The 115343-nt window shown below is 62.3% G+C and carries 105 protein-coding genes (2 of these 105 only partly in view); 42 read left to right on the forward strand and 63 right to left on the reverse strand.

The features are described from left to right. Positions 1-1464: the 3' portion of an excinuclease ABC subunit UvrA gene (locus ACQ4WM_RS14955; RefSeq protein ID WP_436547466.1), read on the forward strand. 1056 nt of this gene lie to the left of the window's left edge; 1464 of the gene's 2520 nt are visible here — the last part of the coding sequence; the start codon falls outside the window, past its left edge; it ends in the stop codon at positions 1462-1464. 111 nt (positions 1465-1575) lie between these two features. Further along, positions 1576-2466, forward strand: coding sequence for a KPN_02809 family neutral zinc metallopeptidase (ypfJ, locus tag ACQ4WM_RS14960; protein WP_436547467.1), 891 nt, complete (start codon positions 1576-1578; stop codon positions 2464-2466). 12 nt (positions 2467-2478) lie between these two features. On the opposite strand, the gene ACQ4WM_RS14965 is transcribed toward ypfJ, so the two are convergent. The 4 genes from ACQ4WM_RS14965 to ACQ4WM_RS14980 form a co-directional block, all read right to left on the reverse strand. After that, a complete protein-coding gene (locus ACQ4WM_RS14965; protein ID WP_436547468.1) occupies positions 2479-3240 on the reverse strand; it encodes a substrate-binding periplasmic protein in 762 nt (253 codons plus the stop codon). After that, complete coding sequence (gene nadC / locus ACQ4WM_RS14970) at positions 3240-4106, reverse strand: carboxylating nicotinate-nucleotide diphosphorylase (protein WP_436547469.1); 867 nt, start codon at positions 4104-4106, stop codon at positions 3240-3242. Before nadC ends, ACQ4WM_RS14965 begins: the two co-directional genes overlap by 1 nt. Continuing rightward, on the reverse strand, positions 4103-5236 hold the full coding sequence (nadA, locus tag ACQ4WM_RS14975; protein WP_436547470.1) for a quinolinate synthase NadA: 1134 nt from the start codon (positions 5234-5236) through the stop codon (positions 4103-4105). The genes nadC and nadA overlap by 4 nt, the downstream gene beginning before the upstream one ends. Before the next feature lie 69 nt (positions 5237-5305). Further along, positions 5306-6904, reverse strand: coding sequence for an ABC-F family ATPase (locus ACQ4WM_RS14980; RefSeq protein WP_065308515.1), 1599 nt, complete (start codon positions 6902-6904; stop codon positions 5306-5308). Positions 6905-7063: 159 nt separating this feature from the next. On the opposite strand from ACQ4WM_RS14980, the gene ACQ4WM_RS14985 reads away from it, so the two are divergent. Continuing rightward, positions 7064-7630 (forward strand): DUF2939 domain-containing protein, encoded by a 567-nt coding sequence (locus ACQ4WM_RS14985; RefSeq protein ID WP_436547471.1) that lies wholly within the window; start codon positions 7064-7066, stop codon positions 7628-7630. A gap of 27 nt (positions 7631-7657) precedes the next feature. Here ACQ4WM_RS14985 and ACQ4WM_RS14990 read toward each other — a convergent pair whose 3' ends face one another. Continuing rightward, positions 7658-8350, reverse strand: a complete 693-nt coding sequence (locus ACQ4WM_RS14990) for a DUF3334 family protein (protein WP_436547472.1) — start codon at positions 8348-8350, stop codon at positions 7658-7660. 246 nt (positions 8351-8596) lie between these two features. Between ACQ4WM_RS14990 and ACQ4WM_RS14995 the strand changes: the two genes are divergently transcribed. Next, the gene (locus ACQ4WM_RS14995; RefSeq protein ID WP_436547473.1) at positions 8597-10228 is read left to right on the forward strand and encodes a DUF6138 family protein; all 1632 of its coding nucleotides are present in this window, start codon (positions 8597-8599) and stop codon (positions 10226-10228) included. Here the strand turns inward: ACQ4WM_RS14995 and ACQ4WM_RS15000 are convergent. Continuing rightward, entirely contained in the window at positions 10206-10580 is a 375-nt protein-coding gene (locus ACQ4WM_RS15000; protein WP_436547474.1) for a response regulator, read from the reverse strand. The genes ACQ4WM_RS14995 and ACQ4WM_RS15000 overlap by 23 nt on opposite strands. Before the next feature lie 249 nt (positions 10581-10829). Next, positions 10830-11084: a DUF1488 family protein gene (locus ACQ4WM_RS15005; protein WP_436547475.1), complete on the reverse strand. Its 255-nt coding sequence runs from the start codon at positions 11082-11084 to the stop codon at positions 10830-10832. Positions 11085-11253: 169 nt separating this feature from the next. On the opposite strand from ACQ4WM_RS15005, the gene ACQ4WM_RS15010 reads away from it, so the two are divergent. The 5 genes from ACQ4WM_RS15010 to ACQ4WM_RS15030 all read left to right on the forward strand — a co-directional run bounded on the left by ACQ4WM_RS15010 (position 11254) and on the right by ACQ4WM_RS15030 (position 14332). Next, on the forward strand, positions 11254-11613 hold the full coding sequence (locus ACQ4WM_RS15010) for a hypothetical protein (RefSeq protein WP_436547476.1): 360 nt from the start codon (positions 11254-11256) through the stop codon (positions 11611-11613). Positions 11614-11649: 36 nt separating this feature from the next. Next, on the forward strand, positions 11650-12501 hold the full coding sequence (locus ACQ4WM_RS15015) for an alpha/beta hydrolase (RefSeq protein WP_436547477.1): 852 nt from the start codon (positions 11650-11652) through the stop codon (positions 12499-12501). Positions 12502-12568: 67 nt separating this feature from the next. Further along, positions 12569-13414 (forward strand): undecaprenyl-diphosphate phosphatase, encoded by an 846-nt coding sequence (locus ACQ4WM_RS15020; protein ID WP_436547478.1) that lies wholly within the window; start codon positions 12569-12571, stop codon positions 13412-13414. Positions 13415-13472: 58 nt separating this feature from the next. Beyond that, positions 13473-14045, forward strand: a complete 573-nt coding sequence (gene mntP / locus ACQ4WM_RS15025) for a manganese efflux pump MntP (protein WP_436547479.1) — start codon at positions 13473-13475, stop codon at positions 14043-14045. 80 nt (positions 14046-14125) lie between these two features. Beyond that, positions 14126-14332, forward strand: coding sequence for a hypothetical protein (locus tag ACQ4WM_RS15030; protein ID WP_436547480.1), 207 nt, complete (start codon positions 14126-14128; stop codon positions 14330-14332). A 97-nt stretch (positions 14333-14429) separates the two neighbouring features. Here ACQ4WM_RS15030 and ACQ4WM_RS15035 read toward each other — a convergent pair whose 3' ends face one another. Then, a complete protein-coding gene (locus ACQ4WM_RS15035) occupies positions 14430-14684 on the reverse strand; it encodes a hypothetical protein (protein WP_436547481.1) in 255 nt (84 codons plus the stop codon). A 105-nt stretch (positions 14685-14789) separates the two neighbouring features. Here ACQ4WM_RS15035 and ACQ4WM_RS15040 point away from each other — a divergent pair, with 105 nt between their 5' ends. After that, complete coding sequence (locus ACQ4WM_RS15040) at positions 14790-15509, forward strand: SOS response-associated peptidase family protein (protein ID WP_436547482.1); 720 nt, start codon at positions 14790-14792, stop codon at positions 15507-15509. 9 nt (positions 15510-15518) lie between these two features. Here ACQ4WM_RS15040 and ACQ4WM_RS15045 read toward each other — a convergent pair whose 3' ends face one another. The 8 genes from ACQ4WM_RS15045 to queE all read right to left on the reverse strand — a co-directional run bounded on the left by ACQ4WM_RS15045 (position 15519) and on the right by queE (position 24017). Next, positions 15519-16691, reverse strand: coding sequence for a DUF418 domain-containing protein (locus ACQ4WM_RS15045; RefSeq protein ID WP_436547483.1), 1173 nt, complete (start codon positions 16689-16691; stop codon positions 15519-15521). Then, positions 16688-17611, reverse strand: coding sequence for a muramoyltetrapeptide carboxypeptidase (ldcA, locus tag ACQ4WM_RS15050; RefSeq protein ID WP_436547484.1), 924 nt, complete (start codon positions 17609-17611; stop codon positions 16688-16690). The genes ACQ4WM_RS15045 and ldcA overlap by 4 nt, the downstream gene beginning before the upstream one ends. 34 nt (positions 17612-17645) lie before the next feature. Next, on the reverse strand, positions 17646-18563 hold the full coding sequence (locus ACQ4WM_RS15055; protein WP_436547485.1) for an alpha/beta fold hydrolase: 918 nt from the start codon (positions 18561-18563) through the stop codon (positions 17646-17648). An 80-nt stretch (positions 18564-18643) separates the two neighbouring features. After that, positions 18644-19810, reverse strand: a complete 1167-nt coding sequence (locus ACQ4WM_RS15060) for a hemin-degrading factor (RefSeq protein WP_436547486.1) — start codon at positions 19808-19810, stop codon at positions 18644-18646. Between the two features lie 31 nt (positions 19811-19841). Continuing rightward, positions 19842-22226 (reverse strand): TonB-dependent hemoglobin/transferrin/lactoferrin family receptor, encoded by a 2385-nt coding sequence (locus ACQ4WM_RS15065; protein WP_436547487.1) that lies wholly within the window; start codon positions 22224-22226, stop codon positions 19842-19844. A gap of 200 nt (positions 22227-22426) precedes the next feature. Then, positions 22427-22933 (reverse strand): tRNA adenosine(34) deaminase TadA, encoded by a 507-nt coding sequence (gene tadA / locus ACQ4WM_RS15070; RefSeq protein ID WP_436547488.1) that lies wholly within the window; start codon positions 22931-22933, stop codon positions 22427-22429. Continuing rightward, positions 22926-23372, reverse strand: coding sequence for a 6-carboxytetrahydropterin synthase QueD (gene queD / locus ACQ4WM_RS15075; protein WP_436547489.1), 447 nt, complete (start codon positions 23370-23372; stop codon positions 22926-22928). The genes tadA and queD overlap by 8 nt, the downstream gene beginning before the upstream one ends. Before the next feature lie 9 nt (positions 23373-23381). Continuing rightward, positions 23382-24017 carry a 7-carboxy-7-deazaguanine synthase gene (gene queE, locus ACQ4WM_RS15080; protein ID WP_436547490.1) on the reverse strand — a complete coding sequence of 212 codons (636 nt, stop codon included), beginning with the start codon at positions 24015-24017 and terminating at the stop codon, positions 23382-23384. A 241-nt stretch (positions 24018-24258) separates the two neighbouring features. On the opposite strand from queE, the gene ACQ4WM_RS15085 reads away from it, so the two are divergent. From ACQ4WM_RS15085 to ACQ4WM_RS15110, 6 genes are all read left to right on the forward strand, one after another. Further along, the gene (locus ACQ4WM_RS15085) at positions 24259-24561 is read left to right on the forward strand and encodes a type II toxin-antitoxin system Phd/YefM family antitoxin (RefSeq protein ID WP_436547491.1); all 303 of its coding nucleotides are present in this window, start codon (positions 24259-24261) and stop codon (positions 24559-24561) included. A gap of 1 nt (position 24562) precedes the next feature. Next, entirely contained in the window at positions 24563-24895 is a 333-nt protein-coding gene (locus ACQ4WM_RS15090; RefSeq protein WP_436547492.1) for a type II toxin-antitoxin system RelE/ParE family toxin, read from the forward strand. Between the two features lie 96 nt (positions 24896-24991). Beyond that, positions 24992-27862, forward strand: coding sequence for a M16 family metallopeptidase (locus ACQ4WM_RS15095; protein ID WP_436547687.1), 2871 nt, complete (start codon positions 24992-24994; stop codon positions 27860-27862). A gap of 315 nt (positions 27863-28177) precedes the next feature. Then, the gene (locus ACQ4WM_RS15100) at positions 28178-29161 is read left to right on the forward strand and encodes a DUF1852 domain-containing protein (RefSeq protein WP_436547493.1); all 984 of its coding nucleotides are present in this window, start codon (positions 28178-28180) and stop codon (positions 29159-29161) included. Between the two features lie 42 nt (positions 29162-29203). Then, entirely contained in the window at positions 29204-30232 is a 1029-nt protein-coding gene (locus ACQ4WM_RS15105) for a methionine synthase (protein ID WP_436547494.1), read from the forward strand. Between the two features lie 1016 nt (positions 30233-31248). Then, positions 31249-34125 carry a TonB-dependent receptor domain-containing protein gene (locus ACQ4WM_RS15110; RefSeq protein WP_436547495.1) on the forward strand — a complete coding sequence of 959 codons (2877 nt, stop codon included), beginning with the start codon at positions 31249-31251 and terminating at the stop codon, positions 34123-34125. A 48-nt stretch (positions 34126-34173) separates the two neighbouring features. Here ACQ4WM_RS15110 and ACQ4WM_RS15115 read toward each other — a convergent pair whose 3' ends face one another. Together ACQ4WM_RS15115 and ACQ4WM_RS15120 are read right to left on the reverse strand one after the other, a co-directional pair. Beyond that, positions 34174-35406, reverse strand: coding sequence for an MFS transporter (locus tag ACQ4WM_RS15115; RefSeq protein ID WP_436547496.1), 1233 nt, complete (start codon positions 35404-35406; stop codon positions 34174-34176). 233 nt (positions 35407-35639) lie between these two features. Continuing rightward, on the reverse strand, positions 35640-36320 hold the full coding sequence (locus ACQ4WM_RS15120; RefSeq protein WP_436547497.1) for a TetR/AcrR family transcriptional regulator: 681 nt from the start codon (positions 36318-36320) through the stop codon (positions 35640-35642). Between the two features lie 78 nt (positions 36321-36398). On the opposite strand from ACQ4WM_RS15120, the gene ACQ4WM_RS15125 reads away from it, so the two are divergent. Continuing rightward, complete coding sequence (locus ACQ4WM_RS15125; RefSeq protein ID WP_436547498.1) at positions 36399-37523, forward strand: FAD-dependent oxidoreductase; 1125 nt, start codon at positions 36399-36401, stop codon at positions 37521-37523. A 104-nt stretch (positions 37524-37627) separates the two neighbouring features. Here the strand turns inward: ACQ4WM_RS15125 and ACQ4WM_RS15130 are convergent, their stop codons facing one another. Genes ACQ4WM_RS15130 through ACQ4WM_RS15140 form a run of 3 tightly spaced genes read right to left on the reverse strand, consistent with a single transcriptional unit; the run spans position 37628 to position 39023 of the window. Continuing rightward, complete coding sequence (locus tag ACQ4WM_RS15130) at positions 37628-37948, reverse strand: hypothetical protein (protein WP_436547499.1); 321 nt, start codon at positions 37946-37948, stop codon at positions 37628-37630. A gap of 7 nt (positions 37949-37955) precedes the next feature. Further along, positions 37956-38210, reverse strand: coding sequence for a hypothetical protein (locus ACQ4WM_RS15135; RefSeq protein WP_436547500.1), 255 nt, complete (start codon positions 38208-38210; stop codon positions 37956-37958). 27 nt (positions 38211-38237) lie between these two features. Next, positions 38238-39023 (reverse strand): DNA/RNA non-specific endonuclease, encoded by a 786-nt coding sequence (locus ACQ4WM_RS15140; RefSeq protein WP_436547501.1) that lies wholly within the window; start codon positions 39021-39023, stop codon positions 38238-38240. A gap of 138 nt (positions 39024-39161) precedes the next feature. Here ACQ4WM_RS15140 and ACQ4WM_RS15145 point away from each other — a divergent pair, with 138 nt between their 5' ends. Beyond that, positions 39162-39689, forward strand: a complete 528-nt coding sequence (locus tag ACQ4WM_RS15145; RefSeq protein ID WP_436547502.1) for an SRPBCC family protein — start codon at positions 39162-39164, stop codon at positions 39687-39689. A gap of 8 nt (positions 39690-39697) precedes the next feature. Here the strand turns inward: ACQ4WM_RS15145 and ACQ4WM_RS15150 are convergent, their stop codons facing one another. Next, on the reverse strand, positions 39698-40723 hold the full coding sequence (locus ACQ4WM_RS15150) for an AraC family transcriptional regulator (protein WP_436547503.1): 1026 nt from the start codon (positions 40721-40723) through the stop codon (positions 39698-39700). An 8-nt stretch (positions 40724-40731) separates the two neighbouring features. Continuing rightward, positions 40732-41616: a GGDEF domain-containing protein gene (locus tag ACQ4WM_RS15155; protein WP_436547504.1), complete on the reverse strand. Its 885-nt coding sequence runs from the start codon at positions 41614-41616 to the stop codon at positions 40732-40734. Positions 41617-41912: 296 nt separating this feature from the next. Between ACQ4WM_RS15155 and ACQ4WM_RS15160 the strand changes: the two genes are divergently transcribed. Further along, positions 41913-44435, forward strand: a complete 2523-nt coding sequence (locus ACQ4WM_RS15160; protein WP_436547505.1) for a TonB-dependent receptor — start codon at positions 41913-41915, stop codon at positions 44433-44435. A gap of 11 nt (positions 44436-44446) precedes the next feature. Next, positions 44447-46291 carry a phytase gene (locus tag ACQ4WM_RS15165; RefSeq protein WP_436547506.1) on the forward strand — a complete coding sequence of 615 codons (1845 nt, stop codon included), beginning with the start codon at positions 44447-44449 and terminating at the stop codon, positions 46289-46291. 34 nt (positions 46292-46325) lie between these two features. Here the strand turns inward: ACQ4WM_RS15165 and ACQ4WM_RS15170 are convergent, their stop codons facing one another. Together ACQ4WM_RS15170 and ACQ4WM_RS15175 are read right to left on the reverse strand one after the other, a co-directional pair. Further along, positions 46326-47117, reverse strand: a complete 792-nt coding sequence (locus ACQ4WM_RS15170) for a hypothetical protein (RefSeq protein ID WP_436547507.1) — start codon at positions 47115-47117, stop codon at positions 46326-46328. Positions 47118-47183: 66 nt separating this feature from the next. Further along, positions 47184-47570, reverse strand: coding sequence for a VOC family protein (locus ACQ4WM_RS15175; RefSeq protein WP_436547508.1), 387 nt, complete (start codon positions 47568-47570; stop codon positions 47184-47186). A gap of 109 nt (positions 47571-47679) precedes the next feature. Between ACQ4WM_RS15175 and ACQ4WM_RS15180 the strand changes: the two genes are divergently transcribed. Further along, a complete protein-coding gene (locus ACQ4WM_RS15180; RefSeq protein ID WP_436547509.1) occupies positions 47680-48555 on the forward strand; it encodes an EamA family transporter in 876 nt (291 codons plus the stop codon). A gap of 108 nt (positions 48556-48663) precedes the next feature. Next, a complete protein-coding gene (locus ACQ4WM_RS15185; protein WP_436547510.1) occupies positions 48664-49017 on the forward strand; it encodes a c-type cytochrome in 354 nt (117 codons plus the stop codon). Positions 49018-49047: 30 nt separating this feature from the next. On the opposite strand, the gene ACQ4WM_RS15190 is transcribed toward ACQ4WM_RS15185, so the two are convergent. After that, positions 49048-49575 (reverse strand): GNAT family N-acetyltransferase, encoded by a 528-nt coding sequence (locus ACQ4WM_RS15190; protein ID WP_436547511.1) that lies wholly within the window; start codon positions 49573-49575, stop codon positions 49048-49050. 17 nt (positions 49576-49592) lie between these two features. Beyond that, positions 49593-50165 (reverse strand): helix-turn-helix domain-containing protein, encoded by a 573-nt coding sequence (locus ACQ4WM_RS15195; protein WP_436547512.1) that lies wholly within the window; start codon positions 50163-50165, stop codon positions 49593-49595. 142 nt (positions 50166-50307) lie between these two features. On the opposite strand from ACQ4WM_RS15195, the gene ACQ4WM_RS15200 reads away from it, so the two are divergent. Next, positions 50308-50955: a LysE family translocator gene (locus ACQ4WM_RS15200; protein ID WP_436547513.1), complete on the forward strand. Its 648-nt coding sequence runs from the start codon at positions 50308-50310 to the stop codon at positions 50953-50955. On the opposite strand, the gene ACQ4WM_RS15205 is transcribed toward ACQ4WM_RS15200, so the two are convergent. Further along, entirely contained in the window at positions 50952-51713 is a 762-nt protein-coding gene (locus ACQ4WM_RS15205; protein ID WP_436547514.1) for an alpha/beta fold hydrolase, read from the reverse strand. The genes ACQ4WM_RS15200 and ACQ4WM_RS15205 overlap by 4 nt on opposite strands. 86 nt (positions 51714-51799) lie before the next feature. Here ACQ4WM_RS15205 and ACQ4WM_RS15210 point away from each other — a divergent pair, with 86 nt between their 5' ends. Then, positions 51800-52558, forward strand: coding sequence for an AraC family transcriptional regulator (locus tag ACQ4WM_RS15210; protein ID WP_436547515.1), 759 nt, complete (start codon positions 51800-51802; stop codon positions 52556-52558). On the opposite strand, the gene ACQ4WM_RS15215 is transcribed toward ACQ4WM_RS15210, so the two are convergent. Beyond that, positions 52555-53193, reverse strand: a complete 639-nt coding sequence (locus tag ACQ4WM_RS15215; protein ID WP_436547516.1) for a CatA-like O-acetyltransferase — start codon at positions 53191-53193, stop codon at positions 52555-52557. The two genes, ACQ4WM_RS15210 and ACQ4WM_RS15215, sit on opposite strands and share 4 nt — an antisense overlap. Before the next feature lie 38 nt (positions 53194-53231). Continuing rightward, complete coding sequence (locus ACQ4WM_RS15220; protein ID WP_436547517.1) at positions 53232-53957, reverse strand: hypothetical protein; 726 nt, start codon at positions 53955-53957, stop codon at positions 53232-53234. Between the two features lie 233 nt (positions 53958-54190). Between ACQ4WM_RS15220 and ACQ4WM_RS15225 the strand changes: the two genes are divergently transcribed. The 4 genes from ACQ4WM_RS15225 (at position 54191) to ACQ4WM_RS15240 (ending at position 59461) form a co-directional block, all read left to right on the forward strand. Continuing rightward, positions 54191-54700: a sigma-70 family RNA polymerase sigma factor gene (locus ACQ4WM_RS15225; RefSeq protein ID WP_436547518.1), complete on the forward strand. Its 510-nt coding sequence runs from the start codon at positions 54191-54193 to the stop codon at positions 54698-54700. Beyond that, entirely contained in the window at positions 54697-55683 is a 987-nt protein-coding gene (locus tag ACQ4WM_RS15230) for a FecR domain-containing protein (protein WP_436547519.1), read from the forward strand. The genes ACQ4WM_RS15225 and ACQ4WM_RS15230 overlap by 4 nt, the downstream gene beginning before the upstream one ends. Positions 55684-55784: 101 nt before the next feature. Beyond that, positions 55785-58241, forward strand: a complete 2457-nt coding sequence (locus tag ACQ4WM_RS15235; protein WP_436547520.1) for a TonB-dependent siderophore receptor — start codon at positions 55785-55787, stop codon at positions 58239-58241. Then, entirely contained in the window at positions 58241-59461 is a 1221-nt protein-coding gene (locus tag ACQ4WM_RS15240) for a PepSY-associated TM helix domain-containing protein (RefSeq protein WP_436547521.1), read from the forward strand. Before ACQ4WM_RS15235 ends, ACQ4WM_RS15240 begins: the two co-directional genes overlap by 1 nt. Here the strand turns inward: ACQ4WM_RS15240 and ACQ4WM_RS15245 are convergent. Then, positions 59385-59981 (reverse strand): RNA 2'-phosphotransferase, encoded by a 597-nt coding sequence (locus ACQ4WM_RS15245; protein WP_436547522.1) that lies wholly within the window; start codon positions 59979-59981, stop codon positions 59385-59387. The two genes, ACQ4WM_RS15240 and ACQ4WM_RS15245, sit on opposite strands and share 77 nt — an antisense overlap. A 174-nt stretch (positions 59982-60155) precedes the next feature. On the opposite strand from ACQ4WM_RS15245, the gene ACQ4WM_RS15250 reads away from it, so the two are divergent. After that, positions 60156-61346: a response regulator gene (locus ACQ4WM_RS15250; RefSeq protein ID WP_436547523.1), complete on the forward strand. Its 1191-nt coding sequence runs from the start codon at positions 60156-60158 to the stop codon at positions 61344-61346. A gap of 28 nt (positions 61347-61374) precedes the next feature. Here the strand turns inward: ACQ4WM_RS15250 and ACQ4WM_RS15255 are convergent, their stop codons facing one another. The 8 genes from ACQ4WM_RS15255 to ACQ4WM_RS15290 form a co-directional block, all read right to left on the reverse strand. Then, positions 61375-64068, reverse strand: a complete 2694-nt coding sequence (locus ACQ4WM_RS15255) for a polysaccharide deacetylase family protein (protein ID WP_436547524.1) — start codon at positions 64066-64068, stop codon at positions 61375-61377. Positions 64069-64220: 152 nt separating this feature from the next. After that, positions 64221-64730: a peptide-methionine (S)-S-oxide reductase MsrA gene (gene msrA / locus ACQ4WM_RS15260; RefSeq protein ID WP_436547525.1), complete on the reverse strand. Its 510-nt coding sequence runs from the start codon at positions 64728-64730 to the stop codon at positions 64221-64223. Between the two features lie 13 nt (positions 64731-64743). Beyond that, positions 64744-66132: an MBL fold metallo-hydrolase gene (locus tag ACQ4WM_RS15265; protein WP_436547526.1), complete on the reverse strand. Its 1389-nt coding sequence runs from the start codon at positions 66130-66132 to the stop codon at positions 64744-64746. A gap of 60 nt (positions 66133-66192) precedes the next feature. Then, positions 66193-67167: a porphobilinogen synthase gene (hemB, locus tag ACQ4WM_RS15270; RefSeq protein WP_436547527.1), complete on the reverse strand. Its 975-nt coding sequence runs from the start codon at positions 67165-67167 to the stop codon at positions 66193-66195. Between the two features lie 92 nt (positions 67168-67259). Then, positions 67260-68204 (reverse strand): VirK/YbjX family protein, encoded by a 945-nt coding sequence (locus ACQ4WM_RS15275; RefSeq protein ID WP_436547528.1) that lies wholly within the window; start codon positions 68202-68204, stop codon positions 67260-67262. 163 nt (positions 68205-68367) lie between these two features. Next, complete coding sequence (locus tag ACQ4WM_RS15280; protein ID WP_436547529.1) at positions 68368-69717, reverse strand: sensor histidine kinase; 1350 nt, start codon at positions 69715-69717, stop codon at positions 68368-68370. Continuing rightward, positions 69710-70405, reverse strand: a complete 696-nt coding sequence (locus ACQ4WM_RS15285; RefSeq protein ID WP_436547530.1) for a winged helix-turn-helix domain-containing protein — start codon at positions 70403-70405, stop codon at positions 69710-69712. Before ACQ4WM_RS15285 ends, ACQ4WM_RS15280 begins: the two co-directional genes overlap by 8 nt. Positions 70406-70494: 89 nt before the next feature. Continuing rightward, positions 70495-70878: a hypothetical protein gene (locus ACQ4WM_RS15290; protein WP_436547531.1), complete on the reverse strand. Its 384-nt coding sequence runs from the start codon at positions 70876-70878 to the stop codon at positions 70495-70497. A gap of 162 nt (positions 70879-71040) precedes the next feature. Between ACQ4WM_RS15290 and ACQ4WM_RS15295 the strand changes: the two genes are divergently transcribed. Beyond that, positions 71041-71817: a DUF481 domain-containing protein gene (locus ACQ4WM_RS15295; protein WP_436547532.1), complete on the forward strand. Its 777-nt coding sequence runs from the start codon at positions 71041-71043 to the stop codon at positions 71815-71817. Positions 71818-71880: 63 nt separating this feature from the next. Here the strand turns inward: ACQ4WM_RS15295 and ACQ4WM_RS15300 are convergent, their stop codons facing one another. The 7 genes from ACQ4WM_RS15300 to ACQ4WM_RS15330 all read right to left on the reverse strand — a co-directional run bounded on the left by ACQ4WM_RS15300 (position 71881) and on the right by ACQ4WM_RS15330 (position 83487). After that, entirely contained in the window at positions 71881-72876 is a 996-nt protein-coding gene (locus ACQ4WM_RS15300) for an HD domain-containing phosphohydrolase (RefSeq protein ID WP_436547533.1), read from the reverse strand. Between the two features lie 24 nt (positions 72877-72900). Then, a complete protein-coding gene (locus tag ACQ4WM_RS15305) occupies positions 72901-76626 on the reverse strand; it encodes a PAS domain S-box protein (RefSeq protein ID WP_436547534.1) in 3726 nt (1241 codons plus the stop codon). A 373-nt stretch (positions 76627-76999) separates the two neighbouring features. Further along, complete coding sequence (locus ACQ4WM_RS15310) at positions 77000-77368, reverse strand: hypothetical protein (RefSeq protein WP_436547535.1); 369 nt, start codon at positions 77366-77368, stop codon at positions 77000-77002. Positions 77369-77442: 74 nt separating this feature from the next. Further along, positions 77443-79926 (reverse strand): TonB-dependent siderophore receptor, encoded by a 2484-nt coding sequence (locus ACQ4WM_RS15315; protein ID WP_436547536.1) that lies wholly within the window; start codon positions 79924-79926, stop codon positions 77443-77445. A 358-nt stretch (positions 79927-80284) separates the two neighbouring features. Beyond that, positions 80285-81262, reverse strand: a complete 978-nt coding sequence (locus ACQ4WM_RS15320; RefSeq protein ID WP_436547537.1) for a FecR domain-containing protein — start codon at positions 81260-81262, stop codon at positions 80285-80287. Continuing rightward, the gene (locus ACQ4WM_RS15325; RefSeq protein ID WP_436547538.1) at positions 81241-81780 is read right to left on the reverse strand and encodes a sigma-70 family RNA polymerase sigma factor; all 540 of its coding nucleotides are present in this window, start codon (positions 81778-81780) and stop codon (positions 81241-81243) included. Before ACQ4WM_RS15325 ends, ACQ4WM_RS15320 begins: the two co-directional genes overlap by 22 nt. A 78-nt stretch (positions 81781-81858) precedes the next feature. Continuing rightward, on the reverse strand, positions 81859-83487 hold the full coding sequence (locus ACQ4WM_RS15330) for a methyl-accepting chemotaxis protein (RefSeq protein WP_436547539.1): 1629 nt from the start codon (positions 83485-83487) through the stop codon (positions 81859-81861). Positions 83488-83776: 289 nt separating this feature from the next. On the opposite strand from ACQ4WM_RS15330, the gene ACQ4WM_RS15335 reads away from it, so the two are divergent. Continuing rightward, positions 83777-84526, forward strand: a complete 750-nt coding sequence (locus tag ACQ4WM_RS15335; RefSeq protein ID WP_436547540.1) for a GAF domain-containing protein — start codon at positions 83777-83779, stop codon at positions 84524-84526. 24 nt (positions 84527-84550) lie between these two features. Here the strand turns inward: ACQ4WM_RS15335 and ACQ4WM_RS15340 are convergent, their stop codons facing one another. Beyond that, positions 84551-85444 (reverse strand): LysR family transcriptional regulator, encoded by an 894-nt coding sequence (locus ACQ4WM_RS15340; RefSeq protein WP_436547541.1) that lies wholly within the window; start codon positions 85442-85444, stop codon positions 84551-84553. 155 nt (positions 85445-85599) lie between these two features. Here ACQ4WM_RS15340 and ACQ4WM_RS15345 point away from each other — a divergent pair, with 155 nt between their 5' ends. Together ACQ4WM_RS15345 and ACQ4WM_RS15350 are read left to right on the forward strand one after the other, a co-directional pair. Next, positions 85600-86796 carry an MFS transporter gene (locus ACQ4WM_RS15345; protein WP_436547542.1) on the forward strand — a complete coding sequence of 399 codons (1197 nt, stop codon included), beginning with the start codon at positions 85600-85602 and terminating at the stop codon, positions 86794-86796. A 120-nt stretch (positions 86797-86916) separates the two neighbouring features. Beyond that, positions 86917-87882: an alpha/beta hydrolase gene (locus ACQ4WM_RS15350; protein ID WP_436547543.1), complete on the forward strand. Its 966-nt coding sequence runs from the start codon at positions 86917-86919 to the stop codon at positions 87880-87882. A 28-nt stretch (positions 87883-87910) separates the two neighbouring features. Here the strand turns inward: ACQ4WM_RS15350 and ACQ4WM_RS15355 are convergent, their stop codons facing one another. The 9 genes from ACQ4WM_RS15355 to ppc all read right to left on the reverse strand — a co-directional run bounded on the left by ACQ4WM_RS15355 (position 87911) and on the right by ppc (position 98306). Next, the gene (locus tag ACQ4WM_RS15355) at positions 87911-88393 is read right to left on the reverse strand and encodes a DUF3617 domain-containing protein (RefSeq protein ID WP_436547544.1); all 483 of its coding nucleotides are present in this window, start codon (positions 88391-88393) and stop codon (positions 87911-87913) included. A gap of 75 nt (positions 88394-88468) precedes the next feature. Further along, positions 88469-90772, reverse strand: a complete 2304-nt coding sequence (locus ACQ4WM_RS15360) for a xanthine dehydrogenase family protein molybdopterin-binding subunit (RefSeq protein ID WP_436547545.1) — start codon at positions 90770-90772, stop codon at positions 88469-88471. A gap of 8 nt (positions 90773-90780) precedes the next feature. After that, the gene (locus ACQ4WM_RS15365) at positions 90781-91815 is read right to left on the reverse strand and encodes an FAD binding domain-containing protein (protein ID WP_436547546.1); all 1035 of its coding nucleotides are present in this window, start codon (positions 91813-91815) and stop codon (positions 90781-90783) included. Next, a complete protein-coding gene (locus ACQ4WM_RS15370) occupies positions 91812-92393 on the reverse strand; it encodes a (2Fe-2S)-binding protein (RefSeq protein ID WP_436547547.1) in 582 nt (193 codons plus the stop codon). Before ACQ4WM_RS15370 ends, ACQ4WM_RS15365 begins: the two co-directional genes overlap by 4 nt. 119 nt (positions 92394-92512) lie before the next feature. Next, the gene (locus ACQ4WM_RS15375) at positions 92513-93079 is read right to left on the reverse strand and encodes a DUF6891 domain-containing protein (protein WP_436547548.1); all 567 of its coding nucleotides are present in this window, start codon (positions 93077-93079) and stop codon (positions 92513-92515) included. Next, complete coding sequence (locus ACQ4WM_RS15380) at positions 93076-93252, reverse strand: hypothetical protein (protein ID WP_436547549.1); 177 nt, start codon at positions 93250-93252, stop codon at positions 93076-93078. The genes ACQ4WM_RS15375 and ACQ4WM_RS15380 overlap by 4 nt, the downstream gene beginning before the upstream one ends. 133 nt (positions 93253-93385) lie before the next feature. Further along, positions 93386-93826 carry a hypothetical protein gene (locus ACQ4WM_RS15385; protein ID WP_436547550.1) on the reverse strand — a complete coding sequence of 147 codons (441 nt, stop codon included), beginning with the start codon at positions 93824-93826 and terminating at the stop codon, positions 93386-93388. Positions 93827-93970: 144 nt separating this feature from the next. Continuing rightward, on the reverse strand, positions 93971-95431 hold the full coding sequence (pyk, locus tag ACQ4WM_RS15390) for a pyruvate kinase (protein ID WP_436547551.1): 1461 nt from the start codon (positions 95429-95431) through the stop codon (positions 93971-93973). A 121-nt stretch (positions 95432-95552) separates the two neighbouring features. Continuing rightward, positions 95553-98306 (reverse strand): phosphoenolpyruvate carboxylase, encoded by a 2754-nt coding sequence (gene ppc / locus ACQ4WM_RS15395; protein WP_436547552.1) that lies wholly within the window; start codon positions 98304-98306, stop codon positions 95553-95555. 332 nt (positions 98307-98638) lie between these two features. Here ppc and ACQ4WM_RS15400 point away from each other — a divergent pair, with 332 nt between their 5' ends. Further along, positions 98639-99100, forward strand: a complete 462-nt coding sequence (locus ACQ4WM_RS15400; protein ID WP_436547553.1) for an RrF2 family transcriptional regulator — start codon at positions 98639-98641, stop codon at positions 99098-99100. 8 nt (positions 99101-99108) lie between these two features. On the opposite strand, the gene ACQ4WM_RS15405 is transcribed toward ACQ4WM_RS15400, so the two are convergent. The 4 genes from ACQ4WM_RS15405 to hmpA all read right to left on the reverse strand — a co-directional run bounded on the left by ACQ4WM_RS15405 (position 99109) and on the right by hmpA (position 104551). Then, positions 99109-101136: a PAS domain-containing hybrid sensor histidine kinase/response regulator gene (locus ACQ4WM_RS15405; RefSeq protein WP_436547554.1), complete on the reverse strand. Its 2028-nt coding sequence runs from the start codon at positions 101134-101136 to the stop codon at positions 99109-99111. A 153-nt stretch (positions 101137-101289) separates the two neighbouring features. Next, a complete protein-coding gene (locus ACQ4WM_RS15410; RefSeq protein ID WP_436547688.1) occupies positions 101290-102894 on the reverse strand; it encodes a cation acetate symporter in 1605 nt (534 codons plus the stop codon). A 65-nt stretch (positions 102895-102959) separates the two neighbouring features. After that, the gene (locus ACQ4WM_RS15415; protein WP_436547555.1) at positions 102960-103268 is read right to left on the reverse strand and encodes a DUF485 domain-containing protein; all 309 of its coding nucleotides are present in this window, start codon (positions 103266-103268) and stop codon (positions 102960-102962) included. 101 nt (positions 103269-103369) lie between these two features. Beyond that, positions 103370-104551, reverse strand: a complete 1182-nt coding sequence (gene hmpA / locus ACQ4WM_RS15420) for an NO-inducible flavohemoprotein (protein ID WP_436547556.1) — start codon at positions 104549-104551, stop codon at positions 103370-103372. Between the two features lie 400 nt (positions 104552-104951). On the opposite strand from hmpA, the gene ACQ4WM_RS15425 reads away from it, so the two are divergent. The 7 genes from ACQ4WM_RS15425 (at position 104952) to ACQ4WM_RS15455 (ending at position 112283) form a co-directional block, all read left to right on the forward strand. Beyond that, positions 104952-105830: an STAS domain-containing protein gene (locus tag ACQ4WM_RS15425; RefSeq protein WP_436547557.1), complete on the forward strand. Its 879-nt coding sequence runs from the start codon at positions 104952-104954 to the stop codon at positions 105828-105830. A gap of 7 nt (positions 105831-105837) precedes the next feature. Continuing rightward, entirely contained in the window at positions 105838-106200 is a 363-nt protein-coding gene (locus tag ACQ4WM_RS15430; protein ID WP_436547558.1) for an STAS domain-containing protein, read from the forward strand. Positions 106201-106234: 34 nt separating this feature from the next. Further along, on the forward strand, positions 106235-106648 hold the full coding sequence (locus tag ACQ4WM_RS15435; protein WP_436547559.1) for an anti-sigma regulatory factor: 414 nt from the start codon (positions 106235-106237) through the stop codon (positions 106646-106648). Beyond that, the gene (locus ACQ4WM_RS15440) at positions 106645-107733 is read left to right on the forward strand and encodes an ATP-binding SpoIIE family protein phosphatase (protein WP_436547560.1); all 1089 of its coding nucleotides are present in this window, start codon (positions 106645-106647) and stop codon (positions 107731-107733) included. The genes ACQ4WM_RS15435 and ACQ4WM_RS15440 overlap by 4 nt, the downstream gene beginning before the upstream one ends. Beyond that, on the forward strand, positions 107730-109553 hold the full coding sequence (locus tag ACQ4WM_RS15445; RefSeq protein ID WP_436547561.1) for an ATP-binding protein: 1824 nt from the start codon (positions 107730-107732) through the stop codon (positions 109551-109553). The genes ACQ4WM_RS15440 and ACQ4WM_RS15445 overlap by 4 nt, the downstream gene beginning before the upstream one ends. 3 nt (positions 109554-109556) lie before the next feature. After that, the gene (locus ACQ4WM_RS15450) at positions 109557-111071 is read left to right on the forward strand and encodes a response regulator (protein ID WP_436547562.1); all 1515 of its coding nucleotides are present in this window, start codon (positions 109557-109559) and stop codon (positions 111069-111071) included. Between the two features lie 90 nt (positions 111072-111161). Beyond that, positions 111162-112283, forward strand: coding sequence for a metallophosphoesterase (locus ACQ4WM_RS15455; protein WP_436547563.1), 1122 nt, complete (start codon positions 111162-111164; stop codon positions 112281-112283). On the opposite strand, the gene ACQ4WM_RS15460 is transcribed toward ACQ4WM_RS15455, so the two are convergent. Further along, the gene (locus ACQ4WM_RS15460; RefSeq protein ID WP_436547564.1) at positions 112280-113044 is read right to left on the reverse strand and encodes a DUF4303 domain-containing protein; all 765 of its coding nucleotides are present in this window, start codon (positions 113042-113044) and stop codon (positions 112280-112282) included. The genes ACQ4WM_RS15455 and ACQ4WM_RS15460 overlap by 4 nt on opposite strands. Before the next feature lie 4 nt (positions 113045-113048). Next, the gene (locus tag ACQ4WM_RS15465; protein ID WP_436547565.1) at positions 113049-113972 is read right to left on the reverse strand and encodes a LysR family transcriptional regulator; all 924 of its coding nucleotides are present in this window, start codon (positions 113970-113972) and stop codon (positions 113049-113051) included. A gap of 123 nt (positions 113973-114095) precedes the next feature. Between ACQ4WM_RS15465 and ACQ4WM_RS15470 the strand changes: the two genes are divergently transcribed. Continuing rightward, a complete protein-coding gene (locus ACQ4WM_RS15470) occupies positions 114096-114857 on the forward strand; it encodes an SDR family oxidoreductase (RefSeq protein WP_436547566.1) in 762 nt (253 codons plus the stop codon). Here ACQ4WM_RS15470 and ACQ4WM_RS15475 read toward each other — a convergent pair. Then, positions 114854-115343, reverse strand: partial view of an MFS transporter gene (locus ACQ4WM_RS15475; RefSeq protein ID WP_436547567.1) — the 3' end only. Its footprint extends 950 nt past the window's final position; only the last 490 of its 1440 coding nucleotides appear in the window; the start codon falls outside the window, past its right edge — the gene reads right to left on this strand; the stop codon is at positions 114854-114856. The two genes, ACQ4WM_RS15470 and ACQ4WM_RS15475, sit on opposite strands and share 4 nt — an antisense overlap.

Raw genomic sequence — 115343 nt, forward strand, 5'->3', positions numbered from 1 at the left:
GCGGGACGCCTGGAGGTGCTGCTGGACTTGGGCCTGGGTTACTTGAGCCTGGACCGTGGCACGCCCACCTTGTCGCCCGGCGAATTGCAGCGATTGCGCCTGGCCACGCAGGTGCGTTCGAACCTGTTTGGCGTGGTGTATGTGCTCGATGAACCGTCGGCCGGCCTGCATCCGGCCGACACCGAAGCGCTGTTGCGTGCGCTGGCGCGCCTGAAGACCTCGGGCAATTCCCTGTTCGTCGTCGAGCATGACCTGGATGTGATCAGGCAGGCCGACTGGCTGGTCGATGTCGGGCCGCAGGCGGGCGAGCATGGTGGCCAGATCCTCTACAGCGGGCCGCCGGAAGGCTTGCGCAAGGTCGAACAGTCGCAGACGCGGCGCTATCTGTTTGAGCAGGACAAGGCAGCACCCCGCAGCTCGCGCGCACCATCGGGCTGGCTGACGGTGGAAGGCGTGACGCGCAACAATCTGCATGGCCTGGCCGCGCAGTTTCCGCTCGGCGTGCTGTGCAGCGTGTCGGGCGTATCCGGCTCGGGCAAGTCCACCCTGGTCAGCCAGGCGCTGGTGGAACTGGTGTCCGGCCAGCTGGGCCAGGTGCTCCTGCCTGAGACTGATGACGACTCGCCGCTGGCGCCGGCCGTGTTGCCTGTCGGCGGGCGCATTACAGGAGGTCTGGAGCACCTGCGCCGCCTTGTCACTGTCGACCAGAAACCGATCGGCCGCACGCCGCGCTCCAACCTGTCCACCTATACCGGGCTGTTCGACCATGTGCGCAAGCTGTTTGCGGCCACGCCGGCAGCCAAAAAACGACATTTCGATGCCGGCCGTTTTTCCTTCAACGTCAGCAAGGGCCGCTGCGCCACTTGCGAGGGCGAAGGGCAAGTGATGGTCGAGCTGCTGTTCCTGCCCAGCGTGTATGCGCCCTGCCCCGTCTGCCATGGTGAACGCTATAACGCCGATACCTTGAAGGTGGAGTACCGGGGCAAGAATATCGCCCAGGTGCTGCGGCTGACAGTCGACGATGCACTGGTGTTTTTCGAAGGCGAGGCGGCTCTGGAGCGCCCCCTGTCGGTACTGGCCGAGGTGGGTCTGGGCTATTTGCGGCTGGGCCAGTCGGCCACGGAATTGTCGGGCGGCGAAGCGCAGCGGGTGAAACTGGCGACCGAACTGCAGCGCAGCAGCCGCGGCGACACCTTGTATATCCTCGACGAGCCGACCACCGGCCTGCACCTGGCGGACATCGATCGCCTGGTGGCCCAGCTCGATACCCTGGTGGCCGCCGGCAATACCGTGATTGCCGTCGAACACGATATGCGGGTGCTGGCGGCCAGCGACTGGGTCATCGATATCGGGCCAGGTGCCGGGGATGCCGGCGGCCTGGTGGTGGCCAGCGGGCCGCCGGGCGAGGTCGCAAAAGCAAAGCACAGCCGCACGGCGCCGTATCTGCAGAAAGCTCTCGCTTGAGCGGAACACTGCCGGCCAGGATTTGCTGGGATAATGTCAACTTCAATCACCAAACGTGCCGGCGCATCTTGCGCGGCATCAACAAATACCAGGGTAACAGGAGCAAATATCATGAAATGGGAAGGCAACCGCGAAAGCGACAATGTTGAGGATCGCCGTGGCGAAGGCGGCGGTGGCGGTGGTGGCGGCTTTGGTTTCGGCGGGCGCACGATCGGCATCGGCACCATCGTCATCGCGCTGGTCGGCGGCTGGGTACTGGGCGTCAATCCCATGACCATTCTCAACCTGCTCAGTGGCGGTGGCGGTGGCAGCCAGGTCAGCACCCAGCCCCAGTCACCGGCCCAGCAGCCACCTGCCGATGACGAGATGGCGCGCTTCGTAAAGACCGTGCTGGCCGATACGGAAGACACCTGGACCACGCTGTTCAAGGCCGAAGGCGGCAGCTACGTGAAGCCGAAGCTGGTGCTGTTTGCCGGCAGCACGCCGACCGCTTGCGGCACGGGCGAAAGCGCCACCGGCCCCTTCTATTGCCCCGGCGACCAGAAGGTCTACCTGGACCTGGACTTTTTCAACCTGATGCAGCAGCGCTTCAAGGTATCGGGCGAATTTGCCCAGGCCTACGTGATCGCGCACGAGGTCGGCCACCACGTGCAAAATCTGCTGGGTTTGTCCGAAAAGGTCGACAATGCGCGCCGTACCGCCACCGAACGACAGGCCAACGCCATGTCGGTGCGCCTGGAACTGCAGGCCGACTGCTTTGCCGGCGTATGGGCGTATCACGCCAATGCTGAGCGCAAGATACTGGAACAGGGTGATGTGGAAGCGGCCCTGAAAGCGGCCACCGCGATCGGCGATGACGCGCTGCAGCGCCAGGCACAAGGCCATGTGGTGCCGGACTCGTTCACCCACGGCACTTCCGCACAGCGCGTGCGCTGGTTTACCAAGGGCATAGAGTCGGGTCAGATTTCGCAGTGCAATACGTTCGAGGCGAAACAGCTGTAAGCGCGCGTGGGCTTATGGCACTGTCAATTTGTACCGTTTGCCCAGCCGTTTGATTTCCCCGCCATCGACCAGGCTTTTCAATTCCTGGTCGAACTGCACGCGCAGGCGATCCGATTCAGGCGTGCGGGGAAAAGCAAGATAAGCATTCTGCACTTCCAGCACCTGGGGCAAGACCTTCACCTGCCGCTCCAGCCCGAGTCGGACCAGCACCGGTTCGGTATCGCGCCGGCTGCTGACGAAGACATCGACATGGCCATGCACCAGCATGCGCAAACCATTCTCCACCGTATTGGCGACACTTACCTGCAGGCCGGAACGTAGCCGTTCCATCTCCGCACCGTAGACCCAGCCATTGAGCAGCACCAGCCGGCGGTTCTTCAGGCTGGCATAATTGCCGTCCCAGCTGAAGCGGGAATCCTGACGCGTATAAAATACGATCTGGTCCTGAAAAAATGGTTTGTCGGAAAACGCCATGCTGGCCAAGCGCTCGGATGACTTGTACGGGCCGATCAGTATATCGGCCTGGCCCTGTGCCAGCATCGCCTGGGCGCGCGCCCAGGGCACCATGCGAAAGCGCACGGTATGGCCGGTGCGCGAGGCCAGCGTGCGCACCAGCTCGGCTCCCATGCCCACGAACTCGCCGTTGGGCTGATAGTCGAACACGCGCTCGAACTGGGCACCGACGGCCAGCAACTCACGGGCCTGCGCTTGCACGGGCAAAGCCCATATCTGCAGGAAAAAGGCCAACCCCAGCAGGCGGCCCGTGAGGCTCATCAGCCTACAATACGCAAGGAATAATCGGTGGCCTTGATGTCTTTGGTCAGGCTGCCGATTGAAATGCGGTCCACGCCGGTCTCGGCGATCGCGCGCACCGTGTCAAAGTTGATGCCACCCGATGCTTCAAGCAAGGCGCGCCCGTTGGTGACGGCCACCGCCTCGCGCATCATCTCATTGCTGAAATTATCGAGCAGCACCGATACGGCGCCGGCGGCCAACGCTTCGTGCAGCTGGGCCAGGGTTTCCACTTCGATCTGCACCGGCACGCCGGCGTCCAGGGTACGCGCATTGTCCAGCGCCTGGCGTATGCCGCCGGCCGCCGCAATATGGTTTTCCTTGATCAGGATGCCATCGTACAGTGCCAGTCGCTGGTTCTGCCCGCCCCCCACGCGCACTGCGTATTTTTGCGCCAGGCGCAGGCCGGGCAAGGTCTTGCGCGTGTCCAGAATGGCCGCCCTGGTGCCGGCGATCACGTCCACATAGCGGCGCGTGGCCGTGGCCACCGCCGACAGCAGTTGCATGAAGTTCAGCGCGCTGCGTTCGGCCGTCAGCAAGGCGCGCGCCGGTGCCTCGATGGTGCACACCACGCTGTCAGCGGCCATCAGGTCGCCTTCGGCGTAATGCCAGTCGATGCGGATGCTGCGCTCCACGCTCTGCATCACGCCTTCGAACCATGGCGCGCCGCACAGCACGGCCGCTTCGCGCACGATCACGCGGGCCGTGACGATGTCGTCGGGCGGCACCAGTTCGCCCGTCAGGTCGCACTGGCCCACGTCTTCCAGCAAGGCCGCCAGCAAATTGGCTTCAAAAGCGCGCGCCAGGGCGGCGTCGAACGGGGCAAAAACGTTGACAAGAGTACTCATGCGGGACCAATTCCTTGAAACAGTTGAGCTTCCTTGGCCAGGTCGGCGCCCGGCTGCACGCCAGCTTTTTTGGCGGCGGCAAAGTCGAGCATGCGGCTGATCGAGCGCACGGCCAGCTGGCCCACGTTCGGATCGACATGGATTTCATTGTGCATGTTTTCCAGCGTCTCGGCCAGGTTGCGCAAGCCGTTCATCGCCATCCACGGGCAGTGTGCGCAGCTCTTGCAGGTGGCGCTGTTGCCGGCCGTGGGCGCTTCGATAAAGCGCTTGCCCGGCGCGGCCGCACGCATCTTGTGCAAAATGCCGTTGTCGGTGGCAACGATAAAGGTGTCGGTATCCATCGTCTGCGCAGCGGCAATCATCTGCGAGGTCGAACCCACCATGTCGGCCAGCGCCACTACGTTCGCCGGCGACTCCGGGTGCACCAGCACCTTGGCCTGCGGATACTCTTCCTTGAGCAGGTCCAGTTCGATGCCCTTGAATTCATCATGCACCAGGCAGCTACCCTGCCACAGCAACATGTCGGCACCGGTTTCTTTCTGGATATAAGAACCCAGGTGCTTGTCGGGCGCCCACAGGATTTTCTTGCCCTGCGCATGCAGGTGAGCGACGATGTCGAGGCCGATCGAGGACGTCACCATCCAGTCGGCGCGCGCTTTCACGGCCGCGCTGGTGTTGGCATACACCACCACCGTGCGGTCGGGATGCTGGTCGCAAAAGGCCGTGAATTCATCGACCGGACAACCGAGGTCGAGCGAACATGTGGCGTCCAGGTCCGGCATCAGCACGGTTTTTTCAGGGCTGAGTATCTTCGCTGTCTCGCCCATGAAGCGCACGCCGGCCACCACCAGGGTCCTGGCCGGATGGTCGCGCCCGAAGCGCGCCATTTCCAGCGAGTCGGAAACGCAGCCGCCGGTCGCTTCGGCCAGGTCCTGCAGGTCGGCGTCGACATAGTAGTGCGCGACCAGTACGGCTTCGCGCTCGACCAGCAAGCGCTTGATGCGGCTAATCAGTTCGGTTTTTTCAGACGGGGATGGCGTGGCTGGCGTACGCGCCCAGGCGTGGGCGGTACAGCTGGCGCCGTCTTGGGGATGTTCGTACTCGACGGATTTGATGGCTGGAGTTTGCATGGCGTAGGGTAGCTGGGTGAAAACAGGCATGCCGGCGGCGCTGCGTGCGCCAGCCGGCATGCCATCGAATCAGTCGATGCCTTGGCTCTTCAGGTAATCTTCGTAATTCCCGCTGTAGTCGACAATCCCGTCTTCCTTGATCTCGATGATGCGGTTCGCCAGCGAGGACACGAATTCGCGGTCGTGCGACACAAAAATCAGCGTGCCGGCGTATTTTTCCAGCGCGATATTGAGCGACTCGATCGATTCCATGTCCATGTGGTTGGTCGGCTCGTCAAGCAGCAGCACATTGTGGCGGCCCAGCATCAGCTTGCCGTACATCATGCGGCCTTTTTCACCACCGGAGAGCACCTTGACGGCTTTTTTCACGTCGTCGCCACCGAACAGCAAGCGGCCCAGGATGGAGCGCACGGCCTGGTCGTCATCGCCTTCTTTGGTCCACTGGCCGATCCAGTCGGTCAGGTTGGTGTCCTTGGCAAAGTCTTCGGTCGGGTCTTGCGGCATGTAGCCGACGTTGGCGTTTTCGGCCCACTTCACGCGGCCCTGGTCTGGCTGCAAACCGGCCAGGTCGCCCGCGATACAGCGCAGCATGGTGGTCTTGCCGGCACCGTTGGCGCCGATAATAGCGATGCGCTCGCCCGCCTCGACCATGATGGAGAAATTCTTGAACAACTGGCGATCGAAGGCTTTCGAGATATTCTCGACTTCCACCGCCAGGCGGTGCAGCTTCTTCTCGCCGTCGAAACGCACGAACGGGTAGGCACGCGACGATGGCTTGATGTCGTCGACCTTGATCTTTTCGATCTGCTTGGCGCGCGAGGTAGCCTGGCGGGCTTTCGATTTGTTGGCGGCGAAGCGGCGCACGAATTCCTGCAGCTCGGCCACCTTGTCTTTTGCTTTCGCGTTATTGGCCAGCTGCTGGTTGCGCGCCTGGGTCGAGGCGAACATGTATTCGTCGTAGTTGCCCGGATAGATCTTCAGGGTGCCGTAATCCATGTCGGCCACGTGGGTACACACCTGGTTCAGGAAGTGGCGATCGTGGGAAATGATGATCATGGTGGAGTTGCGCTCGTTGAGCACGTCTTCCAGCCAGCGGATCGTGTTGATATCGAGGTTATTGGTCGGCTCGTCAAGCAGCAGGATGTCCGGGTTCGAGAACAGCGCCTGCGCCAGCAGCACGCGCAGCTTCCAGCCTGGCGACACATTGCTCATCGGACCCTGATGCAGGTCGATGGCGACGCCGGCGCCCAGCAGCAGTTCACCGGCGCGCGATTCGGCCGTATAGCCGTCGTATTCCGATACCTTGCCTTCCAGCTCGGCCGCCTTCATGTAATCTTCGTCGGTCGCTTCCAGGTTGGCGTAGATCGCGTCGCGTTCCTGCATCGCGGCCCACATTTCCGTATGGCCCATCATCACCACGTCGAGCACGCGCATGTCTTCGAACGCGAACTGGTCCTGGCGCAATTTACCGAGGCGCTCATTGGTATCGAGCATGACGTTGCCGCCCGACGGTTCGAGGTCGCCGCCGAGAATTTTCATGAAGGTCGACTTGCCGCAGCCGTTGGCGCCAATCAGGCCATAGCGGTTGCCGTCGCCGAACTTGACGGAGATATTTTCAAACAATGGCTTGGCGCCAAACTGCATCGTGATGTTAGCTGTACTGAGCATGTGGTATCGGGTCTTTATCCAGTGAAAACAGGTAGTGAATACTTTTCCACCATTATACAGCACCTGTCACACGGCATTCCCGGCCAAAAGACCATGACAGGCGTGCCGCGGCTCGCTACACTGGCGGGGTCCTGACACTGAAGCCACTTGAAAAATCCCGTGAAAAAAATCATTCTTGCCGCCGCGTTTTTCCTCATTGCCCTTGGCGCAGTCACATATGCCACGCCCTGGTACACCCTGCACCAGATGAAAACGGCGCTGGCCGAACGCGACGCCGCCGCGCTGGCCGAGCATGTCGATTTTCCCGCCCTGCGCGAGAACGTCAAGCAGCAGATCAACGGCGCCATGGCCGACGGCATCAAGGCCACTGCCGGAGCGGACAATCCGTTTGCCGCCATGGGCCAGGCTTTGGTCAGCAGCATGACCAACAAGATGGTCGACGCCATGGTCTCGCCTGCAGGCGTGGTGGCGCTGGTCAACAAGAGCGTGGTCAGCAGTGACGGGAGGGTGAGCGAGGCAAGCGAGGTGGGCGGCGCAGAAACGCAGCCTGCACCGAAGGCGGACAGCAAAGCCCGCTACACGGCCTCGTATGCCGGCTGGGACCGCTTCGTGATCCGTCCGGCAGCCAGGCAGGAAGATGGCGGCGGCCTGGTCTTGCGCCGCCATGGCCTGTGGAGCTGGAAACTGAGTGAGATAGAAATCTCGAAGGCGATGGCGGCCAGGTAATTGCCGGGCCGCCAGCACCGGGCAGGCTTACATGCCCAGCGACTTCAACAGGTCTTCGTTGTCGTCGTCCGCCGGGGCCGGCGCCGGCGCGGGTTCGGCTTCCCTGGCCTTGTTGGCGAATTCGGAATCCATCAGCGAATCGGTGTCGATTTCGCGCGAATCGAAATCGTGCAGCTTGATGAATTCGGTGCGATCGATCGCCAGTTCCAGGTAGAAAATATTGTTCTTTTCCGTGTAAAACGTCACGCGGCGCATTTCAGGACGGTCCAGCGGCGTATCGACGCTGAGCATGACCTGCTTGTTGAGCACCAGCATTTTTGGCTGGCTCTGCGTGATATTGGTTTGCAACTCGCGCCGCACCTTGCCCGTGAAGTCGCCGACGATCTGGTTCATCAGCTCGCCCATGATGTTCGACACTTCATCGGAGGTGTAAAACGAGGCCAGTTCCGACTTCGGCATGCCCATGTGCAGCATATAGCGCTCATAGATTTCCATCGCCGTGTCAGCCGCGAAATTGAGCACCACCAGGCCCGTGAAGCCGCCGTCGAACATGACGAAGCAGCCGATATCGGGCTTCAGGCCGGTCTTGGTAATGCGCTGCACCATGCCGGAATAATTGACCCTGCTTTGCGTTGCGACGTTCAGCACCCGCACTACCGAGTTGCACAAACTCATCAACAAATCTTCTGTACCGTACACAACATCCTTTTCTGCGCTCATGGGCAACCTCTCGTGCATTTATCCGTGCTTTATATAATCGTATTTCTATTTAGAAATATGTATCAGATGGGCAGAATACCGGTGTGCGCCATCTGCGTCCAGCCATACCTGCATTTACTTGATGATGTGTCGGGAAATCGTCGATTCCTGCGCGGCTATCGCGCCGAACAGAACAGGCTGTGACGGCAGTTTCAGGCATTATGTGCCTTCCAGGCAACAAGATGAAAGGCAGTGATGAGTCAGCACGTGGCATTGCAAGAAATATTGAAAACCGTGCAAGCATGGTTCGATGAACAGGCCCGTAGTGCGCCCGGCAAGACGGTGGGGCGCACCTCCTTGCAGATTGGCATTTTCCATGAGCTGCTGTTCGACTACCAGCCGGGCCGCAGCAGCCTGGACGTAGATCTTGGTTTCGGCCAGGAAACGCCGTCAATGCAAGCACCCTTGCTCCAGCCCGCGCAAGTGGAAGATGAACTCGTGCCGGCGCTGGCGCAGGCCTTCCGGCAAGCGCTGGTGAGTGCCGATCCGGCCCTGCTGGACTACCATTTCCGCTTGCGCGCCACCTTCCCCACCACCGAAGGCCAGCGCGAATGGCTGGTGCTGGACTTGCTCGACGAGGCCAAGCGGCAAGCATTGCTGGCGCGCATCAAGGCATATATCGACAGCAAGCTGAGTGCTGGCAGCTATGCCGGCAAGCCACTGGAATCGTTTTTCCTCAGCCGGCACCTGCTCGACCCGCAGCTGTTTCCCGAGCCTGATGCCGCCTCGACCATCGCCTTGTTCGAGCGCATGCAGCAATTGCCGCCGGGACGCCGGGCGAAACTGGCCGAGCATCGCGGCAATATCATCCGGGCCGGCACCAGCTGGGCCGAAGACTGCTTCCTGCCGCAGCATTTCGAGATACGGCGCAACGAATACCGTGGCAACGACTACACGATCAAACCAGGTGCGCAGGACAGCGATGACGATGGCCAGATCGCCCTGCTGCTGTATGTCGCCGTGCTGGTACTGCGACACGAGCCCAGCTATGCCAAACCGACTGGACTGCAATTTATCAAACTGGCCACGCAACTGGGCAGCGCACGCGCCGCCCGCATGCTGACCGAGGGCAGCGGCAGCTTTGCACAGGACGCCGTCAACCTCGCGACAGACCAGGTGAGCTGCAGCGCGAATGACGTGTTTGCCACGATCACCATCCGCATCAAGCAGGAAGGTGCCGAAGCCTACGCCCAGGCGCTTGATTTCGTGACGCATCTGCTGGAAAACGGTTTTCCGAAAAGCTATCAGGTCAAACTGAAGTCGACAGGCCGCAACTACCTGCCCGTCAAGGGGCTGGCGCGCTCCGATACGCACCGCTTTTTCGCCAATGCGCTGGCCTGGCCGCAGTTGCATCCGCGATTGGCGCGCTATGCACGTTCGGCCATCGTGCAATACGAATTTTATGCCGATACAGACGATGAAAAGAATTGCATGCCGGGCAGCTACGCCACCTTCGGCCTGGCGCTGGCCGATACGCAATGGTTTGCACTGCTGGAACAGTACATGGCGGCCGTCGATGAAGAGCATCAAAGCGTGCAGGACAGTTTCACGGCGGCATTTGCCGCGCAGCATGCCGTAACGGCAACCTCGATCGCCACTCTGGTCACCTGCCTGCGCCACTGCACCGACGATATCAAACTGAAGATTACGCCGGCATTCGACGACGATGGCTTGCTGGAACTGCTGTATCAGCAGTTGCAAGGCCTGGAGTCGTACGAGGTGGAACATGTGCTGCAGGCAATCTGGGGCAAGCCGGAAAAACTGGCCGCTCTGGCGCGCAAGGCGCAAGGCCGGCGCCAGCAATTGCTGAACAGTCTCAGCGCGCTGACACCACGCTGAGGATATCGTCCAGGCTGGCCGGCTTGACCAGGTGATGGTCGAAACCGATGACCTGGGTGCGCTCTCGCGTGCGCGCATCGCCCCAGGCGGTCAGCGCGATAATGCGCGTATGCCTGAAGCGCCGTGCACGGCGCAAGGTTGATGCCACGTCAAAACCGGTGATTTCGGGCATGCCCAGGTCGAGCAGCATGACATCGGGCCGGAAGGCGTCGGCAGCCTTGATCGCTTCGGCACCGCCATAGACGGGCAAGGCATCATGCCCGCACATGTGCAGGAATTCGGCGATCATATCGGCAGCGTCGCGATTATCGTCGACGACCATGACACGCAAGGGTAACAGTTGGCTTGCCATTTCAGCCTGCCGTAAATATGCGCTTCCCGGCGGGATCAGCGCTTGAATGCCAGCAGGTTCGGGGCGGCAAATGATGTTCCAGCCAGGAGTGGTAGCTGAAAAGATGGGCTTGCTTTTTGCAGTTATACATAGTTCACTCCTGCAAGTGCAGGCAATCAGGGTCATATGTATAGCTTAACAAGCTCCCATCTTTGCACTGTAGGAGCTGACGCTGTTGTCATGTAGCCCTATCGGCCGTGATGGGTCGCGCTAAAAGTCGAGTGCGCGCAATACCACGCTGCTGGCCAGCAGGTCGCGGCTCAGGTAGGCGAACGCCCGTTGCGCGATCCGCTGGCGATGCGCGTTAAAGACCGACAAGGCTTCGCCCTGCCCGCCACCCAGGCTGAGCAGCGCGGTGGAGGTCACGCGGCATTTCCTGGCAGCGCCAAACGCGGCCAGGTGAAAGGTGACGGCGCCATCAGCTTGATTCAGCGTGACACTGTTGCGGAGGATTTCGTAGGGCATGGAAACTCCTTTGCCGCCATGCGGCGGGCTGCGGAAGGGTGTGTAATGAAAGAGTCATTACCATGGCACCAGAGTACTGGCGTTATTAAAGCGCTACCGTCTGTTACCGTACATAGAAGGTCTGCATGCATGTTCGACCGGGATGCTACTTGCGGCTACAATGCGGCAGATGAATAGCACTAAAAGCAATATTGCCGGGATTTTCGATATTCCGCCAGACGAGCATGCTGCCCGGCGACTGACCCTGCTGCGCCTGCTCGAACCCGATCACGTGCCCGGCGCACTGGCGGCCAGCGTGCTGGCTCAGAACCTGCCCGGGCTGCACACGCGCCAATTGCTGGCCCAGTTGCGCCGGTTGCGCGCCGCGCAGTCAAACCTGTTGCACTACGCAGGCGCCACCGAAACCCTGGCGCAGCAAGCATTTGGCGCGGCGATAGACGCCCTCAAGGCGGAGCTGGCCAAGCGTCCGCATGTGCCCAACAAGCTCGAAGCGAGGGCATTGCGCCAGGCGGCAGCAAAGCAACGCTGAATTCTCCATTCGTTTATTCAATCTTTCGGGAACCACATGCACCGACTCCATCCTTCCGTCCTGTTGTTCAGCGCGTTGCTGTGCATGGCAGCGCCACCAGCGACTGCGATTGAAGCAGCGCCATCGGCCGCAACGCCACTGGTGATCGGCGAAAGCTTTGCCATCGCCTCGACGGTGCTGGGCGAAACGCGCCATATCAATGTGTACGCGGCGCGCGCCTGGAATACGCCACCGGACGCACCGTTGCCGGTGCTGTACATGCCGGACGGTGGCATTGCGGAGGATTTCCTGCACATCGCCGGCCTGCTGCAGGTGTCGGTGGCCAATGGCACCATGCGCCCGTTCAGGCTGGTCGGCATAGAAAACACCGAGCGCCGGCGCGACCTGACCGGCCCCACCGAAGACCCGAAAGACCGCGCCATCGCGCCAGTGGTCGGCGGTTCGGGCGCCTATCGCAGCTTTATCCGCGACGAACTGATGCCGCAAGTGCGCCAGCGCTACCGTGGCACCGGCGAGACGGCGATTGTCGGCGAATCGCTGGCCGGGCTGTTCGTGGTGGAAACCTTGCTGGTCGAGCCACAGCTGTTTGACCACTACCTGGCGTTCGATCCCAGCCTGTGGTGGAACCGCAGCGCCCTGCCCGGCCAGGCGGCCAACTTGCTGGCCAGGCCAGGCGGTGCCCGGCGCAGTCTGTACCTGGCCAGCAGCAGCGAGGCGGGCATTGCCAGCGAAGTGCAACGCCTGGCCAGGGTACTGCAGCAATTTGCACCTGCTGGCCTGGACTGGCATGTCGAAAACATGCCGCAGGAAACCCACGGCACAATTTACCACCCGGCGGCGCTAAAAGCCTTCCGCCAGGTATTTGCCCCGAAGATGGACAAACTGTAATCGTCCACGCAGCTCGTGGAAGCAGGCGCGCCAGTAAAATGCAGGCCCGTCCCCAGCGTACACTTCCATGACCTTATTGCAGCTATTGATCGTCTCCATCGTCCAGGGCTTTGCCGAACTGCTGCCCGTGTCGAGCTCCGCCCACGTTATCATGGCGGAAAAGCTGATGGGGCTCGACCCCACGTCGCCCGAATTGACGATGCTGCTGGTGATGCTGCATACCGGCACCATGTTCGCCGTCATCGTGTATTTCTGGTCTTCCTGGCGCAAGACGTATTTCAGCTCGGGCGCGGCCTTGCGCAGCAATGTGCTGCTGCTGGCGGCGGCGACCGTGATGACGGGCATCGTCGGCTACGGCTTGTTGAAATTGATTACCCATGTCGTCATGGCTGGCACACCGGGCTTCGAGATCGAACGCCTGTTCGGCAACGCCAGGCTGATGGCGGCCGCGCTGGCCGCTGCCGGCGTGCTGATCATGGTGTCGTCGCGACTACAGCCACGTCACGATGGCGCATTGACCCTGCCGCGCGCCATGCTGGTCGGTGCGGTGCAGGGCTTGTGCCTGCCCTTTCGCGGCTTTTCGCGCTCCGGGGCTACCATTTCCACGGCGATTGCCGTCGGCGTGCCGCAGCGGCGTGCGGAAGAATTCAGTTTTGCGCTGGCGGTGGTGCTGACGCCGGCCGTCATCGTCAAGGAAGGCTGGCGCTTCTACCAGGCCGTCCACGCCGGCGCGGCTGGCCATGGCGCGTCGTTGCTGCATTTGCTGGCACCGAGCTTGCTGGGCATGTGTTTGTCTTTCCTGGCCGGCCTGCTGGCGCTGCGCTGGCTGTCAAGCTGGCTGGAACAGGGACGCTGGCACTTGTTCGGCTTGTATTGCCTGGCCGCCTCGGCGGTCGTGCTGTGGGTAGGGTAAAATCGCGGCGGGCCGCTTTGGCCCATCCATCCCAGCCAGGTATTACTGAAAGCCACCGATGAATTTTGCCGCCACCGCCGCCCTGTCGCTCGCCATGTCGACCGACGCCTTTGCCGCCGCCGTCGGCAAGGGCGCGGCCCTGCACAAACCGCAATGGCGCGAGGCGCTGCGCACCGGCCTGATCTTCGGCGCAATCGAATCGATCACGCCACTGATAGGCTGGGCCCTGGGCCGCGTTGCAGCCCCGTATGTCGCCGCCTGGGATCACTGGCTGGCGTTCAGCTTGCTGGGCATCATCGGCATGCTGATGATACGCAACGCCTTGTCCGATGCCGATGAGGAAGAGGAACCGGCGCGCAGTCATTCCTTCTGGGTGCTGGCCGTCACCGGCTTTGCCACCAGCATCGACGCCATGGTAGTGGGCGCCGGCCTGGCTTTGCTGGGTGCCAATATCCTGGTCACGGCCGCCGCGATCGGCTTTTCCACTTTCGTCATGGTCACTATCGGCGTGATGCTGGGCCGTGTGCTGGGGACAGTCGCAGGAAGGCGTGCAGAACTGGTGGGCGGGCTGATACTGATCGTGATCGGCTGCCTGATTCTGTACGAGCATCTGGGCCATCCGGCAAGCTGAGATCAACGGTACGCAAACGCACAGAAGCGGCCTGGAAATCGTGCTAGCTTGATGACTTCAGGTGAGGCAAGGAGACTGTCATGGAAACGCTGGAATTGCTGTTTGCAACGCTGGTAAGGGAAACCGCCGAATCGATCCGGGACCATCATCTGCCATTTGCCATCAGGAACGATGAAGCCGCTTGTTTTGCCTGGATGGATGCCCACCCGGTTTCCGGCTATGTGCAGGAAGCCTACCGTGAGATCGAGGAAACGGCCTTGCAGATTCGCGCCATCCGGGCCGGCTGAGCGCCGGTGGATGGCGAGTTTGCCCGGGGCCCTGCTGGCCCCGGCCATCAATTTGCTGTGCGCCTGCTGTACGTCTTGCCGCGCCAGCTGAACAGGCTCAACGCATTGGTGCGCTATCGGCCAGCCGCCAGCCGATCGACAAGGCCACTTGCTGCGCCTCTTTCTCGTTGCTGCGATCATCATAATCGCAAGTGTCTTCATATGCACCGCAAGCATGGTTCTGACTGACGAACGAGCCTACCCAGCGGCCATCGCGGCGTTGGGAAGCGGTTGCACTGATAACGAAACCTTTGTGGATGGTGGGATTTTCCAACGACATCATAATTTCCTCCGCTAAAAAAATGTCAGCCACCTGACTTGACTCCATTGTGCCGCAGCGCAACATAGCGGTCTGTACGGTCGTTCACGTTCAACGCATGCAAATGCCTTGAACTATCGAATCAGGTATGATTTCACCATGTGTGGACGATTTGATCAGAACGATACGGCGCGAATGCAGGCCGCCAGCTTCGGCTGGACCGACGCGGTCTACGACAGCGAGGCCGAACCGCGCCTGAACGTGTCGCCCGGCACTTACCGCCCTGTGATGCATATTGAAAACGGCGTACGCCGGGTCGACGATGTGTTCTGGGGCTATCGCCCTGCCTGGGCCACGGCCTCAGAACCGGCGCCTGGCACGAAGAAAATCCCGATTGCCATCAATGCCCGCCTGGAAAAACTGGCCGGCAGCTACTGGAAGCCCTTGCTGCACAACGGGCGCGGCATCGTCTGCGTGCAGGGCTGGTATGAATGGACCGGTGAAAAGGGTTCGAAACAGCCCTGGCACATCCACCACCGTGACAACGAACCGCTATTCCTGCTGACATTGGCCCATTTCGGCCCATTCAAGCACCATCGCGAGGAATCCGGTTTCGTGCTGGTCACGGCCGACAGCCTGGGCGGCATGGTCGATATCCATGACCGGCGGCCGGTGGCCGTCAGCCGGGAAGACGCGTACCGCTGGCTGGCGCCCGAGCTGGCGCCGGACGAAGCGCTGCACCTGGCGCGTACCTGCATGCTGGACGCGCAGCTGTTCGCATGGCATGCAGTCGACAATCCGCTGGTGCCTAGCGCGCGCGCCAGGAAAACGCCGGCGCCGGTGACGGGACAAGCATCGTTCGACTGGCAAACAGACTGATCCTTAGCATTAGCGCGCCAGGTGCCGCCACAGCGCCTCGACCGGCCCCTGCTTGAATCGCGCCAGCCACCAGCGGCTGAGCCATACCTGCGTCGCCATGATGGCCAGCGCCAGGCACAGCATCTCGACTGGCCGCAGGCGCGCCCCCCATCCGAGGCCCCAGCCTTGCAATAAAAAGGTGGCCAGCAGCGATTGCGCCAGGTAGTTGCTCAGAGCCATGCGCCCTGCCGCCGCCAGCCAGTGTGCCAGTGTCGCCATCAGCGCGGGGCCGGCCAGCATCAGCGCTGCCACATAACCGGCCGCCAGCAGCGGACCGCCTGCATACAGCAGCAATTCGAACAGCATGCTGTTGTAATCTTTTTGATATGGATTAACTGTTTGCTGCAGCAGCGCCGTGGCGGACAGCAAGTTGAACGGCAAACCCAGCCCCAGCCCGACCATGCAGACGCGGCGCCACACGTGGCGATGGTGCTGCGGCTCGACCAGCCAGCCCAGGCGCACCGACAAGATGCCCAACGAGAACAGCACGATGATATGCGGCAGCATCACGATCACGAACAGCATCTGCATGCCATAGTCGCGCACGCGCAGCGCCGCCACCGCCAGCAAGCTGCCCTGCGTATAGATGGCGTAGCGGCCGGCAAACTCCTGCAACTGGCGCGTGGTGTCATCGGCAGTCATGCCTGGAATGACTGGATACAGCAAGGCCATGAACAGCAGGAAACCGCCCGCCAGCATCCAGGCCAGATTGCGTATGCGGTCCAAGCCGCTTGGTGCCAGCGACACGATCAGCATGCCGGCCAGCGCGTAGGAACTGAGCACGTCGCCGCTCCATATCAGCAAGCCATGCAAGATACCGATCAGCAGCAGCCAGCGCAAGCGCCGCCTGTAGGCCGTTTGCGCGGCCAGCCAGCTGCCCAGTTGCTGCCTGAGCGAGCGCGTATGCAGCGCAAAACCGGCGCCGAACAGGAAGGCAAAGATGGGATAAAACTTGAACTCGGCAAACGCCGCCACCAGGAAGATGGCGGCCTGGTCGATCCAGGGTGCGGGAGTGGCCAAGGTGCCGTACCGCAGGGACAGGGTGCCCCAGGCAAAACCCCATATATTGACCAGCAGGATGCCGAACAGCGCGATGCCACGCAGCACATCGAGTTGCGCCAGCCTGCCCGGCCTGGCGCTCATCGTGCAGCGCGCACCAGGGTCGGGTAGTCGTCGATCTGCAAGCTGAAGCCGGTCTGGTTCGAGCGCAAATATGCGTGACCGCCAAACGGCAAGGTGACGCGGCGGCGGATATGGCCGAACTCCAGGCCCGTCAGCACCGGCACGGGCAACCGTTCACGCACATAGGCCAGCATGGTATCGAAATCGTAGCCGTTCTCCGTCGGCCCCAGTTTATAGCCTGAAAAGTCGCCCAGCAGCACGGCTTGCTGGCGGCCAATCACGCCCGCATGCAGCAGTTGCAGCAACATGCGCTCGACCCGGTAGGGATGTTCGTTGACGTCTTCCAGGAACAGGATGCCGCCGTCGATCTCGGGAAAATATGGCGTGCCCAGCAGATGCACCAGCATCGCCAGGTTACCGCCCCACAGCGTGCCGCGCACGTCGACCTGGGGATTGCCATTCGCTACACCTGTCACCGTGTGGGTAGGGCCCGCCAGGCAGGACCACAGCTGGTCCAGGGTAAATTGTTCCGGCTCGTCGCGCAAGAAATCATCGCAGATCATGGGGCCGGCAAAACTGGCGCGGCCGGTTTTGGCCATCATGCCCATGTGGAAAGCCGTGAAGTCGCTGTAGCCGACAAACAGCTTGCCGCTGTCGGCCATGGCGTCGAAATCGATCTCGGGCAGGATGCGGCTGATGCCATAACTGCCGCGCAAGGCCAGCACCACTTGCACGTCGGGGTCCCGGGCGGCGGCATCGAGTTGCGCCAGGCGCCCCGCTTCGGTGCCGCCGAAACGCTGGAATTTATGCGCCGGGTCATAGTAATTATGGACGCTGGCGCCTTGTGCCTGCAGGCGGGCAATGGCGCGCGCCAGGGCCGCTTCGTCGGGCGCGTAGCCGCCGGGCGCCACAATGGCGATGCCAATTTCAGGAGTGCTCAATATAATGGTACCGGACAGTGGAGGAGTGTTTCGCTCAGGCTGGCTGCGAGCGCATCTGGGGCGACATCTTACCGTGCAGATGCACATCGATCAAGGCGAGGATGCGTTCGATCAATTGCGGCGGCAGGTCGTGGCCCATGCCTTCGATTACCTCGAGCCGCGCGCCCGGAATCAGGGCCGCCGTATCAATGCCGCAAGCGACCGGGATCAAGGGATCGGCCGCGCCATGGATTACCAGCGACGGGCAAGCTATGGTCGGCAGCAAGGCCACCCGATCACCGGAAGCGCCGATGGCCACCATCTGGCGTACCACGCCATCGGGACAGTTGGCGCGCGACAAAGCGACGGCAATCCGCTGGTGCAGCACTTTGTCGGCCACCGGATAAGCTGGGCTGCCCAAGGCGCGCACGGTGGCCGCCATATGCGCGACCAGCTCGGCCTGGCTGGCGTTCGCCTTCGGGCGTTTCATCAGGGCATTGCGCGCAACTTTGGTCGGACCGGGCAAGCCGCGCCGACTGCTGCTCGACATGATGGACACCAGGCTCAGCACCCGCTCGGGCGCACGCGCCGCCATCACTTGCGCGATCATGCCGCCCATCGATACACCAACCAGATGGGCCCGTGCGATACCCAGGGCCGACAACAGGCCCAGCGCATCGTTGGCCATGTCGTCCAGCGTATAGGAACTTTTCAGGGGCCAGCCTATCTTGCTTTTCAGATAGGCCAATGGCAGGCTGGGCTTGCCGGCGTGGGTCATCTTGCTTGACAGCCCGACGTCGCGGTTGTCGAAGCGGATCACGCGAAATCCCTGCTCGACAATACCGTCGACAAAGGAATCTGGCCAGGCGACCAGCTGCATGCCCAAGCCCATGATGAGCAGCACGCAGGGGTCTTGCGGATCGCCATGGCTTTCGTAAGCGATATCGAGGCCGTTGGCCTGTGTGGTTGCCATGCTTGCCTTTCGGGTCACCGGCCGCGAGCACCAGTGCTGCGACCGTGGGATCAGCATAGCATTTTATGGCTTGAGCAGCATTACCTGGCGCGCGGCAGGCTGGCGGCCAGGTCGTTCCACGCCTGCGGCTGCGGCTGGCCGCGCTCGCGCACGCCGAAAAAGGTCAGTACCTGTGTGCCTTCCTGGTCGAAAAACTCGACCGAGGTGACGCCGCCGCGCTTGACGACCCAGCCGCTGCGCAAGGCCGTATCGCGGATATGCAGGTTGAAGTCCGGGTCCAGCACATTGTAAAAGCCGCCGGCTGCCATGGTTTTTTCGATCTTGCCGCTATAAATTTGCGTCAGGCCCTCATTGCCCAGAAAGACCATGATTGCGAGCTTGTCTTTTGCAGCGTTGTCGAGCAAGGCGCGCAACGCTTCCGGCCTGAGCTGTTCGACCATGCCGGCGGGCGCCAGGCGCAGCGCCTGTTCGCGGGTGAGTTTGAATTCACGCAGGATTTGTGCAAACTGGTGCACGTCCGTCATTTCTTTCCAGGCCAGCTGGAATTGATTCAGGTCGACCTCGGCATCGGGCTTTTCCGCCGGCCTGGCCACGCTGGCCAGCACATTCAGCCGGCTTTCCTGCTGCGGCGCGCGGAACCTGGCCACCAGCTGGTCGAACACGGCCACGCCCGCATCGCTGCGCACATACAGTTTATGGACCGAGTCGCCCTGGGCATCGAAAAATTGCAGGCTGCGCGACAGCTTGCCGTCCGGACCTGGCTGGACCACGGCAAACGCGTATTTCCAGTTTTCAAAATGGAAGCGCAGGTCGATGGCGCCGCCCAGGTAGCCGCCGGCGATATTGCGCTGGCGTGCCTCCTGCTCGGCGTCCTGTTTCAGATCGCCCAGCTCCGACTTGTCGCCGGCCTGTTTGAGGCGGCTGGCGATGCCGGTGGTTTCTATCACGCCGTTTTCATTGCGCGTGATGGCCTGCACCCGGCCCAAGGCTAGCGCGGCGCGCATGATTTCGCGCGGCTGGTTGCCGTCGGCCTGCAGGCGCGTGACGCCGTTGCCGAGATTCGTCGCCAGCAACTGCGCTTCCGACACGCCCAGGGCGCGCGCCGCATCGCGGATCTGCAGCTTGGGCTGCTCGGTGCGCAAGGTGCCCCAGCGTTCGGCCAGGCTGGACGGGGCCGCCGGGGCGGCCATTACTTGCGTGATAGCCAGGCTGGCCAGCAGGGATAAGACGATTTTCGATAGTTTCATGAGATTGCCGTAATAAAAAGGTGGGAAAAGATCAGTAATTGACCGACAGGCTGGCAGCCACATTGCGCCCCGGCTGCGCATAGCGCTCGATTTCGCTGCGGTTGGCCGCCGTGGTGCCAGCGGCCAGGGTGCGCGAGGCGGCGTAGTCCCAGTACTTGCGGTCGCCCAGGTTGTACACGCCAACGATGATCTTCGCGTTCCTGTGCACGTTCCAGTACGTCGACAGGTCGAAGACGGTATACGCCGGCACCTTGTAGCGCGCCGTCGTCACGCCCGAGATCACGTCATTCGGCGCCTGCTTGCTGTCCGCATGCACGGCGGTGATGGCCAGGCCGAACAGCTGCCTGGCGTGGTCGTAGCCGAAGGTCAAGGCGGTCTTGGCCGGCGCCACCGACGCCAGGCCGTCGCGCAGGCCGGTCTGGCTGTTGGTGGCGCGGCCCTTGGCCACGCCGGTGGCCAGGTCAAGCCGGTAGCCTTGCAAGGCTGGCACAAATGCGCCCAGTCGTGCGCGCAGCGCCAGTTCGCCGCCCCAGGTACGGGCGTTGCCGATATTTTCAGGGCGGAACAGGCCTTGCACGATGGTTGGATAATTGACCGGGTCCGGCGCTTGCCCCACGTACTCGACCATGTCCTTGTAGTCGGTGCGGTAGACGGAAGCATGCAAGGCCAGGCCTTGCATGAGATCACCCTTGACGCCCAGTTCATAGGCCTTGCTGGTTTCCTTGCGCAGGTTCGGATTGCCCAGCACGGCGTAGCCGGTGCCGGTGCCCGTGTAGCTGAACGAATCATAGGTGCCGGTACGCTCGGCCGCCGTCGGCAGGCGCGTGCCGCGGGAAAATGTGGCGTAGGCATCGATCTGCGGCAGCACTTCCACCGACAGGGCCAGGCTAGGCGTGAGCGTGGTATCGCTTTCCTTGCGGATTTCCTTTGCCGCAGCGGGCACCGCGATCACATAGTTCTGCAGGTTTTTCGGATCCAGGGTACGGCGTTCCGCCCGCAAGCCAGGTGTGAGCACGGCTTTCCTGCCACCCAGGCTGAAGGTGTAATCGTCGCGCGCATACAGCGCCAGCTTGCTGCTGTCGATGTCGGCCATGCGGTTCTTGCGCGTGATCTGATGCACGCCGGTCGCTACCACAATCCGGTCTTCCAGCCACGGGCGGCGCGCCTGGTTCTGTTCGAGCTGCAGGCCGTAGACCAGCGCGTTGGCTTGATTGACCTGCTTGAACGCCTCGCTGCTCAGGCCGACGGTGTCATTCTTGAAGCTGGTATCGATGGCGCGCTGGTACAGCACCCGTTGCGAAATATAGCGCGCGTCGGTGTGGTCCTCGATCTTCGCATTCTGCACATAGACTTTCGACGTCAAACGGTCGAACAGGGCCAGGTCCTTGAGCAACACGTCGTGACCGAGGCTGACGCGGGTGCGGCGCGTGGTCGAATCCTGGAAAATGCCGTCCGGATAGCTGGCGGCGGTGATCTTGTTGTTGACGTCGCGCTGGTTCTTGCGCTCGAACATGTCGATCGTCAAGTCCAGCTTCTGTTCGCCCGGCAAGGCCCACACCAGCTTGGACAGCAAGGCGTTCGAGTGCCAGTCGTCCGGATTGACCGGTGTGCTGCCGGCGCTGTCGGTGGCATCGCCATCGCGGCGCACATACACTGCCAGGCCCTGCAGGGTCGCACCGATCCTGGCCGCGCCGGTCACCGTATGGGCATTGCTGTGGTTGGAACTGGTGCGGCCGAATTTGTAGCCGATATAGGTGTCCTGCCCTACCCCCAGATAGTCTTCGGGCGACTTGGTAATAAAGCTGACGCCGCCGCCCAGTCCAGGATTGGCGCCGCTGACAGCAGTGGTGCCCGAATCGATGCGCACTTCGCGGAAGGTTTCAGGATCAAAATAATCGCGGCCGGTGCCGAAGGCGTTCAGGGTCGAGCCATCGGGTTTCGGCGCCGCATCGGGCAGCGCAATACCGTCGACATCCAGGCTGACCCGGTTGCCTTCCAGCCCACGGATGTTGTAGCCCGTATTGCCGGCGCCATCCCATACATTGCCGCCACCCGAATTGGCCATCGGCGCACTGATCAAAGGCTGGTAGCGCACCACGCCTTTCATTTCCGTCACGGTCTGGTGTTCCAGGTCTTCGCTGCGTATCACGGTTTTGGTGCCGGCGCGGCGCTCGTATTCCTGGCGCGAACTGACGACGATTTCGGGAAAGGTCGGCAGCTTCGAGGGTTCCTGGGCGGCCGTGCCGGCATTCACGGCAAGCGGTACAGCGGCCTGGGGCTGGGCCTGCACCGGCAACAGCGGCGCGGCAAACATGCCCAGCAAGGCAGCACGCAGCACCAGGTTGGGCCGGCGGGCGGCAAGGAAAACAGGGGATGCAGCAGGCGCAGCGCTACGCTGCAGTGGCACGATAGTCATGATGGTCCGGTGTCAGAGTAAAGGCTGGCTCTGGCCCCGGGCGCATCATCGGTGCGCGGGTAGTTCGCTGGCGAAGGTCATTACTGTAACACGAATCATTCTCATTTGAGCATAACAATAGTGTTTATGGAGATGCTATTTTGCTACAGTTACAAAAAGATATTAATGACAGAGCGGCCATGGCGCCCCCCTGCACTGTTTCAACTACCGGAGTTGGCGGCCAGCTTGCGCGCTTCGGCCTGGGCGCGGCGGCGCTCGACAAAGAACGCCCGCAGGAAGTCGCCGCATTCGTCCGCCATCACGCCGCCAACGATGGCGGTCTGGTGATTCAGGGCCGGCTGTTCGAACAGGTTCAGCACCGAACCGCAGGCGCCGGTTTTCGGGTCGCTGGCGCCAAACACCACGCGCGACAACCTCGCATGCAGCATGGCGCCGGAACACATCACGCACGGTTCAAGCGTGACGTACAGTTCGCAGCCGGGCAGCCGGTAGTTGCCCAGCTTTTCGGACGCCGCGCGCAGCGCATTGACTTCCGCGTGCGCCGTCGGGTCGTGCCGTCCGATGGGTTGGTTGTAGCCGACCGCGATCACCTCGCCATCCTTGACGACGACGGCGCCAACCGGCACCTCGCCCAGGTCCCAGGCGTGCTGAGCCTGGTCCAGCGCCATCTGCATATAGTGCGCGTCAAGCTCCGGCGTGTCAGTCATCGGTCACTTCAGCCCAGCAATTCGGGGTTTCATGCAGCACCAGTTTATGCAGGTGCAGGCCGGTGCCGAAGTGGTCGGTAAAGGCCGCCTTCAGGATATCAAAAGCGATGCGGGCCAGGTTTTCCACGGTGGGAATGCGGTCGATGACGACGGTTTTATGGTCAGGCAGGCTGGCCAGGAAGTCGCGCACAGTGGTATCTTTTTCATATACCAGGAAGGCGTGATCCCAGACATCGACCAGGTGCTGCTTGGCCAGGGTCTTGACGTCGGAAAAGTCCATGATCATGCCATTGTCGGAATTGCCTTCCGCCTCGATAACCTTGCCGACCAGAGTGATTTCCACCGTGTAGCGGTGGCCGTGCAGGTTGCGGCATTGGCTTTTATGGTCGGGAATGCGGTGGCCCGCGTCGAATTCCAGCTTGCGTGTGATAGTCAGCATATTGTTTTATTAAGGTATTTGCAGGAGTTTATGGGTTTGCAGGCTCAGCTTCCATTTCGGATTGCTTTTGCACGTCGCTATGGCCAGCTTCATGTTTTGCGCGGCCAGCAGGCCGTCCATGGCCTGCACATAGAAATTGTCGAAGTCCAGCTGTTCGTAGGCGGCCAGGTCTTGCTGGAATTGCGGGATCACCACCTTGATCTCGTTGCCCTTGTGCACCACCAAGGTGGAACCCATCTTCGGGCTGACGCAGATCCAGTCCACGCCGTCGGGCACAGGCAAGGTGCCATTGGTTTCGATGGCGATGGTAAAACCGACCGCGTGCATGGCATCGATCAGTGCGGTATCGAGCTGCAACAGCGGCTCACCGCCCGTAAACACCACATATTTGCTGGCCGTGTAAGTGCTGGGCCACAGGCTGTCGATCATCGCGGCCAGTTCCTGCGGCGTCCTGAACTTGCCGCCCAGCTCGCCGTCGGTGCCGACGAAATCCGTGTCGCAGAACTGACACACGGCACTGGCGCGGTCACTTTCGCGGCCGGTCCACAGGTTGCAGCCCGAAAAGCGGCAGAACACGGCGGGACGGCCCGCATGCGCACCTTCGCCCTGCAGGGTGTAAAAAATCTCTTTGATGCTATAAGTCACTGTATTTCCTAAGAGCTGGCCGGCGCCCTCGCGCATGGGCGGGCAGAACCTGGCCTGGGCCGCAAAAGCCGATTGACAACCCTCTATTATAAGCTGGCGCCGCACTTCCCGTGCAAAAGCCGTAATTGCCATAGCCTGCGCATGGAAAGCACACTGCCCCGTATCAGTTGTCCGAAGTGGCAAGCCGCTGAAAGCCACACGACCAAATTTAGTGTATATTTGGTCGCATCACCACACCATCATGATGGGAGCCAATATGGACGCCGCCGAACGCATCAAGCCTATTTCCTATTTAAAAGCCAACACCGCCGAAATCGTCCGCAGTTTCGATGACGGCCAGCATGATCCCATTATCATCACGCAAAATGGCGAAGCCAAGATGGTGGTGCTGTCGATGCATGCCTACCAGGAAAACAAGCGCCATTTGCGGCAATTGCGCGAACAACACGCGTTCATGAAGTTGATCGCCATGGGTAACGCCGAGATCGCGCGCGGCGAGATGGTGACGGAAGAAGATTTCCTGGCGCAGCTCGACCAGGATTGACATGACGCGCATCATCATCCTGAAAAGCGCCGAGCTCGACTTCAAGGAACTGTGCAGTGACTTCAAGGCCCATCACGGTGCGCCAGCCTATGCGCAGTTCAAGGCCGCTTTCAAGACCTTGCTGGCGGACCTGAAGCAGTTTCCAGACAGTGGCGCGCCGATTGACGAAGCACTGCAGGTCGGCCTGCTGATGCGCCAGCGCCTGTGCGAGCAGGTGCGGGTCATCTACCACCATGACAAGACCGAGGGGACGGTTTACATCCGCATGCTCCTGCCCACCCAGCGCAACTTCCTGGAGCACCTGACTACCCGCATCCTGCGCCCGATCTTTTAGATCGCATCCACTCCCCTATGCATGACAGCACGATTATTCTATGCTGCTGTCTTGCACTTTCATTACACCAAGAAAGAAGGAGAGTCCGTGTCCAGAATGATCCCCGCCTTTGCCCTGGCCTTGTCGGCCATGGCATCTTCCGCGCTGGCCCAGCAAACGGCTGCCACGCCACCCGTCAAGCCAGTTGCCGCCAAAAGCGCCGCCGCAGGCAAGACCGACCTGTTGCCGTTCAAGGCGACCGAAAAGACGCTGGCCAATGGCCTGAAAATCATCGTCGTGCCGACCGGTTTTCCGAATATCGTCTCGCTGCAGATTCCCGTGCAGACCGGTTCGCGCAATGAAGTCGAGCCGGGCAAGTCCGGCTTTGCGCACTTTTTCGAGCATATGATGTTCCGCGGCACCAAGGCTTATCCGCCAGAGCAATACCAGGAGATCATCACCAGGGCAGGCGCGCGCCAGAACGCCTATACCAGCGACGACCTGACCAATTACCACACCACGTTCGCGAAAGACGACCTGGAAACCGTGCTGAAGGTGGAAGCGGACCGCTTCCAGCACCTCGATTATCCGGAAGACGCGTTCAAGACCGAATCGCGCGCCGTGCTGGGCGAGTACAACAAGAACAGCGCCAATCCGGTGTCGAAACTGTTCGAAGTGATGCGCGACAGCGCCTACACCGCGCATACCTACAAGCATACGACGATGGGCTTTATCAAGGACATCGAAGACATGCCCAACCAGTACGCCTATTCGAAGCTGTTCTTCGATCGCTGGTACAGGCCGGAACGCACCGCCATTATTATTGCCGGCGACGTCGAACCGCAAAAAGCCATCGCGCTGGTGGAAAAATACTGGAGCGGCTGGCAGCGCGGCAAGCAGCAGGCAGCCGTCCCGGTCGAACCGGCGCCGCGCGGCCCCATCTACAGCCATGTTGCCTGGCCGACGCCGACCCTGCCATGGGTGGCGGTGGGCTTCCATGCGCCGGCGTTTTCCGTGAAAGACAAGGACCAGGCCGCGCTGGCAACGCTGCTGTCGCTGTCGTTTGGCCGCACCTCGCCGCTGTACCAGCGCCTGGTGCAGAACGAGCAGAAAGTCGATCAGTTGTTCGACATGACGCCGGAGCGGGTCGATCCGACCCTTGCCGTGATCGGCGCGCGCGTGAAAAACATCGACGACGCCGTGTATGTACGCGACGCCATCCTGAAAACCGTGGCGCAATTGCGCGACACACCGGTCAGCGACAAAGATCTGGCGGACGCCAAGTCGGCCGAGAAATACGGCCTGATACGCTCGCTCGACAATACCGAGCAGATCGCCGGCACACTGGCTTCCTTCGTGCATTTCGACCGTTCCTACGCCACCCTCAACCAGTACTACCGCCTGATCGACTCGCTCACGCCAGCTGACCTTCAGGCGGCGGCGCGCAAGTACCTGACCGACGAGCGCCTGGTTGTCACCACGCTGTCGAACCAGGCCATGCCGGCCGCGATCGCCACCACGCCCGCCCTGTCCAGCCTGCTGCCGGCCGCACCAACGGCGAAATTCGATGTGCTGGTGCAAAAGTCGGCCTTGCCGCAAATCCGCTACAAGCTGCTGTTTACGGCCGGCTCGGCGCAGGATCCGCAGGGCAAGGAAGGCCTGGCCGCGCTGACGGCGGCGATGGTCGCGTCGGGCGGCTCGCAGGAACGCAAGATCGACGAGATCAACCAGGCGCTGTTCCCGCTGGCCGGCAGCTTCAGCCAGCAGACGGACAAGGAAATGACGACGTTTACCGGCTCTATCCACAAGGATAACTGGGCGCAGTTCAACCAGATCGCCCTGCCGCAGCTGTTGTCGCCCGGTTTCCGCGACGATGATTTCCGCCGCCTCAAGGATGCTCAAAAGAACGCGCTGCTGCTGGACCTGAAGGACAACAACGAGGAGGAATTCGCCAAGGAACGCCTGCAAACGAATGTGTATGCGGGCACGCCATATGGCCACCCGGTGCTGGGCACCCTGGCCGGCATCGAGGCGATTACCCTCGACGATGTGAAACAGTTCTGGAAGACTGCCTACGCGCAGGGCGCCGTGAAAGTGGGGATCTCCGGCGACGTCTCCGACAGCATGACGGCCTCGCTGACGCAGGCACTGGCGCAGCTGCCGGCCGGCCCCGGCTTGCCCGCCACCGCGAAACCGCTGGGGCACAAGGCGCAGGGCCTGCAAGTGGAAATCATCGAGAAAAACACCCGCGCCACCGCAATTTCCTTGGGCCTGCCGCTCGACGTGACACGCACGCACCCGGATTTCCCTGCCCTGTGGCTGGCGAAAACCTGGCTCGGCGAACACCGCGCGTCGAACTCTTATCTGTACCAGCGCATCCGTGAAATTCGCGGCATGAACTATGGCGACTACGCGTATATCGAAGCCTTTCCGCGCGGCATGGTCCAGTTCTTCCCCAGCCCCAACCTGGGCCGCAAGGCGCAGCTGTTTGAAATCTGGATACGCCCGGTCGCGCCGGAAAACGCCCACTTCGCCTTGCGCGTGGCGTTGACGGAACTGGGCAAGCTGGTCGACAAAGGCTTGAGCCAGGAACAGTTCGAGACCACCCGCGGCTACCTGATGAAAAACGTCTTCGTGATGACCTCGACGCAGGACCAGCAACTGGGCTATGCGCTTGACTCGCAATGGTATGGCACGCCGGAGTTCACCAGGCTGATGCGCGATGGCTTGTCAAAACTGACGGTGCTTGATGTCAACCGCGCCATCAGGCAGCACTTGTCAGCGCAGAACCTGTCGGTGGTGATGGTGGCCAAGGATGCGGCCGGCCTGAAACAGAAACTCGTCAGCGATGCGTTTTCGCCCATCAAGTATGACGGCAACAAGCCGCAAACCTTGCTCGATGAAGACAAGGTGATCGGCGCGATGAAGCTCAACATCAAGCCGGAAGCAATCGTGGTCACGCCTGCCGCGCAGGCGTTTGCCAGATAAGTTCGCAGCGCAACAGTCGTACCATATGGCGGCGGCCACCCGATGGCCGCCGCAGGGCTCTCGCCCGATCCAGCTGGCGAATCGACCAGATTCGCCGGCACATCCCCTCCCCGCCCTCCTTCGCAAGCCCCAGTTTGCCGCCCATTTCGGCAGGTATCAGCACCGATATCGAACATGAATATAACTAATACATGAATGAGATTAATTCGCTTTACGCATGCCAATAACCCGGCATAAAATACCTCATCATCATTATCATTATCACAGTTATTATGAAAATGCAGGTTATTGCATAAATCAGGACACCAGATCGCCATGAAAAAAGATTTTACCTTCAATATCAAGAGTATTTGTTTCGATGAAAACTATCATCCTGCAGATAATACGCGCATGACGACCAACTTTGCCAATCTTGCCAGAGGAAAAAGCCGCCAGGAGAATTTGCGCAATACCCTGAGCATGATAGCCAATCGCTTCAATAACCTGGCGCACTGGGATAACCCGAACGGCGATCGCTACGCTGTCGAGCTTGACATCATTTCGGTCGAGATGAATATCGGTGCCGAAGGCAGTAATCGTGCACTGCCATTGATCGAGATATTGAAACCGAATATTATCGACAAAAAAACCGGACGGCGTATTGATGGAATTGTCGGCAATAACTTTTCATCTTACGTGCGTGACTACGACTTCAGCGTGCTGCTGCCAGAGCACAACAATAACAAACCGACCTTCAGCACGCCGGAAAACTTCGGCGAATTCCATGGCAAACTGTTCAGGCACTTTGTAACCTCAGCCGCTTACAAGGAGCACTTCAAGAAGCCGCCGGTTATCTGCATCAGCGCGTCGAGCAGCAAGACCTATCATCGCACCGAGAATCAGCATCCCATCCTGGGGGTTGAGTATCAGCAAAATGAATTTTCCCCAACCGATCAATATTTCGAAAAAATGGGCATGCAAGTGCGTTACTTCATGCCGCCGAACTGCTCTGCACCATTGGCTTTTTATTTTATCGGCGACCTGCTTGGAGACTACACCAATCTCGAGTTGATCGGCACCATCAGCACGATGGAAACATTTCAAAGGATTTACCGGCCCGAGATTTACAATGCCAATTCTGCGGCAGGCAAGCTTTATCAACCGAGCCTGCAGAACAAGGATTATTCATTGACTCAAATTGTGTATGACCGTGAAGAGCGCAGCCAGCTGGCTGTCAAGCAGGGAAAATACACGGAAGAGCACTTCATCAAGCCGTACAAAAATATCCTTGAACAATGGGCCGAGAATTATGCGCTCTGATATTGCTCGCTCTGATCAAACGAAATATAAAAAGACACCATCATGAAAAAATTATTGCCTACTTCAACTGCCGGCAGCCTGCCGAAACCTTCCTGGCTGGCGCAACCTGAAAAACTGTGGTCGCCGTGGAAACTGGATGGTGAAGAACTGATTGAAGGCAAACAAGATGCTTTGCTTTTATCACTGCTGGAACAAAAGCAGGCGGGGATTGATATTGTCAGCGATGGCGAACAGACTCGCCAGCATTTTGTCACCACGTTTATCGAGCATCTGAACGGCGTTGATTTTGAAAAACGCGAGACCGTCAGGATACGTGATCGCTACGATGCAAGCGTGCCCACGGTAGTCGGTGCCGTGAGTCGCCAGAAGCCCGTGTTTGTTGAAGACGCCAGGTTTTTGCGCCGGCAAACCAGCCAGCCCATCAAATGGGCCCTGCCCGGTCCGATGACGATGATCGATACGCTCTATGACAGCCACTACAAAAGCCGCGAAAAACTGGCCTGGGAATTCGCCAAAATCCTCAATCAGGAAGCCAGGGAACTGGAAGCTGCCGGCGTCGACATCATCCAGTTTGATGAACCCGCCTTCAATGTTTTCTTCGACGAGGTGAATGACTGGGGAATAGCCACCCTGGAACGGGCGATTGAAGGGCTCAAATGCGAAACCGCCATCCATATTTGCTATGGTTACGGTATCAAGGCCAATACTGACTGGAAAAAAACGCTGGGCTCCGAGTGGCGTCAATATGAAGAATCGTTTCCCAAGCTGCAGAAATCCGGCATCGACATCATCTCGCTGGAATGCCACAACTCGCTGGTTCCCATCGACCTGATCGAGCTTATCCGTGGCAAAAAAGTGATGGTAGGGGCGATAGACGTGGCAAGCCATGCCATTGAAACGCCGGAAGAAGTCGCCAGCACCCTGCGCAAAGCGCTGCAGTTTGTCGACGCCGACAAGCTCTATCCTTGCACTAACTGTGGCATGGCGCCCTTGCCTCGTGCAGTGGCAAGAGGCAAGCTGAAGGCACTCAGTGCGGGCGCTGACATCATTCGGGCAGAACTCTCAAGCTAGCGTCCGCAGGCACTGCTGACCCGGCAGTTGCTCAACCTGACCGACGAGCACACGGTCTTCCACTTGCTCGATCACCTCAACTTCCAGTATTTTCCGGGCTGCGCCACAGCAGCCCGATTCACGAATCGGTAACAGGGAAACCGTGCTCAACGCGGTCCACCGCTCCCACGAGCAAGCAGGACAAGACACTGCGCCTTGCGGCCTGGCGCTTGGCCGCATCTGAACTCACAAGCGGCAACCTGGCAAATACATTGCCCGGTCTGCCTGAAGAAGCCCCCGGGGCCATGACTTTCCAAGCGCCCTATCCGGACCACCAAACAGGCACCAGTTCAAACACCAATGGCGCTGCCGCTCCTGAAACGGCGCCTGCCCGGTCGATTGCCGACATTCTCGGGAAAATTCATCAATATATTGAGGCAATATTATGGTGCATATTAATGTGTCATTTCACCATATTGGTGCTTGACGCTCTTTTCAGGGGCGTTTATTTAAATGAATTCCGCATATGCTTATATGCTCCGCATTTTAACCAACCACTTTATATCAGCTTGTCACGACAGTCTCGCCAGGCAAGATGCAGCTGCTCGGAAAGTATTACAAATGTAACTTTTTGAAACAACAATCGACTTATTTTACATTTGATAAATTTTGATGACCTCTGTATAAAATTCTAAAAACCATTATAAAACAATGACTTGCATATTTTTATTTTTATACGTTAGTTTCAAAATGGAAACATTTAGCAGTTTACTAGCAGAAAATATCCCTGAGACAACAGAATTTTTTTGAAATATGTAAGCATGAAAATAATCTGCACATTCTGTTGTTGCGTGGTGACAATGTAACAAATTTGTATGGCGAATTTTTTTACAAAATGATTTGATGAAGGTCCAGGCAAACTGTTTATACGGTATGCAATAAAAATCGCCAAAGCGATCACTGGACGGGAATGCCACGCACTGTACAACGGTGCCGGCTATATATGTTCATGCAGTTGAAAATCGACGGAGTTAATTTTGTTCAAAAAAATCGTCTTGAAGCAGAGTGTGATTGCGGTTGCACTGACCCTATCTTCTTCTCAGCTGGTGTACGCGCAACTGGCACCGCAGGAACCGGCGCTGCAAAAAATCCTGATCACCGGTTCGAACCTGAAGCGCGCCGACAAGGAAGGCACGTCGCCGGTGGATGTGATCACCTCCAAGGACATCAAAAACAGTGGCGCCGCCACCGTGGCCGAACTGATGAAGCTGATTCCATCGATGGGTACAGACACCAATCAGGACCAGGCCAGCGGCAGCGGTTTTGCCAAGGGTGTGGCGACGGCTTCCCTGCGCGGCCTCGGTTCAAGCTCGACACTGATCCTGCTCAATGGCCGGCGCATGACGCCATCGGCCTATGCCGATCCGAACGACGGCAATTCCAGTCTGTACGACCTGAACAGCATTCCGCTGTCGGCCCTGGACCGCGTCGAGATACTGAAAGACGGCGCCTCGGCCGTATATGGCTCCGATGCTATTGGCGGCGTCATCAACTTCATCACCAAGGCCAATTTCCGTGGCGCGCAACTGGCCACCAATGTCAGCGCCAATGATGACAACCGTTTCCGCCGCAAGAACGTCAACGGTTTCTTCGGCACGGGCGACTTCGATACCGATGGCTACAATGTGTTCGTCGCACTCGACTATTCAGAACGCGACCGCGTGGCGCGTCGCGATGTCAACGATATCGCTTACACCACCTACCAGGACCTGAACGGGCGTTTCCGCTCCAACTATTCGAGCTCGGTCTCGAAATACCCGACCATCTTCCGCGAATCGGCGCCGGGCTCGCGCAACTTCGGCGTGACCCAGGCCAATGCGGCGGCACGCACCACCTACAACCTGGGCTGCGACCCGAGCGAACGCATCACCGGCGGTGTCAAGGATGGCTTGCTGCCCACCAGCACGCTGATCGGCCGCACTTTCTGTAACTACAACGCCGACCAGTTTCTCGAAGGCACCGGCGCCGGCAAGGACGCAAGCGTACTGAGCCGCGGCACCTTGAAAATCAGCAGCAAGGTCACCGGTTTTGCCGAAGCGGCCTACACGCGCTCGAGCCGCAGCTATACCGGTGCGCCGATCACGCTCGGCACCACCTCGGTCAATAACTTTACGGCTACCGGCCTCGGCGACCCATTCCAGGTGATCCTGCCGATTGGCCATCCGGACAATCCGCTGACCAATGCGCGCGCCTCGGTCAATTACCGCTTTGAAAACCTGCGTGGCGGTTCGGAAACCGTGAATGAAAACACGCGCCTGCTGGCCGGCCTGCAAGGTGACCATTTCGGCTGGAACTGGGAAAGCGGCGTGCTGTGGAACCGTTCCGAGCGCGAGGAAACCTCGTATGGCCGTTTGTACCTGCCTACCCTGCGCAAGCTCAATACCGGTACTTCGTTCGCGCAACTGGCAGCCGACCCGACGACCGGTCACGATGTGGTCGATCACGGCAAGGCCGAAATTCTCCAGATCGATGGCAAGGCCAGCACGGAATTCGGCAAGCTCGGTGGGGGTGCCATGGGCTTGGCGCTGGGCTTTGAGCTGCGCCGCGAAAAGATCGCCATCGATCCCGATGTACTGACGGCCACGGGGCAGATCTACGGCCTGGCCAACACCGTGATCGACGGCCAGCGCGGTGTGAAATCGGCGTTTGTCGAGTTGCGCACGCCGTTCACCAAGAGCTTCGAGATGGATTTTGCCGGCCGCGCCGACAAATATCCTGGCATCAAGACCAACTTCGTGCCCAAGGTCGGTGCCAAGTGGACCGCCACCGATACGCTGGCGTTTCGCGGCACCTACGCCGAAGGCTTCAGGGCACCGGCCTTGTCGCAGGTGACGCCGGGCGGCGCGCAATTCTTTCTCAATGGACTCTACGACCCCAAGCGCTGCGAGGAAGACGAGTCGACGCCAAGGCCCAACGGCGTAACAAGCGACTGCAACAAGTCCGCTTCGGGCGTGGGTGGCGCCAATCCGAACCTGAAACCGGAAACCTCGAAAAGCCTGTCGCTGGGCCTGATCTACTCGCCAACCAGCTGGCTCGATTTCGTAGTTGACGTCTACAAGGTGCGCAAGGAAAAAGAAGTGGCGCTCGGCTCGGGCAATGACGCGCTGAAGAATGAAGACCGCTTCCCGGACAACGTGGTGCGTGACCAGAATCCGGTCAACTTCATTACCGATGCCAACGGCTTGCCGATTCCCGGCACCGGCCCGCTGCTGTCAGTGAAAACGCCATGGACCAACAAGGGCGCGACTGAGCTCAAGGGTGTGGACCTGGAAGCGCGCATGCGCAACAATCTGGGCGACTATGGCTCCCTGAGCACGGCCCTGCGCACCACTTATGTGTACAGTTACAAGCTCGCTCAAGTGGCAGGCGACGTGGAAAACAACGTCGTCGGCACCCGTCCCGGACTGTATGACTGGCAGCTCAACGTCGGCACCGATATGCCGCGCGTAAAAGCGTCGATCACCACGTCATGGACCAAAGGTGATCACGCGGTCAATGCCTCGATCAATTTCGTCGACAGCATTTCGCTCAAGCGCAACCGCGACGGCGCCACCATTTACCCGCAATCGTACTGCTACTACGGCACGCCGCAGCCAACCGATGCCGATACCCGCAGCACGGCGGTGCCACTGTACGAAACGCGCTTCCCGAAATGCGAAGTGAGCAGCTGGACCACGGTGGGCCTTGGATATACCTACACCGGTTTCAAAAACCTGAGCCTGGGCGTAAATATCCAGAACCTGTTCGACCGCGCCGCGCCGTACGATCCTGATTATGCCACCACCGGCTACAACGAAGGCCTGCATAACAACTATGGCCGTTATTTCACCTTCAATGCCCGCTACACGTTTTAATTAGTCTCAGCGGCAGTAGCAGCCCAGCGCCTCCCTCGGGAGGCGTTTTTACTGGGCGCCACCTTTGCGCCGCCCCAGCACGGCGGCGGCCATTAGCACCACCGTCGCCGCCACCGCATACGGCGCAGCCCCATGCAGGCCATACAGCCAGGCGCTGGCCAGCGGGCCGGCCATGCGCGCAATTGACTGTTGTGCCTGGTTCGCGCCCTGCACTTCGCCCTGGCGTCCGGCGGGCGCCGCGTCGGCGATCAGCGCGCTGAGGGATGGCTGGAACAGGCCGTCGCCGAAGGTGAACATGGCAATCCCGCCAGCGAGCAGCGGCAGCACGGGAAACATGCCCAGCAGCGCCAGCAGCAGCAAGCCGCCCGCATTGATCAGCAGGCCGGCCGTGGCCACGCGCCGTTCGCCAAAGCGCGGCAGCAGCCATGTCGCGACCAGTCCCTGACTGATGATATCCATCACGCCGATGCCGGCCAGCACGAAGCCGATGGCCGCGGGTCCGAAGGCCAGCACATCTTTCAGCATTACCGCCAGGTTCGACTGCAACACCACGCTGCCGAAGGCAAAGCAGAACACCACGCCGAACAGCAGGCGCAAGCGCCGTTCACGCAGGACCGAGGACAGCTGGCTGACGGCGTTGAAGCGACCGCCACTCGCGCTCGCAATGCGCTTGGCCGCAGGCAGGCTTTCCGGCAGGTAGCGCTGGACCAGCAAGACGTTCACCAGCGCCAGCGCACTGGCGCCATACAGCGGCGCGGACAGCGAGAATTGCCCCAGCAAGCCGCCGAGCACCGGCCCCAGCATGAAACCCAGGCCGCCGGCCACACCCAACCGGCCAAACGCAGGCCCGCGCTCGGCCGGGGCGTGGGTATCGGCAACATACGCGTACAGGGTGGAAATGCTGCCGGCCGTCAGGCCTTCGAGCACACGGCCCAGTAGCAGTACCCACAGCGCGCCGCCGATGCCGAACACTGCAAAGCCGACCGCCGAGCCGCATAGCGACAGCAGCAATACCGGACGCCTGCCATGGCGGTCGCTCAGCGCGCCCAGCACGGGCGCGGCAACAAAGGAACACAGCGCATACACGGCCAGGATCAGCGCAACCCAGAAAGCGACCTCGCCGGCGGCAACGTAGCGGGCCACCGAAAACGGCAGCACGGGAATAATCAGGGTAAAACCGGCGAAATTGAGAAACACCGACAGCAGCAGAATGCCGCTACGGCCTTTGAACATGGCGGAAAAACGGGTGGCGAGCGAGGTCGCCGATTGAAGATAATGCATGCACTGCTCCTCGGTTTGGCCCGACCGGAGCAGTTCATCAACATGAGAACCACACGGACGAACCATGGACGCCAAACAGCGTCCAGATTCGTCGAGGGGACTCATGCATAAAGCAGGGAACAGAACTTTCATCATGGCGATGAAAGGATTTGGGCTTACCTATGACCAAATCTGCCTTTTCCGACACGGCGATTCTAGGGCATGCGGAAAAAAACCGCCAGACATATCCGCGTTCAGTGGCAAGCGCCAGCCACCATGCCTTGCAGGATAAGGTCGATGCCCACCAGAAAATCAGCACGGTCGTCGTGTGCACTCATCTGCACCGCGACACTATGCACGAAGGGATAGGCTTGCGCATCGAGCTGCGACCAGTCATAGGCCACCGCGCCCAGAACCTCGGCCCGGTCGGCGCCGCGTGCCCGGGCGGCCTGCGCATTGGCGGCGTTCTGGCCACCGACACCGAGTATGAAGTTCAGCAAGGCAGAAATGGTAGCCCAGTGTTTTTCCGGCGCAACACCCAGTGCGCGCACCTGCTGGCCCAGGCATTCGATGATGCGCACCATCGTCAATTGCCCCGCCGTCCAGGTCAGCGCGGCACCGATCCAGGGGTGGGCATCCATTGCGTCGAACATGGCCAGCGCCACGCTGCGCACGGTCTGCGCGGGCGTCGTACCCGCCGTGCCCAGGTCCACCGCGCCCGAGACGATGGCGTCGCAGGCGGCCACCATCAGGTCGTGCTTGTTGGCGATATGCCCATAAATCGCGCCCGGCCCGGTGGCCAGCCGTTCGGACAGGGCGCGGAAGGTCAGCGCGGCCTCGCCTCCGCTGTCGAGCAACTCGATCGAGGCTGCAATGATGCGCTCGCGCGACAGTGCATCGTCGCGGCGGGGCCGGCGTGGTGTTTTTTCAGTCATGCCGCATCTTGACACAAATGGAATCTCGTTCCAATATATTGGAACGTCGTTCCAAACAATACAACCAGGAAATTCAGCATGAAAACATCGGTAACCATTATCGGCGCAGGCCTGGGCGGCCTTGTGCTGGCCCGCGTACTGCATCTGCACGGCATTGCTGCAACGGTCTACGAAGCGGACGCCTGCGCCACTTCGCGCGCACAGGGCGGCATGCTCGACATCCACGACTACAACGGCCAGCTGGCCTTGCAGGCGGCGGACCTGATGGAACAATTTCACGGCCTGATCCTCGAAGGCCGGCAGGCGATGCGCGTGCTGGACCGCGATGGTACGCTGCTGTTCGAGGAGTCCGATGATGGCTCGGGCGGCCGCCCGGAAGTGCAGCGTGGCGAACTGCGGCAAATGTTGCTCGACTCGTTGCCGGCCGGTAGCGTGCAATGGAACCACCGCGTCAGCAAGGTCGAAGCGCTGGGTAATGGCCGTCACGCAGTCGCATTCGCGCATGGCGCCACGCTGGAAACTGGCTTGCTGGTGGGCGCCGACGGCGCCTGGTCACGGGTACGCCCCCTGCTATCGAGCGCGACGCCCGGCTACGTCGGCACTTCGTATGTGGAAACGTGGCTGCACGATGCCAGGGTGCGGCATCCGGCCAGCGCGCAGATCGTCGGCGCCGGGCAGATGTTCGCGCCGGCACAGGGCAATGCGATCATGGCGCATCGCGAACGCGGTGAGACCTTGCATGCCTATGTCATGCTGGCCAGGCCGCTGGCCTGGTTTGCCGATATCGACTTTACGGACCACGCAGCTGCCGGCGCGCGCATTGCCAGGCAATTCGATGGCTGGGCGCCGGCCTTGACGGCACTGGTGACTGACAGCGACACGGCGCCACTGCTGCGCCCCCTGTATGCCCTGCCCATCGAGCACCGCTGGGAGCGGGTACCCGGCGTCACCCTGCTGGGCGACGCGGCCCACCTGGCGGCCCCGAATGGCGAAGGCGCCAACCTGGCGATGCTCGATGGTGCCGAACTGGGCCTGGCCCTGGCTGCCCATCCGGACGATGCCGAGGCGGCGCTCGGCCGCTACGAGCAGGCCATGTTTGCCCGCAGCGCACAGGCAGCCATGGAGGGGGACAACATGCACAGGCTGCTCACCGGTGAGCATGCCGCTGCGAAACTGATTGCAATGTTCAAGGGGGAAGGTTGATGTCTGCCATATCGACCATATTCCCGTGACCGCACCGGCACTGGCAGCGCGAGTGCAGTTTGTGCGGCTGCATCAATAGGCTACACGCACCGCGCTCGCTGGCGTCAGGCGCCAGTGCCACCATGAAAGCATTGCCACGCTTCTGACTCGATTGAATCGATGGCATGCCCATCCTCATCCAGCACGGTAAATTCCTGCTGGCACTGCCCCAGGCTGCCTGCGCCATCGAGTCCCAGCAACAGCGTGTACATGGTGTCGCGCAGCACCGCGTCCAGGATACTTTTCATTTGAGCGGACTGTTCGGCATTCAAGCCCAGCGCGGCGATGCGGGCGGCGACCTCGGTCCCCGATGAGGGGCTCATGAAGGTTTTCCCCAGCTCCAGCCGTAGCGCGTTCCAGTGTCCAACGAATTCGGCGCCGTCCATGGCCGGTCTATTCGAAAGGATTGGCGACCGACGTCACCTCGGGCGGCGGCAGCTGCTTGGGCAGTTCCTGCTTTTCCAATTCCGCCACTACCTCGCCGAGCAGCTTTTGCAGCTGCTTGGCCAGCGCCAGTCCTGCCTGGTCGAGGGTCAGGTCAAGGTCGCCGCTGAGGCTGATGCGGTCGAGACGGTTCTCCACGCTGAGGGTGCCGATATTGAGTACATCGCTTTCATTGGCATACGGGACGAATTTTTTTACAGACATGGGATGGCCTTATTTGACTTATTTGACTTATTTAAACTTCTTGCTGTTGATCTTGGGCAAGCTGAGCATGCGCAACTTTTGCTGGCGCGTCAGCGACGGTAACAGATTGATGCCGAGCTTGTCTTCCAGTTGGGCGATGCTCAGTATTTCGTAGTCTTTGGTGTCGGTGTTGGCGATAAAGTAGGCGGCGCCGGCGCCCTGGCGCGGGCTGTAGACGGCCTTGTACAAATGGCTGGGAACGATCACCCGGCCTACCTTGCGCAAATTGCCACCGATAAAGGCCGGCCCCGTGATCACATACAGCGCGCCCTCCTTCTTGGCCATCTTGCGCACGGCGCCCTCGATGCCGGCCCACACATAGCGGTTGTTGCGCGCATCTTGCGGCACCATATTGGCCAGAGTAAAGCTGTCCTGCTGGCTGCGCCGGTCCGGCATGTCGCCGTTCGGCGCCATATGGCCGCGGTCAAAGCCGCTGCGCGCATAATCGGCCAGTTCGGCGCGCTGGCCGGCCGGCAGCTTGCGTTCGGCATGAAACGAGTTTTCGCGCGACAGGCCCTGCGCTGCTTCGACATTGCTGGCTGTCAAGTGCTCGGCCGACCACAGCGGCGTACGCGTGACGCCGGAATGCATGACACCAAACACGCTGTAGCACAGCTCGGTGGTCGATACGTCCAGCTTGGGGTTGGTGATTTCGGGTGGCTGGCCATCGAAGTAATGGGCGGGACAGGCGGCGGCCCAGGCGGTGTTCGCGGCCAGCGCTGTCGCCAGCAGGCCGCACGCCAGGCCCAGCCTGGCGATGGTACGTTGAATCATGATTCCCTGGTTTCAAATTCTTGCAAAGCAGCATTCTAGCGGACGCCAGCCGCCGCCGACAAACGACAAGCGCAGCCGTGCGCGCATCTGCTAAGATTGGACCGGTGTATCGGTATCCCATCAAGATCTGGAGAGCATATGATCAAGAAAACCTTGCTGCTGATTGCCATTTTCGTTGCCGGCGTGCTCGGCTTTGCCACCACCAAGCCGGATACCTTCAAGGTGCAGCGTGAAGTGAGCATCAAGGCGCCGCCGCAGAAAGTTGCCGCGCTGCTTACTGATTTCCGCGAATGGAAAAGCTGGTCGCCGTGGGAAACCCTCGATCCCGACATGCAGCGCACCTACAGCGGCCCGGATAGCGGCAAGGGAGCGCGCTATGCGTGGCAAGGCAATGACAAGGTGGGCGCCGGACGCATGGAAATCATCGAGGCACCCAGCCCCGAGCGCACCGTGATCAAGCTCGACTTCCTGCAGCCCTACGTCAGCCACAACACCACCATCTTTACCCTGGCGCCCGAGGGCGACGGCACGCGCGTCAACTGGACCATGACCGGCCCTACTCCGTATGCGAGCAAGGTCATGAATGTGTTTGTCAGCATGGACACCCTGATCGGCAAGGATTTTGAAAAGGGACTGGCGCAGTTGAAAAAAGTCGTGGAAAGCTGATCGTCCACTTAGCCCGAGACGAACAAACCGAGCGCGTGACGCAGCAGTTGCGGCGTCTGCCCGGTCCAGCGCTTGAAGGAGCGCCGAAAATTGGTGGCGTCATGAAAGCCGAGGTAGGCGGCCACGGCGTCGTTGTCGTAGCCATGGGCCTGGAACAGATAGATGGCCTTGTGCGCGCGCACCTGATCGAGCTCGGCCTGGAAGTGACTGCCGTGGCGCGCCAGATGGCGCTTCAAGGTGGCCGGGCTGACGCCAAAGTCCTGCGCGGTGCGCTCCAGGGTCGGTGCGCGGCGCAATTCGCGCAGCAAATAGTCGTACAGGCCGCCAAGCAGGCTGGGCGCGGGCGCCGCCTCCAGGCTGGCGGCCCGTTGCGCCAGGGCAGCCGCAGTAGCATTGCCGCGCGGCCAGGGCCGGTCCAGCCAGGCCGTGTCGATCAGCATGGCGTCCAGCTGGCAATCGAAGCGTAAATCCTGCCCCAGGTGCACCTCGTGCTGCTCCACATGGCGTGGCCGCGCTCGGTTGAAACAATAGCGCCATGGCAGCGTTTCGCCGGCCAGCCAGCGGCACATGGCACTCAAGGCCGTCATGTGCATTTCGACCAGGAAAGGCAACTGGCTGGGCGCGCCGAAGGCGTCGGTCCAGTACAGCACCTGCAAGGCGCCAGCGTCGCGCAGGCGCGGCTGCAACAGCGGGCACAAGCGTGTATGGTTGCCACAAAGCACGGCCAAGGCCTGCCTCAGATTCTGCGCCTGCAGCAAGGCATGGCTGACGGCGCCATAGTGGCCAGGCAACAATTGCTGGCCCAGCATGAAACTGGTGTCGCTGCTGGCCAGACTGCGCGCCACATTGGCCAGCAACTGCAGATATTGCGTGGCCGACAGCAGGCGCTCGTCGAAGCCATCATCGTTGTTGTCGAGACCAGTGCCGCGCAGCAGCGGCGCGCCCGGCGCATCGCGCGAGCGCGCATAGCCGAGCACCAGCGCCGGCTGGTGCCGCGCCGCAATGCTTGCATCGTTTGCCTGGGTCAGCTTCACCGCGCAATTCAAGCGGGCGCCGCGCCACGCAGCGGCGTTTCGACCGCGCGGCTCAACTCGGCCAGCACCACTTCGGGCACGCCATCGGTCATCGAGCAGGCATGGCGCAAGCTCAGTCGCACTTCGCCATCCCGGGCGAAATGGCGCATCTGGCCCACCATGAAACAAAGATGGCGCGCCACCTCGACGGCATCCGCACGGGACACGCCCGGCATCAGCACGGCAAAGCGGTCGCCCGCATAGCGGCACAGCAGGTCGTCGTTGCGCAAGTTCAACAGCAGCATATGGCCGACCGCCTGCAGCACGCGGTCGCCCTCGGCATGGCCGTGTTCGCGGTTGATCAAATGAAATTTATCTATATCGAGCAGCACCAGCGCACAATCGACGCCGGGACGGCGCTCCTGTTCCAGGCGCAGCTGGGTGCGCAGATAGCTGGCGTCGGCAAGCTGGGTGATGCGGTCGAACGCGCGATGGTCGCGAAACAATCGCTCGCGCTTTTGCAGGTGCTCGTTCAGGCGGAACTGTTCATGGCGCCAGTAATACATGCCGACCGTCACCAGCAGCATGCCGAAAGGAATCAGGGCTTCCAGCCAGTTGTCCCATAGCTCCTGCTTGCCGATGGCAAAGAATTCATCGAGACAATCGGCCCACGAGCCCAGCATGATGGCGCACAGGCCACCGGCCAGCAGGCGCGTCACCAGACCGCGCGGCCGGCTGCTGAGGGTAAACAAAAACCAGATGCCTGCCATCACGGCCGTGCCGCCTTCGCAGACGATGTCCATCCATTTCCATGCGTGAAACGGCTTGGCCACGCCGAAGGTCGAATACAGCAGGAAAAAGACCGGCAGCGCCAGCGCGGCGGCGATCAGACTGTTGCGGTGAAGTTGCAGCATGGCATTACCCTTTATGACAAGTGCGACCACCATACCGGCCGGCCATGACGGCACGATGACATGGAGTTGATGCTGCAGCGACAGGTGCAAACGGCTCACTGCAAGCACGAAACAGGCAGCAAAAGCAGCTTGCCGGAGGCCCGGCCCGTGCGTGCATGGGTCATTTCAGCTCATTTTACTCGTCAGCGGCCTGAAACCGGCTGCCAGAGCGGCTTTGCGCCGCAGCCTGTCATGGATCGGTCATATTTGCTGCCTAGAATCCGCCCGGTTCCTTCCACTCCCCTCTCGAGCCCAACATGAAAACCTGCATCACTGCTTCGATGTCTTCCCCGCTGCGCCTGTCCGTGCTGGCCCTGGCCCTGACGGCCGCTTTTAACGCGCCAGCGCAGGCACAGGACGAGCCTGCCACCGTCGTCGTCAGTGGCCAGCGCTCCAGCCTGCGCAACGCCATCGCGGCGCAGGAAAAGGCCGACAATATCGTCAGCGTCATCAGCAGCGATGATATCGGCGGCCTGCCCGACAAGAACGCGTCCGAAGCGCTGGCCAGGTTGCCCGGCGTGTCCGTGCAGCGCGATCAGGGCGAAGGACGCTATATCACCGTGCGCGGCCTGGGTCCGGACCTGAACGCCGTCACCATCAATGGCGCCCTGGTGCCCTCGCCCGAAGCGGGCCGCCGCGCCGTCGCGCTCGACATCCTGCCGGCGGGCCTGATCCGCACCCTGGAAGTATCGAAAACCCTGCTGCCGGAAATGGACGCCAACTCGCTGGGCGCCACGGTGGAAGTGAAATCGCTGTCGGCCTTTGATGTGCCGGGCAAGCTGTTGTCGGCCAATGTCGCCGCCAGCCACGACGATAAAACCGGCAAGACCAGCCCCAGCGGTGGCGCACTGTGGGCCCAGCGTTTTCTCGACGGCAAACTTGGTGTAGCGGCCGGCGTCAGCGTCGAAAAACGCTCGTTTGGTTCAGACGACGTGGAAACGGGTGGCGCCTGGGCCAATGGCCGCCTGAGCACGCTGGAACTGCGCGACTACCTGCCGGTAAGGAAGCGCGGTGCGCTGGCCCTCAATCTCGACTACCGTCCCGAAGCAGGCAACAGCTGGTTTCTGCGCTCATTCCTGAGCGAGTTTTCCGACAACGAGGTGCGTGACCGCTTGACCATCAGCAATATCGCCGGCGGCAGCCTGGCGCAAGGCGAAACCGGCACGGCGCGCGCCGAACGCCGCATCCGCCAGCGCAAATACACACAGCAAGTGCGCTCCCTGGTGCTGGGCACGCAGCAAAAAGCGGGCGACTGGACGCTGGACATCAAGGGCGGCGCCAGCCGCGCCACCGAAGACACGCCAGAATCGCTCAACGACGGGCGTTTCCGCGCCACCAGCAATATCGCCGGCGTCAGTTTTACTGACACGCAGCAACCGCTGTTGACTGGCCCGGCCTCGCTGTACGACCCGGCCAGCTATGCGCTGAACGCCATCACCCTGCAGCAGCGCTATTCGAAAGACAATGAACACCATGCGCGCATCGACCTGGCCCGCAAATTCGACATCACCACCCTGAAATTCGGCGCCAAGGTGAGCCGCCGCGAAAAGACCAATGACACCAATCAATGGGCGTACAACAGCAGCAAGGCTGGCAGCAGCAATTACTGGGGCGCAGGCAGCACCGCCATGAGCACGTTTGTGCAGGGCCGCAATCTCGACTACGACCTGGGCGCCATCGGCGTGGCGCTGGACCCTGGCCTGATACGCGCCCGCGTGGCAGGCCTGGACCGCGACAAGGCACGCCTGGCCACCGAATCCCTTATCAATGACTATCGCATGCATGAAGACATCGACGCCATGTATGTGCAGAACAGCGTCGACTTCGACGCCTGGCATGTGCTGGGCGGCGTGCGCGCCGAGCGCACCAGTTTCGAGGCCGCCGGCTCGCAGGTCAACAGCGCCGGCGCGGCCACGCCATTGAACCGGGAACGCGCCTACACCAACTGGCTGCCGAACCTGCAGACGCGCTACGACCTCGACCATCAAACCAGCGTGCGCGCAGCCTGGACCCAGGCCGTGGTGCGCGCCAACTTCAGCCAGCTGGCGCCCGGCGTCAGCCTGGCCAGCAATACGGAAGCGGTGATCGGCAACCCGGACTTGAAGCCACTGAAGGCGAATAACCTGGACCTCGGTATCGAGCGTGTGCTGGGCAACGACGGCGTCATGTCGGCTTATGGCTTTTACAAGGACATCAAGAATTTCACCTACACCACCAACCTGGCCGGCACGGGACAGTGGGCCAGCTACACCAGTGCTACCTCGTATGCGAATGGCGACGCGGCCAAGGTGAAAGGCATCGAGCTGTCTTATATGCAACCGCTGCGCATGTTGCCGGCACCATTCAACCAGTTCCTGCTGGGCGTCAATGGCACCTTGAGCACCTCGTCGGCGCAGATCGGCCGTTTCGACAAGGCGGCCGGCAGCCAGTTGTCGCGCACCATCCGCCTGCCGGGCCAGTCGAACCAGGTGATGAATTTGATGCTGGGCTATGAAACAGGCCCGGTCAGCGCCCGCCTGGCGCTCAACTACAAGTCGCCGTATCTGCTGGAAATGGGCGGCGATATCCTGCAGCAAAACCAGGACCATATCGTCGACAGCCAGAAGCAGCTCGATTTTTCGCTGTCCTACCAGGTCAACAAACAAGTGCAGCTGACGTTTGAGGCAGCCAACCTGAACAATGAAAAATACTATGTCTATCAAGGCACGAAGCAGTTCAATGTGCAGAACGAACAATACGGCCGCACCTACAAGCTGAGCCTGAAAGCGAGCGCCTTTTAATGAGAACGAGCATGAAAAAATCCCTGGTCTGCGCCGCGCTGCTGGCAGCTTTTGCCGCCCCGGCCAGCGTGCAGGCCGCCACCTTGCCTGGTTTTACCCAGCAGGCCGAAGACCTGGCGCGCCTGCCCGGTGGTCGCTGGCTGGCGCTGGACAAGCACGGCCTGCACCTGTTCGACGCCACTGGCCGCGAGCAGGACAGCATCGCGGTGCGGGCCAAGCAGCTCGACACGCGCATCGATGGCAAGCAGGTGCTGGCGGTGTTCCTGGAAGCCGATACGCAGCGCCCCGTGCCCGTCACGGTGGACCTGCAAGCGGGCAAGCTGGTGCGGCTGGCGCCGTTTCCCGATGCCACGTTTTCGGTGGAAGCATCGTGCCTGTACCGCGACGCCCAGCATCTCGATCATTTGTTCCTGATCGCCAAGGATGGGCAGGCCGAACAATGGGTAATGCAGGGCCAGCAGCGCCGCCTGGTACGCAAGCTGGCGCTGCCGCCACATGTCAAGCACTGCCGGGTCGACGATGGCGCCAGACAATTGCTGGTCAGCGAGGGCAATCTGGGCGTGTGGGCCTATGAAGCCGAGTCCGAAGGCATGGGCAAGCGCGAGGCCGTGGCCTTGCGCCGCCCTTACGGCCAGCTGGACGGTGGCGCCGGCGCGCTGGCCGTGCTGCCGGGCGGCGTGGCGGTACTGGACGCCAAAGCCGAAAAACTGCATCTGCTGGTGCGCAAGATCGCAAGCTGGACAGCGCTGGCGCCGCAAACCGTGGCGCTGAACGTGCGCAAGGGCGACAGCCAGCTGGCCATGGACGAGGGCAAGTTGCTGCTGCGCGGTAAACATGGCTGGCAGGCGCGCCCCCTTGCATGGCAGGGCAAGGCCGACAAGGCGATGCCGGTAGCCATCGTCGAACCGCAGGCGCAAACCGAGCCGATGGCGCGCCAGGGCGATGCGGCCGACGACCCGGCCATCTGGCGGTCGAATAACCCGGCCGACGCGCGCATCCTCGGCACGAACAAGAAGCAGGGTTTGCTGGTCTACGACCTGCAGGGCAAGCAAACGCAGTTGCTGGAAGTGGGCAGGCTGAACAATGTCGACGTGCGGCAGGGCATCGATTTGAATGGCACGAAAGTCGACCTGGCCATCGCCACCCGGCGCGATGACAACACCATGATGCTGTTCAGTATCGCCGCCAATGGCGAAGTGAGCGTGGCCGCCAGCTTTGCCACCGGCCTGAACGATATCTACGGCATGTGCTTGTACCAGCCCAAGGCCGGCGGCGTGCAGGCCTTTATCAATGACAAGGACGGCACGTTCCAGCAGTACGGCATCGGCATGGCCGACGGCAAATTCAGCGCCACCCTGCTGCGCAGCTTCAAGGTCGCCAGCCAACCCGAAGGCTGCGTGGCCGATGACGCCAGCGGCCGCCTGTTCCTCGGCGAAGAGCGGCGCGGCGTATGGACCACCTCGGCCGATGCGGCCAGGCCGGACGCCCTGAGCATGGTCTTGCCGGTCGGCCCCAGCCTGGCGGCCGACGTGGAAGGCATGGCCATCTACCACGGCCGCAATGGCGCCGCCAGCTACCTGGTGGTGTCCAGCCAGGGCGACAGCAGCTATGTGGTGCTCGACGCGACCGCGCCGTACAAGGTGCGCGGGCGCTTCCGGGTTGGCTTTAACCTGCAGGCCGGCATCGATGGCACCTCAGAGACCGATGGCCTGGAAGTAAGCTCAAGCAACCTGGGCGGCCCGTATGAGCAAGGCATGCTGGTGATACAGGACGGCTACAAGCGTTTGCCGGACGGGCCACAGAACTTCAAATATGTGGCGTGGGCGGATGTGGCGAAGGCCTTGAAGCTCGATTGAATCCATGGCAACAGTATTGCCGAGCGGATCCCGGTTATGCCACTGCGTCGTTGACCAGCGCGTCCATCAGCGAAAAAGCATGGCCGCATTCGGCACAGCGCGCGCTGCCAAACAGGAACGGCAGGCGACGCGCGACATCATCGAGGCAGGGCAAGGCGGCCGTTTGCGCTTGCAACCAGGCAAAGGCGTCGCGCTGGGCAGAATTGTCGACCGGGCCGGCAGTCACCAGCGCCGTTTTTGCCGATGGCGTGAAGACAGGGTCTGCGGTGGCGACCGACAAGCCTTCCGGCACCGGCCAGACATACAGGTCCACGCCGCAGCCGGGGCAAGCGAGGCAAAACTCCTCGTCGGCAAAACCGCTCAAGACCCGCGCCGCACCGTCAAAGCCGGCAAACGAGGCGGCAGCCTTGAGCAGGTAGATGCTGTCCAGCCTGTCCTCGACCCGTGCCAGATCGGCAAGCGCCATGGCAAGCGCAGCCGGCACTGCGGCACGATAGGCGGCGGCATACGGGGAAGACTGCAATTGCTCGTCCAGCCTCGTGCTTTCATGAATTGACGCCGCCAGCGACAGCAGGCCAGCGCGCAGGTCCGACGAGGCTACTACCGCCGCCGCCGACACCAGGTGCGGGAAGGCGGCAACCGAGGCCGGATAAATCGAGCCCTGGTGACAAATATGGCCATACAAGTCATCGAGTGCCTCGGCTTCTCCCTGCCGCAAGTCTTGCAGCAGCAGCGGAATCTCTTCAGCGCTGCCGTAAGCATCGGCCAGGCTTGCCCATGCCGCAGAGTCCAGGTCGAGTGGCGTGATTTCAGTCAGTTTTTCCATGGCGCCAACTTAAACCATGGGTGGCGGATTGTCCAGCGACACCCGGCCGCGCGGCACCGAGCGCACTTACTGTCCCGGCGGTGGCTGCCACAACTCAACCTTGTTGCCCTCGGGATCGAGCACCCAGCCGAACTTGCCGTATTCCGACGCCTCGCCTGCCTCCAGCACATGGCAGCCTTCGGACCGCAAGGCGTGCAGCAGCGCATCGAGATCGTCGACCCGGTAATTGATCATGAACGGCGCGCTACCGGGCGCAAACGGCTCGCCCTGTGCCGGCGCGATATTCCAGCTCGTCGTGCCGGCGCAAGGCTGGCCATCCTCGCCGGTCCAGCTGAAGGCCGCCCCGCCCCAGGCCTGCACGTCGATGCCCAGATGGGTTTGATACCAGGCGCGCAGCGTTTCCGGGTCTTTCGCCTGGAAAAAGATGCCTCCGATGCCAGTGACACGTTTCATGAGAGATCCGTATGAAAAAGAAAGTTTGACGACCTGTTAGCCAAGCATACGCCGCGTGCAGTCAATCAGCCAGCCACTATTCAGGCCTGGCGTATTAAAATCACGCCCCATGACCTCGCCCGCCACCACTTCCCCCATCCCCGACGGCATCCTGCTCCCCTCACTGGCGGTACTGGGAGGGCAAATTTCTGTCAACTTGGGGGCGGCGGTGGCCAAGCATCTGTTTCCGGTGATCGGTGTCGAAGGCATCACGGCCTATCGGGTGGGCTTTTCGGCGCTGTTCCTGCTGGCGGTGTTCCGGCCCTGGCGTTTTTCGCTGACGCGCAAGGATGTGCTGAACCTGCTGGTCTACGGTTCGGTACTGGGACTGATGAATTTGCTGATTTACCGTGCGTTTGCGCTGATACCGATCGGCATCGCGGTGGCCATCGAGGTGACGGGGCCGCTGGCGGTGGCGATGCTGTCATCGCGCCGGCTGCGCGACCTGCTGGCAGTCAGCTGTGCAGCGTTCGGCCTGTACCTGCTGCTGCCGCTTGCCGGCAGCCCGGGCAGCCTCAATCCGGTCGGCGTGGCGTATGCGCTGGGAGCGGCCACCTGCTGGGCGCTGTATATCATTTTTGGCAAGCGCGCTTCTTCCCTGCAAGGTGGCCAGGCGGTGGCCTGGGGCATGACCGTGGCGGCCATGCTGACGGTGCCTATCGGTGTGGCCTATGCGGGCACGGCGTTGCTGTCGTCGTCGCTGGCCCTGATGGGGCTGGCGATCGCCATGCTGTCGAGCGCGCTGCCGTATACTCTGGAGATATTCGCCCTGCGCCGCCTGCCGCAGGGAGTGTTCGGCATGTTCAGCAGCGCCGCGCCCGCCGTCAGCGCGCTGGCGGCGATGGCGGTGCTGGGCGAGCATCTGAGTTTAATACAGTGGCTGGCGATTGCCTGTATCGTGCTGGCGTCGGCGATGGCGGCGCTGGGGGCGCAGTCCAGACGCTGATCGGCAAGGCGCTGTAAAATGTGCCATTGCCATACACGCCGCATCCCCACCATCATGATACTTTTTTCGCCATCGGTATCCCACGCCGGTATTGCCTTGAGCCTGGGTATGGCTTTGTTCGCCAGCCAGGCTGGCGCAGCACCGGCCCCCGCCCTGAAAGGCGACCCCGTGGCTGGCAAGGCAGCGTTTTACCGATGCGCGTCATGCCACCAGGTGGGCCCGTCCGCGCGGGCAGGTTTCGGGCCAAAACTGACGGGCGTGATCGGCCGCAAGGCAGGCACGACCGCGGATTTTCGCTACTCGCCGGCGATGAAAAACGCGAATATCGTCTGGACCGAACAAAACCTGGCCAGCTTCCTGAAAGCGCCCAGCGATTTTATTCCTGGCAACAAGATGCGCTTCTGGGGTCTCGGCAATGCCCAGCAGGTGGCCGACCTGCTCGCCTACCTGCGCACGCAATAATGTCTTCACAGTCCCTGATGTGCCATCGCCTCAAGACACGCTCAGCTGCTTGTACATGACAGTGGTGGAATCGAGCCGGCCGCCCTCCGGCGCCAGCGCATAGTCCGGTATCACGCCGGCTATGTTGTAGCCCAGCGAGAGATACAGCGGTTCGGCATGGTCGTGGGTGCGCGTGTCGAGCGTCAGCAACTGGCGCGGCAAGGCGCGCGCCCGCTCTTCCACCGCCTGCATCAGTTGTCGCGCAATGCCGCGCCGCCGGAACGCCGGGTGGACCAGCAGCTTGCGCACTTCGGCCCGGTGCGCCTGGTTGGCGGGCGTATCCCAGTCCAGCTGCACCGCGCCGGCTAACGCGCCGTCGAGATCAAGCACCAGCAGCAAGCGGCTGCCGCACGCCACGGCAGGCCGCACATTATCGGCCCAGAAAGCATGGCTGTCATCGAGCCCGAACGGCAAGATAAAACCGATGCTGGCGCCGTCCTGTACGCAGGCGTGCAGCAAGGCAGACAGTTGTGGCAGGCGCGCCGTGATGGCATCGGCATTGAGGGTAACAAGGTGCATCGGGTCCTCGCAAGTCATCAGACAATCAACAGGAAATAGCGTGCGCCGCTATCAGGAGGCGTATCGAAGGCGCTGGGGCCGGACAACTGGTAGCGCAGGCAGTCGCCGGGCAGCAAGTCGTGGCGCTGGCCGTCAACGGTAACGGCCAGCTTGCCTTCCTGCATCAGCAAATGATGTTCCATGCCGGGTCGCGGCGAGGTCGCATACGCGATATGGGCGCCGGCATCAAGCTCGCATTCGAGCGCTTCGCCGGCCAGCGCCTGCGACGGTGGCGAAACGGAACGGCGGCGAAAGCCTGTTTGCGGATCGCTCCAGACGGGCTGGTCTGCGCGCCGCAGCAATGGTGGAAAATCCTCTTCCACCATGCGCAGCAAACGCGACATGCTCAAGCCGTAGACGGCGCACAAGCGGCCCAGCACGCTGGTGGTGGGGCTGACCTCGGCGTTTTCCAGCCGCGACAAGGTGGCGCGGCTGACCTGGCTTTGCGCGGCCAGTTGGTCGAGCGACCAGCCTTGCTCCACGCGCAGCTGGCGCAAACGCTGGGCCAGGCGCTGTTCGGTGGCGTGTTCGGGTGTAAGTGTATTTCCCATATATGGGAATATATTCCATTACTGGGAACTACACAAGCGCAAGAGCCGCTGTTGTGCCAGGCAGCAGCGGCAGTAGCATGACCCGCAAGCGCACAAAACTTCGTACAATAGGGTCCGCTTGATTTTTTGAACCAGGTATCCCATGCATTTCTCGAACTGGCTGCTGTTTTGCGGCGTTGCCCTGCTTGTCACGTTTTCGCCCGGCCCGGCCGTGCTGCTGGCCATATCAAACTCGATCGCCGTCGGTCCGCGCCGCGCCATGGTCAGCAGCCTGGGCAATGGGGTGGGATTGTTTATTATTTCCGGTGTTGCCATGGCGGGCATGGGCGTGGTGCTGGCCACGTCGGCCACTGCCTTCATGCTGCTGAAACTGGCCGGCGCCTTGTACCTGGTCTACCTGGGCATCAAGCAATGGCGCAGCAAGACCAGCATTGTCGCCGCAGCCGAAGTATCTCAACAGCCGCACGCGGCCAATCCGAATTCGAACGGCAGGCTGTTCCGCCAGGGCCTCACTGTCGCCTTGACCAATCCGAAAGCCATCCTGTTTTTCTCGGCCCTGTTCCCGCAATTTATTACCCAGGGCGATCCGGTGGCGCTGCAGTTCGCCGTGCTGACGACCTCGTTCGTCGCCTGCGCCATGCTGGCCCATCTGTTCTACGCTACCCTGGCACGCCTGCTGAAAAGCCAGTTGGCCAGCCCCGGCCGCGCCAGGCTGTTCAACCGCATCTCGGGCGGCGCCTTCGTGTTGCTTGGCCTGAGCTTGTTGCGCCTGCGCAGCAAGGCGGCCTAAGCCAGCAAGAAAGCCTCGATGCTGGCCGCCAGGGCCAGCGGGGTTTCATTCATCGGATAGTGGCCCGCATTGTCCAGTACTTCCAGTGTTGCTCGCGGGTACCAAGCCAGATAAGTGCGGCGCATCAGGCCCGCATTGAAACGCGGGTCGTGCCGCCCCACCAGCGCCAGCAAGGCAATATCCAGCCTGGCCTGTTTGACTTCTCCGCTGAAATCCGCGTCGCTCCAGGCATGAAAATAGCGCGCAAACGCAGCCGGGTCGGCGCTGGCCCAGGAGTATTGCGCTTTCCAGTCCAGCCAGGCCGACGATAAACGCCCGCCCGTGCTGCGATCGATAATCGCGCGCCGCGCCGGCAAGCTGCAGGCCGCGTCGATGAACAGCGCGCGCGCTGCCTCGTCAAACACCACGCCGCAGCTGGGCACCGGCGCCAGCGCCACCAGCTTGCGCAGCCGCATGGGCGCCAGCAGCGCCAGTCTCTCCATCGCCATGCCGCCCATCGAGTGGCCGATCACGCTGAAGGTGGCGAGGCCCAGGCTGTCTGCCAGCGCCAGCGCATCGCGCGCGATTTCGTCCATGGTGTAGTCGCCGGCCATGCCGTGCATGCCGCCATAGCCCCGGCTGTCCATGAAAAAATAGCTGAAACGATGGCCGTCCAGCCCCGCTTCCATGGGGGCAAACGCCCGCGCGTCGCCTAACCAGCCGTGCAGCACCATCACGGCGTGCTCGCCCTTGCCGTAGCGGTAATAAGTATTGACCATATTATTGCCCTTCAAATCGACCGATGGTAAAGGCGATGGTGACGGCCCGCTACCGGGGCCGGGCCGAATACTGTAGAGTTCGGGCCATGAGCGATTTTTATACGGAAGTGCCGCGCGAACTGATCGCAAGCAGGCGCGACCATGCCGCCGGCACGCAGTTTCCCGGCCACCGGCATGCGCGCGGCCAGTTCGCCTGTGCGGCCAGTGGCGCCATCAGCGTGCAGTCGCCACAAGGGAACTGGCTGGTGCCGCCGCGCGGCGCCTGCTGGCTGCCGCCGGGCATGGAGCACGGCATGCGCATGCACGGTGACGTCACGATGCTGAATGTTTTTGTCGACGAGGCCGCCATCGCCAGGGTCCAGCTGCCCCTGGATTGCCGGGTACTCGATACCACGCCGCTGCTGCGCAATCTGCTCGATGAAGCGGTCAAAACAGATCCCTTGTATGCGCAGGACTCGCGTGCGGGCCGGCTGATGGCCTTGCTGCTCGATGAAATCGGCGCCATGCCGGCGCTGCCTTTGAATGCGCCGCTGCCGCACGATGCACGGCTGGCCCGCTTGTGCACCAGCCTGCTTCAGCAGCCCCAGTTGCATGAGGATCTTGATGCGGTGGCAAGCGCGGCAGGCATGAGCCGGCGCACCTTTACCCGGCTGTTCCGCGCCCAGACGGGTCTGAGCTTTGCGCAGTGGCGCCAGCAAGCCTGCCTGCTGGCGGCGATTGCGCGGCTGGCCGACGGGCAAGCCGTCACCCGTGTGGCACTGGACCTCGGTTATGCCAGCCCCAGCGCCTTCACGGCCGCGTTTCGCCGTGTGCTGGGACAGGTGCCCAGCGCCTACCTCGCTTAGGCGATCAGCTCGGCAATCCGCTGCGCGATCGCCTGCGCCAGTTTCTGAATATGGTAGCCGTCGACAAAGCCGTGATGGGCCTGCACCGAAAACGGCACGGCCATGCGACCCGGTTCGCCCGGGCCGAACTTGCCCCAGCTGATGCACGGAATATCGGCGTCGCCATGGCGATAGACCGGGTGCTCAATGGCGCGCAGGTCCAGCCACGGCAGGCTGGTAATAAAGATATTGTGGCGCTGTTCGCGTACGCTTTCCCCTTCGCCAGTATTGATCAGCCTGACTGACGCTTCGGCGATACGCTTCGCTTCCAGGCTGCGGGCGATAAACAGGTCCAACTGATCCGTCATCTCGAAGCGCGTGTAGTTCAGGTTATGGTCCGCATTGATGACGGTGTAGGAAGCCGGAAAGTCATCGATTTTAATGACATCGCCGTCAAGGATGCGGTACATGAAGTGATCGCTTTGCTTGACCGTATTCAGCACGCAATACAGGAAAAAGTGAAACACGGGAATCTGGCGCGCCTTGCACCAGGGCCGGAAGTCCGGCACGTCGAGCAGGAAATTGATATTGACCAGCGGATTTTCAAACGAGCTGAACAGCTCGTAGCAGTCGCGCCGCTTTTCAAAATTTTTCATGCGGCGAGTGTAGACGATGGAAGTGCCGGCAGGCGCAGCTATTTCCTGTCAACCGGCATCACCATAAAGGCGATATTGCGCAAGGCGCTGCCCGGCGTCCATGGCGGATTGATGACCGAGATATTGCGCACGCCCAGCAGGGCAAAGTCTTCCAGGCTGTAGGTCCAGCCGGCGGCATTGGGATTGGCCTTGACGAAATGCTCAAACTGCGGGTTATGCCCCAGCGAGCTGAGATCCGCACGCACGCCCAGTTGCTCAAAATATTGCGCCTCGCGCTGGCCAGCCTGGCCACCGATGCGGCCGATATCGTCCATAAACTGCTTCTGCTGTTCCGGCGACAAGGAATCGTAGACCTTCCTGGCGCTGTCATTGAGGACCACTTTATCCACTTCCCCCGGCCCGCCGTGGTAGCCGATCATGGCGAAGTTGCTGACAATCTTTTCGATTCCTGCAGGGAAAACGTAATTGGCGCAGGATGAGATGCAGAACTCCATCACACGGACATTGAGCTTGTGCGCGCGCACCCACCTGCCCAGGTCCATGCCCGCATTGACCTCGCCGCCGGGGCTACGTATCGACAACACGTCCGGCTTGTCCGCAAGGCTGTCATACAGCGTGACCAGTTGCTGGTTCGCCGCCTGGTTGATCGGGCCAACATACTCCAGCTGGCCGTTGCTGTAGTAGACCTGGGTAGTATCTTCCCCGTCCGCCATGGCCGGCAAGGAAAGCGCCAGCATCGCGGCGCTGAAAATCAGATTACGCATCAAAAAACCACCCTGGCAAGAAAGAAATCAACAACGCATGGGCATCATGCGGGCATATCCTGTTGCACGCGCCACACCAGCGTCTGGCCATGCGCCAGTGATCATGCCCGAATACTCAATGCCTGACAATGGACGCGGACATGGATGCGGACAGCGAGCTTGGGCTACAATACGAACAATTCTCAATCGCATCAAAGCCCGGCCGACGGCCTGTGGCTTGCCCAGGAAGCCCCATGGTCCGCCCCGAACTGGAACTGCATCAGCAAATCGAAGTCCTTTACAGCAACCATCACGGCTGGCTGCAGGGCTGGTTGCGTGGCAAGCTGGGCAGCGCTTTTGACGCGGCCGACCTGGCGCACGACACCTATCTGCGCATTCTTGCGCGGGGCCGCGCGCCCCGGCCCGAGGAATCGCGCCAGCACCTGGCGCAGATCGCCAATGGCCTGATGATCGACCTGTTCCGCCGCCGCCATATCGAAGCGGCGTATATCGAGGCGCTGGCCCATTTGCCGCCGGCCGCCATGCCGACGCCGGAGCAGCGCGCGTTGATTATCGAAGCCCTGACGGAAATCGACACCATCCTGGCCAGCCTGCCAGCCAAGGTGCGCGAGGCTTTCTTGCTGTGCAAGGTCGAAGGACTCGATTACCGCGAAATCGCCCGGCGTCTCGATGTGTCCGTCTCGTCGGTGGAAAAATATATGGTGCGCGCGCTGCTGGCCTGCTGTGCCACGCAAGCGGCATGAGCAGTATGAACACTACGCCGGTCTCGCCAGCGGCACTGCAGCGCGCTGCCGAATGGATGGCGCGGCTGTGGTCGGGCGAAGCCAGCGCAGCCGATGCTGCCGCCTGCGCGGCCTGGCGCGCAGCCAACCCCGAACACGAGCGGGCCTGGGCGCGGCTGCAGCGCTTCGAGCAGCAATTCGACACCATCCCGCGCGAAGTGGCGCGTGGCGCCTTGTCCGGCGCACCGCGCCAGCTTGAGCGCCGGCGCGCGCTGCAGGTGCTGGCCATCATCGCCAGTGGCGGCGGCGCGGCCTTGCTGGCGCAGCAAACGGGGCTGTGGCAGCGGGCAAGGTCCGACTACCGCACGGCAGTCGGCGAAACACGCGCCATTGTGCTGGCCGACGGCAGCCAGGTCGTGCTCGACACGGCCAGCGCCATCGATGTGGCCTATACCGCCAGCGAGCGGCGCATTGTGCTGCGCGCCGGCGCCATCCTGGTGACGAGCGCGCCCGACACGGCCACCATGCACCGCCCGCTCTTGGTGCAAACCGCGCAAGGCACGGCCACCGCGCTGGGCACGCGTTTCAGCGTGCGCACCGGCGATGGCACAAGCGACGTGGCCGTATTCGAGGGCCTGGTCGAACTACGCCCGCTGCACGCAACAGCAGTAGCGGCACCAGCCCTGCGCCTGCCAGCGGGAATGCGCGGCAGCTACTCACCCCATGGTGCGCAGGCAAATGGCCAGGTCGAAGACAGTGCTGCGGCCTGGACCCAGGGCAGCCTGGTGGCCGAACGCATGCGCCTGGCCGACCTGCTGAGCGAACTGGCGCGCTACCGGCATGGCGTGCTGCGCTGCGACGAGCGCATCGCCGACCTTCGCGTGACGGGCGTGTATTCCCTGCGCGATATCGACCGCTCGCTGGCCAACCTGGCATGCAGCCTGCCGGTGGAACTGGCCTACCGCACGCGTTTCTGGGTCACGCTGCGCCCGCGCCACGGTTGATTGTTCATTCTTTAAAAAAAAATCAAAAATAAGTTGAGGGTTTTTTGTTCTGGCTCGGAATACCAGCAACAACACCAATCAACCAACAAAGGATGTCTCCCATGGCACACCGCCTGCAATCGCCTGCTCACGTCATGCGCCCCACCGCCCTCGCCCTTGCCATCCATGCCGTGCTGCTGGGCGGCACGCTGGCCTTTACCGCCACCGCAGCACAGGCCCAGACGGCAGCCGACACCGAAGGCAAGCGCCAATACGCAATCGCCGCCGGCCCGCTGGAACGGGTGCTGACCAATTTTGCCAGCGCAGCCGGCGTGGAACTGTCGGCCGATGCGCAGCTACTGCAAGGCAAGAACAGCGCCGGCCTGTCCGGCAGCTACACGGTGCGCCAGGGTTTTGATGCGCTGCTGCGCGGCCACGGCCTGCGCCTGGTTACCGGTGCGACTGGCGCATATGCACTGCAGGCCGAGGCGCAACAAGCTGCACCGGCATCGGCGGGCACCATCAACGCCACGCTGCCGGCGATTACCGTCAGCGCCAGCCTTGAGCGCGAAACGGCCACCGGTCCGGTGCGCGGCTATGTGGCGCGCAGGAGCGGCTCGGCCACCAAGACCGATACGGCATTGAGCGAAAATCCGCAATCGGTATCGGTCGTCACGGCCGATGAAATCAGCGACCGCAATGCCGAGTCGCTGGACGAAACGCTGCGTTACACGGCCGGCGTCACGCCCAACCAGCGCCCGCTGGGCAGCGACGACTCTTCGCTGCTGCGCGGCTTCACCATCGAGACGGCCGGCATCCTGCAGGACGGCCTGCGCAATTCGGGCCGCACCTTTGGCGCCTCGATCGAGCCGTATGGCCTGGAACGGCTGGAAGTGCTGCGCGGTCCCGCCTCGGTGCTGTATGGTCAGATTCCGCCCGGCGGCGTGGTCAACGCCGTCAGCAAGCGTCCCAGCCTGGATGCGGTGCGCGAAGTGGGCCTGGAATACGGCAGCTACCAGCGCCGCCAGCTGAAAGCCGACGTCGGCGGTGCATTGGACGAGCAAGGCGCCTGGACCTATCGGGTGGTGATGCTGGGCCGCGAGGCCGGCACGCGCCTCGAACACGACCGCGACAACCGCCTGTATTTCGCGCCTTCCCTGAGCTGGCAGATCGGCGCCGGCACGCGCCTGACCCTGCTGGCGCGCCACGAGCGCGACAACCAGCAATACGCGTTTCCCAACCAGTTGCTGGAACCGGGCCCGCGCGGCCAGGTCGACCCCAGGGTCAACCTGATGGGCTATGACAACCGCTTCAAGCGCAGCAATACCATGACCGGCTATGAGTTCGAGCACACCTTCAACGACACTTGGTCGCTGCGCCAGAACCTGCGCTACACCCATCTGAAAAACCAGCGCACCGACGTGTTCCCGCTGGAACTCAATAGCGATGCCACGGTGGAACGCTATTTCCGCCCGGTCGATACGGAATCGAACAGCCTGTTTGCCGACACCCAGTTGCAGGCGCGCTTTGCCACCGGCGCGCTGTCGCACCTGATCTTGCTGGGCGTGGACTACGCGAATATCCGCAACCGCGACGACTATATCTATAAAGTCGGCTTTATCACGCCGCTCGACCTGTACCAGCCAGTGTATGCACCGCAGCAAAAGCTGCCGGGCACCAATCCCACGCAGGCACGTGCGCCATCGCGCCAGCTGGGCCTGTATGCCCAGGACCAGCTGAAATGGCAGCGCTGGGTGGTCACCGCCGGCCTGCGCCACGACAAGGCCACGCAGTCGCAAACCACCACCAGCGTGCTGACCGGCGCCGTGCGGCCCGATTATGATCAGTCGCCCTCGGCCACCACCGGCCGCCTGGGCGCGGTCTACCTGTTCGACAATGGCTGGGCGCCGTATGTCAGCTATGCCAGTTCGTTTTCACCCGAACTGGGCACGGCGGTCGGTGGCGGCGCCCTGAAACCATCGCGCGGCAAGCAGTTCGAAGCGGGCGTGCGCTATGAACCGGTGGGCCAGCGCGCCAGCTACACAGCCGCCATCTTCGACCTGGTGCGCGACAATGTGTCGACCGCCGCCGCCGGCAACCCTGGCTTCCTGGTACAAACCGGCAAGGTCGAAGCGCGCGGCCTGGAACTGGAAGCGCGCACCGAGTTCGCCAGCCGCCTGAGCCTGATCGCGCAATACACCTACCTGGACACCGATATCAAGCAGAGCAACAACGGCGACAAGGGCCTGCAACAGCAAGGTGCGCCACGCCACAGTGCGTCGGCCTGGGCCCGCCAGTCGTTCACCGTGGCCAACACGGTGCCCGCCTACGCCGCGCTGGGCATGCGCTTTATCGGCGCCATGCGGTCGAACTCCGACGGCGACAGCCTGAATATCCGCAACGGTGGCATGACACAGTGGGATGCGGCGCTGGGCATCACGCACGGCGCCTGGAATATCAGCCTCAACATCAATAATGTGCTGAGCAAACAGACCCTGTTCGACTGCGGCTACCTGCCTGGCCTGTGCTACCGCAGCGCCGAACGTACGGCCAATCTCAGCGCCATGTACAAGTTCTGATGCGCCTCGCGTTACGGCCGGCGCTGGCGGCCATGCACCGCTACGCTGGCCTGCTGATGGCAGGCTTTTTGCTGGTGGCAGGCCTGACGGGCAGCGCGCTGGCCTGGACCGACGAACTGGAAGGCGTCATCATGCCAGCCGTGTTTCGCGCATCACCGCCTACGCCCGGCGCCATGGTGCTCGACCCGCTGCTGCTGCGCGAGCAAATCGCGGCGCGCTTTCCGCAGGCGCAGGTGGTGTATGCGCCGCTATCAAGACCTGCTGGCCACAGCATGGTGTTCTATCTGCGCGCGTCAGGCGAGGCAGCGCTGGAGCATGACGAAGTGTTTGTCGACCCGTACACGGGAGCGGTGCTGGGCCAGCGCCTGTGGGGCGAGATCGGCCAGGGCCTGGTCAACCTGCTGCCGTTTATCGAGCGGCTGCACCATTCGCTGGCCCTGGGCGACACGGGCCTGCTGGTATTCGGCATAGTTGCCATTATCTGGACCGTCGACTGTTTTGTCGGCGCCGCGCTGACCTTCCCGGCGCGCCTCAAGAAACGGCCGTCGACCGGCAAACCGTGGCTGGTGCGCTGGCGCCCATCCTGGCTGGTGCGCCGCCACGGCGGCAGCTACAAGCTGGTATTCGACCTGCACCGCGCCGGCGGCCTGTGGCTGTGGACCATGCTGCTGGTGTTTGCCTGGAGCGGCGTTGCCTTCAATCTGTATGGTGCTTACGCGGCCGTGATGAACCCGTTCTTCGCCCACCAGCCAGCCGAGGAAATTGTCGGGCGCCACCAGGCTGCACCGGGCCCGCACATGGGCTGGCAACAGGCGCGCAGCCAGGGCCGTTTGCTGATGCGCGACCTGGCACGCAGTGAGTCCTTTGCCGTCATCGAAGAAAACGCGCTCGCTTATGAACCGGGCCTGGGTGTGTATAGCTATAAAGTGCGCAGCAGCCGTGACGTACGCGCGCGCAAGGGCTTGACCACCATCTTCTTTGACGCAGCCAGCGGCCAGCTGCTGGCCAGCTGGCTGCCAACCGGCACGGCCAGTGGCGACACCATCCGCAGCTGGATCAGCGCCCTGCATATGGCCTCGATGTGGGGCTGGCCGTTCAAGCTGTTCGTCTGTGCAATGGGACTGGCGGTGGCCATGCTGAGTATTACGGGCGTGCTGGTATGGCGGCGCAAGCGGCAGGGCCAGGCCCAGTTGCGCTTGCGCCAGCTGACGGAAAGGTGATAAAGGCGGCCGGTACGGCATCGGTCAGCCATACCCCGTTGGCGGATACATAAAACACACGGCCCTGCGCCTGCATGGCTGCCGTATCGACTGCCAGTACCACCGGCTTGCCATGGCGGCTACCAACGTTGACAGCGGTGTCTGCGGTGGCGGACAAATGCACATGATTGCGGCTGCCCGGGCGCAGGCCCTGCTCGCGAATGGCATCGACAAAGCGGCTGGCCGTGCCGTGGAACAGCAAGGCTGGCGGTATCGCCGGCGGCAGGGAGATATCGACGGCGGCCAGGGAATGGCCCTGGTTGGCGCGGATGCGCAGGCCATCACTGCTGAAAGCGTAGCGCGTCTTGCTGTCGTTTGCCACCACGGCGTCGAGCTGCGCACGCGAGATGGCTGTGCCGTAGCTGGCCGCCTGGGCCAGCAACTGATCCACATCGGCCCAGCCGTTGGCGTCCAGGGTCAAACCGATGGTTTCGGGCGCATGGCGCAGTACGAGAGAAAGAAATTTGCTGGTTTTTATCAAATGATCTGTCATTGCCGCAGTGTAGCAGAGCCGGTTTGCTTTTCCTCAAACGCATGGCGCCTGCAGTTTTTATGATGTCAGGACAGGCCTGCCGTTGCCCGGCAAAGAGTCGGCACAACTCGCCTGGCGGATTCATCAAAGCACGTTCCGACCAGTAGCTCCAGGGAAACGACCATGGACCAGACCGACAGCTTGGCCAAGGCGGCCAGGCGCAGCATTCCCGCCAGGCGCGATGCACTGCCTTATATCCTGCTGGCGATCTGGCTGGCCGGCATGCTTGCCGTGCTGGGCGGCGCCCTGTTTCCGCCGTATTACCACGCTGTGCCGATCCTGCTGTGGAGCCTGGGCTTTTGCGTCAGCGGCATGCTGGTCGGTTTCCTGTTCGGCATACCGCGCAGCCTGCCATCGGGCACCGTGAACATGCCGCCGGCCGCAGAGCGCACCAACGGCAAACGGCGCAGTGGCGATGAACCGGCCGCCACGGAAACGGCCACCGACGCCAGCAATACCATCTTTCTGGGCACGCCCACGCCGATGGAGATCAATTCGAACCTGGTGGAAGTATCGGACTGGCTGACCAAGATTATCGTCGGCGTAGGCCTGATCGAACTGAAAAGCCTGCCCGCCACGGCGCAGGGCGTGGCCGCGTTTATTGCGCCCAGCCTGGCCATCGCCCCGGACACGGCCAGGGCGGTAGCCGGCGGCGCCATGCTGTTCTTTTCCGTGCACGGCTTCCTGATCGGCTACCTGCTCACGCGCATCTACCTGTCCATCATGATCAAACGGGCCGACAGCCTGGTCAAGAACGCGTCGGTGCGGCTCGACAGCGGCAAGGAAATCGAGGTGACTGAACTGAGCCGCTTGCAGCAAAAGTCGCTCGAGGACATGCAGCAAGCCGTAACCGAGTTGCTGCTGGCGCGCACGGCTGGTGATGGCGAAAAGACGGCAGCCTCGCTGGCGGGCTTGCCAACGGCGCAAAAGCCGGCTGCCCACGTGCTGTGGCTGGATGATCATCCGGGCAACAACACTTTATTGGTAGAACAGCTGGCGCGCAACAATATTCAGGTCGACCTGGCGCAGTCACTGGCCCAGGCGCAAGTACTGCTGCAAAAGAACCGCTATGGGCTGCTGATCACGGATATGGCGCGCCTCGAGGGTGGGCGCCATGCCAAAAACGCCGGTGTGCGCACGGTGCGCGAAGTGCGGCTGGCGATGCCGGACCTGCCCATCGTTGTGTATTGCAGCAAGGATACTGCCACCAGTTACGGCAAGCAGGCCGAGGCGGCCGGCGCGCGCTTTATCACCAGCTCGGGTACCAGTTTGCTGGCGCAGGTAAATCGGCTGCTGCGCGAGGAGCGCCAATAACCGGGCGACGGCCTCGCTTGCACCATGCTTACAACTTTTCCATCTTCTGCCGCACGGCCGGCGCGGTCGACGCCGTCGGCGCCAGTTCCAGATAAGTTTTATAGGCTTGCTTGGCCTTGGCACCATCGCCGGCCTTGAAGTACGCGTCGCCCAGGTTCAGGTAGGCAATCGCGCGCGACGGGTCCATCTTGACGGTGTTTTCAAACCAGCGTGCTGCTTCGCGGTATTTCTCTTGCTTGTAGAACACAAAGCCCAGATTGTTGGCGGCCAGTGCAAAGTCGGGCCGCAGTTTCAGCGCTTCCGTAAATTGCGCTTCGGCCAGGTCGTACTGTTTTTCCTTGTAGTGCTGCAAGCCACGGTCGTTGGCGCGCTGGGCCAGCTGGCGCGTGGTGCTGGGTACGGCGCCCGGCGTGACAATCTTCTGTTCGCCACCCTGCAAGTCCTTGACCGTCACGCTGGCCGCCGCCGGCTTGGCATCGAGCTTGCTGTTCATGGCGATTGCCTCGGTCGACAGCTGCGTCGTGTTCGGACTGAGGAATTCTGTCTCGCCCGGCAGTTCGAACACGAAGTCACCGCCTTCGGAACCAGGCAGGCTGCCAAACGCCGGCGTCTGGTTCGACACGCTCGAGACGGCCGGCGCCACATAGGCCGCCAGTTCGGTGGCCGTAATCAGGCCGTCTCCGTTCAGGTCAGCCTTGCCGGCAAGGCCTTGCAACAAAGTCCAGGTAAATACCGAGTGGCCGTTCGGGCCGCCGTCGGCCACCAGCTGGTCGCCGCCGCCGGCCGTCAGCATCTGCCGGCCGATACGCTTGGCGTTGTCGCGCAGGAAGGAACTGTTGCCGGCGCCACGGGTCAGGCCCAGGCCGCTGTAGCAGGCATCCATCACGAACAGCGCATGCTTGGCCGTCAGGCTTTCGGCAATATTCTGGATTTCCGTCATCGGAATCGCGTCTGTGGCGAACTGGGCCGGGTCGGAGTCCGCCGGCACGATATAGCCCAGGTCGCGCCCCGAGCTCAGCTTGCGGGTGGCACCGTGGCCGGCAAAGAAGACAAAGATGCGGTCGTTCTTTTGCACCCCGCCATGGGCCAGCTTGTCATGGAAGGCGGCCAGGATATTGTTGCGCGTCGCCTCCGCGTTTTTCAGGGTTACAACGCGCTCGGGCGCAAAGCCGAATTTTTCGATCAGGGTTTCGCGGATGCTTTGCGCGTCACGCACTGCGTATTGCAGCTTGGGCCACTTGGCGTAGTCGTCGATGCCGATCACCACCGCCCAGGAGTTGGCGTAGCCGGTCGAGATGGCGACTTTTTCGGGCGCCGGCGCCTCGCCCTTGGCGGACTTGAAGGTGGTGCCGTCCCAGCCTGCAAACTGATAGCCTTCGGCCACCAGACGGTCCAAGATGGCCGGCAAGGCTTTCACGGTGCGCTCGTGTATGTCATGGAACAGGATAATGCCGCGCCCCGCCTTGTCGACCGAGGCCAGTACGCGGTTGGTAATCGAACTGGGCACCGGGTCGGCCCAGTCCAGCGAATCGATATTCCACATCACCGATTTCAGGTGTGCATCGGCCAGCGCGGCCATGCCTTCGCTGTTACGCGCGCCATACGGAAAACGGAACAGCGCGGCACGCTCGGGGCTGATGGCTTTGAGCAAGGTGTCGGTGCCAAGGATTTCGCCCTTGAGCTTGTCGCCGGTTTCCTTGGACAGTTGCGCATGGGTAAAACTGTGGTTGCCCACCGCATAGCCTTCTTTCATCAGCTTGCGGCTCACTTCGGCGCCGGCGTTCAGTTTGGCATGGCCTTGGGCATCCAGGCTGCCCAGGTTGCGGCCCACGTTGAAGAACACGGCTGGCACGCCATACTGTTTCAAAATCGCGCTGATCTCTTCCGTATAGCGGCGGTGCGGGCCATCATCAAAGGTCAGCACGATGGTTTTTTTCGGCAGATTCAGGCCGAAAATTTCCGCGTCCTCGTTGTTGCCGGCAGGTTTGGGTTCGGGAATCGAACCCGCCGGCGGTTTGGTGTACGGCATGACAATGCCGTTTTCCTTGAGTATCTGCTCGCGCTTGTACAGTTTTTTCAGCTGCACCACGTAGTCATCCCAGCGCTCACGCTTGAGTTCGATTGCGCGCTGGCCCATGTTGCCGAAGATCTGGCGTATCTCTTTTTCGTAATTGCGCTCGATCTCGGCCAGTGCATCGAGGTCTTCCGAAATGCGCTTGTGCAGCTTGATGGCCGGCAAGGAACCATCTTTTGCCACGTCGGCCAACAAGCCTTGCAGCAGTTCGCGGAAGGCCAGGCGGTCGGCATCAAACAGGCCAGGGTCCGATTCGATATACGTCAGCAAGCCATCGATGGCGTCAAAGCGGCCCGGATTGCCGGGCACCATCAGCTGGTCCAGCATGGCGTCAAGCTTGGCGGTGCGTTCCTGGTTCTCGTGGAACAGCGCCTGGCCCACCTTGCGCGCTTCGTCGCGCGCGCCTTCTGGCTGGCTGTCTTCATCGGCCAGCAGCACGATAATCTTGCGGAAATTGGCCAGCAGTTCACGCAGCTGCGCGGCAACAACGGCCGCGTCCGCGCTGGCCTTTTTTGCCGCAGCGTCCCTGGCGATGGCCTCTGCGGACGGCTGGGCGGGCGTGGCGGGACGGGTAAAAGCATACACGCCGACGCCACAGGCCAGAAACACAGCAATAGTGGCGGCAATCTTGATCGGTTTGGAAGTCACTTCTGGGGTATTCCCTTCAACTACTGCGTTCCGCAAAAACTTGCTTGAACCGTAATTGTAGAGCACCCCAGCGACTTGCGCTGTTCGATTTATTGCCGGAGGTCACCTTGCGCCCCCTCCGGTAGCGCATGGCCGTGCTCCCGCTGCCGGCTTTACTGCTGGCGTTGCGGCAAGACCCAATCCGGCCGGATGTAATGGCAGGTGTAGCCGTTTGGCAAACGCTGCAAATAATCCTGGTGCTCTGGTTCGGCTTGCCAGAACGGGCCGGCAGCCGCCACTTCCGTTACCACCTTGCCGGGCCACAGGCCGGAGGCGTCGACGTCGCGGATGGTTTCCTCTGCCACCAGCTTCTGTTCGTCGCTGGTGTAGTAGATGGCCGAGCGGTAGCTGGTGCCACGGTCATTGCCCTGGCGGTTTTCCGTGCTCGGGTCGTGGATCTGGAAAAACAATTCCAGCAGCCGGCGGTAGCTGATCACGGACGGGTCGAACGTGATCTCGATCGCTTCGGCATGCGTGCCATGGTTGCGGTAGGTGGCGTCGGCCACGTCGCCGCCCGTGTAGCCCACGCGGGTCGCTTCCACGCCCGGATAGCGGCGCATCAGGTCCTGCACGCCCCAGAAGCAGCCGCCGGCGAAGATTGCAGTTTCAGTCGTATTTGCCATGTGATGTCCTTGTTCAGAGATAAGCTATCTTAACGCGTCCGGCGATTTTTTGCGTGTCCACACAGTAGCCCAGGCGTTGCAGTTGCGCTGCCTGGTAGGCGCCGATGGCGTCGTTGAACAGGCAGCGTATCAACGGGTCGTCGGTGATATCGGCCTGTTTCAGTTCTTCAATGATGGCGGCATCGAAATCGGCATCGTTGATGCGCATATACATCGACGTCAGCGATTCCCCCAGCACCAGCGCCGCATGGCATTTCGCCATGGGCACATCGGTGGTCCACGACGGCGCTTCGTCCGTCTGCGGCACCAGGTCGATCAGGTCGCCATCAAGGCGGTAGTGCAGCACTGTGGCCGCGCCGTCATGGCCGTACAGCGACAGGCGCCACAAACGCGGCTGCTGGAAATAGCTGTCCTCGAACAGCTCCATGTCGCGGTAGCGCTCGGGCAGGCCATGGCGGCAAAAATCGAGCACCAGCGCCACCTCGACCTCGCTCAACGGTGGAAAGCGGCGCGCGATATCCATCGTGGACGGTGGCGCCAGGCCTGGCCGGTAATCGAAGTCGACCTCCTGCGGCCCCACCGGGATCACCCACGGCAGCGGCGCGGCAGGCCGCAAGCCTTCTTCATCGAGCAGCACCGATACCGAGGGGTCGAGCCGCAGCACGCTGGCGGCCGGCAGCGCCGCCCCCACCTCGCGCGCGAACTGGCGGTAAGTGACGGGAAACATGGCGTGGTTATACCAGGACCAGTCTTCCTGCAAAAACTGGCAGGAACTGGGCACGATGTAACGGGGACTCAGCATTTGCAGCTGTTCCAGCCAGTCGTCGGGCAAGGTCGGGCGCGCCGGGCCGGCCAGCCGCGGGGCGATCATGGCCACCTCGCGCATGGTCTGGAACGGCCACAGCACCATGTCCCACGCCCCCAGCGCAGCCAGCTGCGCCAGCGTCTCGGGACCGATCCAGGAATCGACCACGTTCAGCACATTCATGCCGGCAGCGCGCACCTGGAACAACGAGTCGACATCATCGTCGAGCGCGCGTCGCGGTATCACCTCGATCGCCCCCACCCGCACCGGCACATCGACGTGCAGGCGCACGACTTTTTCAAAGCCCAGCGCACGTATCATGTCGAACAGCTGGTCGAAAATGCAATACAGGTAAATCGGCGTGGCGCGGTCGATGAAATCCAGGCTTTCCAGGGACAGATGGTCGTCGTGGAAGTGCGAGATAAACACCGCGTCAAGGCGCAGCTGGCGCACCTGCTCATGGTCGAAGCGCACGTTCGGGAAAGCGTGGCAGTTGCGGCTGAACGGGTTTTCGACGATGGGGTCAAACGCGATGGCGGTATCGTCGCATTCGAAGACATAGCCGGCATGCAGGATGCGGGAGATTTTGAGGGGCATAAAAGTATCGGGAGAGGCAGCGCGCCATGATAGCCCGAAATGGCGCGCGCCCGATAATCCTTAATATGGATTGTTCAACACATCCATCGCAAAATACGTGAAGATCATGTCGGCGCCCGCGCGCTTGATGGCGCCCAGGGTTTCCTGCACCACGCGGCGTTCGTCGATGGCGCCGGCTTGCGCGGCGAACTTGATCATCGCGTATTCGCCGCTGACCTGGTAGGCGCCGATCGGCAGGCGCGTCACTTCGCGCAGGTCGCGGATGATGTCCAGATACGCCCCCGCCGGTTTCACCATCAGCGCGTCGGCGCCTTCGGCTTCGTCGATCAGCGACTCGCGCACCGCTTCGCGGCGGTTCATCGGGTCCATCTGGTAGGTTTTGCGGTCGCCCTTGAGGGTGCTGCCGGCGGCGTCGCGAAACGGGCCGTACAGGCCGGACGCGAACTTTGTCGAATACGCCATCACCGGCGTGTCGTGAAAACCGGCAGCATCGAGCGCACTGCGGATCGCCGCCACCTGGCCATCCATGGCGGCCGACGGCGCGATAATGTCGGCGCCGGCCTGGGCGGCGATCACCGCCTGCTTGCCCAGGTTCAGCACCGTGCTGTCATTGTCGACCGTGTCGCCATGCAGGATGCCGCAGTGGCCGTGGTCTGTGTATTCGCAAAAACAGGTATCCGACATGACCACCATTTCGGGTACGGCGTCCTTGATAATGCGCGACATGCGCGCCACCAGGCCGTCCGGGTTCAGAGTGTCGCTGCCGTGGCTGTCCTTGTGGTGCGAAATACCGAAGGTCATCACCGAACGCAGGCCGGCGCGCGCATAGCGTTCCACTTCCTGCGCCAGCTTCGCCTCGGGAATGCGGCGCACACCGGGCATGGACTTGATGTCGACGAAATCGCTGGTACCTTCGTCGACGAAAATCGGCAATACCAGGTCGCGCGGGTTGATTTCGGTTTCGCGGAACAGCTCGCGCAGTTGCGGGTTGGCGCGCAGGCGGCGCATGCGCGAGAGGGGGAAAGTTGCTGGCATGGGGTGACTGGCTTCTCTGGTTGAAAGACGCCGCAAGTATACGCCCATCACGCCAGCTGCGCCGGGCGCGGTTTCAAAAAACCGTGCTTGCCTCAAGAAACGGCGGCAAGACGCGGCGCCGGCACGCCCGCCACACCGCCGGCAGGCAGGCTGCGCAGGGTCGACAGCTGCCAGCGCATGGTGGTTGCCAGGTGCAGCAGCATGGCGCCGCGGCGGCGCGCATCGGCGCGCTTTTTTGACGGCACCTCGGCCAGGTCGGGTTCCCGGCACGGCGCGCACGGCAGCCGGTAGTTGCCGTCGCTGCCAGGCAGCGCATGCAGCTCTTCCCAAGCCAGGTCGTAATCGCAGGAAATCTGCCGACGCCGGCGGCGGTTCAGGGCGATGCGGTTGGCATTGCTGATCAGTTCGAGCTGCCGGCAGCCGAAGTAGTCGCCCAGGTCGCGCAGCAGCGCCACCATCAGGTTCTTCGGCCGGCAGCCGTGCAGCGCCCGCGTGGCCTCGCGCACGGCCTGCGCGCCGGCGCTTGATCGCAAGCCTTGCAGCGCACCCAGTTGCACGCTGGCGCCGGCGCGATGCGGCCGAAACAGAAAGCTGGCCAGATAGAGCGGCGCGCCATCGCGCGTCAGGCGCAAACACAGCTCCCCTTCACGGTGGCTGTCGTGGATGGCGGTCAGCTGCAGCCGGTAGATGGCGCCATCGCGCCCTTCCACGCTGGCCAGCACCAGCGCGCGGCGCGCCGCGTATTCCACCAGCGGACGCGCGCCCGCCTGCCACAAAAAGCGGTAATGCCCTTGCAGCAGCGTCACCCTGGCAGCACAGCCGGCGCCGCGCTGCGCATACGGGCGGTAGATCTTGTACAGCAAACAGGGATGCTCTTGCGCCAGCGCGGCCATGCCGGGCATGTCGCTGATAAAGGCCTGCCAGCGTGCCCGCTGGCGCGGAAACACCAGGGCACCCAGCATGGCTTTGAGTTGATGACCTTCGCGGTCGACAGCGGTTGCTGCCTGCGGCGCCAGGCCGGCGATAAATGAGGTCATGGAGGCGGTTCTTCGGCGCTTGTCTGTCGATGCGCGGCCATGGCCGCGAGCAGCCCGGACCAGGCGGCTGCACGTGGGTGCAGCCGCTCCGCGACGGGTGATACGGATCATATGCGAGGCGAAAAACCAGGGGGGTTACAAGTTGGTAATGTGACCCAGGCAATCAGTGATTGAGGCGCAGCCGCACGCACAGGCCCGGTGCTGCATCCTCGATTTCCAGGCTGCCGCCGTGCAGGGCCGCGATCGCCGCGACGATAGACAGGCCCAGACCATTGCCCGGCAGATGGCGGCTTTTGTCGAGGCGATAAAAGCGCTGGGTCAGCTTCGGCAACTCGCTGGCCGGCACACCGGGGCCGTTGTCGCACACCGCCAGCCAGGCACCCGAGGCGTCCTGCCCGCACGACACCTCCACCGTGGCGCCCTGCCCCGCGTACTTGATGGCGTTGTCGACCAGGCTGGCCAAGGCACTCCCCAGCAGGTTGCGGTCGCCGCGCGCCGGCAGGCCCGGGCCCGGGCGATACAGCTGCACCAGCAGCACACCCTGCTCGTCGGCCGTTGCCTCATACATTTCCACGATATCGGCGCCGATCTGCTGCAGGTCGATATCGCTGAAATATTCGGGACGCATGCCCGATTCGGCCGCTGCGATTTGCAGCAGCTTGTCGAACACGCGTGTCAGGTCATCGATGTCGGCGATCGCCGATTGCGCCGCGCTCTCGTAGGCGGCCACCGTTTGCTGCTGGCGCAGCGCGCCATCGAGCTTGTTGCGCACCCGCCCCAGCGGCGTGCGCAAATCGTGGGCGATGGCGTTCGACACATGGCGCACGCCCTCCATCAGCTGCTCGATGCGGTCGAGCATACGGTTGATGTCGCAACTGAGCTTGCCGAATTCGTCGTCACTGGCAACCGGGATGCGCTGCGACAGATCGCCCGCCTCGATCTCGGCGGCAGTGCGGCGGATCTGACCGATGCGCGCTTCCAGCTGGCGCCGGAACAGCCAGGCGCCGGCCACCATCAGCAGCACCGCCACCCCGCCACCATAGGCGATCGAACGCAGCACCAGAGTGCGGATCGAGTCGCTTTCCAGCATGGCGCGGCCCACGTACAGCCGCGTGCCGTCGGCCAGATCGCGTATCAGCAGCCGTGCCGGCACAACCCGACCTTCGCGCGTGACATGCACATGCAGCAGCTTGCCGGCCGGGCTGTCGGCCACCGGCCAGCTCGACAGATTGCCCGAGATGCGCCGCCCGGCGGCATCCAATAGCAGGAAGATCTCGGTATCGCTGTCGGTACGATCAGTCAGCAGATGGGCGATTTCGCCCGAGGTGCGGCTGCTGTCGCCAGGCTGGTAGATCGCCGCCAGACGTTCGGACAGCACCATCAGCTTGCGATCGACGCTGCGGTCGAGCACACCGATGGTGCCGAAATAGAACACACCGCAGACGATGGCGATGGAAATGGCCAGCAGCAGGCCGTAGCCCAGCGCCAGACGCGCCGCGATCGACTTAGGCATGCGGGTCGCTTTCCAGCACGCCCAGGGTGTAGCCGACGCCGCGCACCGTATGAATCAGCGCCGGCGAAAATTCCTTGTCGATCTTGGTGCGCAGGCGGCTGACCTGCACGTCGATCACATTGGTCTGCGGGTCGAAATGGTAGTCCCACACCGCTTCGAGCAGCATGGCGCGCGTGACGGACTGGCCCTGGTGGCGCATCAGGTATTCAAGCAGGCGGAACTCGCGCGGCTGCAGCGCGATCTGGCGGTTGGCGCGCGTCACGCGCATGGTGCGCATGTCGAGCACCAGGTCGGCCACCTGCAGCTGGGTGGCGTCGGGCACCGGTGCGGCGCGGCGCAGCAGCGCTTCGATGCGCGCCAGCAGCTCGTCGATGGCGAACGGCTTGGACAGATAATCGTCGCCGCCACTGCGCAGGCCGCGCACGCGTTCATCCACGCTGGACAGGGCCGACAGCACCAGCACCGGCGTATTGCGTCCCATGCCGCGCAGGCGCGCAACGATCGCCAGGCCGTCGATCTCTCCCGGCAGCAGACGGTCGAGCACCAGCGCATCCCACTCCTCGCCGCAGGCCAGGCGCATGCCGTCTATGCCGTTGTCGCAGGCGACGACCTCATGGCCGGCGTCGCGCAGGCCGGCACAAATATAGCGGGAAGTATCGGCTTCGTCTTCGATGACCAGGCAGCGCACGGTGAGTCCTTGTAATAAATCTGTTCAAGTGCGCAGCATACGCCAGCCGGGCCGGGCTTGCCAACAGCGCCGCCAGTCATCCGTTCAATTCAGTTGCATTTGCCGCGCAGCTTGGCGATCGCCACGAAAGGCAGCGCAAACAGGCCGCCCACGCCGATCGGCCCCAGGTTGGTCGGCTGGCGTTTCAGGCCATCCGCATGCAGGCAGTCGGGCACTTTCGCTTCGCTGAAGGCGGCGGCAAATTGTTCGTACTTGTCGGCGCGTATCGTCACCTGCTGCATGGCCGGCTGGCCCGATTCGGCCTGCGCGCGCTTCTCTTCGGCCAGGGTATCGCGCACGGCGGCGCTGATCATCGCCTGGGTCAGGGCTGGGGCTGGAGCCGGGGCTGGAGCTGGCGGCGGCGCGGCTGGCACCTGCGCGAAGACAAGCGTGGCGGCCGAGGCCAGCACAATGGCACTGCAGACAGACTTCATGGACACTCCCACAACAGATAACAAGTTGATAAGCTGACCTGCACTATAGCAGAGTCGAAGCGCCGCGTGCGCGGCGCGGGCAATTGCAGGCTCAGGTACAATACCCGCTCGAATTTGATGGGCCGCGCACGCAGGCGCACCCGCACAGACAAGCATACAGCCATGAAATCCATCCCTACTATCGTACTGGCGCTGGCCCTGGCCATTACCCACGCCGGCGCCATCGCCAAGGACACCAAGCAAAGCCTGCTGTTCGACGAAATCCCGATCGGCAGCTGGAGCACCTCGGCCGAACTGGGCGCCATCAGCACCTCGGGCAATACGGCCGGCACCTCGGTCACCGGCAAGATCGACGCGCGCCAGGAACTGGACGACTGGAGCAACCAGTACGTTTTCAGCGGTTATTTCAAGGAAGACAAGAATACCGATGACGAAGGCCACCGCTACCGCGAGCGCTCGGCAGAGCGTTTTTCCGCGTCCGCCAAGGCCGCCTACAAGCTGATGTCCGACAACGACAAACTGTTCGTGCTGGCCTCGCACGTGAATGACCGCTTCGGCGCCTACACCAAGTACTCGACCCTGGCAGTCGGTCACGGCTCGCGCTGGTACCAGTCCGACGACAAGAGCGTCGACGTGGAAGTCGGTCCGGGCTACTTCAACGGCACCAATGACGAAGGCATATCCGAACATGGCCTGACCATCCGCGGTGCGGCGGCGATGAAATGGAAAGTGAGCCAGTCGGCCATGTTCACGCAGACCGTCAGCGTGGAACGCGGCACCTCGAATACCCACTCGATTGCCGAATCGGCGCTCAGCACCAAGATTAACGGCACCATGCAAATGAAAGCCGCCTTCAGCGCCCGCAACGACACGCACGTGCCCGATGATAAAAAAAATACAGATACGCAGACCTCGCTGACGCTGGTTTATTCGTTCTGAACCACGCAGGACGGGGCGGACCAGCGCGGTTGCCGGGGTGACCAGCGCTTTATCGGACGCGATTTACACGGGTTCTTTCCACTGCGCCTTGATCTCCAGCATCGCCGGCAAATTGGCGATAAACAGCTCGATCAGCTCGGGATCGAAGTGCACGCCGCTGTCGCGCCGCATGGTGGCTATCGCCTCTTCCACCGTCCAGGCGCGCTTGTAGGGGCGCTCGCTGGTAAGGGCGTCGAACACGTCGGCGATTGCCACGATGCGCCCCTCGAGCGCGATTTCCTCGCCTTTCAAGCCGTTAGGATAACCGCTGCCGTCCCATTTCTCGTGGTGCGTCAGGGCGATGGTATGCGCCATTTTCAAGAGGCCGCCGGCATGTTCGCCGATGATGGAGGCGCCGATTTCGGCGTGGCTGCGCATCACCTGCCATTCTTGCGCATCGAGCTTGCCCGGCTTTTGCAGGATGGCGTCAGGGATGCCGATCTTGCCGACGTCGTGCATGGGCGCGGCGTTCAGCAGGTCTTCGGCCTGGGCGTCGCTGAAGCCGGCGGCCAGCGCCAGCTGGCGCGCGTAATAACTCATGCGGATGACATGCATGCCCGTTTCATTGTCCTTGTACTCGGCCGCCTGGCCCAGGCGCTGAATGACCTGCAGGCGCGAGCGGCGCAGTTCGGCCACGTCGACCAGCGACAGATGGGTGCGTACGCGGGCACGCACGATGGGCGGGCTGACAGGCTTGGTGATGTAGTCGACGGCGCCGGCGTCAAAGCCTTCGGCTTCGTCCTTCACGTCGGCCAGGGCGGTGACGAAAATAACAGGAATGGCCGCCGTCTGCGGCATGGCTTTGAGCTTGCGACACACTTCATGGCCGGTCATGGTCGGCATCATGATGTCGAGCAGGATCAGCTCGACCGGATGGTTCTGCGCCAGCTCCAGGGCCTTTTCGCCGTCCTTGGCATACAACAGGCGGTAATCGTCCTGCAGTATCTGGCGCAGCACCTGCAGGTTGGTCGCTTCATCGTCGACCAGCAGCAGGGTCGGTTTTTGTTCGGGTATTTTCATGTCCATACATTCACTCAGATTTGATCAGGATGATACGGCACCGTCTTCTGCGCCCGCCTGCGCCTGCAGCCACTCAAGCAACTGCCTGAGCACGGCGGCGGCGCGCGCAAATTCGAAGTCGTCGATGGCGCCGGCCAGGGTTTGCAACTGGCGCTGCTGGGCGTGCGGCGCGAGCAGGCCAGTGACGTCCGCCATCAGGGCGTCATCGAGCTGGCCGCCTTCCAGGCTGGCAATCGCCTTGCGCAGCGCGACCTCGGCCGCCGCGTGGTCGAGTGGCACGCTGGTGGCGGCCACGCTGGCGACACTATCCACGCCGGCATCCGCGCCCTCGCCCACTTCGAGCGCCAGCGCGGCAAACGCCGCCGCCAGTTGCTCCAGCAGTTCGGCCACCGGCGCCTGCTGGTGCAGCGCCTGCTCGATGCGGCCCAGCATGCCTTCGATCTGCATCAGGCACAAATTGGCGGCCGCACCTTTCAGGCGGTGCAGCAGGTGGCCAGCCACGCTGGCGCTGCCGCGCTCGATCTCGCGCGCCAGCAGGGCCGCGCTGTCGCCGCTGGTCCTGGCGAAACGGACGATGGCCCGCTGCAGCGCATCGCGTCCGCCCCACACGCCACTGCCGCGCTGCCAGTCGACCTGGCCGCCGGCAAAGCCTGGCGCCACCTGCTGCGGCGCCAGTCCGGTGGCGATGGTGATGTCGAGCAGGCGCGCGATTTCCGCCGTCAGCTTGTGCATTTCCAGCGGCTTGGAGGCAAAGCCGTTCATGCCTGCCGTCTGAGCGGCGTGGCGGTCCTGTTCCAGCACGCTGGCCGTCAGCGCGATGATCGGCGTCGGTTTGAGGCCCTGCTCGCGTTCGTACACGCGTATCAATCGCGTCGCTTCCAGGCCGTCCATGCGCGGCATCTGCACGTCCATCAGCACGATGTCGTAACTGCCGTTGCGGAACTCGCGCACGGCGCTGTCGCCATCGCCGGCGGCAATCACCTGGTGGCCGGCTGCGCCCAGGCTGATGATCAGCAGTTCGATATTTTGCGGCACGTCGTCGGCAGCCAGGATGCGCAGTGGCGGCAAGGCCAGCAGCGGTTGTTCGCTGCGGCGCAGCACCTTCTTGCCGGCCGCCAGCGGCAGCAGCACGTGGAACACGCTGCCCACGCCGAGCGTGCTTTCCACCGTGATGGTGCCCTTCATCAGCTGGACCAGCTGGCGCGAGATGGTGGTGCCCAAGCCCGTGCCGCCAAAGCGCCGGCTCATCGAGGAATCGGCCTGGGTAAATGGGGCGAAGATCTTGTCGAGGCGGTCGGCCGGGATGCCGATACCCGTGTCATGCACGGCGATATGCACGCTGGCGCCCTGCATGTCGATGGCGACGCGCACCTGGCCCGATTCGGTGAACTTGACGGCGTTGCCGATCAAATTGGTCAGCACCTGCTCGATGCGGCGCGCGTCACCGAGGAAAAACTGGCCGGCGCGCGGGTCGTAATCGACCAGCAGTTCGATCTCCTTGTTGTGCGCTGTAATGCGCAGCGAGGCGGCCACGTGATCGACCAGGTCGGGCAGCGAAAAGTCCCCCAGTTCCAGTTCGGTCGCGCCCTTTTCCAGCTTGGCCGTGTCGAGGATGTCGTTCAGCAGCTCCAGCAGCGAGCGGGCCGACTGGCGCACGGTGGTAAGGTGGCGCCGCTGCAGGCTGTCCAGGGCGGTGCCCAACAGCACTTCCGTAAAGCCGATAATGGCGTTCATCGGCGTGCGGATTTCATGGCTCATATTGGCCAGGAACGAGGTCTTTGACTCGACCGCCAGCTCGGCGCGGTCCTTGGCCGCGCGCAGGACTTCCTGCATCGCGCGCTGTTCGCTGATGTCGGTGGCCAGCTTGACCACCTTGAACGGCTTGCCGTCGGCATTGAAGATCGGGTTGTACGAGGCCTGGATGCTGATACGCTTGCCGTGCTTGCCGAGGCGGTTGTATTCGGCCGCATCGAATTCGCCATTGCCCAGGCGCTGCCAGAACAGCGGATAGTCTTCGGACTGCACGTAGTGCGGCTCGCAGAACATGCTGTGATGCTGGCCCAGCACTTCGTCCAGCTGGTAGCCGACCAGGTCGAGGAAGTTCTGGTTGGCAGCCAGCACCCTGCCCTGCAGATCGAATTCGATCACCGCCATGGCGCGCGAAATGGCCGTCACTTTGCCTTCGTATTCGGCATTGCGCAATTCGCTTTCGGTGATATCGAGGATGACGCCGTCGATCCAGCGCACCACGCCGTCGTTGTCCAGCACCGGGCCGCTGCTTTCGCGCACCCAGCGTTCGCGCCCGTCGCGGTGGATCATGCGGTAGACGTTTTCGAAGTCGCGCTTCTGCCCCGCTGCCTGCACGCAGGTGTCATTGACGCGCTGGCGGTCGTCGGGGTGCACCAGGTCAAACATCCTGACCCTGCCGTCGATGAAATCCCCGGGCATCCAGCCAGTCAGGTTGAATACCGCATCGCTGATGAAAATCATTTGCCAGTCCGGCGCGTAGCTGCTGTGGAACGAGACGCCCGGAATATTGCGGATCAGGGTGCGGTACTGGCGCTCGCTGTCCTTCAGCGCCTGCTCCATATTGCGCGACGAGCGCATGTCGGTGACAAATGCCACGAACAGCGGCTGGCCCGGCGTGTCGATCTTGCCGATGGCGACGCGGATCGGCAGCATGGTGCCGTCCTGGTGGCGCCCTTCGAGTTCGCGCCCGCCGTCGAAGATACGCGAGACACCGGCGGCAAGGAAATCACGCAGGTAGCCCTGGTAGCGCGCCGCGTCTTCATCCTGCAGCAGGATGTTGGCGTCGCGCCCGACGATGTCGGCTTCGCGCCAGCCGAACAGCGCTTCGGCGGCCGGATTGAAAGAGCGCACCTTGCCCTGGCCGTCGATGGTGATGAGGCCATCGGCGGCGGTGTCGACGATGGCGCGCAGGCGCGATTGACTTGCATTCGCGTGGCGCAGCAGCTGGCGGTAGCGCAGCAGGCCGTTGGCGGCAGCTACGAACACGGTCAGGGTGACGGTAATCAACGCCACTGCCAGCGCGATGAACGACGCGTGCACCGTGATTGTGTTGGCGCCTGCGGCAGGCGTGCCCGAAAAGCGCGCCGCCAGCATGCCCGTGTAATGCATGCCAGAAATGGCCAGCCCCATCACCACGCTGCTGGCCAGCAGCGCCGTCAACGGACGCAATTGCCAGCGCGAAGCGGCCAGGCCGAAGCGTATCCACAGCGCCAGCACCGCCATGACGATGGCCACCACCAGCGACAGCGCGAACAGCCATGGTTCATAGTGCAGGTCGAGGGCGCTCTGCATGGCGGCCATGCCGCTGTAATGCATGGAACCGATCCCGGTGCCGACCAGCACGCCGCCGACCAGCAATTGCGGCACGCTGATCTGCGGGCGCGCCAGCAGGTGCAGCGCAACCCAGGATGCGGCCATGCCCGGCAACATCGACAGCAGGGTCAAACGGGGCTCGAAAGTGACGCGGGTGCACAGGTCGAACGCCAGCATGCCGATGAAATGCATCGACCAGATGCCACCGCCGAGCGCAATGGCGCCCGTCGCGATGGCCGTCTGGCGCTGCAGCCACATGTCGCTGTCACGCGCCATGCCGGCCACTTGCAAGGCCATGAACGAGGCGAAGATGGCGATGGCGATCGAGATCAATACCAGCAGGCCGTCATGGGTGCCGTACTGGTAAGGCATGAAGGCCGGGCCTGTGGCGAACATTGAACTGAACATGTGCATCCGTGAAACGAAGATTAACAAGCGGCGCAATACGCGCCAGGGGGCCACTATCGCAACAATCGGGCGAAGCGGCAAACAGGAACAGGGAGTATCGACCGGATGATGGCACGGTCACCAGCCCGCGTTTTCGGGGCGGGGGAGATGTCTTCCATATGCCCTGCGGGGATGGAAAAAGCGGCATGTGTGCAAACCTGGGCGCGGACTATGACAAAGCGGCAACCGGGGTGACAATCATACTGACAGCGAGATTATAGTTGCTTTTTGAAAATATTCACAGGACTTGAACAAGTTAATTGCTAGAACAACAATATCTGCGGCGATGATGCGACACAGCGTCAAGCCCGCATCAAAGCGGGCCAGGTTCTTTTCAGGCGCGCATCTCCGGCATGCCGCGGAACCAGGCCAACTGCTCGCGCGTCAGGTAGTTGCCGCCGTCGCCGTGCACGATGACGATTTCAATTTCAGGAGGAATCGAGTCGAGCAGCTGGCGACCGGTAACGGGAATCTTCGGATAATCGATGCCGGCCAGGAAGGCCAGTTCTTCGGCCACGGTCACGCAGAAGCGCTCCGGTTCGGGCGACGGCACCAGGAACAGGTCGATCTGCTCGCTTTGCCCGCCGATCACCACATGGAACTGCGCATGCAGCAGCTCGGGCAGTATCAGTTCGATGTTATTGTCGGCCCGCGATTGTTCGAAGGCGCGCTTGAGCGGTGTCAGGGTGGGTGTAATGGACATGGCAATCATGGCAAAATGGTCAGTCCAGGCAGTGTAGCAGAGGCGCCGCCGCCAGCGCGCTGCGCTGGCGGGTGCTACATTTTATAGTTCAGCGACACCAGTGCGCTGCGCGGCGCGCCATAGCGTGCCAGCCCGCCCGACCAGCTGTAGCCCAGCGCCTGGTAGTAATGGCGGTCGAACAGATTGTCGATATTCAGGCGCAGCTGCAGTCTGTCGCTGATGCGGTATCCGGCAGTGAGGCCCGCCACCACATACGCACCCTGGGAGGTATAAAACCCCGTCTCGCGGCGGAACATCTTGTCCTGCGCCTGGATCGATCCGCCCACGTTCCAGGGCGCCAGGCTGCCGCCCGGCTGGTACGTGGCCGACAGCTTGAACAACTGCTTGGGTTCGTCGGTGGCGATGCGCTGGCCGACGTTGGCGGCGATATCGTCCCTGACGTACCTGGCCAGGACATAGGTATAGCCGCCGGCAAGCTGCCAGCCCGGCAAGGGTGAACCGGACACCTGCAGGTCGACGCCTTCGCTTTCCACTTCGCCAGCCGCCCGCGCGCAATAAATGGCGCCGCCGGTCGGGCAGTTGCGCTCGTCGGCCATTTCGCGGTTGCGCTGCCTGATGCGGAACAGCGCTGCGCTGGTATTGAGCGTGCCGCCGAAGTACTCGCCCTTGATGCCCACTTCATGGTTGCTGCCGCTGAGTGGCGGCAAGGTGTTGCCGTTGACGTCCATGCTGCTTTGCGGCTCGAAGATCCGGGTGCTGCTGACATACACCGAATGATGTTTGTCCAGGTCGTAGACCAGGCCCAGATAAGGCGTGAGCCGGCCGCTTTCATCGAGACTGCGGGTCCAGGTGGCCCGGCTTTCATACCAGCCGGTGACGTCTTGCGTGTACCAGCCCAGGCGCGCGCCCAGCACCAGGTGCAGCGGATCGGACAGGCTGAAGTTACCGGCCGCATACAGCCCCTTTTCGCTGGTCTTGCGGCCCCAGTTATACGGTTCCTGCCTGCCTGCCTGCATGGCATAGGCGCGCGGATTCCAGTTGCGGATATCAACCACGCGCGTGCCGGCACCTTCCCAGCTCTGGCCCGCATCGGAATCGTCGTCACGGTAGCTGGCGCCGATAATCACTTCATGGCGGCGGCCAAACCAGGTGACAAGGCCGCTCGCGCGCAGGTCGGCTACCACCTGGCCGGTGCTGTACTTCCAGCCCGTTTCGGACTGCAGCAGCAGATATGTCTGGCCATCGATGCGGCTGTTGGTCGTATTGCGCGTGGACGACTTCGCATCGACATGAGTGGCGGCCAGGCGCACCTTCCAGCCGCCTGCCAGCTGGTGTTCCAGGTCGGCGAACAGCACGTCGTTGTCGCGATCCTGGAAGGAATCGGCGTTGTTCAGGAAGGTCGAGCGTGGCAGGTTCATGTGGCCGCCGCCAGGCAAGGTCGGCAGGCCGACAAACACGCCGTCGGTGCGCGTGCTCTGGTGCGAAAAACCCAGGCCCAGGGTGGTGCGCGGCCCCAGGTCGGCTTCGACGATGCCGTACAGGGTGCCGTTCTTGTGCTTGACCACGTCAACAAAGCTGTCGCTGTCGCGCCAACTGCCGGCCAGCCGGCCGCGCAGGCTGCCCGACTCGTTGAGGGCAGCACTGGCGTCCGCCGTCACCTGCCTGTCGCCCCAGGAACCCAAGCTGGCCGAGGCATTGAGCAAGGGCGTGCTTGTGGGGCGCTTGCGCACCAGGTTGATGCTGCCCGAAGGTGCGCCCGCCCCTTCCATCAGGCCGGTGGCGCCGCGCACTACTTCCACCCGGTCGTACATGATCATGTCGGCCGACACATTGCGCTGGTTGAAGCCCGTGACATCGAGCGGCAAACCATCGACATTGACGTGGGTGAGCGCAAAACCGCGCGCGAAATACGAGGTTTCCTGGTCCGTCACGCCCGGCTGCTTGGTATAGATGCCGGGCGTGGCCAGCGCCACGTCCTGCAAAGTGGCGAGATTGAAATCATCCATCTGCTGGCGCGAAATGACGCTGACCGACTGCGGGGTCTGGCGCTGCGACAGTGTCAAGCCGGTCGCCGTGCGCATGTTCCTGATCGTGTACGACCCCGTGTCTTCGGTGTTGCGCTCCGCTTCGGCACTGATGGTCACGGCCGGCATGGTGGCCACGCTGCCCTCCACCGCCCTGCGTACCACGTAACTGCCATTGCCGCTGTCGATCGCTTCCAGGCCGCTGCCTTCCAGCAGTTTCTGCAGGCCCTGCAAAGCAGTATGGCGGCCCTGCACGCCGTTGCTGTGCAAGCCGGCCAGCGCCAGCCCCTGGGTCGACACATTCACGCCGGCGGCGATCGCATAGCTGGCGAGCGCCGTTTGCAGGTCGCCGGCGGCGATCCGGACATCGCGCGCGCTGGCAGCCGCGGTGGTTTCCCCGGCGCGGACCGACGCTGGCGCGATGCAGAGCGCCGTGGCAGAAGCGCCCAGCAACAGGACCAGCGCGGCGCGCACGGCGCGGGCGGTGGGGTGCAATGTAATCGGTGTAGCGCAAGCGTGGTGCGGCAAAAACATAAGGTCCCTTTCAATCGTCATGAGTGCTGTTCTATCTGTTATGACGAGCGGGATGAAAAAAAGGGACATGCAGCGCCTCAATGCCGTTCAGATAGCGCCCCTACACGACCAGCAGACCATCAAAACAGATTAACGCCCCAGTCACCCGCACAGGCCTCTCGGGCCAAGCGGGTCCGAAAAATGTCGAGGGCAAGGCGCAGCGACGACAACAGTACGCATGTACGGTTAGGAGCTGCAACGCAGCCATCGGCATTTTCTCGGGCTCGCGTCTCTGCCCGCCATTTAGATTTTTCGCCTTACGCCTTTAAATACGGCGGACAGCTCAACTGAACGGCATTACATGCAGCGCCTGCTATTTTTACGCCGGCCCGATGCTGACCCAGTACGGCGTGTGCAGGACGATCCTGATCGGCAGGGAAACCTGCAGCAGCGCCAGTATCCGGTCGGTATCGTTAAGCTGGAAAATACCATCAACCGGCAGCCGCGCCACAGCCGGGTCGCAGCGCACCACGCCCTTGCGGTAGCGGGCCAGCTGCGCCAGCACCTCGCCCAGCGGCATGCGTTCGGCAATCAGCACGCCCTGCAGCCAGGCCTCGCTGTTGGCCGGTGCGGCGGCAACGCTGGCCACCGCGTTTGCGTCAAAACTGGTTTGCCAGCCGCTATGAATGGTGCGGGCCGCATGCGGTGCCTGCGACGGCACGATTTCCACTGCGCCCGCCATCACGCACACATGCGTGCGCGGCGAGAACAGGCTGCCTTCCTCGCGCACGGCGAAACGGGTGCCGAGGGTGCGCACGCTGCCGCTGCCCGAACGCACTAGCAGGGGGCGCGCCACCTTCGCCGGGTCGGCTGCGCTGCGCAAATGGATTTCACCTGCATGCAGCACGATCAGTCGCGTCTTGTCGTCGTAGGCGATATCGATGGCAGTGGCGCTATTGAGGGCCAGCTGCGTGCCGTCGGGCAGCGGCAGTTGCCGGATCTCGCCGGTGCCGGTGACGATGCCGGCACACCAGGATTGCCACCATGGCGAGCGGCTGGCCAGCCATAGCGGGGGCGCGGTGCAGGCAATCAGCATGGCCAGTTGCTTGACGGCGCGGCGGCGTTCTCCTCGTGGCTGTTGCTGGCGCAGCGCTGGCGGCACCATGGTCAACGTCTGGCACAGCAATTCGGCACGCCGCCAGGCCTCAATATGATCGGGATGGCCATCACGCCAGGCGTCGAATTGCTGCTGTTCGGCGGTGCTCAAAGCGCCGTCGCGCAGCCGCACCAGCCACTGCGCCGCTACCCGCGCTGCGGCGGGATCGATGGCGGCGCTCACAGCATCAGCACGATACACTGCTCGAAGGCCTGCACCAGATGACGCTTGACGGTGCGCTCGCTGATACCGAGACGCGTTGCGATCTCGGCGTAGCCCAGGTCATCGACATGCGCCATCAAAAAAACGCTGCGCACCGCATCGGGCAGACCATCGAGCATGGCGTCCAGGCGCTGCAGCGCCTGCAGGATGATCAGGCGCTCTTCCGGCGACTGCATCAGCAGCTCCGGCTGCTGCGCCAGGGCTTCGAGCCAGGCTTGTTCCAGCGACAGGCGCCGGTAATGGTCGATCAATAAACGCTGCGCCACCGTGGTCAGGTAGGCGCGCGGTTCACGCAAGGCCGGCATGGCCGCCGGTGGCGCCGCCAGCAGGCGCACGAAGGTATCGTGCGCCAGGTCGGCCGCCTGGTCGGCGCAAGGCAGCTTGCCGCGCAGCCAGCGCAACAGCCAGCCATGGTGGCTGCTGTAGAGGCCGGCGATGGCCTGGCTGGACTGCGCAATATGCACGAGGGGCCTTTTATAAATGAGAATACTTCTCATTATCTCAAGGTTTGTGCTGAACCGTCAAGGCTGGCGTCGTAGCTGAAACTGCTGCCGCATCAGGCAGATGGCCCCGCTTCAGGCGGCCTTCGGCGCGAGCCGCAAGCGCTGCTGCGTCAACTGAGGCATGGCTGCTGCTTCATGATTGAGCTTGAATATGCTGACACGCGTTGCCAGGCTGCTGGCACTGTCCTGCAAGGACGATGCCGCGCTGGCCGCCTGTTCGACCAATGCGGCATTTTGCTGCGTGGCCTGGTCCATCTGGCTGATCGCCTGGTGGATTTGCTCGATACCTGAACTTTGCTCTGCGCTGGCTATGCTGATCTCGCCCATGATGCCGGTAACGCGTCCGACGCTTTGCACGATTTCCTCCATGGTGGTGCCGGCCTCATTGACCAGGCGGCTGCCGTTATCGACCTTGTCGACCGAATTGGTGATCAGCTCCTTGATCTCCTTGGCTGCGCCTGCCGAGCGGTGGGCAAGATTGCGCACTTCGGACGCGACGACCGCAAAGCCGCGCCCCTGTTCGCCGGCACGGGCCGCCTCGACGGCGGCATTGAGCGCAAGAATATTGGTCTGGAAGGCAATACCATCGATCACGCCGATAATATCGACGATCTTGCGGGCCGAATCCTTGATTTCCTGCATCGTCACGACGACATTTGCCACCACGGCGCCGCCGCGCTGCGCCACTTGCGATGCACTTGCCGCCAGCTCGCTTGCCTGGCGTGCATTGTCGGCATTCTGCCGCACCGTGCCGGTCAGCTCCTCGACCGAGGCGGCCGTTTCCTCGATCGAACTGGCTTGCTGCTCGGTGCGCGCCGACAGGTCCATATTGCCGGCGGCAAGCTGGCTCGACGTGCTGGCAATCGCCTCGCTGCCGGTGCGTACTTCCTGCACGATGCCGGTCAGGCTCGCCGTCATGTCACGCAGGGCCGCAAGCAACTGGCCAAATTCGTTGTTCGACGTGACGTCGATCTGGCCGCTCAGGTCGCCACCGGCAACGCGGCGTGCAACCACGATGGCCTCGTCCAGCGGTTTTGTAATGGCACGCACCAGATAGACCGTTACGCCGGCTGCCAGCAGCACGGCAAAGGCGACTGCCAGCAGGACCATCAGATTGATTGCGCGCATCTCGGCGTGCAGGTCCTTGCTTTCTTGTATGTTTCGGGCCGACATGAAATCCTGCAGTTGCTGATAGGCTTTGTGGCCCTTCAGATAGCCCGGATTGATATCGCGTATCAGTATTTCCTGTGCGCGATCCCAGTCACCGGCCTCGATTGCACGGCTGGCGTCGGCAATCAGCGTCTGCCCGAGATCCTGGCTTTCGCTCAGCCAGCGGTTCACCGCGTCCTTGGTTTCCTGGCGTATCAGGGAGGCCAGCAATGCCTCGCGTTCCTTGCGCAGTTGCGCAGTATTGTCGGCAATGTTCTTGAAGTGATTGCCCAGCGGGTGGTCGTGCATCACCGCATACTTGCTGCTCGGATTGTGTTGCAGCGCTTGCAGAATCTGGCTGCGGTTCGACTCCATGCGAAAAATCAGGCTGGCGATGGCCAACTGCTGTTGTGCGGCCTTGAGCGAGATATCTTCCAGCAGCGCTACCGAACGATTGGTTGCGTAGTGGCCAAACGTTCCGACAGCGATGGTGACGATGATCAGCAAGCCGATGACCGACATAATGAGATGCTTGATGCTAAAGTTTTTCATGTGAGATAGATGTATATAGTTATATAAAGTGACATCTCCAGGACACAGGCGGCTTGACCAAGCAAATCAATGTAGTGTGGAACGACGTCGCGCAGAGCAATGACTGGCTAACTTATCAGCAGTCTCTCAAAGCAATAATTTGATGAATTTGATGAATTTGATATAAAATCTCAAATCGTGACGCATTATTACATCAAATATTGCCCATAGCAAACATATTTTGGTAAAATCATCAGTATCGTGAAATTGGCATTCCTTTAACAACAGCAAGCTAATGAAAAGGCACTACATGCAGGCAAGCACCGAAAAGGATGCGAACACGGCCATCGTCACCACCACCAGGGCGGCCGATTTGCTGGGCGTGGCAGTGAGCACGGTACAAAAGTGGGTGGAATTGGGCAGACTGGAGTCGTGGAAAACGCCGGGCGGCCATCGTCGCATTCCGCTTGCCTCCATTTACAGCGTATTGCGTTCGGGCGATGCGGATATAGCAGTTGCAAGTACGCCCCGGCAAGTTGAAAACATGCGGGCGTTTGCAAGCGCTCCCATGCCCGACGGGCTGCGCGAGGTGGTCGATGAAGTCGTGCGGCTGCGCGCCACGCGTGCCAGTGGCCTGCTCGATACGCCGGCGCACATCAATTACGACCGGATAGTCCGGATCGCTGCCCTGCTCACCGACATGCCGGTTTCACTGATTTCACTGCTTGATGAAGACCGCCAGTGGTTCAAGGCGCGCCTGGGCATGAGCAGGACCGAGACGCCACGGTCCTGGGCATTTTGCAATTACACCATTCTCGACGACAAAATCATGATCGTCGAAGATGCGCTGCAAGACCCGCGCTTTGCCAACAATCCGCTGGTCACTGGCCAGGAAGCGATCCGTTTTTACGCCGGCGTTCCCCTGCTCGATAAAAATGCCTGCCGCCTCGGCAGTTTGTGCGTACTCGATCGCAAGCCGCGCCAGTTGAGCCATGAGCAAACCTGGGCCCTGACGGAACTTGCCACTATCGTTTCGGAAGAAATACAGCGAGGACCATGAGCGCTGCTGCGCCACGGCCTGGTGCTACCCCTGATAGCGCAAGGCCTCGATCACCAGCGAAAACGCCCTCGACGAGTGGCGGCGCGACAGGTAATACGCATGCAGCGCAGGAAACGCCGGGCAGTATTCGTTCATTACGCTGACCAGTCGCCCGTCCTTCAGCCAGGGCGCGACCATCTCGCGCGACAGAAAGGCCAGTCCGACGCCATACAAGGCGGCGTTGAGCATCTGGCAGGCGCTGTTGAAGGTCGCCTGGCCGCTCACGCGCACGTCCACCATCTGCCCGCCCTCGCACAGTTCCCATGCATACACGCCGCCATTGCCGGCAAGACGCAGGGTGATGCAGTTGTGCTGCTGCAGTTCGGCTATCGTTGCCGGTGGCCGCCGTCCGCGCCAGTAATCGGGCGAGGCGACGATGGCCATCTGCACGTCCGGCGTCAGCCTGACGGCGATCATGTCCTGCTCGACCTGGTTGCCATAGCGCACGCCGATGTCGTAGCGCTCGGCGACGATATCGTGCATGCGGTAGTCGGAATTGATCTCGATGCGCAGGTGCGGGTATTGCGGCAACAGATGGGCCAGGCGCGGCCACAACACGCTGTCGATAATATGGTCGATGGCCGTGATGCGGATGGTGCCGGCCGGCGTGCCTCCCATGTCGCTGATGGCGGCGATTTCTGCTTCGATCTCGGCAAAGCGCGGCGCCACCGTGTCGATCAGGCGCTCGCCGGCGGCGGTCGGCGCCACGCTGCGGGTGGTGCGCGCCAGCAGTTGCACACCCATGCGCGCTTCCAGCGCCCGCACGATATGGCTCAGCGCCGACTGCGACATGCCCAGCGTGGCGGCGGCGCGCGTAAAACTGCGTTCGCGCGCCACGGCGAGAAACACCTGGATGTCATTGATATTGTCACGCGCCATGGGAGCTTGAAGTGAGAGGCAATGGTGCATTCTAACAGCCGGCAGGAGCCCTTGGATTGATGACTTGCGCGCATAAACCCTAGTAAATGCGGCGTGTTTTCAGGCGTGCTAACGGGGCTAACATCGATGCTTCCTTCTCAAGCTCATCGATTCCCATGCAACTATCTCCTCCTTTGACGGACAGCGACAGCGAGCCCGCAGTACCCGCCTGGAGCGCCGTCGGCGCCATGACCATGTGCGTGGCACTGCTGATCGCGGCCGAATTCATGCCCGTCAGCCTGCTGACGCCGATTGCCCGCGACCTCCGCGCCACGCCTGGCATGGCTGGCCAGGCAATCGCCGTCTCGGGCCTGTTTGCTGTCGCGACCAGCCTGTTGATACCGGCCGCCTCGCGCCGCTTCGACCGCCGCCAGGTGCTGATCGCACTGACCTGGGCCATGCTGGCTTCACTGGTGCTGATCGCCATGGCCCCCAGCTTTGCCGTGCTGATGCTGGCACGTGCCCTGCTGGGCATCACCATCGGCGGCTTCTGGGCACTGTCCACCGCCACCGTCATGCGGCTGGTGCCGAGCGAAATGGTGCCGAAAGCACTGGGCTTGATGTACACCGGCAATGCCGTGGCCGCCGCGCTTGCCGCGCCGATGGGCAGCTACTTTGGCGCCATCATCGGCTGGCGCGCCACGTTCTGGACCCTGGTGCCATTGGTGCTGGCCAACCTGCTGTGGCAAGCGGCCAGCCTGCCGTCCATGCCGCCCGACACGAAAACCTCGCCAGTCAGCGTGCTTGGCCTCCTGAAACGGCGCCACGTAGCGCTGGCAATGGCCGGTGCCATGCTGTCGTTTGGCGGCGCGTTCACCAGCTATACGTATTTTCGGCCCTTCCTCGAAACCTATACGCAAGTGAGCGTGCCACAGATGTCGATGCTGTTGCTGGGCTTGGGCCTGGCAGGCTTTGCCGGCACCTATGGCGCCACCATGTTGCTGGGCCGCCATCTATACGCCTTGCTGCGCTGGCTGCCGCTGGCACTGGGGCTGGTCACTTTGCTGCTGCTGGGCCTGGGCCATCATCTGTGGGGCGTGGCGCTGGCGCTCGTTGCCTGGGGGGCGCTCAATGCGGCCATTCCCGTCGCCTGGTCGACCTGGCTGACGCGCGGCGTGCGCGACGCGCCGGAAAGCGGCGGCGGCCTGATGGTGGCGGCGATCCAGCTGTCCATCATGTCCGGCGCTGCGCTGGGCGGGCTGCTGCTCGACCATCTGTCGATTACGGCCACCCTGATGGGCGGCGCGGCGCTGCTGGCCATGGCCTGCCTGCTGGTGGGCAATGGCCGCAGCCTGCAGGCACAGGAACGATAAGTTGCATTTTCTCGCTACCGCACAACCCCACATTTTTTCAACCAGGAGATACCCCTGAAATACCGCGCCTTGGTCGCCGCACTATTCGTCACTTTATGCATCAACGCTACAGGAGCAGATATGTCCGGAGGAGCCAACAATTTTTACGCCAGCACTGCAGTGACGGCACAGAAAGTCGTTTTCAGGAACCAGTACCAGATGAACGTCGCAGGCAATCTGTATCTGCCCGCCGGCTACCGGCCCGGTGATCGCCATGCGGCCATTATCGTCGGCCACCCGATGGGCGCGGTCAAGGAGCAAAGCGCCAACCTGTATGCGCAAAAACTGGCAAAACAGGGTTTCGTGACGCTGTCGCTGGATCTGTCGTTCTGGGGCGAAAGCGAAGGCCAGCCGCGTAACGCCGTGTCGCCGGACATCTACGCCGAGGATTTCAGCGCTGCCGTCGATTTCCTCGGCACGCAGGCGTCGGTGGACCGCCAGCGCATCGGCGTGCTGGGCATCTGCGGCAGCGGCAGCTTCGTCATCAGCGCGGCCAAGATCGACCCGCGCATGAAGGCGATTGCCACCGTCAGCATGTATGACATGGGCAGCGCCAACCGAAACGCCCTGAACCACTCGCAAACGCTGGCGCAGCGCAAGCAGATCATTGCCGCTGCAGCGGCCAGGCGCGACGTGGAGTTTGCCGGCGGCGCGGTTGCCTACACCGGTGGCACAGTGCACGCGTTGAACGCCGACAGCCATCCGATCGAACGCGAATTCTATGATTTCTACCGCACGCCGCGCGGCGAATACACGCCAAAAGGCGCCACCACGCTGACCACCACCCGCCCTACCTTGACCAGCAACGTCAAGTTCATGAACTTCTATCCGTTCAACGATATCGACACGATCTCGCCGCGCCCGATGTTGTTCATTACCGGCGACCAGGCGCACTCGCGCGAATTCAGCCAGGACGCGTATCGCCTGGCCGGTCAGCCCAAGGAACTGCTGATGATCGCCGGCGCCGGCCATGTGGACTTGTACGACCGCGTAGACCTGATCCCGTTCGACAAGCTTGCCAGCTTCTTTCGCATGAATCTGAAATAGGCAAACTCATGTTCATGGCGACAGCGCACTAGCGGTTCTGGTACAGGCTTTCAATCAGCATGCCGCCACGCATTTTCTTGACGCCTGGCGCCAGGCCGGCCGGACAAGCGCCCTCGAAGGTGGCCTTGATTTCGGTGTGCTGAACTTCGGTCTTGCCCTTCAATTCAAATGTGGTGTCTGCGCTCAGGGTGTACGCCTTGGCCAGGTCGCCCTTGAAGGTGCCTGCCAGCCCGGCGTCCGGGCAGCTGGCCTGAAAACGATAGCTGTCACCATCGCGGCTTTGTGACGCGATCTTGCATTCGGCCTCAAAATTGGCCCACAGGTCGTCATCGATCAGGCGGTCTTTGCTTTGATCGACACAGATTTCCCAGGAAAATGGCGAGCTGGCCGGCGTGACTTTCCACAGTCCGCTTGCGCGTTGCAGGCGTTGGACCGGCTCTGCTGCCGAGGCAGTGATGGCAGCGGATGAGGAAAATACGGTCAGTAACAGCAGGGCTGCGGCGTGCTTCATATTGATGATACTCCAGCTGAAAACGCTGAATATAACAAGCCGCGCCCGTGACTGCCACACGGTTGGCCCGGTCGACTAACACATGACTTTATCGGGCGTGATCGGCGTACTGCGCACCCGCTTGCCCGTGGCGTGATAGATGGCGTTGGAAATTGCCGCTGCCACGCCGACAATGCCGATCTCGCCCACGCCCTTGGCGCCAAGCCGACTGACGATGCGGTCGTCCTCCTGCACGAAGATGACATCGATATCGTGGATATCGGCGTTCACGGCCACATGGTATTCGCCGAGGTTGTGGTTCATGAAGCGGCCCAGCGCATGGTCCATCTGGGTTTCTTCATGCAGCGCCTGGCTGATGCCCCACACCACGGCGCCGCTGACCTGGCTGGCGGCGGTCTTGGTATTGATGATGCGCCCGGCGGCCACGGCGCTGACCACGCGCGTGACCCTGACGGTGCCGAACTCCTCGTCCACGCGCACTTCGCAAAACACTGCCGAGTGCACCGCGCGCACGTATTTTTTCTGCTTCAGCATGTTCGGCAGCAGCAGGTATTTTTCCTCGACTCTGCTCGTCTCGGCCGCCTTCAGCAGGGCTGCCAGCGCGATACCTGTCTCCTGCGTGCGGCGCAGTCGCACGTGGCCGTCGACAAACTCCACGTCGGCAAAGCGCGCCTTCGGGAACGGTGAGTCGGGCAGCTGTTTGGCCAGCTTGAACAGGGTTTTTTTCAGCTTTTCGCAGGCGCCCTGCACTGCCGAACCCACCGTGGCCACATGCGAGGAACCTCCTTCGATCGGCGCCACCGGCAAGGTCGAGTCGCCAAGCTGGAAGGCGACGTGCTCCAGCGGCAGGCCCATTTCTTCTGCCGCGATGGTGGCCATCACGGTGTAGGTGCCGGTGCCGATATCGGTGGCCGCGCTGCTAACCACCAGGCGCCCATCAGCATGCAGTACGGCGCTGGCGCGGGCAAACATCTGCATCGCATCCCAGATGCCGGTCGCCATGCCCCAGCCCACCCACTCAGTACCTTCCTTGCGGCTGCGCGGCGCCAGCGGACGCGCATTCCAGCCAAAGCGCTCGGCGCCCTGCGCATAGCAGGCGCGCAGCTCCTTGGTCGAATACGGCAAATCGTCCATCGGGTTCGACTCGGCATAGTTTTTCAGCCGCAGGGCCAAGGGGTCGATACCGACCTGGTACGACAATTCGTCCATCGCCACTTCCAGGGCATGCACGCCGTGCGCCGCGCCCGGAGCGCGCATGTCCATCGGGCTGAACTGGTCCAGGTCCACCAGTTGGTAGCCGAGGCGAATGTTCTCGCACGCGTACAGCTGGCCCGACCAGTTGACCACCACTTCCACATAGTCTTCAAAGCGCGAAGTCTCGGCCACCGCATCATGCGCAATCGACTGCAACACGCCGTCGCGGCTGGCCGCCAGCTTGAGCCGCTGCCATGTCTCGGGACGGTGGCCGAAGGTGAACATCTGCTGGCGCGTCATCACCACGCGCACCGAGCGCTGCAGCATCAGCGACGCCATCACCGCCAGCGGCAACTGGTATTGCGGACGCAAGCCGGCGCCGAATGCACCACCCACATACGGGTTGCGCACCGTGACTTCAGAGCGCGACAGGCCAAACACGCGCGACACATACCAGCGGCTGTTCTGGGAGCTCTGCGTCTTGTCGTAGATGGTCAGGTGGCCGTCAGCGGACCTGATTACGGTCGAGGCAAACAGTTCGAGCGGATTGTGGTGCTCGACGCCGCTGTAGTATTCACCTTCGATCTTGCAGTCGGCGTCTTGCCAGGCCTGTTCGGCATGACCTTTTTCATCGGGCGGCGGCGAGTAGCCGGCCTTGAAGCCTTTCGGCTTGTGCGGGCGTGACAAATAATTGAGCAGCCCCGTTTCATGCGCTTCTTCTTCATAATGCACGATCACCAGCGCCGCCGCATGGCGCGCCGCCTCGAACGTTTCGGCCACCACCAGCGCCACCGGCTGGGCGTTGCTGACGATCTGCTCGTCGTACAGGGGCCGGAACGGCGCGCCGCCGGGGGCGGTCATGTCCTTGTAGAACAGGTCGAAGCTGCGCATTTTCGGCCGGTTCAGGTAGGTGATCACCTCGATCACGCCAGGCTGGGCCAGCGCGGCGCTGGTATCGAACGAGACGATGCGCCCCTTGGTGATGCTGCTGTTGACCACCACGCCATGCAGCAACTCGTTTGCCACCTCATTTGCCAACCCGTCGGCCGCGAATTCGGCCGCATAGCGCGCCGCGCCCGTCACCTTGTCGCGCCCATCGATGCGCGAGACGGAAGTACCGGTCTTTACATGGCCGGTGCCTGCGTCCGCCGTCGGCGTGCGCAGTTCCGGGATCAGGTCTGTCATCGGTCCGCTCATGCCGCTCCCCTTGCCATGACAGTGCTGCCATGGCCTGTGTTGTTATAAGTACCTGCCACCGCCATGGCCAGCGCGCGTACGATCGCGCGGCGCGCCATGACGATCTTGAACTCGTTGCCGCTCTGCCCTTGCGCCCCTTGCAACAGGCGGTCGGCAAAGGCGCCGAAACGGGCCGGGTCGGGCGCACCCTGCAACAGTGCCTCCGCCTCGGGCAATCGCCATGGTTTGTGCGCCACGCCACCGAGTACCACCCTGCCTTCGCGGATCACGCCGTCGTCGCCGATATCGAGCATGGCCGCCACCGATACCAGCGCAAACGCGTACGAGGCGCGTTCGCGCAGTTTCAGGTAAACCGAGTGCGCCGCAAACTGCTGCGCCGCCGGCAAGGCGATATGCGTGATCAGTTCACCTGGCGCCAGATTGGTGTCGATATGTGGCTGGTCACCGGGCAGGCGGTGAAACTCGCCGAAAGGAATCTTTCGCTCGCCATTGCCGGAGCCCACATGCACCACAGCGTCGAGCGCGCGCAGCGCCACGCACATGTCGGACGGATGGGTGGCGATGCAGGAGTCGCTGGCACCAAGAATGGCGTGCTGGCGCGAGATGCCGCCGATGGCAGGGCAACCGCTGCCCGGCTCGCGCTTGTTGCACGGCACGCCAACGTCATAGAAATAATGGCAGCGCGTGCGCTGCAGCAGGTTGCCGCCGTTGCTGGCCATATTGCGGATCTGCGGCGAGGCGCCAGCCAGGATGGCGGCGCTCAGCACTGGATAACGCTCCAGCACCAGAGGGTGATAGGCGGTGGCCGCATTGCGCGCCAGCGCGCCCAGCAGCAGGCCGCCGTCTTCTGCATCGTCGATGGCGTCCAGCGCCAGACGGTTGATATCGACCAGGCGCTGCGGTAACATGACGCGCTCTTTCATCAGGTCGACCAGGTTGGTGCCGCCAGCGATAAAGCGCGCGCCTTCAGCCTGGATCTGCGTCAGCGCAGCAGCCTGGTCGAACGGCACCACGAAAGAGAGCGGATTCATGCGGGCACCATGCCGACCGGCGCATGCGCCTGGCCTTCCTGTGTTTCGGCAGGCAGTTGCATCACCTCGGCCAGAGCCGCGACGATCTGCGGGTAGGCGCCGCAGCGGCAGATATTGCCGCTCATCAGCTCGCGTACCTGGGCGCGCGTCTGCGCCTGGCCTTCGGCGATCAGGCCCATGCTGGAACACAGCTGGCCCGGGGTGCAATAGCCGCACTGGAAAGCATCGTGGGCGATAAAGGCCTGCTGCAGCGGATGCAGCGCGCTGCCTTCGGCCATGCCTTCGACGGTGGTGATCTCGCGCCCTTCCTGCATGACGGCCAGGGTCAGGCAGGAATTGATGCGCTTGCCGTCAACCAGCACGGTACATGCGCCGCACTGGCCGTGGTCACAGCCCTTCTTGGTGCCGGTCAGGGCCAGGCGGTCGCGCAGCAGGTCAAGCAGGCTGACCCAGGCTTCCACATGCAACTGTTGTTGCTGGCCGTTGACGCTCAGCTTGAGCGGGTAAAGGGGAACCGGAGGCACCGGCGCCTGCGCCTGCGCGGAAGAATTCGGTGTTGCGGGTAAATGGGTACTCATGGCAAACCCTTCCAGATGACTCGTGGGGATGCCTGAATATTAAGATTGTAGCGAGCGATGTTATATGCGGTCTCGCACATATGGGCGAATGAGTAAAATCGCTGCGCCTGCTGGCGGCCTCAAGCTTGTGGTGCGGTGCGCCTTTTCCAGTCAAACACGGGCAGACTGATGCGCGTTTTCATGGTGCCGTCCCACTCGACCTGGAAACCGGCCTGGCGCAGCGCTTCGGCAATCACCTGGCCCGCCTGCCTGCCGCGCGCGTCGTCGTCGCCCAGGTCGCCAAAGGCCAGCATCACGCCTTGGCCTTCGACGGCGCGTTCGACGTCCTGCCCGTGATAAAAACAGTAAGCCGTGTAGTGGCCGTCGGGCGCCTCTGCCACGGCTTCGGCCACGTCGGAATAACCATCGGACTGCGTGTAGCCGGCATTGGCCAGCGCGCAGACGCCCCGCTCGTGCAAGTCATAAAAGACTTTGTCGAGCCGGTCACAATCGGTCAGCGCTGGCCAGCTGCGCTCGGCCTTTTGCTTCTCGCGCAGCTTAGAGCCGATCAGGGAGCGCAATTCGTCGACATTGCAGTCGTCATCGACGATATCGTCCATCATCTGTTCGATATCGTCGCGCGTGTAAAAGCCCGACCACACCCACTGGGCTATGCTGTCGGCAACGTGTTGTTCACTGTCGTTCAAGCATCGCCCCGTTTCACCGGCTTCAAGGCCAGCACATACAGAACTGCAAGCGGCCCCAGCAAGGTCACCATGCAGGCCATGGGCGAGGTGATTTTCAAGTTACGGCGCTTGGCGATGAAGAGGCAGGCAAAGGCAGACATCGACCAGATCAGGGCAGGAATATAGGCAGTCATGGTGCACTCCGCGATAGCGTTCAGGGAAGAGGCATAGTGACATGGACTTGCGAGCGTAGCAATAGAGGTTTGCGCATGGGTGCCGCAACTGACCGCCAGCAGCGATACATTCAGCCGTTCTTAAGCTTGCCGACTACAAGTGCGGCGTCGATTTGAGATGCTGCTCGACCAGTATTTTGGCGGTCATCAAGGTCACGCCTGAGGTAATACGGCCCTGCTCCATGGGCTTCCAATGATTATCTACTCGCCGAAATGACCAGGTATTGATGCCGTGGCCCCTACCACCGTGCTCGACCGCCACGATGGCGTCGTTACCGCTGACAGCGCCAAGCACGAAACGCATTGACGGCCTGCCAGGGTCCAGCACGCAGCTATCATTGTAATCGCCCCCCTGATCGGCCAGTCCCGTGTGCTCGACCAGATAAGCGCTGACCTCGGCAGGCAAACCTGCCAGCGTATTGACCCTGCTCCAAGCGGGCGGGCTATCGGATGCCTCAGGTGGCGCGGCAAACGCCGTGTTTGCCAACAGCAAGCCACCTACACCCCACGTCACTAGCCGATGCCATGTTGCCATGCTTTGCTCCCGAAATAACTACCAGCTGCCGATGGTATCAGAAGCGTTCGCGCGTTCAAGCGAAGATGCATCTGGTAACACATGGGCCGTACGGGCGCGGCCGGCCGGGTTCCAACTTGCCTGGTCCCGGCCAGCCATGGGCGATCAGTGCTGGCCGATTCTGGTGATCTTCAGCGAGTTGGTGCCGCCCACCTTACCCATCGGTTCGCCCCAGGTGACCACCACGGTGTCGCCTTTCGATACCACCTTGTGCTCGACCAGCAGCTCTTCCGCCTGTTTCAGGACCTTGTCGCGGTCGGTGCCCGATTCCAGGCTGATGGTGCTGACGTTGCGGTACAGCGCCAGCTTGCGTTGCGTGGCCACGCTCGGGGTCAGCGCCACGATCGGGATATCGATATTGCAGCGGCTCATCCACAGCGCGGTCGAACCCGATTCGGTCAGGGTGGCAATTGCCTTGACGCGCAGGTGATAGGCGGTAAACAAGGCGCCGTAGGCGATCGACTGGTCGATGCGGGTAAAGGTGGCGTTCAAAAAGTCGGCGTCGAGCTTGACGGTGTCCCATTTTTCCGCGTCGAGGCAGATGGCGGCCATCGCTTCCACGGTTTCGATCGGGTAGCGGCCCGAGGCCGTTTCGGCCGAGGTCATCACGGCGTCGGTGCCGTCGAGCACGGCGTTGGCCACGTCGGACACTTCGGCGCGCGTCGGCACGGCGTTGACGATCATCGATTCCATCATCTGGGTGGCGGTAATGGCCAGTTTGTTCGAGGCGCGCGCCATCCTGATCATGCGTTTTTGCAAAGCCGGCACGGCCGCATTGCCCACTTCTACCGCCAGGTCGCCGCGCGCCACCATAATGCCGTCGGAGGCGTCGAGGATTTCCTGCAGCGCAGGAATCGCTTCGGCACGTTCGATCTTGGCGATCATCATCGGCTTGTGGTCCCACGCTTCGCCGGCAATATTGGCCAGCTGGCGCGCCATGACCATGTCAGTGGCGTTTTTCGGGAACGATACGGCCACGTAGTCAGCCTGGAAACTCATGGCGGTCTTGACGTCTTCCATGTCTTTCGCCGTCAGCGCCGGTGCGGACAAACCACCGCCCTGGCGGTTGATGCCCTTGTTGTTCGACAGTTCGCCGCCGATTTTCACGGTGGTGTGTATCTCGCTGCCCACCACTTTGTCGACCGTCAGCACGATCAGGCCGTCATTTAGCAGCAGCACGTCGGCGGTGCGCAGGTCGCGCGGCAGCTCCTTGTAGTCGAGACCGCAGCGTTCCTGGTTGCCCAGTTCGCCGTTTTCGCCCCATTTTGAGTCCAGCACGAATTTGGCGCCGTTTTCCAGGAATATCTTGCCTTCTTCAAACTTGCCTACGCGAATTTTCGGGCCTTGCAAGTCGGCCATGATGGCCACTTCGCGGCCACATATCGCTGCCGCTTCACGCACCATGCGCGCGCGGTCGATGTGGTCCTGCGCCTTGCCGTGCGAAAAGTTCAGGCGCACCACGTCGACGCCGGCCCTGAACATCCGTACCAGGGTGTCGATGTCATTCGAGGCAGGGCCGATGGTGGCGACGATCTTGGTCGCGCGTTGCTGGATTTGCAGAGTCATTGTATGTTCTTTCTATAAAAGGTCGTTGCCGGCTGGACCTTATGAGTTGCCGGCTGAACTGCTGGGGTCAGACCCGACGGGTCTGACCCCGGATTTCTGCTGCGGGCTACAGGACTAACCGTTAACCGCTGTTGCGCAAACCAGCCGCAATACCGTTGATCGACAAATGAATGCCGGTACGGGCCGCCGCGTCCTGCTTGCCTTCGCGGAAGCGTTTCAGCAATTCCACCTGCACGTGATTGAGCGGGTCGATATACGGGAAGCGATGGCGGATGGAACGCTGCAGCAGCGGGTTGGCTTGTTGCAATTCTTCCTGGCCTGTAATCAGCTTCAGCGCGTCCAGGGTGGCCGCATATTCGGCGCGGATGCGCGTGAAAATGGCGGTGCGCAAGGCTTCGTCCTTGACCAGCTCGGCATACCTGCCGGCAATTGCGATATCGCTCTTGGCCAGCACCATGTCCATGTTCGACAGCAAGGAGGTAAAGAACGGCCAGTCCTGGTACATGCCGCGCAGCAACTCCGCGCCCGTTTCCGGATGCGCCTTCATGTACGCTTGCACGGCCGAACCGAAACCGAACCAGCCAGGCAGCATCAAGCGGCATTGCGCCCAGCTCAAGACCCACGGAATCGCGCGCAGGTCTTCGATCGAGGTCGATTTCTTGCGCGAAGCCGGGCGGCTGCCGATATTCAGGGCGGCAATCTCGGCAATCACGGTCGACTCCCAGAAGTATTGTTCAAAACCTTCGGTGCCGTAGACCAGCTCGCGGTAAGCGTTCAGTGCCGTGCCGGACAATTCTTCCATCGCGGCCAGATGGCCCGCACCGGCCGAGGCCTTGGGCTGCAACTGTGCTTGCGGCAGCAAGGTCGATTGAATGGTTGCCGCCACCAGCACTTCCAGGTTGCGGCGCCCGACTTCCGGGTTCGCATATTTGGCGGTAATGACTTCACCCTGCTCCGTCAGACGGATCTGGCCTTGCACGGCGCCGGCCGGCTGGGCCAGGATGGCTTCATAGCTGGGGCCGCCGCCGCGGCCAACCGAACCGCCGCGGCCATGGAACAGGCGCAGCTTGACCTGGTGTTCCCTGAACACGTTCACCAGTTCGATCTCGGCCTTGTACAGCTCCCAGCCCGAGGTCAGGAAACCGCCGTCCTTGTTGCTGTCCGAATAGCCGAGCATGACTTCCTGCTGGCGGCCACGCGAGGCCAGCAGGCCGCTGTAGAACGGCAGGCCGAACACGCGCGACATAATGGCCGGGCCGGCGCGCAAGTCGTCGATGGTTTCAAACAGCGGGATAATATTGACGTCCACTTCCAGCTTGTCCTGTCGCAGCAAGCCCACTTCTTTCAGCAGCAGCGCCACTTCCAGCAGGTCCGAGACGCTGGCCGCCTTCGAGATGATGCAGTTCGGTACCGATTCCCGGCCGTATCTGGCATGCGCCTCGCGCACCGCACGGAAGATGTCGAGTTCGCCCGTAGTTTCTTCCGAGTATTGCGTATACGGCGACATCAGCAGGCGCGGCGAGGCCAGTTCCTTGAGCAGCAAGGCGATACGCGCTTCTTCGTCCAGCTCCAGGTAGACCAGGCCAGGCTGTACGCCGGCAAACAGTTCGCCCACCACGCGCTCGTGTACGTCGGAATTCTGGCGCAGGTCCAGCGGCGCCAGCGAGAAGCCGAACACCTTGACGGCGCGGCGCAGCTGGCGCAAGCGGCCACGGGCCAGCGCGCGCAAGCCGTTGGCCACCAGCGATTGATGCACCACATCCAGGTCGGCCAGCAGTTCGCCGGCCGAGGCGTACGGCTGTACGCCGTCAAGCTGCCTGCCCTTGCCGCAAAGAACAAAACGCGCCGCTTCCACCCGCGCCACCACGCCGTGCAGGGCGCGTCGGTAGGGCTCGTCGGCATGGTGCGGCGAGGTGTCGGCCGAGCGCTCGGCCAGATCGGCCAGCTCAACGCTGCAGCCATTGAGTTTTTGCGCCAGCGACAGTTGCGAAGCCAGTTTGCGCAATTCTTCCAGGTAAAAACCGAAGACCTTGCCGGCCTGCTGCTGCAAGGTGCTGCGCAGGATATCGGCCGTCACGAAAGGGTTGCCGTCGCGGTCGCCGCCGATCCAGCTGCCGACCTTCATAAAGTTCGGCAGTTCCACGTCTTCCCAGCGCGCATCGCGCTGAGCCAGCATGGTTTCGAGCGAAGAATACAGCTGCGGCAGTTCGCGCAAAATCGTATGGTCGTAGAACGACAGGCCGTTTTCCACCTCGTCCATCACCGACAGCTTGGTGGTGCGCAGCAAGCGCGTCTGCCACAGGGTGACGATGCCGCGCCCCAGCGCATCTTCGTTCTGCCCGGCTTCCTCGGGCGTCATCTGCATGCGGTCGCGTTCATTGAGCAGGCGCGCAATGGCCATCTGGCAATTCTGGATGCTCTTGCGCTGCACTTCTGTCGGGTGCGCCGTGAATACGGGACTGACAAAAGCATCTTCAAAAAAGGTTTCCAGCGCATCGGCCTTGCCGGCGTCAAACACATTGCCGATGGCATGGCGCAAGCTGCCCTGGCGAGGCGGCGAACCGGCGATCAGGTGGGCGCGCGTGCGGCGGATATGGTGCTGGTCTTCGGCAATATTGGCCAGCAGCGAGAAATAGCTGAAGGCGCGTATCAGTTGCGTAGTTTCTTCCTGCGACATGGTTTCGAGCGCGTCGGACAATTGCGCGCGTGCCGCTTCGTCATTATCGCGGCGGAAACGGATCGCCAGCTGGCGCACGTTTTCGATGCCGTCGAAGGCGGCGTCGCCGAGTTGGCTGCGGATGGCGTCGCCCAGCAGGCGACCCAGCTGGCGGATATCACTGCTGAGCAGTTCGTCTTTTACTTCATTCATTTGCATGGTAGTCATTCCCGGGGCAGCCGCAAGCGGACCGCACTGATTGCGCATATGCATCTCCGTCAAGGAAAACGCATTCTTCAATTTGTAGTAAATTTACTTCAATGCCCTTGCATCTCCTTCATTATGCACCCTCTTTCCATGCAAAAAGGGGGTTACAGGGCTTGTTGCCTGCTTGCTCGTGGGTGATTGCTCCAACAATATGAAAATTTACTACGCATTAAGGTGAAATGCAATCTGCTTTTCATCCGCAGGCCATGAAAACGACGTTCTTTTGCTGTATGCTGGCGCCAGAAACAAGGATGTATTCCACATCTTTGACAACCTGGCCTGCCATGCGACTGACCGCCTATACCGACTACACCCTGCGCACCCTGATGTACCTGGGCGCCAACCGCGACCGGCTGGTCACCATCCAGGATATTGCCGACCTGCATTTGATTTCAAAAAACCATCTGATGAAAGTGGTGCATCAACTGGGCCTGTCCGGCATCGTGGAAACTGTGCGTGGCCGCAACGGCGGGCTGCGCCTGGCGCGCGCGCCGGGAGAGATCAATATCGGCAAGGTGGTGCGCGAGACGGAAAGTGATTTCTTTATGGCGGAATGTTTTAACAAGGACAACAACACTTGTCCCTTGACGCCGGGTTGCAAATTGAAGTCGGCGCTGGGCCAGGCCACCGGTGCCTTCCTGGCCGTGCTCGACAAGGTGACGCTGGAAACGATCCTGGCGTCCGCGCCGGCCGCGCTGGCGGACGTGGACCTGGCGAACGTGATTCCCCTGAAGCTTGAAAACTGACAGCGGTCTCAGGCCTGGCGACGCCCGACCAGCAAGGTGAGCAATTGCGCAAGATCGACCGGCTTGACCAGGTGATGGTCAAAGCCGGCCTCGAACGCACGCCGGCGGTCTTCCTGCTTGCCATAGCCGGTCAGCGCAATCAGTTGCGCCCGCGCGGTGACAGCGCCCGCGCGCAGGCGGCGCGCCAGTTCATAGCCGTCCATGCCGGGCAGGCCAATATCGAGGATAAACACCTCGAAACACTGCGACTGCGCCATGCGCAGCACGCTGTCGCCGTCATGAGCAATCGTCACATCGAAGCCGCGCGAGCGCAGCAGGGTGCCAAGCATCCGGGCACCGTCGACATGGTCGTCAAGCAGCAACACCGAAGGCAATTGCGCCGTTGCCGGCGGCATGGATTGCGCTGACCCCTGCAGGGACGCCGCCTCGCCATGCAGCGGCTGCGCCTGCGCCAGCGCCAGCGGCAGGCAGACAGTCAGGGTACTGCCCTGCCCCAGGCCTGGGCTGGCCGCCTGCACGGTGCCGCCATGCAGCTCGACGATGCGCTGCACCAGCGCCAACCCCAGGCCCAGGCCGCCCTGGGCGCGGTCCGGCGTGCGCTCGGCCTGCACGAACAGCTCGAACACATGCGGCAGCAGGTCCGGCGCCATGCCGATGCCATTGTCGCTGACGGTGATGCAGGCCTGGTCTTGCACCAGTTGCAACGATAGTTCGATGCGCCCTCCCGGCGCCATGTATTTGGCGGCGTTGGCCAGCAAGTTGGCCACCACCTGCACCAGCCGGGTACGGTCGCCAAGCACGGCTACGGCCGCGGGCGGCAGGGCCAGCACCAGCCGGTGGTCGCGCGCCTCGATCGCCGGGCGCAGCTGTTCGATGGCGCCATGCAGCACTTCGCGCAGGTCAAGCACGCGCCGGTCCAGCTGCACCAGGCCGCGCGTCACGCGCGACACGTCGAGCAGGTCGTCTACCAGGTTGGTCAGGTGGCGCACCTGGCGCTGGATCACGCCGGCCGACTTCTGCACGCGCTGCACATCGCTGGCACCGAGCAGCAACAGCTGGGCCGCGCTGCTGATGGGCGCGAGGGGGTTGCGCAATTCGTGCGCCAGCATGGCCAGAAATTCGTCCTTGCGCGCGCCGAGCCGGCGCAACTCGTCTTCGGCGCGCTTCTGGTCGTCGATATCGGTGCAGGTGCCCATCCAGCGCGTGATGCTGCCATCGTCGGCACGGATCGGCAAGGCGCGCCCCAGCACCCAGCGATAGCTGCCGCTGTGGTGGCGCAGCCGGTACTGGATTTCATAGGTGTTGCCGGTGGCCAGGCTGGCATGCCAGGCGGCCCAGGCACGTTCGCGATCATCGGGGTGGAAAATATCATTCCAGCCGGCGCCATTGGTCGAGCCGTACGGCACCCCCGTGTAGCTATACCATTGCTTGTTGTAGAAATCGTGGTAACCATCGGGCAGGGTCGACCATACCATCTGCGGCATGGCGTCGGTGATGATACGGAACTTCTCCTCGCTGCGGCCCAGCGCTGCAGCACTGTGCTCGCGCAAGGTAGCAGCCCGGATCAGGTCCGCCACTTCCCTGAGCAGGATCGCAGCCTCCGCATGGCCGATATCGCTGGACGCCTGCAGCTCGCGCAACGCTGCACTGAGGTTGGCCAGCACATCGCGCAGCGTGTCCTTGCCGGCCAGCCTGAAGTCCGGTACTTGCTCGACCATATGCATGATGTAGTGCAGCTCGCCACCGGCGTCGTGCACCGGAATGTCCTGCACCTTCCAGCCGTCGTACGGGCACTCGTGACGCTCGCCGGCAATCACATCGACAAGCTGGCGGCCGACAAGATCCGCTCGCTGGCATCCGGACAGGCGCAGATAGGCCTGGTTGGCCGCAAAGATGCGCTGTTGCGGCGTAAGCAGCAGGCAGGGCGTGGGCATGGCATGGAAAAATGGCGCAAGCTCGAGCGGCACCGCTCCGTGTTCCATGGACAGGCGCGCCGGCGCACCGTCATCGTGCGGAAAAGTCGGGGGCATATCCATTGAACATCAAACTCCAGTCACGTAGGGCGCAACTATGCCACGATAGTCGGGCGGCAGGCAGTTTTGAGTTGCCCTGAAGACAAAAAAAGGGCCGGTAACAACACCGGCCCTGCCCTGTTGCGTCAGTGACGACGCACAATGTGACTACTCAGCTCAATGCGCGCTGGCGCCCGAGGCGCCGATGCCCGTTTCCGAACGCATTTGCTGCGCTTCGTAGCCTGCGCGGTCGATGCGCGCGCGCGGGCTCTTGTCGAGCACCGAGAACAGCCAGATGCCGACGAAACCGGCCGTCATCGAAAACAGCGCCGGCGAAGCGTAAGGAAACAGTGCTTGCGGATGGCCCAGCACATCGACCCACACCGATTTCGACACCACCGTCAGGCCCACAGCAGTGATCAAGCCAAGGAAACCGCCGATGGTGGCGCCACGCGTGGTGCAGTCTTTCCACAGCACCGACATGAACAGCACCGGGAAGTTGGCCGAAGCAGCAATTGCAAAAGCCAGCGAGACCATAAAGGCGATGTTCTGCTTTTCAAACGCGATGCCCAGCACGACAGCGACAATGCCCAGCACAATCGTGGTCACGCGCGATACTTTCAGTTCATTCGCGCCGGTTGCCTTGCCCTTCTTGATGACCGTGGCGTACAGGTCATGCGACACCGCCGACGCGCCCGACAGGGTCAGGCCGGCAACCACCGCCAGGATGGTGGCGAACGCCACGGCCGACATAAAGCCGAGGAACACATTGCCGCCAACCGCCTTGGCCAGGTGCACCGCCGCCATATTGTTACCGCCCAGCAGTTTGCCGGCCGCATCCTTGAACTCGGGATTGGTGCTGACCAGCACGATGGCACCAAAACCGATAATGAAGGTGAGGATGTAGAAGTAAGCGATCCAGGTGGTGGCCCAGAACACCGATTTGCGCGCTTCCTTGGCACTTGGCACCGTGAAGAAACGCATCAGGATGTGCGGCAGGCCGGCCGTGCCGAACATCAGCGCCATGCCGAACGAGATCGCCGAGATCGGGTCCTTGATAAAGCTGCCAGGGCCCATGATGGCTTCCTTGGCGGCGTGCACGTCGACCGCCTTGGCAAACAACGCTTCCGGGCTGAAGTTGAACTGCGCCAGCACGGCCACGGCCATGAAGGTGGCGCCGCCAAGCAGCATCACGGCCTTGATGATCTGCACCCAGGTGGTGGCCGTCATGCCGCCAAACAGCACGTAGATCATCATCAAGGTACCGACCAGCACCACGGCGATCCAGTATTCCAGACCGAACAGCAGCTTGATCAGCTGGCCGGCGCCAACCATCTGTGCGATCAGGTAGAAAGCCACTACCACCAGCGTGCCGGAAGCGGAGAAAATACGGATCGGCGCCTGCTTGAAACGGTAGGCGGCAACGTCGGCAAAGGTATAGCGGCCCAGATTGCGCAGGCGCTCGGCCATCAGAAAGGTGATGATGGGCCAGCCGACCAGAAAGCCGATGGCATAGATCAGGCCATCGTAGCCATTGAGGAACACGGCGGCGGAAATGCCGAGGAAGGACGCGGCCGACATATAGTCGCCGGCGATCGCCAGGCCATTCTGGAAGCCGGTGATGCCGCCACCGGCCGTATAGAAATCGGAGGCCGATTTGGTCTTGGCGGCCGCCCACTTGGTGACGAACAGGGTAAACACGACGAACACGGCGAACATGATGATCGCCGTCCAGTTGGTCGGTTGCTGCACTGCCTGGCCCAGATCGGCGCCGGCGGCCATGACGACGCCGCTGCCGCCTGCCAGCGTCAATCCTGCCAGTGCGCGCCGGAACTGCCTGAGGGCGCTCATGCCTGCACCCGCTTGGCGATGGCAGCCGTCAGATCGTCGAACTGCTTGTTGGCGCGATTGACATAAATACCGGTAACGACCACCGTGAAGACGATCACGAACAGGCCGATCGGCATGCCCCAGGTCATCACGCCTGCACCCGTTTTTGAGGCAAGAAATTCCTTGTTGAACGCGATCAGCAGGATGTAGCCGTAATAGACCACCATCATGGCGGCCGTGAGCCACCAGCCGAAGGTTGAACGCACCTTGACCAGCTTGTGATAATTCGGGTCGCTCTTGATTTTCTGAACCAGATCGTCTTGCATTTTGTTGCCTCCATTTATATGAAACCATGCTCTTTTGTTTCGAGCTTGGCCTCACAATAAAGGGCGAGGCTTACCCGCCCCTTACGGCGGGCAGTTTTCTTTCAGTTCAAGGGAGATGCCGGGCCAAAAAACTCATGATAGGTCTGGCTTTCCGGCACGCCCAGCTCACGCAGGTAGCCTTTCACGGCGCGCATGAACGGCTGCGGGCCCAGGAAGTATGCATCGATATCGCGCGACTCGGGCAGCCAGCGTTCCAGCTGCGCCAGGTCCAGCAGGCCGACGGCGTCCGGCGCATGGTCAGGCCCGCCATGTTCGGCATAGCAGTAATGACGCTGCAACTGCGGATGCCGGGCCGCCAGTGCGTCGATCTGCGCACGGAACGCATGCACGCCATGGTTGCGCGCCGCATGGATAAAGTGCACCGGGCGCTGGCCGCGCAGGGCTTGGGTCAGCATGGCCAGGGTTGGCGTGATGCCGACGCCGCCGCTGATCAGCACCAGCGGTTTGTCCGATTCGTGCAGCACGAACTGGCCCGACGGCGGCGTCAGTTGCACCGTATCGCCGACGGCCACATTGTCATGGAAATGGTTCGACACCTTGCCGCCCGGCTCACGCTTGATGCTGATGCGATACGTCTCGCCATTGCTGGCGGCCGACAGCGAATACTGGCGCCGCATCGGCACGCCGTCGACACTGGCCACCACACCGATATACTGGCCTGGTGCAAACGCCAGCACCGGTTTGCCGTCCACCGGCGCCATCAGGAACGAGGTGATTTCCTCGCTCTCTTCGACCTTGCTGATCACCTTGAACTCACGCGCGCCGTTCCAGCCGCCCGGCGCACTGGCCTGCGTCTTGTAGATGCGGCCCTCCTCGCCGGCCAGGATATCGGCCAGCTGGCCGTAGGCCGCGCCCCAGGCTTCGATCACGGCATCGGTGGCGATCTCGGCGCCCAGCACTTCACGGATCGCCTTGAGCAGGCTGGCGCCCACCAGTCGATAGTGCTCGGCGCGGATCTGCAGCGCCACGTGCTTGTTGACGATGGTCGACACCAGGTCGCCCAGTGCGTCCAGCCGTTCGATATTGCGCGCATAGGCCAGCACGCCGTTGGCCAGTGCGCGCTGCTGCTCGCCGCTGTGCTGGTGCGCCTGGTTAAAGTAAGGCAGTACTTCCGGATAATCGCGGAACAGGCCCGTGTAGAAGTGCCGGGTCAGCGCTTCGCCACCCTGTTCGAGGATGGGGACGGTGGCGGTGACGATATCGCGTTGTGACTGGGTCAGCATGCAGGACTCCTGTAAAAATGGTCGGCAGATGTGGAAAATCAGATGGCTATGACGGCCCGCCACCGAAAGCGCTGCCCGCCGCCAGGTGCAGCTTGATCAGGGCACCCATGGCAGTTCTCTTCAGGTAGCAATACTGCCAGTGTAGCGACTTATGCCTAAACATTCAAACGTTATACATGTTTAAGCACGCCAGCGATTGCCGTGTTGATCGCCTTGAAAACCAGAGTCGTTGGGACATCTGTAAAAAAGTCCTGTCTTTTGCTGCAATGTAGTCAAGAGAACGTAATAGAATGGCAGGCCGAGCCTATAATCCGGTACCGGCAGACTGGGTCCCGGCGCCGTTCTCAAACGGCGTTGACGGGGACAACGGCAGACCAAACATTATCAGCCAAGGATGAGCATGAATACACAGACAGGCGCGGGCCAGGCCAGACAATTGGCCAGCATTATCAGCCAGTACCATACCCAATTGCTGGAAGGCTGGATGGCCGACCTGATCGGCAGGCTGATGCGCCGTGACAAGATCGCGGAAAACGAATTGCGCCAGCAAGCGTCACAATTTCTGCCATCGCTGGCAGGTTCGCTGGAAGCGAGCGACTCGTTCGATATCGAAGCGCGCGCCTGGGATGACACGCGCCATCTGCTGAGCGAAATTTCGCAGTCGCGCGTGCGCCAGGGCTATTCGCCGATCGACACGGCCAGCTTCATCTTTTCGCTCAAGGAACCGCTGTTCGGCCACTTGCGCGCAGCCCTGAGCGGCACGCCGGAACAACTGGGCGACGCCATCGTCAATACCAGCATGCTGTTCGACAAGCTGGGCCTGTTGACCATCGAAACCTATCAAAAGGCACGCGAGCAGGTCATCCTGCGACAGCAGCAGGAATTGCTGGAACTGTCGACGCCCGTGGTACAGCTATGGAAAAATGTGCTCGCCCTGCCCCTGATCGGCACGCTCGACAGCGCCCGCACCCAAGTAGTGATGGAAAGCCTGCTGCAGAAAATCGTCGATACCGGTGCGCTGATCGCCATCATCGACATTACCGGCGTACCCACCGTCGACACGCTGGTGGCGCAGCACTTGCTGAAAACCATCGCTGCGGCCCGCCTGATGGGCGCCGACTGCATCATCAGCGGCATCCGTCCGCAGATCGCGCAAACCATTGTGCACCTGGGCGTGAACCTGGAAGACGTGATCACCAAGGCGACACTGGCCGACGCCTTCGTGGTGGCCCTGAAACGCACGGGTTCCACCATCACCTACTCGAAGCAAGAGTACTGAGAAGCCCATGGAAAGAATTCCCATTTTACGCATGGGCCCGCTGCTGCTGGTCACGATCCAGGTGGACATGCATGACCGCCTGGCCATGAGCTTGCAGGACGACCTGACCGCGCGCATCGTCAAGGACCGCGCCACCGGCGTGCTGATCGACATTTCCGCGCTCGACATCGTCGATTCCTTTATCGGCCGCATGATCAGCAATACGGCAGCGATGGCCAGGATCCTCGACGCACGCACGGTGGTGGTCGGCATGCAGCCCGCTGTCGCCATCACGCTGGTGGAGCTGGGCCTGACACTCGAAGGCGTCAGCACGGCACTGAACGTGGAACTGGGCATCAAGCTGCTCGAACGGGGCAGCCTGTGGGATTGAGCCCGCGTGAGCGCATCGCCACTGCAGGTGTGCCATGAGCGGCCCCGGTGAAGCGCAGGTGCTGGCGCTGCATACGGATGAAGACGTGGTACGCCTGCGCAAGCAGGTGCGTGAATGCATGATAGCCATGCGTTTCGGCCTCGTCGAGCAGACCAAGTACATCACTGCAGCCAGTGAACTGGCGCGCAATGTGCTGCGCTATGGCGGCGGCGGCGAAGGTCGCATCAATTATTTGCGCGATGGCAACCGCCAGGGCCTTGAACTCAGTTTCAGCGACCAGGGTCCCGGCATCGCCGACATTGCCCTGGCGCTGTCCGACGGCTATACCAGCGGCGGCGGCCTGGGACTGGGGCTGGGCGGCGCAAAACGCCTGTCCGATGAATTCCGGATCGATACCGAACCCGGTGCCGGCACTACTGTCACAATTGTGAAATGGAAGCTGTTTTGAACCCCGCCGCACCCCCACTCCCGCCTGACGCATTCAGGCAACAACGCTTTGCCATTGGCGAACCGAGCGAAATTGCTGCAGCCCGCCGCGCCGGCAATGCCCTGGCGCGCCGGATCGGCTTCGATGACGTGCGCACCGGCCAACTGGCCATTGTCATCACCGAAGCGGCCACCAATATCGTCAAGCACGCCGTACAGGGCGAAATCCTGCTGCGCAGGGTCACGCGCGGCGGCACCGACGGCATCGAAGTGCTGGCCATTGACAACGGTCCCGGCATGCGCAATGTGGCCCAATACATGGAAGACGGCCAGTCGACGGCCGGCACCTACGGCGTGGGCCTGGGCGCGATCCGCCGCCAGAGCCAGGAATTCGACCTGTATTCCCTGCCGGGCATGGGCACGGTGCTGATGATGGTGGTATGGGGCGCGACGGTCGACGCCGCGCGTGCGCCACATGCGGCCAGGCCTGGATGGCAGGTCGGCGCCGTCTGCCTGCCGCTGGCCTCCGAGGAAGTCAGCGGCGACGCTTGGAACGTGGTCTTCGAAGGCCATGAAATGAGCCTGATGATGGCCGATGGTCTGGGCCATGGTCCGCTGGCGGCCGAAGCGTCGGAGCGGGCCAGCGCCCTGCTGGAAAGCTGCGCGCCCGGCCTGGCGCCGTTGCCCGGCACTTTTTTGAAACTGGCGCATGGCGCGCTGGCCGGCACGCGTGGCGCCGCCATGGCGGTGGCGCATGTGGACAGCGAACGGCGCGAACTGCGCTATGCGGGCGTGGGCAATATTGCCGCCTGTGCTTTCGAGGGAGTCCAATGTCGTCACCTGCTGTCGCATAACGGTATCGTCGGCAGCAACCTGCGCAAGGTGCAGGAATTCGAGTATCCGTGGCAGACCGGCGCACTGCTGGTGATGCATTCGGACGGCTTGCATACCCGCTGGGACCTCGGCCAGTATCCCGGCCTGACGCACTGCCACCCGGCTCTGGTGGCCGCCGTGCTGTACCGCGATTTTTCGCGCGGGCGCGACGACGTTGGCGTGGTGGTGCTGCGCGAGCAGATGGCCGACGACACGGCGTCGGGGCCAGCATGACCCAGCGCATCCTGACGGCGGTGATCAGCAATGAACTCGACGTGGTGGGTGCGCGCCAGCGCGCGCGCCAGATCGCCGCCCTGTGCGGCTTCGGCATACAGGACCAGGTGCGCATCGCCACTGCGGTGTCGGAACTGGCGCGCAATGTCTACAACTACGCCGGTACCGGCAAGATTCACTTTGCCATCGAGGGCAGCACGGCGCCGCAGGTATTTTCCGTGCGTATCGAAGATCGAGGCCCCGGCATCGAACATCTGGAGCGCATCCTGGCCGGTCAATACGAGTCGCAAACCGGCATGGGTCTGGGCATTCTGGGCGCGCGCCGGCTGATGGACCGCTTCCATATCGAAAGCCGGCCGGGCAAGGGCACGGACATCACACTGCAAAAGTTTTTCCCGCGCGAGGCACCGCTGCTCACCGGCCCTAAAATTGGCGCGCTCTCGGGCAGCCTGCAGGCCCTGCCGTCCGACATTACCTTGTCCGAAGTGCAGCAGCAGAATCATGAGTTGCTGGCGACCTTGGCTGAGCTGAAAACGCGCCAGGACGAACTGCTGCAACTGACGCGCGAGCTGGAAGACACCAACCGCGGCGTGGTGGCGCTGTATGCGGAGCTCGACGAAAAAGCCGACCACCTGCGCCGCGCCGACCAGATGAAGTCGCGCTTTTTGTCGAACATGAGCCATGAATTCCGCACGCCCCTCAGTTCCATCCGCGCGCTGGCCAAGCTGCTGATCGACAGGGTCGACGGCGAGCTGTCGATCGAACAGGAAAAACAGGTGATGTTCATCCTGCAAAGCGCAGTCGGGCTGAACGATCTGGTCAATGACCTGCTGGACCTGGCGAAGATCGAAGCGGGCAAGGTCGATGTACACGCCAATACCTTCAACGTGGCCGAGCTGTTCAGCGCCCTGCGCGGCATGCTGCGCCCGCTGCTGGTATCGGAATCGCTGAGTCTGACCTTCATCGATCCCGATCCGGCGCTGGAAATGCACACCGACGAAGGCAAGCTGTCGCAAATCCTGCGCAACTTCATTTCCAACGCGCTCAAGTTCACCGAAGCGGGCGCCATCGTCGTCAGCGCAACGCCGCTGCCCGGGGAAGGCAAGATCCGTTTTTCCGTATCCGACACAGGCCTGGGCATCAGCGCCGAAGACCAGCAACTCATCTTCGAAGAATTCAGCCAGGTGGAAAACCACCTGCAACGCAGCGTCAAGGGTACCGGCCTGGGCCTGCCGCTATGCCGCAACCTGGCCACCCTGCTCGATGGCAGCGTCGCAGTGGACAGCACGCCCGGCGTGGGCTCGCTGTTTACCGTTACCCTGCCGGTGCGGCACCATGCCGGCGCCGACAGTGCCGCCGTGGAGGAAGCGGCCAGCGACGACGGCGATGACCAGCGCATCCCCGTACTGGTGGTGGAAGACAATGCGCCGATACGCCTGCTGTACGAGAAATTCCTGGCCGGCACTGAATTTCGCGCCGTGTTTGCCCGCAGCGTGCGCGAAGCCGTCGAGGCGTGGCGACTGCAGCCCCCTGCCGCCGTGATGCTCGACATCGTGCTGCATGGCGAGAATTCCTGGCACTGGCTGGCGGAACTGAAAAACGATCCTCTGCGCCGCCACGTACCCGTGATTGTCGCCACTGAAGTCGAGGACGAGCGCAAGGGACTGGCGCTGGGCGCCGACTCGTATTACATCAAGCCGCTGCTGCGTGCGCAACTGCTGTCTAGCCTGCGCGCGCTGATCCGGCAATCCGGTAGCCCGCCGTCTCAAGAAACAATGCAGGGCCTGTCGCGCCGCATGGCAACTCAACCTGGGAGCTAGCGCATGTTTTCGTCCAACAATAACGACGCATTGATACTCAATGTCGATGACAGCGACGGCGCGCGCTACGCCAAGTCGCGCATCCTCACACGCGCCGGCTTCAATGTGATCGAAGCGTCGAACGGCGGCGACGCGCTGGTCCGCGCGCGCAATGACCGCCCTGCCCTGATCCTGCTCGACGTCAAGCTGCCCGACATCAATGGCCTGGAAGTGTGCCGCCGGCTGAAAGGCAACCCCGAAACCAATACCATCCTGGTACTGCAGACGTCGGCCTCGTTTATCGGCACGGCCGACAAGATCCGCGCCCTCGACGGCGGCGCCGACAACTACCTGGTCGAGCCGATCGAACCCGATGAACTGATTGCCAACGTCAATGCCCTGCTGCGCCTGGGCCGGGTGGAGCGCGAACTGCGCGAGGTAGACCGGCGCAAGGACGAATTCCTGGCCACCCTGGCGCACGAGCTGCGCAATCCGCTCGGTCCGATCCGCACGGCGCTGGCGCTGCTGCGCAAGCTCGACCCGGTGGTGCCGGCGATGCAGGAAAACGCCCGCGCCACCATCGGCCGCCATACCGGCCATCTGGTGCGCCTGGTCGACGACCTGCTCGACGTGTCGCGCATTTCTCAGGGCAAGATCTCGCTGCAGTGGGAGAGAGTCAGCCTTGACAGTTTCATGAACAGCGCGCTGGAAACCAGCGCGCACGTCGTCGCCGAGCGCGGCCATGCGCTGACGGTGACGCTGCCGCAGGAAGAACTGTGGGTGCATGGCGACCCGGTGCGCCTGTCGCAGATCATCGCCAACCTGCTGCTCAACGCGGCCAAATTCACGGCGCCCGGCGGCGCCATCGGCATCAGCGCCGAGCGTCATGGCGATCATGTGCGCATCCGCCTGGCGGACAACGGCATCGGCATCGCCGCCGGCAGCATAGACACCATTTTCGGCCTGTTCGAGCAAAGCGGTCATGCGCCGGACCGGGTACAGGACGGCCTGGGCATCGGCCTGTCGCTGGTGCGCAAGCTGGTCGAGCTGCACGGCGGCACGGTGACCGTGCAAAGTCCCGGCGTGGGCTTGGGCAGCACATTTGACGTCAATCTGCCGCTCGACCTGACGGCCGCGCCGCAGGCAATTGCGCAGGCAGAACCGCTGGTCGGCAGCAGCAAGCGCATCCTGGTGGTCGACGACAATGAAGACGCCGCCGATACTCTGGCCGAGCTGCTCGGGCTGGACGGCCACGACGTACGCACCGCCTACACGGGCGCGCAGGCAATCGGGCAGACCTTCGAGTTCAGGCCAGACATCGTCTTCCTCGATATCGGCCTGCCCGACATGAGTGGCTATGACGTGGCCGGCAAGCTGCGCCTGCTGGAGATTCCGCAAGATTTCCAGCTGATCGCGCTGACCGGCTACGGCCAGGAACACGACCGGCTCGCGGCGCTGGCCGCCGGCTTCGACGACCACTTCGCCAAGCCTGTCGATTTCGGCAAGCTGGCCACGCTGGGGCTGCATGTTGGCAGATAGGATGTGTTCGGTCGCGCGTATCATCGGCGTGCGCGCCTCACTTCATCCTGACCGGGCCTCGACGCCCTGGAACCCTGATTGTCATCCGTCATGAGCCTGCGACCACCCCTGCTACGCATCACCATCATCCTCGGCACCCTGCACGCCGTGCTCGGTTATCTGCTGCTGCCGGCCCTGCACGGCGGCCTGGCCGGCCTGCTGCTGGGCGGCGCCGTGCTGCTGGCCTCGACCATGCTGATGCCGATGACGATTTTTTCGCGCGCCCTCACCAACGACACCCGCCTGGCAGACCGCCTGAGCTGGGTCGGCTCGCTGTGCATGGGCTTTTTTTCCTCGCTGTTCGTGCTGGCCGTGCTGCGTGAACTGCTGATGCTTTACCCGCCGGCGCGCCTGCATGCACAAGCGAGCGCCATCGCGGTGATCGTCCTGGCCCTGCTGGCCACCGTGATCGGCTTTGTCAATGCGCGCCGTGTCGCGCGCGTCAAAAACGTCAAGGTCGCCATCGCCGGGCTACCGGCGGCACTGGAGGGCTTTACCATCGTCCAGTTGAGCGACATCCATGTCGGCGCCACCATCAAACGCGGCTGGGTCGAGGCAATGGTCCGGCGCGCCAACAGCCTGAACGCCGACGCGATTGCAATTACCGGCGACGTGGTCGACGGCACCGTGCCGCAACTGGGCTCGCATACGGCGCCGCTAGGCATGCTGCGTGCACGGCATGGCGTGTTTCTTGTTACCGGCAACCATGAATACTATTCGGGCGCCACACCGTGGGTCGCCGAATTCCGGCGCCTGGGTTTGACGGTGCTGATGAACCAGCACCAGGTGATCGGACACGACGGCGCGCAACTGGTGCTGGCCGGCGTGAGCGACTTCAACGCCGCACATTTCGATACGGCCCAGTCCAGCGACCCGCAAGCGGCCATCGCCGGCGCGCCGCCCGGCCTGCCCCGCATCCTGCTGGCGCACCAGCCGCGCAGCGCGCCGGCAGCGGAACAAGCCGGCTTCGACCTGCAGTTGTCCGGCCACACCCACGGTGGCCAGTTCTGGCCCTGGAATTTGTTCGTGCCGCTGCAGCAGCCGTATGTGGCCGGCTTGCACCGCAGTGGCAAGCTGCAGGTGTATGTGAGCCGCGGTACCGGATACTGGGGGCCACCGAAGCGCGTGGGGGCGCCGGCGGAGATTACGAGGATTACGCTGACTGCGACTTAGTCGGCCCAGCTTGCTTTCCACTCGGCGAGCCGCTCTACCATTGCAGGCCCATTGAGCCGCTCCAGCACGCCGTCCAGTTCCTCGCTGTCGCTGACCTCGAACAGCAGCAGCGTCTCCTCGCGTTCGACGCCGGTGCCAAATAACCCTTCCGCAGCCAGCTGCGCCAAAGCCGCAATGGCTGCCTCGAAGGCGCTGGCGCGAAACACTTCGAACGCCACCTCGAACGGCAGCTCGCGGTGCGCCTGCAGCAGCAGGCGATAAGCGCTGTCAAAATAGGCGCCGCCTTCGTCGAACTGCCATTCGCCGGGATTCCACAGCATCTCGTTTTCGTCTTCCGCCGTGACCAGCGCCTCGCGGCTGTTGGCCAGCAGGGAAATGGTCATGGCGCTGTCGTCGCTGTACAAGGCATAAGCATTGAAATGCAGGCCAGGGTGGGCGGCGCGCAACGCAGCCACGGCCTGGCGCGTGGCGGTGACCAGCAAGGACTGCAGCAACGGCGCGTCGAATACGGCGGGGTCGATCAGAATGGCGCGCTCCAGGGTGTAGCCGTCGCGCAGCGCGGCCGCGCAAAAGGCGGCATACGCGGCCTGCGCATCGTCCACACTGGCACACGCGGTGCGGGTTTCCTCGCCCCAGGTCATGGCGGCGCCTTCGGCAGTCCAGACGGTGGCGTCAAACACGCGTACTTCGCGAAAGCGGGCCGGCAGGTCGCCGTCATATTGATAAAACAGGCTGTAGTCAGTCATCGTCAAGTCAATCATGAAATTAATCCGGCGTGATCTGCGCCGCGAAATCCTGCAGGCGGAACTGCTCCAGCAGATAGTCGACAAACACGCGCGTCTTGGCGGGCAGCAGTTTCTTGCCGGGATAGTATAGCGACAGGGGGCCGGAATCGGCGCGCCAGCCGGGCAGCAAGCGGATCAGGGCGCCGCTGCGCAAATGCGCCAGCGCATGCGGCATCGGCAGCAGGGCCACGCCGACGCCGTCGATGGCCGCCATCGCCATCGCTTCCGGATCGTCGAAGATGGCGCGCGGCCGGCATTCGGCCACGCCTTCGCCGCCATGTCCATCGCGCAGCACCCAGCTGCGCACACGCCCGCTGCCGGCCGAGCGGCGCGCCACGCCGTCGAACTGCGCCAGGTCGGAAGGATGCGACGGCATCTGCCTGCCGCGCATATAGTCTGGCGAGGCGGTAGCGACGATATGGGCGTGGCCCAGTTCGCGCGCCACCACGCCTTGCGTCAATTCGATGCCGCCGCCGATGGCGACATCAAAGCCTTCGCCGATCAGGTCGACCTGGCGGTTATCGAAATGGCAGTCGGGGATCACGCCCGGATAGCGGCGGATGAATTCACCGAGCAGCGGCACCACATAGCTGCGCCCGAACGACGGCGCCAGGCTGATTTTCAGCACGCCGGCCGGCTGGCCGCCCTCCTCGCTGACGTCGGCAATCGCTTCGAGCACGGTGGCCAGCGCGCCTTTGACCTGCTGCAAAAAGCGCTCGCCGCCTTCCGTCAGGGTCAGCTTGCGCGTGCTGCGCTGGAACAGCCGCAAGCCCAGGCTGGCCTCCAGGCGCGCCACGTTCTTGCTGACGGCGGCCGGCGTCAGCCCCAGGCGGCGCGCGGCCGCCGAAAAACTGCCGGCTTCGGCCGACAGCACGAATGACTGCAAATGATTGAGCGCTTCCATGCCGCCATTCTACCCGCTCGCTTGATACTGATGGTTGAAAGTGATTGTCGCCATTACCGGCTAGCGCACAATGAACAAGCGGCAGATACTGACTACTTCTTAGCCACTCTTAGAAAGCCCATCATGACTACCACTCAACACACCAGCCTGCCATTCACCGGCAAAACCGCATTTGTCACCGGCGGTTCGCGCGGCATCGGCGCGGCCATCGTGCGCCGCCTGGCACGCCAGGGCGCCCATGTCGTCTTCACGTATCAAAGTTCGGGCAATGAAGCCGAAGCGCTGGCCGCCGCCATCCGGGCAGACGGCGGCCAGGCGCAAGCGGTGAAAGCCGATGCGGCCGATGCACAAGCACTCGCCAGCGCCGTCCTTGATGCGGCCAAAGTGAGCGGCAAGCTCGACATCCTGGTCAATAACGCCGGTGTCTTCGTGCCCGGCGCCATCGACGATTTTTCACTGGAAGACTTCGACAAGACGCTGGCTGTGAACGTGCGTGCCGTGTTTGTCGCCATCAAGGCGGCCGTGCCGCTGATGCCGTCGGGCGGGCGCATCATCAATATCGGCAGCACCAATGCGCACCGCATGCCGTTTGCCGGCGCTGCTGCCTACGCCATGAGCAAGTCGGCACTGTCGGGCCTGACGCAAGGCCTGTCGCGCGACCTGGGCCCACGCGGCATCACCATCAACAACGTCGAACCAGGCCCGGTCGCCACCGACATGAATCCACCCACCGGCGACTTCGCCGACCTGATGCACGGCCTGATGGCCCTGCCCCGTCACGGCACCGCAGAAGAAATTGCCGGCATGGTGGCCTACCTGGCCAGCGAAGAAGCTGCGTTCGTGACCGGCGCCGGCCTGAAGATCGATGGCGGTTTCGCGGCCTAAGCGGAAGCCTTTTTCGACAGATGATCGCCGGCGCCCGCCTGCAGGCGCCAGCTGTCGATCATCCCCAGCAGGCTGACCACGGCCACCAGCACAAACGCCAGGCGAAATTCGGCGGCAGGCAGTTGCTTGATGCCGGCCGTCTGCGCCAGCCAGTGGCCCAGGCGCACACCCAGCGCGCCCAGCGCCACGCCCAGGCCCATCGCGACCTGGAAGGCGGTGCTGAACAGGGTGTTGGCGGCGGCCATGCGCGCCTGCGCCATGTCGGCAAAGGCGATGGTGTTGTAGGCCGTGAACTGCATCGAGCGCGTCAGGCCGCCGATAAACAGGACCAGGGCGATCAGCCAGATCGGCGTGGCATGCTCAAGAAACGCGCAGGCCAGCAAGGACAGCACATTGACGGCGCCATTGACCAGCAATACCGGCCTGAAGCCGAAGCGGCGCAGGATGCCGGTGGTGGCCGGTTTCATCATCAGGTTACCCGCAAAC

Origin of the sequence: Janthinobacterium longum (assembly GCF_051380735.1) — a bacterium.
Lineage (GTDB): Bacteria > Pseudomonadota > Gammaproteobacteria > Burkholderiales > Burkholderiaceae_D > Janthinobacterium.

Coding starts and splice junctions, on each gene's coding strand:
- ypfJ (WP_436547467.1), top strand. CDS start 1,576: ATGAAATGGGAAGGCAACCGCGAAAGCGACAATGTTGAGGATCGCCGT.
- ACQ4WM_RS14965 (WP_436547468.1), bottom strand. CDS start 3,240: ATGAGCCTCACGGGCCGCCTGCTGGGGTTGGCCTTTTTCCTGCAGATA.
- nadC (WP_436547469.1), bottom strand. CDS start 4,106: ATGAGTACTCTTGTCAACGTTTTTGCCCCGTTCGACGCCGCCCTGGCG.
- nadA (WP_436547470.1), bottom strand. CDS start 5,236: ATGCAAACTCCAGCCATCAAATCCGTCGAGTACGAACATCCCCAAGAC.
- ACQ4WM_RS14980 (WP_065308515.1), bottom strand. CDS start 6,904: ATGCTCAGTACAGCTAACATCACGATGCAGTTTGGCGCCAAGCCATTG.
- ACQ4WM_RS14990 (WP_436547472.1), bottom strand. CDS start 8,350: ATGAGCGCAGAAAAGGATGTTGTGTACGGTACAGAAGATTTGTTGATG.
- ACQ4WM_RS15000 (WP_436547474.1), bottom strand. CDS start 10,580: ATGGCAAGCCAACTGTTACCCTTGCGTGTCATGGTCGTCGACGATAAT.
- ACQ4WM_RS15005 (WP_436547475.1), bottom strand. CDS start 11,084: ATGCCCTACGAAATCCTCCGCAACAGTGTCACGCTGAATCAAGCTGAT.
- ACQ4WM_RS15010 (WP_436547476.1), top strand. CDS start 11,254: ATGAATAGCACTAAAAGCAATATTGCCGGGATTTTCGATATTCCGCCA.
- ACQ4WM_RS15015 (WP_436547477.1), top strand. CDS start 11,650: ATGCACCGACTCCATCCTTCCGTCCTGTTGTTCAGCGCGTTGCTGTGC.
- ACQ4WM_RS15020 (WP_436547478.1), top strand. CDS start 12,569: ATGACCTTATTGCAGCTATTGATCGTCTCCATCGTCCAGGGCTTTGCC.
- mntP (WP_436547479.1), top strand. CDS start 13,473: ATGAATTTTGCCGCCACCGCCGCCCTGTCGCTCGCCATGTCGACCGAC.
- ACQ4WM_RS15030 (WP_436547480.1), top strand. CDS start 14,126: ATGGAAACGCTGGAATTGCTGTTTGCAACGCTGGTAAGGGAAACCGCC.
- ACQ4WM_RS15040 (WP_436547482.1), top strand. CDS start 14,790: ATGTGTGGACGATTTGATCAGAACGATACGGCGCGAATGCAGGCCGCC.
- ACQ4WM_RS15045 (WP_436547483.1), bottom strand. CDS start 16,691: ATGAGCGCCAGGCCGGGCAGGCTGGCGCAACTCGATGTGCTGCGTGGC.
- ACQ4WM_RS15055 (WP_436547485.1), bottom strand. CDS start 18,563: ATGGCAACCACACAGGCCAACGGCCTCGATATCGCTTACGAAAGCCAT.
- ACQ4WM_RS15060 (WP_436547486.1), bottom strand. CDS start 19,810: ATGAAACTATCGAAAATCGTCTTATCCCTGCTGGCCAGCCTGGCTATC.
- ACQ4WM_RS15065 (WP_436547487.1), bottom strand. CDS start 22,226: ATGACTATCGTGCCACTGCAGCGTAGCGCTGCGCCTGCTGCATCCCCT.
- tadA (WP_436547488.1), bottom strand. CDS start 22,933: ATGACTGACACGCCGGAGCTTGACGCGCACTATATGCAGATGGCGCTG.
- queD (WP_436547489.1), bottom strand. CDS start 23,372: ATGCTGACTATCACACGCAAGCTGGAATTCGACGCGGGCCACCGCATT.
- ACQ4WM_RS15085 (WP_436547491.1), top strand. CDS start 24,259: ATGATGGGAGCCAATATGGACGCCGCCGAACGCATCAAGCCTATTTCC.
- ACQ4WM_RS15090 (WP_436547492.1), top strand. CDS start 24,563: ATGACGCGCATCATCATCCTGAAAAGCGCCGAGCTCGACTTCAAGGAA.
- ACQ4WM_RS15095 (WP_436547687.1), top strand. CDS start 24,992: ATGATCCCCGCCTTTGCCCTGGCCTTGTCGGCCATGGCATCTTCCGCG.
- ACQ4WM_RS15100 (WP_436547493.1), top strand. CDS start 28,178: ATGAAAAAAGATTTTACCTTCAATATCAAGAGTATTTGTTTCGATGAA.
- ACQ4WM_RS15105 (WP_436547494.1), top strand. CDS start 29,204: ATGAAAAAATTATTGCCTACTTCAACTGCCGGCAGCCTGCCGAAACCT.
- ACQ4WM_RS15115 (WP_436547496.1), bottom strand. CDS start 35,406: ATGCATTATCTTCAATCGGCGACCTCGCTCGCCACCCGTTTTTCCGCC.
- ACQ4WM_RS15120 (WP_436547497.1), bottom strand. CDS start 36,320: ATGACTGAAAAAACACCACGCCGGCCCCGCCGCGACGATGCACTGTCG.
- ACQ4WM_RS15125 (WP_436547498.1), top strand. CDS start 36,399: ATGAAAACATCGGTAACCATTATCGGCGCAGGCCTGGGCGGCCTTGTG.
- ACQ4WM_RS15130 (WP_436547499.1), bottom strand. CDS start 37,948: ATGGACGGCGCCGAATTCGTTGGACACTGGAACGCGCTACGGCTGGAG.
- ACQ4WM_RS15135 (WP_436547500.1), bottom strand. CDS start 38,210: ATGTCTGTAAAAAAATTCGTCCCGTATGCCAATGAAAGCGATGTACTC.
- ACQ4WM_RS15140 (WP_436547501.1), bottom strand. CDS start 39,023: ATGATTCAACGTACCATCGCCAGGCTGGGCCTGGCGTGCGGCCTGCTG.
- ACQ4WM_RS15145 (WP_436547502.1), top strand. CDS start 39,162: ATGATCAAGAAAACCTTGCTGCTGATTGCCATTTTCGTTGCCGGCGTG.
- ACQ4WM_RS15155 (WP_436547504.1), bottom strand. CDS start 41,616: ATGCTGCAACTTCACCGCAACAGTCTGATCGCCGCCGCGCTGGCGCTG.
- ACQ4WM_RS15160 (WP_436547505.1), top strand. CDS start 41,913: ATGAAAACCTGCATCACTGCTTCGATGTCTTCCCCGCTGCGCCTGTCC.
- ACQ4WM_RS15165 (WP_436547506.1), top strand. CDS start 44,447: ATGAAAAAATCCCTGGTCTGCGCCGCGCTGCTGGCAGCTTTTGCCGCC.
- ACQ4WM_RS15170 (WP_436547507.1), bottom strand. CDS start 47,117: ATGGAAAAACTGACTGAAATCACGCCACTCGACCTGGACTCTGCGGCA.
- ACQ4WM_RS15175 (WP_436547508.1), bottom strand. CDS start 47,570: ATGAAACGTGTCACTGGCATCGGAGGCATCTTTTTCCAGGCGAAAGAC.
- ACQ4WM_RS15180 (WP_436547509.1), top strand. CDS start 47,680: ATGACCTCGCCCGCCACCACTTCCCCCATCCCCGACGGCATCCTGCTC.
- ACQ4WM_RS15185 (WP_436547510.1), top strand. CDS start 48,664: ATGGCTTTGTTCGCCAGCCAGGCTGGCGCAGCACCGGCCCCCGCCCTG.
- ACQ4WM_RS15190 (WP_436547511.1), bottom strand. CDS start 49,575: ATGCACCTTGTTACCCTCAATGCCGATGCCATCACGGCGCGCCTGCCA.
- ACQ4WM_RS15195 (WP_436547512.1), bottom strand. CDS start 50,165: ATGGGAAATACACTTACACCCGAACACGCCACCGAACAGCGCCTGGCC.
- ACQ4WM_RS15200 (WP_436547513.1), top strand. CDS start 50,308: ATGCATTTCTCGAACTGGCTGCTGTTTTGCGGCGTTGCCCTGCTTGTC.
- ACQ4WM_RS15205 (WP_436547514.1), bottom strand. CDS start 51,713: ATGGTCAATACTTATTACCGCTACGGCAAGGGCGAGCACGCCGTGATG.
- ACQ4WM_RS15210 (WP_436547515.1), top strand. CDS start 51,800: ATGAGCGATTTTTATACGGAAGTGCCGCGCGAACTGATCGCAAGCAGG.
- ACQ4WM_RS15215 (WP_436547516.1), bottom strand. CDS start 53,193: ATGAAAAATTTTGAAAAGCGGCGCGACTGCTACGAGCTGTTCAGCTCG.
- ACQ4WM_RS15220 (WP_436547517.1), bottom strand. CDS start 53,957: ATGCGTAATCTGATTTTCAGCGCCGCGATGCTGGCGCTTTCCTTGCCG.
- ACQ4WM_RS15225 (WP_436547518.1), top strand. CDS start 54,191: ATGGTCCGCCCCGAACTGGAACTGCATCAGCAAATCGAAGTCCTTTAC.
- ACQ4WM_RS15230 (WP_436547519.1), top strand. CDS start 54,697: ATGAGCAGTATGAACACTACGCCGGTCTCGCCAGCGGCACTGCAGCGC.
- ACQ4WM_RS15235 (WP_436547520.1), top strand. CDS start 55,785: ATGGCACACCGCCTGCAATCGCCTGCTCACGTCATGCGCCCCACCGCC.
- ACQ4WM_RS15240 (WP_436547521.1), top strand. CDS start 58,241: ATGCGCCTCGCGTTACGGCCGGCGCTGGCGGCCATGCACCGCTACGCT.
- ACQ4WM_RS15250 (WP_436547523.1), top strand. CDS start 60,156: ATGGACCAGACCGACAGCTTGGCCAAGGCGGCCAGGCGCAGCATTCCC.
- msrA (WP_436547525.1), bottom strand. CDS start 64,730: ATGGCAAATACGACTGAAACTGCAATCTTCGCCGGCGGCTGCTTCTGG.
- ACQ4WM_RS15265 (WP_436547526.1), bottom strand. CDS start 66,132: ATGCCCCTCAAAATCTCCCGCATCCTGCATGCCGGCTATGTCTTCGAA.
- hemB (WP_436547527.1), bottom strand. CDS start 67,167: ATGCCAGCAACTTTCCCCCTCTCGCGCATGCGCCGCCTGCGCGCCAAC.
- ACQ4WM_RS15275 (WP_436547528.1), bottom strand. CDS start 68,204: ATGACCTCATTTATCGCCGGCCTGGCGCCGCAGGCAGCAACCGCTGTC.
- ACQ4WM_RS15280 (WP_436547529.1), bottom strand. CDS start 69,717: ATGCCTAAGTCGATCGCGGCGCGTCTGGCGCTGGGCTACGGCCTGCTG.
- ACQ4WM_RS15290 (WP_436547531.1), bottom strand. CDS start 70,878: ATGAAGTCTGTCTGCAGTGCCATTGTGCTGGCCTCGGCCGCCACGCTT.
- ACQ4WM_RS15295 (WP_436547532.1), top strand. CDS start 71,041: ATGAAATCCATCCCTACTATCGTACTGGCGCTGGCCCTGGCCATTACC.
- ACQ4WM_RS15300 (WP_436547533.1), bottom strand. CDS start 72,876: ATGAAAATACCCGAACAAAAACCGACCCTGCTGCTGGTCGACGATGAA.
- ACQ4WM_RS15305 (WP_436547534.1), bottom strand. CDS start 76,626: ATGTTCAGTTCAATGTTCGCCACAGGCCCGGCCTTCATGCCTTACCAG.
- ACQ4WM_RS15310 (WP_436547535.1), bottom strand. CDS start 77,368: ATGTCCATTACACCCACCCTGACACCGCTCAAGCGCGCCTTCGAACAA.
- ACQ4WM_RS15315 (WP_436547536.1), bottom strand. CDS start 79,926: ATGTTTTTGCCGCACCACGCTTGCGCTACACCGATTACATTGCACCCC.
- ACQ4WM_RS15325 (WP_436547538.1), bottom strand. CDS start 81,780: ATGAGAAGTATTCTCATTTATAAAAGGCCCCTCGTGCATATTGCGCAG.
- ACQ4WM_RS15330 (WP_436547539.1), bottom strand. CDS start 83,487: ATGAAAAACTTTAGCATCAAGCATCTCATTATGTCGGTCATCGGCTTG.
- ACQ4WM_RS15335 (WP_436547540.1), top strand. CDS start 83,777: ATGCAGGCAAGCACCGAAAAGGATGCGAACACGGCCATCGTCACCACC.
- ACQ4WM_RS15340 (WP_436547541.1), bottom strand. CDS start 85,444: ATGGCGCGTGACAATATCAATGACATCCAGGTGTTTCTCGCCGTGGCG.
- ACQ4WM_RS15345 (WP_436547542.1), top strand. CDS start 85,600: ATGCAACTATCTCCTCCTTTGACGGACAGCGACAGCGAGCCCGCAGTA.
- ACQ4WM_RS15350 (WP_436547543.1), top strand. CDS start 86,917: ATGTCCGGAGGAGCCAACAATTTTTACGCCAGCACTGCAGTGACGGCA.
- ACQ4WM_RS15355 (WP_436547544.1), bottom strand. CDS start 88,393: ATGAAGCACGCCGCAGCCCTGCTGTTACTGACCGTATTTTCCTCATCC.
- ACQ4WM_RS15360 (WP_436547545.1), bottom strand. CDS start 90,772: ATGACAGACCTGATCCCGGAACTGCGCACGCCGACGGCGGACGCAGGC.
- ACQ4WM_RS15365 (WP_436547546.1), bottom strand. CDS start 91,815: ATGAATCCGCTCTCTTTCGTGGTGCCGTTCGACCAGGCTGCTGCGCTG.
- ACQ4WM_RS15370 (WP_436547547.1), bottom strand. CDS start 92,393: ATGAGTACCCATTTACCCGCAACACCGAATTCTTCCGCGCAGGCGCAG.
- ACQ4WM_RS15380 (WP_436547549.1), bottom strand. CDS start 93,252: ATGACTGCCTATATTCCTGCCCTGATCTGGTCGATGTCTGCCTTTGCC.
- ACQ4WM_RS15385 (WP_436547550.1), bottom strand. CDS start 93,826: ATGGCAACATGGCATCGGCTAGTGACGTGGGGTGTAGGTGGCTTGCTG.
- pyk (WP_436547551.1), bottom strand. CDS start 95,431: ATGACTCTGCAAATCCAGCAACGCGCGACCAAGATCGTCGCCACCATC.
- ppc (WP_436547552.1), bottom strand. CDS start 98,306: ATGCAAATGAATGAAGTAAAAGACGAACTGCTCAGCAGTGATATCCGC.
- ACQ4WM_RS15400 (WP_436547553.1), top strand. CDS start 98,639: ATGCGACTGACCGCCTATACCGACTACACCCTGCGCACCCTGATGTAC.
- ACQ4WM_RS15405 (WP_436547554.1), bottom strand. CDS start 101,136: ATGGATATGCCCCCGACTTTTCCGCACGATGACGGTGCGCCGGCGCGC.
- ACQ4WM_RS15410 (WP_436547688.1), bottom strand. CDS start 102,894: ATGGCCGCCGGCGCCGATCTGGGCCAGGCAGTGCAGCAACCGACCAAC.
- ACQ4WM_RS15415 (WP_436547555.1), bottom strand. CDS start 103,268: ATGCAAGACGATCTGGTTCAGAAAATCAAGAGCGACCCGAATTATCAC.
- hmpA (WP_436547556.1), bottom strand. CDS start 104,551: ATGCTGACCCAGTCACAACGCGATATCGTCACCGCCACCGTCCCCATC.
- ACQ4WM_RS15425 (WP_436547557.1), top strand. CDS start 104,952: ATGAATACACAGACAGGCGCGGGCCAGGCCAGACAATTGGCCAGCATT.
- ACQ4WM_RS15430 (WP_436547558.1), top strand. CDS start 105,838: ATGGAAAGAATTCCCATTTTACGCATGGGCCCGCTGCTGCTGGTCACG.
- ACQ4WM_RS15435 (WP_436547559.1), top strand. CDS start 106,235: ATGAGCGGCCCCGGTGAAGCGCAGGTGCTGGCGCTGCATACGGATGAA.
- ACQ4WM_RS15445 (WP_436547561.1), top strand. CDS start 107,730: ATGACCCAGCGCATCCTGACGGCGGTGATCAGCAATGAACTCGACGTG.
- ACQ4WM_RS15450 (WP_436547562.1), top strand. CDS start 109,557: ATGTTTTCGTCCAACAATAACGACGCATTGATACTCAATGTCGATGAC.
- ACQ4WM_RS15455 (WP_436547563.1), top strand. CDS start 111,162: ATGAGCCTGCGACCACCCCTGCTACGCATCACCATCATCCTCGGCACC.
- ACQ4WM_RS15460 (WP_436547564.1), bottom strand. CDS start 113,044: ATGATTGACTTGACGATGACTGACTACAGCCTGTTTTATCAATATGAC.
- ACQ4WM_RS15465 (WP_436547565.1), bottom strand. CDS start 113,972: ATGGAAGCGCTCAATCATTTGCAGTCATTCGTGCTGTCGGCCGAAGCC.
- ACQ4WM_RS15470 (WP_436547566.1), top strand. CDS start 114,096: ATGACTACCACTCAACACACCAGCCTGCCATTCACCGGCAAAACCGCA.